At 32.8% G+C, this 115,343-nt stretch carries 111 protein-coding genes, 5 tRNA genes, 2 riboswitches and 1 other annotated feature (2 of these 119 cut by a window edge); of the genes, 104 read left to right on the top strand and 12 right to left on the bottom strand.

Annotated features, from left to right (window positions below; genetic code table 11):
* The 28 genes from prdR to N4T77_RS04025 all read left to right on the top strand — a co-directional run.
* On the top strand, positions 1 to 728 hold the 3' end of the coding sequence (gene prdR / locus N4T77_RS03895) for a sigma-54 dependent transcriptional regulator PrdR (RefSeq protein ID WP_261670435.1). 1,024 nt of this gene lie to the left of the window's left edge; only the last 728 of its 1,752 coding nucleotides appear in the window; its start codon lies off the left edge, out of view; it ends in the stop codon at positions 726 to 728.
* A gap of 111 nt (positions 729 to 839) precedes the next feature.
* Positions 840 to 947, top strand: a complete 108-nt coding sequence (locus N4T77_RS20270) for a hypothetical protein (protein WP_396125086.1) — start codon at positions 840 to 842, stop codon at positions 945 to 947.
* A gap of 78 nt (positions 948 to 1,025) precedes the next feature.
* Positions 1,026 to 2,330 carry a proline reductase-associated electron transfer protein PrdC gene (prdC, locus tag N4T77_RS03900; RefSeq protein WP_261670436.1) on the top strand — a complete coding sequence of 435 codons (1,305 nt, stop codon included), beginning with the start codon at positions 1,026 to 1,028 and terminating at the stop codon, positions 2,328 to 2,330.
* A 13-nt stretch (positions 2,331 to 2,343) separates the two neighbouring features.
* Positions 2,344 to 4,464 (top strand): D-proline reductase (dithiol) proprotein PrdA, encoded by a 2,121-nt coding sequence (gene prdA / locus N4T77_RS03905; protein ID WP_261670437.1) that lies wholly within the window; start codon positions 2,344 to 2,346, stop codon positions 4,462 to 4,464.
* Between the two features lie 15 nt (positions 4,465 to 4,479).
* Positions 4,480 to 4,740 (top strand): CBO2463/CBO2479 domain-containing protein, encoded by a 261-nt coding sequence (locus N4T77_RS03910; RefSeq protein ID WP_261670438.1) that lies wholly within the window; start codon positions 4,480 to 4,482, stop codon positions 4,738 to 4,740.
* A complete protein-coding gene (gene prdB / locus N4T77_RS03915; RefSeq protein WP_261670439.1) occupies positions 4,740 to 5,465 on the top strand; it encodes a D-proline reductase (dithiol) protein PrdB in 726 nt (241 codons plus the stop codon). Before N4T77_RS03910 ends, prdB (N4T77_RS03915) begins: the two co-directional genes overlap by 1 nt.
* 162 nt (positions 5,466 to 5,627) lie before the next feature.
* Positions 5,628 to 6,389: a proline reductase cluster protein PrdD gene (gene prdD, locus N4T77_RS03920; protein WP_261670440.1), complete on the top strand. Its 762-nt coding sequence runs from the start codon at positions 5,628 to 5,630 to the stop codon at positions 6,387 to 6,389.
* Between the two features lie 11 nt (positions 6,390 to 6,400).
* Positions 6,401 to 6,871: a glycine/sarcosine/betaine reductase component B subunit gene (locus tag N4T77_RS03925; protein WP_261670441.1), complete on the top strand. Its 471-nt coding sequence runs from the start codon at positions 6,401 to 6,403 to the stop codon at positions 6,869 to 6,871.
* Between the two features lie 3 nt (positions 6,872 to 6,874).
* Complete coding sequence (locus tag N4T77_RS03930) at positions 6,875 to 7,882, top strand: proline racemase (protein ID WP_261670442.1); 1,008 nt, start codon at positions 6,875 to 6,877, stop codon at positions 7,880 to 7,882.
* A 97-nt stretch (positions 7,883 to 7,979) separates the two neighbouring features.
* On the top strand, positions 7,980 to 8,864 hold the full coding sequence (locus N4T77_RS03935) for a sulfite exporter TauE/SafE family protein (RefSeq protein ID WP_261670443.1): 885 nt from the start codon (positions 7,980 to 7,982) through the stop codon (positions 8,862 to 8,864).
* A gap of 365 nt (positions 8,865 to 9,229) precedes the next feature.
* Positions 9,230 to 10,528, top strand: coding sequence for a proline reductase-associated electron transfer protein PrdC (gene prdC / locus N4T77_RS03940; RefSeq protein ID WP_261670444.1), 1,299 nt, complete (start codon positions 9,230 to 9,232; stop codon positions 10,526 to 10,528).
* Between the two features lie 16 nt (positions 10,529 to 10,544).
* Positions 10,545 to 12,674 (top strand): D-proline reductase (dithiol) proprotein PrdA, encoded by a 2,130-nt coding sequence (gene prdA, locus N4T77_RS03945; RefSeq protein ID WP_261670445.1) that lies wholly within the window; start codon positions 10,545 to 10,547, stop codon positions 12,672 to 12,674.
* 9 nt (positions 12,675 to 12,683) lie between these two features.
* Positions 12,684 to 12,944, top strand: a complete 261-nt coding sequence (locus N4T77_RS03950; RefSeq protein WP_261670446.1) for a CBO2463/CBO2479 domain-containing protein — start codon at positions 12,684 to 12,686, stop codon at positions 12,942 to 12,944.
* A complete protein-coding gene (gene prdB / locus N4T77_RS03955; protein WP_261670447.1) occupies positions 12,944 to 13,669 on the top strand; it encodes a D-proline reductase (dithiol) protein PrdB in 726 nt (241 codons plus the stop codon). Before N4T77_RS03950 ends, prdB (N4T77_RS03955) begins: the two co-directional genes overlap by 1 nt.
* 160 nt (positions 13,670 to 13,829) lie before the next feature.
* Positions 13,830 to 14,591: a proline reductase cluster protein PrdD gene (prdD, locus tag N4T77_RS03960; RefSeq protein WP_261670448.1), complete on the top strand. Its 762-nt coding sequence runs from the start codon at positions 13,830 to 13,832 to the stop codon at positions 14,589 to 14,591.
* A 23-nt stretch (positions 14,592 to 14,614) separates the two neighbouring features.
* On the top strand, positions 14,615 to 15,085 hold the full coding sequence (locus N4T77_RS03965) for a glycine/sarcosine/betaine reductase component B subunit (protein WP_261670449.1): 471 nt from the start codon (positions 14,615 to 14,617) through the stop codon (positions 15,083 to 15,085).
* A gap of 3 nt (positions 15,086 to 15,088) precedes the next feature.
* Positions 15,089 to 16,096: a proline racemase gene (locus N4T77_RS03970; protein ID WP_261670450.1), complete on the top strand. Its 1,008-nt coding sequence runs from the start codon at positions 15,089 to 15,091 to the stop codon at positions 16,094 to 16,096.
* A 110-nt stretch (positions 16,097 to 16,206) separates the two neighbouring features.
* Positions 16,207 to 17,082, top strand: coding sequence for an anion permease (locus N4T77_RS03975; RefSeq protein WP_261670451.1), 876 nt, complete (start codon positions 16,207 to 16,209; stop codon positions 17,080 to 17,082).
* A 155-nt stretch (positions 17,083 to 17,237) separates the two neighbouring features.
* Positions 17,238 to 17,372: a hypothetical protein gene (locus tag N4T77_RS03980; RefSeq protein WP_261670452.1), complete on the top strand. Its 135-nt coding sequence runs from the start codon at positions 17,238 to 17,240 to the stop codon at positions 17,370 to 17,372.
* Between the two features lie 133 nt (positions 17,373 to 17,505).
* Positions 17,506 to 17,640, top strand: a complete 135-nt coding sequence (locus N4T77_RS03985) for a hypothetical protein (RefSeq protein ID WP_261670453.1) — start codon at positions 17,506 to 17,508, stop codon at positions 17,638 to 17,640.
* A gap of 171 nt (positions 17,641 to 17,811) precedes the next feature.
* Positions 17,812 to 18,423, top strand: coding sequence for a DNA-3-methyladenine glycosylase (locus N4T77_RS03990; RefSeq protein WP_261670454.1), 612 nt, complete (start codon positions 17,812 to 17,814; stop codon positions 18,421 to 18,423).
* Between the two features lie 20 nt (positions 18,424 to 18,443).
* Positions 18,444 to 18,722, top strand: coding sequence for a GIY-YIG nuclease family protein (locus N4T77_RS03995; protein WP_261670455.1), 279 nt, complete (start codon positions 18,444 to 18,446; stop codon positions 18,720 to 18,722).
* A gap of 23 nt (positions 18,723 to 18,745) precedes the next feature.
* Entirely contained in the window at positions 18,746 to 19,813 is a 1,068-nt protein-coding gene (locus N4T77_RS04000; RefSeq protein WP_261670456.1) for a mannose-1-phosphate guanylyltransferase, read from the top strand.
* 133 nt (positions 19,814 to 19,946) lie between these two features.
* The gene (locus tag N4T77_RS04005; RefSeq protein WP_261670457.1) at positions 19,947 to 20,831 is read left to right on the top strand and encodes a DMT family transporter; all 885 of its coding nucleotides are present in this window, start codon (positions 19,947 to 19,949) and stop codon (positions 20,829 to 20,831) included.
* A gap of 13 nt (positions 20,832 to 20,844) precedes the next feature.
* On the top strand, positions 20,845 to 22,155 hold the full coding sequence (larC, locus tag N4T77_RS04010; RefSeq protein WP_261670458.1) for a nickel pincer cofactor biosynthesis protein LarC: 1,311 nt from the start codon (positions 20,845 to 20,847) through the stop codon (positions 22,153 to 22,155).
* A gap of 85 nt (positions 22,156 to 22,240) precedes the next feature.
* A complete protein-coding gene (gene larE, locus N4T77_RS04015; protein ID WP_261670459.1) occupies positions 22,241 to 23,035 on the top strand; it encodes an ATP-dependent sacrificial sulfur transferase LarE in 795 nt (264 codons plus the stop codon).
* Positions 23,036 to 23,053: 18 nt separating this feature from the next.
* Positions 23,054 to 23,800 (top strand): nickel pincer cofactor biosynthesis protein LarB, encoded by a 747-nt coding sequence (gene larB, locus N4T77_RS04020; RefSeq protein WP_261670460.1) that lies wholly within the window; start codon positions 23,054 to 23,056, stop codon positions 23,798 to 23,800.
* A gap of 17 nt (positions 23,801 to 23,817) precedes the next feature.
* A complete protein-coding gene (locus N4T77_RS04025; protein WP_261670461.1) occupies positions 23,818 to 25,101 on the top strand; it encodes an ABC transporter substrate-binding protein in 1,284 nt (427 codons plus the stop codon).
* 128 nt (positions 25,102 to 25,229) lie between these two features.
* Here N4T77_RS04025 and N4T77_RS04030 read toward each other — a convergent pair whose 3' ends face one another.
* A complete protein-coding gene (locus N4T77_RS04030; protein ID WP_261670462.1) occupies positions 25,230 to 26,351 on the bottom strand; it encodes a glycosyltransferase family 1 protein in 1,122 nt (373 codons plus the stop codon).
* Positions 26,352 to 26,532: 181 nt separating this feature from the next.
* On the opposite strand from N4T77_RS04030, the gene N4T77_RS04035 reads away from it, so the two are divergent.
* The 4 genes from N4T77_RS04035 to N4T77_RS04050 are packed head-to-tail and all read left to right on the top strand — an operon-like array spanning position 26,533 to position 29,560.
* Positions 26,533 to 27,540 (top strand): CotS family spore coat protein, encoded by a 1,008-nt coding sequence (locus N4T77_RS04035; protein ID WP_261670463.1) that lies wholly within the window; start codon positions 26,533 to 26,535, stop codon positions 27,538 to 27,540.
* Between the two features lie 24 nt (positions 27,541 to 27,564).
* Positions 27,565 to 27,750, top strand: coding sequence for a hypothetical protein (locus N4T77_RS04040; RefSeq protein WP_261670464.1), 186 nt, complete (start codon positions 27,565 to 27,567; stop codon positions 27,748 to 27,750).
* Positions 27,751 to 27,772: 22 nt separating this feature from the next.
* Positions 27,773 to 28,534 carry a spore coat protein gene (locus tag N4T77_RS04045; RefSeq protein WP_261670465.1) on the top strand — a complete coding sequence of 254 codons (762 nt, stop codon included), beginning with the start codon at positions 27,773 to 27,775 and terminating at the stop codon, positions 28,532 to 28,534.
* Between the two features lie 12 nt (positions 28,535 to 28,546).
* Positions 28,547 to 29,560, top strand: coding sequence for a CotS family spore coat protein (locus N4T77_RS04050; RefSeq protein ID WP_261670466.1), 1,014 nt, complete (start codon positions 28,547 to 28,549; stop codon positions 29,558 to 29,560).
* A 65-nt stretch (positions 29,561 to 29,625) separates the two neighbouring features.
* On the opposite strand, the gene N4T77_RS04055 is transcribed toward N4T77_RS04050, so the two are convergent.
* A complete protein-coding gene (locus N4T77_RS04055) occupies positions 29,626 to 30,117 on the bottom strand; it encodes a YajQ family cyclic di-GMP-binding protein (RefSeq protein ID WP_261670467.1) in 492 nt (163 codons plus the stop codon).
* A 129-nt stretch (positions 30,118 to 30,246) separates the two neighbouring features.
* Positions 30,247 to 31,371, bottom strand: a complete 1,125-nt coding sequence (locus tag N4T77_RS04060) for a glycosyltransferase family 1 protein (RefSeq protein ID WP_261670468.1) — start codon at positions 31,369 to 31,371, stop codon at positions 30,247 to 30,249.
* Positions 31,372 to 31,486: 115 nt separating this feature from the next.
* On the opposite strand from N4T77_RS04060, the gene N4T77_RS04065 reads away from it, so the two are divergent.
* From N4T77_RS04065 to spoIIR, 12 genes are all read left to right on the top strand, one after another.
* On the top strand, positions 31,487 to 32,503 hold the full coding sequence (locus N4T77_RS04065) for a CotS family spore coat protein (protein ID WP_261670469.1): 1,017 nt from the start codon (positions 31,487 to 31,489) through the stop codon (positions 32,501 to 32,503).
* A 159-nt stretch (positions 32,504 to 32,662) separates the two neighbouring features.
* Positions 32,663 to 33,523 carry a sporulation peptidase YabG gene (yabG, locus tag N4T77_RS04070; protein ID WP_261670470.1) on the top strand — a complete coding sequence of 287 codons (861 nt, stop codon included), beginning with the start codon at positions 32,663 to 32,665 and terminating at the stop codon, positions 33,521 to 33,523.
* A gap of 201 nt (positions 33,524 to 33,724) precedes the next feature.
* Positions 33,725 to 33,961 (top strand): Veg family protein, encoded by a 237-nt coding sequence (locus N4T77_RS04075; protein ID WP_261670471.1) that lies wholly within the window; start codon positions 33,725 to 33,727, stop codon positions 33,959 to 33,961.
* 341 nt (positions 33,962 to 34,302) lie between these two features.
* Positions 34,303 to 35,865: an SPOCS domain-containing protein gene (locus N4T77_RS04080; RefSeq protein ID WP_261670472.1), complete on the top strand. Its 1,563-nt coding sequence runs from the start codon at positions 34,303 to 34,305 to the stop codon at positions 35,863 to 35,865.
* A gap of 224 nt (positions 35,866 to 36,089) precedes the next feature.
* Entirely contained in the window at positions 36,090 to 36,905 is an 816-nt protein-coding gene (locus N4T77_RS04085; RefSeq protein ID WP_261670473.1) for a cyanophycinase, read from the top strand.
* Between the two features lie 50 nt (positions 36,906 to 36,955).
* Complete coding sequence (gene cphA, locus N4T77_RS04090) at positions 36,956 to 39,580, top strand: cyanophycin synthetase (protein ID WP_261670474.1); 2,625 nt, start codon at positions 36,956 to 36,958, stop codon at positions 39,578 to 39,580.
* Between the two features lie 174 nt (positions 39,581 to 39,754).
* On the top strand, positions 39,755 to 40,597 hold the full coding sequence (gene ispE / locus N4T77_RS04095; protein ID WP_261670475.1) for a 4-(cytidine 5'-diphospho)-2-C-methyl-D-erythritol kinase: 843 nt from the start codon (positions 39,755 to 39,757) through the stop codon (positions 40,595 to 40,597).
* 168 nt (positions 40,598 to 40,765) lie between these two features.
* Positions 40,766 to 40,960 (top strand): CLC_0170 family protein, encoded by a 195-nt coding sequence (locus tag N4T77_RS04100; RefSeq protein WP_261670476.1) that lies wholly within the window; start codon positions 40,766 to 40,768, stop codon positions 40,958 to 40,960.
* A 44-nt stretch (positions 40,961 to 41,004) separates the two neighbouring features.
* The gene (locus tag N4T77_RS04105) at positions 41,005 to 42,465 is read left to right on the top strand and encodes a spore germination protein (RefSeq protein WP_261670477.1); all 1,461 of its coding nucleotides are present in this window, start codon (positions 41,005 to 41,007) and stop codon (positions 42,463 to 42,465) included.
* Positions 42,466 to 42,481: 16 nt separating this feature from the next.
* Entirely contained in the window at positions 42,482 to 43,588 is a 1,107-nt protein-coding gene (locus tag N4T77_RS04110; RefSeq protein ID WP_261670478.1) for a spore germination protein, read from the top strand.
* Entirely contained in the window at positions 43,585 to 44,760 is a 1,176-nt protein-coding gene (locus tag N4T77_RS04115) for a Ger(x)C family spore germination protein (RefSeq protein WP_261670479.1), read from the top strand. Before N4T77_RS04110 ends, N4T77_RS04115 begins: the two co-directional genes overlap by 4 nt.
* Positions 44,761 to 44,835: 75 nt before the next feature.
* A complete protein-coding gene (gene spoIIR / locus N4T77_RS04120; protein ID WP_261670480.1) occupies positions 44,836 to 45,483 on the top strand; it encodes a stage II sporulation protein R in 648 nt (215 codons plus the stop codon).
* Positions 45,484 to 45,497: 14 nt separating this feature from the next.
* Here spoIIR and N4T77_RS04125 read toward each other — a convergent pair whose 3' ends face one another.
* Complete coding sequence (locus N4T77_RS04125; protein ID WP_261670481.1) at positions 45,498 to 46,742, bottom strand: MGDG synthase family glycosyltransferase; 1,245 nt, start codon at positions 46,740 to 46,742, stop codon at positions 45,498 to 45,500.
* 386 nt (positions 46,743 to 47,128) lie between these two features.
* Between N4T77_RS04125 and ypeB the strand changes: the two genes are divergently transcribed.
* From ypeB to rho, 6 genes are all read left to right on the top strand, one after another.
* Positions 47,129 to 48,499, top strand: coding sequence for a germination protein YpeB (gene ypeB, locus N4T77_RS04130; RefSeq protein ID WP_261670482.1), 1,371 nt, complete (start codon positions 47,129 to 47,131; stop codon positions 48,497 to 48,499).
* 240 nt (positions 48,500 to 48,739) lie between these two features.
* Positions 48,740 to 49,156 (top strand): DUF1934 domain-containing protein, encoded by a 417-nt coding sequence (locus tag N4T77_RS04135; protein WP_261670483.1) that lies wholly within the window; start codon positions 48,740 to 48,742, stop codon positions 49,154 to 49,156.
* Positions 49,157 to 49,269: 113 nt separating this feature from the next.
* Positions 49,270 to 49,578 carry a ribose-5-phosphate isomerase gene (locus N4T77_RS04140; RefSeq protein ID WP_261670484.1) on the top strand — a complete coding sequence of 103 codons (309 nt, stop codon included), beginning with the start codon at positions 49,270 to 49,272 and terminating at the stop codon, positions 49,576 to 49,578.
* A 219-nt stretch (positions 49,579 to 49,797) separates the two neighbouring features.
* Positions 49,798 to 51,414, top strand: coding sequence for a CTP synthase (locus N4T77_RS04145; RefSeq protein ID WP_261670485.1), 1,617 nt, complete (start codon positions 49,798 to 49,800; stop codon positions 51,412 to 51,414).
* 180 nt (positions 51,415 to 51,594) lie between these two features.
* A complete protein-coding gene (locus N4T77_RS04150) occupies positions 51,595 to 51,939 on the top strand; it encodes a hypothetical protein (RefSeq protein WP_261670486.1) in 345 nt (114 codons plus the stop codon).
* A 323-nt stretch (positions 51,940 to 52,262) separates the two neighbouring features.
* Positions 52,263 to 53,738 carry a transcription termination factor Rho gene (rho, locus tag N4T77_RS04155; RefSeq protein ID WP_261670487.1) on the top strand — a complete coding sequence of 492 codons (1,476 nt, stop codon included), beginning with the start codon at positions 52,263 to 52,265 and terminating at the stop codon, positions 53,736 to 53,738.
* 69 nt (positions 53,739 to 53,807) lie between these two features.
* Here rho and rpmE read toward each other — a convergent pair whose 3' ends face one another.
* Positions 53,808 to 54,020, bottom strand: a complete 213-nt coding sequence (gene rpmE, locus N4T77_RS04160) for a 50S ribosomal protein L31 (RefSeq protein WP_261670488.1) — start codon at positions 54,018 to 54,020, stop codon at positions 53,808 to 53,810.
* A gap of 317 nt (positions 54,021 to 54,337) precedes the next feature.
* Between rpmE and N4T77_RS04165 the strand changes: the two genes are divergently transcribed.
* From N4T77_RS04165 to N4T77_RS04310, 30 genes are all read left to right on the top strand, one after another.
* Entirely contained in the window at positions 54,338 to 54,961 is a 624-nt protein-coding gene (locus N4T77_RS04165) for a thymidine kinase (protein WP_261670489.1), read from the top strand.
* On the top strand, positions 54,961 to 55,908 hold the full coding sequence (locus N4T77_RS04170; RefSeq protein WP_261670490.1) for a DUF1385 domain-containing protein: 948 nt from the start codon (positions 54,961 to 54,963) through the stop codon (positions 55,906 to 55,908). The genes N4T77_RS04165 and N4T77_RS04170 overlap by 1 nt, the downstream gene beginning before the upstream one ends.
* 43 nt (positions 55,909 to 55,951) lie before the next feature.
* Entirely contained in the window at positions 55,952 to 56,818 is an 867-nt protein-coding gene (gene prmC, locus N4T77_RS04175; RefSeq protein WP_261670672.1) for a peptide chain release factor N(5)-glutamine methyltransferase, read from the top strand.
* Between the two features lie 57 nt (positions 56,819 to 56,875).
* Complete coding sequence (gene prfA, locus N4T77_RS04180) at positions 56,876 to 57,952, top strand: peptide chain release factor 1 (protein ID WP_261670491.1); 1,077 nt, start codon at positions 56,876 to 56,878, stop codon at positions 57,950 to 57,952.
* A 45-nt stretch (positions 57,953 to 57,997) separates the two neighbouring features.
* Positions 57,998 to 58,609, top strand: coding sequence for a hypothetical protein (locus N4T77_RS04185; RefSeq protein ID WP_261670492.1), 612 nt, complete (start codon positions 57,998 to 58,000; stop codon positions 58,607 to 58,609).
* 159 nt (positions 58,610 to 58,768) lie between these two features.
* On the top strand, positions 58,769 to 59,491 hold the full coding sequence (locus N4T77_RS04190) for a ZIP family metal transporter (protein WP_261670493.1): 723 nt from the start codon (positions 58,769 to 58,771) through the stop codon (positions 59,489 to 59,491).
* A 111-nt stretch (positions 59,492 to 59,602) separates the two neighbouring features.
* Positions 59,603 to 60,655, top strand: coding sequence for an L-threonylcarbamoyladenylate synthase (locus N4T77_RS04195; RefSeq protein ID WP_261670494.1), 1,053 nt, complete (start codon positions 59,603 to 59,605; stop codon positions 60,653 to 60,655).
* Between the two features lie 21 nt (positions 60,656 to 60,676).
* Complete coding sequence (locus N4T77_RS04200) at positions 60,677 to 61,123, top strand: low molecular weight protein arginine phosphatase (protein ID WP_261670495.1); 447 nt, start codon at positions 60,677 to 60,679, stop codon at positions 61,121 to 61,123.
* 144 nt (positions 61,124 to 61,267) lie between these two features.
* Positions 61,268 to 61,717 (top strand): ribose 5-phosphate isomerase B, encoded by a 450-nt coding sequence (gene rpiB / locus N4T77_RS04205; protein ID WP_261670496.1) that lies wholly within the window; start codon positions 61,268 to 61,270, stop codon positions 61,715 to 61,717.
* Positions 61,718 to 61,781: 64 nt separating this feature from the next.
* Positions 61,782 to 62,411 (top strand): uracil phosphoribosyltransferase, encoded by a 630-nt coding sequence (gene upp / locus N4T77_RS04210; protein WP_261670497.1) that lies wholly within the window; start codon positions 61,782 to 61,784, stop codon positions 62,409 to 62,411.
* Positions 62,412 to 62,578: 167 nt separating this feature from the next.
* Complete coding sequence (locus tag N4T77_RS04215; RefSeq protein WP_261670498.1) at positions 62,579 to 63,067, top strand: deaminase; 489 nt, start codon at positions 62,579 to 62,581, stop codon at positions 63,065 to 63,067.
* A gap of 32 nt (positions 63,068 to 63,099) precedes the next feature.
* A complete protein-coding gene (locus tag N4T77_RS04220; protein ID WP_261670499.1) occupies positions 63,100 to 64,128 on the top strand; it encodes an MraY family glycosyltransferase in 1,029 nt (342 codons plus the stop codon).
* A gap of 57 nt (positions 64,129 to 64,185) precedes the next feature.
* Positions 64,186 to 65,334: a non-hydrolyzing UDP-N-acetylglucosamine 2-epimerase gene (gene wecB / locus N4T77_RS04225; protein WP_261670500.1), complete on the top strand. Its 1,149-nt coding sequence runs from the start codon at positions 64,186 to 64,188 to the stop codon at positions 65,332 to 65,334.
* A 573-nt stretch (positions 65,335 to 65,907) separates the two neighbouring features.
* Positions 65,908 to 66,276, top strand: a complete 369-nt coding sequence (locus tag N4T77_RS04230; RefSeq protein ID WP_261670501.1) for an ATP synthase subunit I — start codon at positions 65,908 to 65,910, stop codon at positions 66,274 to 66,276.
* Positions 66,277 to 66,310: 34 nt separating this feature from the next.
* Positions 66,311 to 66,991, top strand: coding sequence for a F0F1 ATP synthase subunit A (locus N4T77_RS04235; RefSeq protein WP_261670502.1), 681 nt, complete (start codon positions 66,311 to 66,313; stop codon positions 66,989 to 66,991).
* Between the two features lie 62 nt (positions 66,992 to 67,053).
* The gene (atpE, locus tag N4T77_RS04240; RefSeq protein WP_261670503.1) at positions 67,054 to 67,302 is read left to right on the top strand and encodes an ATP synthase F0 subunit C; all 249 of its coding nucleotides are present in this window, start codon (positions 67,054 to 67,056) and stop codon (positions 67,300 to 67,302) included.
* 52 nt (positions 67,303 to 67,354) lie between these two features.
* Positions 67,355 to 67,834: a F0F1 ATP synthase subunit B gene (locus N4T77_RS04245; RefSeq protein WP_261670504.1), complete on the top strand. Its 480-nt coding sequence runs from the start codon at positions 67,355 to 67,357 to the stop codon at positions 67,832 to 67,834.
* 2 nt (positions 67,835 to 67,836) lie between these two features.
* Positions 67,837 to 68,376, top strand: coding sequence for a F0F1 ATP synthase subunit delta (locus N4T77_RS04250; protein ID WP_261670505.1), 540 nt, complete (start codon positions 67,837 to 67,839; stop codon positions 68,374 to 68,376).
* 10 nt (positions 68,377 to 68,386) lie between these two features.
* Entirely contained in the window at positions 68,387 to 69,901 is a 1,515-nt protein-coding gene (gene atpA, locus N4T77_RS04255; RefSeq protein WP_261670506.1) for a F0F1 ATP synthase subunit alpha, read from the top strand.
* A gap of 24 nt (positions 69,902 to 69,925) precedes the next feature.
* On the top strand, positions 69,926 to 70,777 hold the full coding sequence (gene atpG, locus N4T77_RS04260; protein ID WP_261670507.1) for an ATP synthase F1 subunit gamma: 852 nt from the start codon (positions 69,926 to 69,928) through the stop codon (positions 70,775 to 70,777).
* Between the two features lie 12 nt (positions 70,778 to 70,789).
* Positions 70,790 to 72,184: a F0F1 ATP synthase subunit beta gene (atpD, locus tag N4T77_RS04265; protein ID WP_261670508.1), complete on the top strand. Its 1,395-nt coding sequence runs from the start codon at positions 70,790 to 70,792 to the stop codon at positions 72,182 to 72,184.
* A 78-nt stretch (positions 72,185 to 72,262) separates the two neighbouring features.
* On the top strand, positions 72,263 to 72,658 hold the full coding sequence (locus N4T77_RS04270; protein ID WP_261670509.1) for a F0F1 ATP synthase subunit epsilon: 396 nt from the start codon (positions 72,263 to 72,265) through the stop codon (positions 72,656 to 72,658).
* Between the two features lie 250 nt (positions 72,659 to 72,908).
* The gene (locus N4T77_RS04275) at positions 72,909 to 73,601 is read left to right on the top strand and encodes a hypothetical protein (protein ID WP_261670510.1); all 693 of its coding nucleotides are present in this window, start codon (positions 72,909 to 72,911) and stop codon (positions 73,599 to 73,601) included.
* Positions 73,602 to 73,623: 22 nt separating this feature from the next.
* Positions 73,624 to 74,880 carry a UDP-N-acetylglucosamine 1-carboxyvinyltransferase gene (gene murA / locus N4T77_RS04280; protein ID WP_261670511.1) on the top strand — a complete coding sequence of 419 codons (1,257 nt, stop codon included), beginning with the start codon at positions 73,624 to 73,626 and terminating at the stop codon, positions 74,878 to 74,880.
* A 173-nt stretch (positions 74,881 to 75,053) separates the two neighbouring features.
* A complete protein-coding gene (locus tag N4T77_RS04285) occupies positions 75,054 to 75,527 on the top strand; it encodes a MarR family transcriptional regulator (RefSeq protein ID WP_261670512.1) in 474 nt (157 codons plus the stop codon).
* 156 nt (positions 75,528 to 75,683) lie between these two features.
* Positions 75,684 to 76,916, top strand: coding sequence for an MFS transporter (locus N4T77_RS04290; protein ID WP_261670513.1), 1,233 nt, complete (start codon positions 75,684 to 75,686; stop codon positions 76,914 to 76,916).
* Between the two features lie 123 nt (positions 76,917 to 77,039).
* Positions 77,040 to 78,095 carry a stage II sporulation protein D gene (spoIID, locus tag N4T77_RS04295; RefSeq protein WP_261670514.1) on the top strand — a complete coding sequence of 352 codons (1,056 nt, stop codon included), beginning with the start codon at positions 77,040 to 77,042 and terminating at the stop codon, positions 78,093 to 78,095.
* A 196-nt stretch (positions 78,096 to 78,291) separates the two neighbouring features.
* Entirely contained in the window at positions 78,292 to 79,014 is a 723-nt protein-coding gene (locus N4T77_RS04300) for a M23 family metallopeptidase (RefSeq protein WP_261670515.1), read from the top strand.
* Positions 79,015 to 79,120: 106 nt separating this feature from the next.
* Positions 79,121 to 79,375 (top strand): sporulation transcriptional regulator SpoIIID, encoded by a 255-nt coding sequence (gene spoIIID, locus N4T77_RS04305; RefSeq protein ID WP_261670516.1) that lies wholly within the window; start codon positions 79,121 to 79,123, stop codon positions 79,373 to 79,375.
* A gap of 99 nt (positions 79,376 to 79,474) precedes the next feature.
* On the top strand, positions 79,475 to 80,503 hold the full coding sequence (locus N4T77_RS04310; protein WP_261670673.1) for a rod shape-determining protein: 1,029 nt from the start codon (positions 79,475 to 79,477) through the stop codon (positions 80,501 to 80,503).
* A gap of 46 nt (positions 80,504 to 80,549) precedes the next feature.
* Here N4T77_RS04310 and yyaC read toward each other — a convergent pair whose 3' ends face one another.
* The gene (gene yyaC / locus N4T77_RS04315) at positions 80,550 to 81,086 is read right to left on the bottom strand and encodes a spore protease YyaC (protein ID WP_261670517.1); all 537 of its coding nucleotides are present in this window, start codon (positions 81,084 to 81,086) and stop codon (positions 80,550 to 80,552) included.
* A gap of 112 nt (positions 81,087 to 81,198) precedes the next feature.
* Between yyaC and N4T77_RS04320 the strand changes: the two genes are divergently transcribed.
* The 13 genes from N4T77_RS04320 to prfB all read left to right on the top strand — a co-directional run bounded on the left by N4T77_RS04320 (position 81,199) and on the right by prfB (position 93,199).
* Complete coding sequence (locus tag N4T77_RS04320; RefSeq protein WP_261670518.1) at positions 81,199 to 81,885, top strand: hypothetical protein; 687 nt, start codon at positions 81,199 to 81,201, stop codon at positions 81,883 to 81,885.
* A gap of 335 nt (positions 81,886 to 82,220) precedes the next feature.
* Positions 82,221 to 82,296, top strand: a tRNA-Thr gene (locus tag N4T77_RS04325).
* A gap of 9 nt (positions 82,297 to 82,305) precedes the next feature.
* Positions 82,306 to 82,390 (top strand) — tRNA-Tyr (locus tag N4T77_RS04330).
* Between the two features lie 8 nt (positions 82,391 to 82,398).
* Positions 82,399 to 82,474 (top strand) — tRNA-Val (locus N4T77_RS04335).
* A 20-nt stretch (positions 82,475 to 82,494) separates the two neighbouring features.
* Positions 82,495 to 82,570: transfer RNA gene (locus N4T77_RS04340), tRNA-Thr, on the top strand.
* Positions 82,571 to 82,580: 10 nt separating this feature from the next.
* Positions 82,581 to 82,665, top strand: a tRNA-Tyr gene (locus tag N4T77_RS04345).
* An 82-nt stretch (positions 82,666 to 82,747) separates the two neighbouring features.
* Positions 82,748 to 82,846, top strand: a riboswitch (SAM riboswitch).
* A 76-nt stretch (positions 82,847 to 82,922) separates the two neighbouring features.
* A complete protein-coding gene (gene metK, locus N4T77_RS04350; protein ID WP_261670519.1) occupies positions 82,923 to 84,098 on the top strand; it encodes a methionine adenosyltransferase in 1,176 nt (391 codons plus the stop codon).
* A gap of 131 nt (positions 84,099 to 84,229) precedes the next feature.
* The gene (locus N4T77_RS04355) at positions 84,230 to 86,482 is read left to right on the top strand and encodes an ATP-dependent RecD-like DNA helicase (protein WP_261670520.1); all 2,253 of its coding nucleotides are present in this window, start codon (positions 84,230 to 84,232) and stop codon (positions 86,480 to 86,482) included.
* On the top strand, positions 86,451 to 87,476 hold the full coding sequence (locus N4T77_RS04360; protein WP_261670521.1) for a hypothetical protein: 1,026 nt from the start codon (positions 86,451 to 86,453) through the stop codon (positions 87,474 to 87,476). Before N4T77_RS04355 ends, N4T77_RS04360 begins: the two co-directional genes overlap by 32 nt.
* Positions 87,449 to 88,129, top strand: coding sequence for a ComF family protein (locus N4T77_RS04365; RefSeq protein WP_261670522.1), 681 nt, complete (start codon positions 87,449 to 87,451; stop codon positions 88,127 to 88,129). Before N4T77_RS04360 ends, N4T77_RS04365 begins: the two co-directional genes overlap by 28 nt.
* Before the next feature lie 510 nt (positions 88,130 to 88,639).
* A complete protein-coding gene (gene hpf / locus N4T77_RS04370; RefSeq protein ID WP_261670523.1) occupies positions 88,640 to 89,176 on the top strand; it encodes a ribosome hibernation-promoting factor, HPF/YfiA family in 537 nt (178 codons plus the stop codon).
* A gap of 270 nt (positions 89,177 to 89,446) precedes the next feature.
* Positions 89,447 to 91,957 carry a preprotein translocase subunit SecA gene (gene secA, locus N4T77_RS04375; RefSeq protein WP_261670674.1) on the top strand — a complete coding sequence of 837 codons (2,511 nt, stop codon included), beginning with the start codon at positions 89,447 to 89,449 and terminating at the stop codon, positions 91,955 to 91,957.
* A gap of 134 nt (positions 91,958 to 92,091) precedes the next feature.
* Positions 92,092 to 93,199, top strand: a protein-coding gene (prfB, locus tag N4T77_RS04380) for a peptide chain release factor 2 (RefSeq protein ID WP_261670524.1) whose coding sequence is annotated in 2 segments (ribosomal slippage) — positions 92,092 to 92,169 and positions 92,171 to 93,199 — 1,107 coding nt in all. Because the reading frame shifts where the segments join, the coding sequence is not laid out codon by codon here.
* A 71-nt stretch (positions 93,200 to 93,270) separates the two neighbouring features.
* Here prfB and N4T77_RS04385 read toward each other — a convergent pair.
* Positions 93,271 to 94,605: a M28 family metallopeptidase gene (locus N4T77_RS04385; protein WP_261670525.1), complete on the bottom strand. Its 1,335-nt coding sequence runs from the start codon at positions 94,603 to 94,605 to the stop codon at positions 93,271 to 93,273.
* Positions 94,606 to 94,805: 200 nt separating this feature from the next.
* On the opposite strand from N4T77_RS04385, the gene N4T77_RS04390 reads away from it, so the two are divergent.
* The 7 genes from N4T77_RS04390 (at position 94,806) to N4T77_RS04420 (ending at position 103,778) form a co-directional block, all read left to right on the top strand.
* On the top strand, positions 94,806 to 96,983 hold the full coding sequence (locus tag N4T77_RS04390; RefSeq protein ID WP_261670526.1) for a Tex family protein: 2,178 nt from the start codon (positions 94,806 to 94,808) through the stop codon (positions 96,981 to 96,983).
* A gap of 141 nt (positions 96,984 to 97,124) precedes the next feature.
* Positions 97,125 to 97,244, top strand: a riboswitch (FMN riboswitch).
* 174 nt (positions 97,245 to 97,418) lie between these two features.
* Positions 97,419 to 98,042, top strand: coding sequence for an ECF transporter S component (locus tag N4T77_RS04395; protein WP_261670527.1), 624 nt, complete (start codon positions 97,419 to 97,421; stop codon positions 98,040 to 98,042).
* 95 nt (positions 98,043 to 98,137) lie between these two features.
* Positions 98,138 to 99,676 (top strand): hypothetical protein, encoded by a 1,539-nt coding sequence (locus N4T77_RS04400; RefSeq protein ID WP_261670528.1) that lies wholly within the window; start codon positions 98,138 to 98,140, stop codon positions 99,674 to 99,676.
* Between the two features lie 80 nt (positions 99,677 to 99,756).
* Complete coding sequence (locus N4T77_RS04405) at positions 99,757 to 100,020, top strand: EscU/YscU/HrcU family type III secretion system export apparatus switch protein (RefSeq protein ID WP_261670529.1); 264 nt, start codon at positions 99,757 to 99,759, stop codon at positions 100,018 to 100,020.
* Between the two features lie 11 nt (positions 100,021 to 100,031).
* Positions 100,032 to 100,718 (top strand): metallophosphoesterase, encoded by a 687-nt coding sequence (locus tag N4T77_RS04410; protein ID WP_261670530.1) that lies wholly within the window; start codon positions 100,032 to 100,034, stop codon positions 100,716 to 100,718.
* A gap of 164 nt (positions 100,719 to 100,882) precedes the next feature.
* Positions 100,883 to 101,176, top strand: coding sequence for a helix-turn-helix transcriptional regulator (locus N4T77_RS04415; RefSeq protein ID WP_261670531.1), 294 nt, complete (start codon positions 100,883 to 100,885; stop codon positions 101,174 to 101,176).
* Between the two features lie 43 nt (positions 101,177 to 101,219).
* On the top strand, positions 101,220 to 103,778 hold the full coding sequence (locus N4T77_RS04420; RefSeq protein WP_261670532.1) for a DsrE/DsrF/DrsH-like family protein: 2,559 nt from the start codon (positions 101,220 to 101,222) through the stop codon (positions 103,776 to 103,778).
* A gap of 81 nt (positions 103,779 to 103,859) precedes the next feature.
* Here the strand turns inward: N4T77_RS04420 and N4T77_RS04425 are convergent, their stop codons facing one another.
* A complete protein-coding gene (locus N4T77_RS04425) occupies positions 103,860 to 104,735 on the bottom strand; it encodes a DUF2225 domain-containing protein (RefSeq protein ID WP_261670533.1) in 876 nt (291 codons plus the stop codon).
* Positions 104,736 to 104,896: 161 nt separating this feature from the next.
* On the opposite strand from N4T77_RS04425, the gene N4T77_RS04430 reads away from it, so the two are divergent.
* Positions 104,897 to 105,685 carry a GTP pyrophosphokinase family protein gene (locus N4T77_RS04430; protein WP_261670534.1) on the top strand — a complete coding sequence of 263 codons (789 nt, stop codon included), beginning with the start codon at positions 104,897 to 104,899 and terminating at the stop codon, positions 105,683 to 105,685.
* A gap of 46 nt (positions 105,686 to 105,731) precedes the next feature.
* Here the strand turns inward: N4T77_RS04430 and leuS are convergent, their stop codons facing one another.
* Positions 105,732 to 108,170 carry a leucine--tRNA ligase gene (gene leuS / locus N4T77_RS04435; RefSeq protein WP_261670535.1) on the bottom strand — a complete coding sequence of 813 codons (2,439 nt, stop codon included), beginning with the start codon at positions 108,168 to 108,170 and terminating at the stop codon, positions 105,732 to 105,734.
* A gap of 150 nt (positions 108,171 to 108,320) precedes the next feature.
* Positions 108,321 to 108,537, bottom strand: a binding site (T-box leader).
* A gap of 213 nt (positions 108,538 to 108,750) precedes the next feature.
* Here leuS and N4T77_RS04440 point away from each other — a divergent pair.
* Positions 108,751 to 109,797, top strand: a complete 1,047-nt coding sequence (locus N4T77_RS04440; protein WP_261670536.1) for a DNA polymerase IV — start codon at positions 108,751 to 108,753, stop codon at positions 109,795 to 109,797.
* A 148-nt stretch (positions 109,798 to 109,945) separates the two neighbouring features.
* On the opposite strand, the gene N4T77_RS04445 is transcribed toward N4T77_RS04440, so the two are convergent.
* Genes N4T77_RS04445 through N4T77_RS04455 form a run of 3 tightly spaced genes read right to left on the bottom strand, consistent with a single transcriptional unit; the run spans position 109,946 to position 113,318 of the window.
* Positions 109,946 to 110,671 carry a bilin reductase gene (locus N4T77_RS04445; RefSeq protein ID WP_261670537.1) on the bottom strand — a complete coding sequence of 242 codons (726 nt, stop codon included), beginning with the start codon at positions 110,669 to 110,671 and terminating at the stop codon, positions 109,946 to 109,948.
* Between the two features lie 46 nt (positions 110,672 to 110,717).
* Positions 110,718 to 112,010, bottom strand: a complete 1,293-nt coding sequence (locus tag N4T77_RS04450; RefSeq protein WP_261670538.1) for an FAD-dependent oxidoreductase — start codon at positions 112,008 to 112,010, stop codon at positions 110,718 to 110,720.
* Between the two features lie 18 nt (positions 112,011 to 112,028).
* Positions 112,029 to 113,318, bottom strand: a complete 1,290-nt coding sequence (locus N4T77_RS04455) for an NAD(P)/FAD-dependent oxidoreductase (protein ID WP_261670539.1) — start codon at positions 113,316 to 113,318, stop codon at positions 112,029 to 112,031.
* 536 nt (positions 113,319 to 113,854) lie between these two features.
* Between N4T77_RS04455 and N4T77_RS04460 the strand changes: the two genes are divergently transcribed.
* Entirely contained in the window at positions 113,855 to 114,598 is a 744-nt protein-coding gene (locus tag N4T77_RS04460; protein ID WP_261670540.1) for a LytTR family DNA-binding domain-containing protein, read from the top strand.
* A protein-coding gene (locus tag N4T77_RS04465) for a GHKL domain-containing protein (protein WP_261670541.1) crosses the window boundary here: on the top strand, positions 114,583 to 115,343 show its 5' portion. The gene runs 538 nt beyond the window's last position; only the first 761 of its 1,299 coding nucleotides appear in the window; the start codon lies at positions 114,583 to 114,585; the stop codon falls past the right edge of the window. Before N4T77_RS04460 ends, N4T77_RS04465 begins: the two co-directional genes overlap by 16 nt.

Consider the following 115,343-nt stretch of genomic DNA (forward strand, 5'->3'; position numbering starts at 1 on the left):
AACTCTTCGGATATGTGGAAGGTGCTTTTACAGGGGCTATAAAAAAAGGAAAGATAGGAAAATTTGAATTCGCAAATGGTGGAACTTTATTTTTAGATGAAATAGGGGACATGCCTTTAGAAATGCAGGTTAAAATTTTAAGAGTGCTCCAAGACGGGGTTATCTATAGGCTTGGAAGTGAAAAGGCTATAAGCACAGACACTAGAATAGTTGCAGCTACTAATAAGGATTTAAAAAGGCTAATAGCTGAGGATAAGTTCAGAGAAGACCTTTTTTATAGACTGGCAGTGGTTCAAATACAGCTTCCATCACTTAAGGACAGAAAAGAGGATGTTAAGGATTTGGCCAATCTATTTCTTGATCAAGTTTCTAAGCAAGAAGGCATAAAGATTAATTATACAGATGATAGAATATATAGAATACTGGCTGGTTACAAGTGGGAAGGTAATATAAGAGAGTTAAAAAATGTTATTCAAAGGATGGTAGTGTTATCAAACGATGGAAGAATAACAGTTGATTCTATTCCAGAATATATATTGGAAAACTCTAATGTTGAAGAGGAAGTAAAAACCAACGAGTATGATTTGGAAAAGATTATTGAAGATATTGAGAAGAAAACTATTAGAGAAGTTATGAGTATGGTTAACGGAAATAAGCAACAGGCAGCTAAAGTTCTTAATGTAAAAAGAAGCACGTTATATTATAAATTAAATAAATATGAAATTTAGTTACAATATTCTGACAACTGTGTCAATTCCTTGACACAGTTGTTTTTTTGTTGAAAAGTTAGGAAATGATTGGGTTTGGGTAGATTTGTAAAATATGTGTAGGTTTACAAGGTGTCAAATTTTTCAAATATATTTAATTTAAATAATGTACGTAAAAATAGAGGTGCCACTATTACAATGGCTTATACATTGAAAAATGGCTATTTATATTTGTTATAAATTAATTTACTTATATTACATTTACTGGCATGGTATATGCTACCAAAATATATGTAAGTAAAAAATAGGAGGGATGATATGGGAAGTTTATATAGTTTTCCTCTTAAGATGCACGTAGGAGCCCCTGATATTCCAATTGTTAAAGAGGGACAAGAAGTTAAAAGAGGGGAGTGTATTGCCGAACCAAAAGGTCTTGGGGCTAAAATTCACAGTAGCGTATCAGGAATAGTGTTTAGGGTTTCAGACAATGAAATCGTTGTAAAAGCTCAAGATGTTCAGTCAGAGGAATATGTAAAGATTAAGCAGTGTGAAAACATAGTAGACATCGTATATGAAGCAGGGATAGTTGGTGCTGGAGGAGCAGGATTTCCAACTCATATTAAGCTAAAAACTCAAATTCCGGATGGATACATAGTAGCTAACTGTGTTGAGTGTGAGCCTGTGCTTCATCATAACATTAAAATGATTGAAGAAAGGCCAGAACTAGTGGTAAAAGGAATAAGATATTCGATGAAAGCCACAGGAGCAAAACAGGCTTATATAGCTATAAAGTCTAAACATAAAAAAGCTATCGAGGCTTTAAGAACATATTTGGGAAACTCAACAGACATAGAAATTAAGAAATTTAGGGATATGTATCCAATGGGAGAGGAGAGAGCTGCTATACATGAATTGCTTAATGTATGGCTTGAACCAACTCAACTTCCAGTAGAAGCAAAATGTGTTGTGCTAAATGCAGAAACCCTTGCAAACATAACCAGAGCAGTAGAGGATAGAAAGCCTGTGATAGATAAGGATATAACAGTTGTTGGTAAATTAAAGTCTGGAAAAGAGCCAAATGTATTTTTTCAGATTCCTGTAGGGACAAGCATAGAAAGTTTAATTGATAAATGTGGAGGAATAAAAGGTGAATATGGTGAACTTATAGTAGGTGGCCCATACACTGGAAAAGCCGAAGCTATAGAAAAGGCCGCTGTTACAAAAATGTCCGGTGGGGCAATTGTAACAATAACACTGCCAGAATTTAAGGGTAAGTTAGGACTTCTTGTTTGTGCCTGTGGAGCAAATGAAGATAGGCTAAGAGATATTGCAAAAAAAATGAAATCAGAAGTGGTTTCAGTAGCTAATTGCAAGAATGTAGTAGAAATAAAAGGAGCAAATAAGTGTAAGACTCCCGGTGACTGACCAGGTCAAACTGCTGCAGTTTTGCAGTTGAAAAAAGAAGGAGCAGAAAGAATATTGATTTCAAATTGCAGTGATTGTTCAAATACAGTTATGCAATCTGCACCAAAGGCTGGTCTGCCTGTATATCATCATACAGACCATGTATTTAGAACAGTTGATTATCCTTTAACTAGAAGGTTATCAATAGAAGAAAACTAAGGGGGGGATTAGTATGTCTATGAGCGCTGAACATGCAGCAGAACTAAAAAATGAAATGGCTGTTGTATGCTGTAGAACAGAAGCTGGGACAGTAATTTCAGCAGATAATTTAGAGGATCCGGCAATATTTCCGGATATGGTAGATTCAGGTCTTTTAAACATACCTGATAACTGCTTGAAGATAGGTGAGGTTTTAGGTGCAAAGCTAACTAAAACAATAGACTCACTTACACCGTTAACTCCAGATGTTATGGAAGGAGTTAATGTAGTAGCTTCCGAAGAAAAAGTAGAAGAAGTTGAGGAAGTTGAACTAACTGAAGGAAGTGAAAAAGCAGTTTTAAAATATAACAAAAAAGCAGGAGAAACTATAAGTGCTGAGGATCTAGAAAATCCAATGAACTTTGAAAAACTTGAGGACTCTTTACTAATAGCCTTAAATGATAGAGTTCTATCAAGAGAGCAAGTTATTGGTGCAATACTAAAGGTTGATGCACCAGCATTGACTCCTGTGACACCTGATATATTAGAAGGATATGAGGAGGTAGTAAACATGGTAGAAACACCAAAAGCAACAACAAGTGTATCTGGCAGCATTCTAAAGATAAAGATTGCTGAAGGAAAAGGTATCGATATCGAAGTTCCATTAAATATTGGAGGAACAGCTTATTCAGCACCTGTTGTACCACAAGTGCCAATGGCGGTAAAAGCTGAAAAAATAGTAAAGAATGAAACTACAGAAGCTCCAGTGGCTAAAGAAGCTAGATTAGAAGAAAAAGTCATCAGAAGTCTTACAAGAAAGTATTACAAAATAGATAAAGTAGAATTTGGACCAGAAACAAAGATAGAAGGAACAACTCTTTATATAAGAGAAAATATCTGTGAAGATGCTGTAAAAGCTAGTGAGCTTGTGAAAGGAATTAAAATAGATATAATAACACCAGCAGATTACCACACATATAGCGAAACAATAATGGATGTTCAACCAATAGCAACAAAGGAAGCAGATTCAAAACTTGGTTCAGGAGTAACAAGAGTCATTGACGGAGCTATAATGGTTCTTACTGGTACAGATGAGGATGGAGTTCAAATAGGAGAATTTGGTTCATCAGAAGGATATCTAGATGAGAATATTATGTGGGGAAGACCAAGCTGTCCAGATAAAGGTGAGATATTAATAAAAACTCAAGTAACAATTAAAGCTAAAACTAATATGGAAAGACCAGGTCCTCTTGCTGCTCATAAAGCTTCAGATATGATAACTCAAGAGATAAGAGAAGCTTTAAAGAAACTTGAGAATGATGAATTGATAATAAAGACAGATGAATTTAAGCAAGTTAGAAGACCAGGCAGAAAGAAAGTTATAATTGTTAAAGAAATAATGGGACAAGGTGCTATGCACGACAACTTAATTCTTCCTGTTGAGCCAGTTGGAGTATTAGGTGGAAAACCAAATGTTGACTTAGGAAACGTTCCTGTAATGCTATCACCACTAGAAGTATTAGATGGAGGTATTCACGCATTAACTTGTATAGGACCTGCATCAAAAGAATGTTCAAGACATTACTGGAGAGAACCATTAGTTCTTGAGGCTATGAATGATCCTGAATTAGATTTATGTGGTGTACTATTTGTAGGAAGCCCACAAATTAATAGTGAAAAGTTCTATGTATCAGAAAGAATGGGTATGGTTGTTGAAGCGTTAGATGTAGATGGAGCTTTCGTAACTACTGAAGGTTTTGGAAATAACCATATAGATTTTGCAAGCCACGTTGAACAGATTGGTATGAGAGGAATACCTTGTGTAGCATTCTCTTTCTGTGCAGTGCAAGGTGCTTTAGTTGTTGGTAACAAATATATGAAGTATATGGTTGATAACAACAAGTCAGAAGCAGGTATAGAAAATGAGGTTCTTGGATGTAACACATTATGTCCAGAGGATGCAGTAAGAGGAACTGCAATGCTTAAGGCTGCTATAGCAGGAGAGGATGTTAAGGCTGCTGAAAGACAATATAACAGAAATGTTTTAGATAGCAATTTAGAGTTAATTGAAAAAGCTACTGGAAGAACAATAGATAGAGTTTCAAACGAAACTTCTCTACCAATGAGCGAAAAGAGAAAAGAGAAATACTCTTAAAAGAGGGTAATATAAATGGAATTGAAGTATGGTGATAAAATAATCGAAATGCAGGGAGTCATTGTTGAGGTACACGATGGTTGTGCTGCAATTGACTTAAAAGGCAGATTAGGTTATCTTAAAATACCGCTAAGAATGCTTATAACTGACTATCCTTTAAAAGTAGGACAGGAAGTAGCATTTAGGATGAGCTTTATTGAAGTTTTGTCCGGAGAAGTTAACGAAAAGTATGTGAGTAATTTAGAGAAAAGGAATAGAAAGGAAGGTAATTTATAATGGATTTAACTGTTGTTAAGGGTTTTCAATCAGAAATATATGTTCCTATAACACCACCACCAGTATGGACTCCAGTTACAAAAGAGTTAAAGGATATGAAAGTAGCAATAGCTACAGCAGCAGGAGTACACTTAAAGTCAGATAAGAGATTTAACTTAGCAGGAGATTTCACTTATAGAACAGTACCAGGAGATACTCCATCAGGAGAACTTATGGTATCACATGGCGGATATGATAACGGAGACGTTAACAAAGATATTAACTGCATGTTCCCAATAGATAGATTAAGGGAAATTGCAGCAGAAGGCTTTATAAAAGAAGTTGCAGAAACTCATATAGGATTTATGGGCGGCGGTGGAAACCAACAAAAATTTAGAGAAGAAACTGGTCCAGCTATCGCTAAGATTTTAAAAGACGAAGGAGTAGATGCAGTATTAATGACTGCTGGATGAGGAACCTGCCACCGCTCTGCAGTATTGGTGCAGAGAGCAATTGAAGAAGCAGGTATACCTACTATAGTTATAGCAGCGTTACCTCCAGTAGTTAAACAAACAGGTACTCCAAGAGCAGTTGCTCCAAGAGTTCCAATGGGTGCTAATGCAGGTGCACCACATGACATTGTAATGCAAACTGCAATAGTAAAAGATGCCCTAGAGCAGCTCACAAAGATAACTACTGCAGGAACTATAGTTCCATTGCCATATGAATATATAGCAAAGGTTTAATTAGTAAACTTAGGCTAACTGATAGATTAAAACTTACGTCAGTTGAGGTTTACCTTAGCTGGCGTTTAGTTAAACCATTGCAAGTTAAAAATTACACAATTTAGTTAACATTAGTAAGTAAATTGTTATAAATAAGCAAAATAATAATAGTGTGGTGATGAAATGGAAAATGAAATAGTAATGAGAAGACTTGTTATAAAGACTTTCCACATAAGAAAAGTAGAATTTGCCACAAAGACTTATATAGAAAATGGTGTACTATATATAAGACAAAATATACATCAGGACTTAGAGGTTAACCAAGAACTTATAAAGGATATTAAGATAAATGTTGTTACACCTAATAATCATAATATCTTTGTAAATTCAATAATGGATTTTTCTCCTATAGCTACTAAGGTTTTAGGAAGAATGGGAGAAGGTATAACCCATGTTCTTACAGGAGTAAATGTTATGCTCACTGGAGTAGATGAAGATGGAGTACAGGTTGCAGAATTTGGTTCATCCGAAGGAATACTAAAAGAGCAAGTTGTATTTGATAGAGCTGGAACTCCAGCAAAGAATGACATTTTAATACATGTAGATGTTACACTAAAGTCTGGAAAAGGCACCAGCAGACCTGGTCCTATGGCAGCTCACGAAGTTTCTGACAGAATAATTCAAGAAATTAGAGATTATCTTAAGAAAGTAAATGGAAGACTATGTGACGAAAAGCATGAATATTTTGATAAGGTTAAACCAGGAAAGAAAAAGGTAGTAATCTTAAAACAGGTTGCAGGTCAAGGGGCTATGTATGATACAGGATTGTTTGGAAGAGAACCAGGTGGATTTTCAGGCTGTAGATCTATTATAGATATGGGAAATGTGCCTATGATAGTAAGCCCAAATGAATATAGAGATGGAGCATTAAGAGCTATGAATTAGGGGGGATTAATATGGGAATTGGACCGTCTACAAAGGAAACTACCCTGCATCATTTTAGAGATCCTCTTCTTAATGTAGTATCTAATGATGGAGATGTAGACCTTCTAGGAATTATAGTATCAGGAACTCCTCAAGAAAATGAAGACAAAGTGTTTTCAGCCCAAAGAGCTGCAGCTTGGATAGAAGCTATGAGAGCTGATGGAGCAATAGTATCTATTGACGGTTGGGGAAATAGTAATATAGACTTTGCTACTGCCCTAGAGGAAATAGGAAAAAGGGGAATTCCAGTAGTAGGAATGAGCTTTGTTGGGACACAAGCACAATTTGTAGTTACTAACCAATATATGGACACTGTAGTTGACTTTAATAAGTCAATAGAGGGGATTGAAACCGAAGTTGTAGGAGAGAACAATGTTGTTGAGCTAGACGCTAAAAAAGCTTTAGCTTTCTTAAAGTTAAAAATGAGAAAAAGGGAGGACTAAAAAATGAAAAGTTCAAAAACAATATTTGCAATTGATTCACATACAATGGGAGAGCCAACAAGAATAGTAGTAGGAGGAGTTCCAAATATTCCAGGAAAAACTATGCCTGAGAAGAAGGCTTACTTAGAAGAAAACTTAGACTGGGTAAGAACAGCTATAATGCTTGAGCCAAGAGGACACAATGATATGTTCGGTTCAATAATAACTCAGCCAACTACAGATGAAGCTGACTTAGGAATAATATTCATGGACGGCGGCGGATACTTAAATATGTGCGGTCATGGTTCAATAGGAGCGTCGACTGTAGCAGTGGAAACAGGAATGGTACCAGTAACAGAGCCTGTAACAAACTTCACATTAGAAGCGCCAGCAGGACTTGTAAAAGCTAGTGTAAAGGTTGAGGATGGAAAGGCAAAGGAAGTTACTATAGTAAACGTACCAGCTTTCTTATATAAGAGAGATGTAGAAGTAGATGTACCTAACGTAGGAAAAGTAACAATGGATATATCCTTTGGAGGAAGCTTCTTTGCAATAGTTAAGGCAGAAAAGCTAGGAATAGATATATCACCGGCAAATGCTCAAAAGATAATAGAAATAGGAATGGATGTTATAAAGGCTGTAAATGAGCAAGTTGAAATACAACATCCAACACTTCCACATATAAAGACAGTAGACTTATGTGAGATTTATGGACCAGCTAAGAGCGAAGATGCAACAATGCAAAACGCAGTTGTATTTGGTCAAGGACAATTAGACAGATCACCATGTGGAACAGGAACAAGTGCAAAATTGGCTACTTTATATGCAAAAGGCGAATTAAAGATGAACGAAGAATTTGTATATGAAAGCATAATACAAACAAAATTCAAAGGAAGAGTAATTGGAGAAACTAAAGTCGGAGATTTTGATGCAGTAATTCCTGAAATAACAGGAGCAGCATATATAACAGGACATAATCAATTCTTTATAGACCCTGAAGACCCAGTTAAATATGGTTTTGTATTAAAATAAAAAAATAATTTTCAGAAAATTATTGAAACTTTGTAATGCTTTATATTAAAATAGAATAAAATAGTAGTATAAACTACTTATTGGATGGAGGGAGCTTATGGTAATTAAAATTGTATTAGGATTGCTCGTGGTAATGACAGTGTATTTTGCAATAATATTCTTTTCTGATTATGCTAAAGCATCAAAACAGGGAAATATTGAAAAAACAAGTTTCTTTGCATTAGGTGCAGTTGGATTTGTAACAAATTTCTTGGATACCCTTGGTATAGGTAGCTTTGCACCTACAACAGCTTTACTTAAGTTTTTTAAGCTAACAAAAGACAGAACTATACCAGGAACCTTGAATGTAGCTTGTACAATCCCGGTAGTTGTTGAGGCGTTAATATTTATAACAGTAATAAAAGTTGAAACTGTAACTCTATTTGCAATGTTAGCAGCTGCTACATTAGGAGCATTTATAGGTGCAGGTATTGTTTCAAAGCTTGATGAAAAGAAGGTACAAGTTGGAATGGGAGTAGCTTTACTAATAGTAGCATTGACAATGCTTGCTAGTCAGTTAAAGCTAATGCCTATAGGAGGAGAAGCTATAGGACTTACAGGTGGAAAACTTATAATTGCAGTAATAGGAAACTTCATTCTAGGAGCTCTTATGACACTTGGTATAGGGCTATATGCTCCATGTATGGCACTTGTATTTGCACTAGGTATGAGTCCTAAGGTAGCATTCCCTATAATGATGGGATCTTGTGCATTCCTAATGCCTGTAGCATCAGCTAAGTTTGTTAAAGAAGGTGCTTATGATAGAAAGGCATCCCTTGCTATAACATTATTTGGGGTTGTAGGGGTTCTTATAGCGGCATATATTGTAAAAGAGCTTCCTCTAAAAGTTTTAACTTGGTTAGTAATAGTGGTTATTATATATACTTCAGGAATGATGTTTAAATCAGCTAGTAAACCAAAAGAAGTAGAAGCGCAAATGTAATTTTTAACATAAACAGTCAATAATAGAGAAATTTTCTCCATTATTGACTGTTTTTTTTATTGAAAAATTATATATTTTAATTAAATTTAAAATATATAATTAATAGTGTCAAGTTTTTGACTCAAGTCGTACTGCAACACACTATAAAGTCGTTGTATGTAATTAAAAAAACGACAATGTGTCAGTTATTAGACGTTATATGTCAAAAAATATTACAAAAAATATGAATACTTTCAGGTCTATATAAAAAAACTATACTCGACAAGCCTTGTATTTGCATATTTTATAAAGTTTTTTTAAATACTATACTTATTGGCATGGAAGTTGCTAATATAATTTATGTAAATAAGAATAGGAGGGATGGTATGGAAAATTTATATAAGTTTCCTCTTAAAATGCATGTAGGAGCACCAGATGTTCCTGTTGTTAAAGAAGGCGAAGAAGTAAAAAGAGGACAATGCATAGCAGAACCAAATGGTTTAGGAGCAAAAATCCATACTAGTGTATCAGGAAAAGTTTATAAAATCACAGAAGGCGAAATTTTCATAGAAGCGGATAAGAATCAATCCGATGAGTATGTGAAGATTAAGGAATGTGACAGTATAGCTGATATTGCTTATGAAGCTGGAATAGTTGGTGCTGGTGGTGCTGGATTTCCAACTCATATTAAATTAAAAACACAGATTCCAGATGGATACATAATTGCAAATTGTGTTGAATGTGAACCTGTACTTAGACATAATGCAAAGTTACTAGAAGAAAATCCTGGTATAGTGATTAGGGGAATAGAATATGCTATGAAAGCAACTGGAGCTCCAAAAGCTTACATAGGAATAAAAGGAAAAAATAGAAAAGCAGCAGATTCAGTTAAGGCTGCGTTAAAAGGCAGAACTGATATTGAAGTTAGTGAAGTAAGAAATTTATATCCAATGGGAGAAGAAAGAGCTTTAATAAAAAGCATTTTCGGAGAGTGGCTTGAGCCTACACAATTACCTGTAGAAGCAAAGTGTGTAGTGTTAAACACAGAAACCCTTGCTAACATAACAAGAGCAGTAGAAGATGGAAAGCCAGTAATAGATAAGGATTTCACAGTAGCAGGAAAGCTAAATAGTGGAAAAGAGGCACATGTATTCTTCCAAGTTCCAGTGGGAACTACTATAAAGAGTCTTATAGAAAAGTCTGGTGGAATAGATGGAGAATATGGTGAACTTGTAGTAGGTGGACCATATACAGGAAAATCACAAGAGCTAGATACAGCTATAGTTACTAAAGCATCTGGTGGAGGAATAGTTACTATACCACTTCCAGAGTTTAAAGGAAAAATGGGTCTTCTTGTTTGTGCTTGTGCTGCTGATGAGCACAGATTAAGAGATGTAGCAAACAAGATGGGATCAGAAGTAGTTTCTGTAGTTAAGTGTAAAAATATAGTAGATGTAAAAGGCGCAATGAAATGTAAAACACCAGGAGAGTGACCGGGCCAAACAGCTGCAGTTCTGCAGTTAAAGAAAGAAGGAGCAGAAAGAATAATGATAGCTAATTGTAGCGATTGTTCAAATACAGTTATGAATTGTGCTCCAAAGGCTGGTTTACCTGTATATCATCATACAGACCATGTGTTTAGAACAGTGGATAATCCATTAACTAGAAGATTACATCAGGAATAAAAGGAGGTTACTTAACATGTCAATGAGTGCTGAACATGCAGAACAGCTTAAAAATGAATTTGCTGTTGTGTGTTGTAGAACAGAAGCAGGAACAATAATTTCTGCAGATAACTTAGAGGATCCAGCTATATTCCCAGATATGGAGGATTCAGGACTATTAACTATACCATCAGATTGTTTAAAAATAGGTGAGGTTTTAGGTGCAAAACTAGTTAAGACAATAGACTCACTTACACCTTTAACTGGAGATTTATTAGAAGGCGTTAAAGGTCCATCTGCTAAAGATAAAGAAGAGGAAGAAGCTTTACAAGCTGAATTGACTCAAGAAAATCATAAAGCAGTTTTAAAATATAACAAAAAAGCAGGAGAAACTATAAGTGCTGAGGACCTAGAAAATCCGATGAACTTCGAAAAACTTGAAGACTCTTTATTAATAGATTTACATGAAGCAGTTTTAACAAGAGAAGAGGTTATTGGAAGAGCATTAAGAGTAGATGCACCAGCATTAACTCCTGTAACACCTGATATGTTAGAAGGATATGAGGAGGAAGTAATCATGGCAGAAACACCAAAAGCAATAACAAGTGTATCCGGCAGCGTTCTTAAAATTAAGATAGCTGAAGGAAAAGGTATCGATATTGAAGTACCTCTAAATATAGCAGGAGCTGTAGCTGCACCAGTTGTACCACAAGCTCCATTAGCAGTAAAAGCTCAACAAGCTGCTAAGACTGTTGAAGCAATAGTAGAGGCACCAGCTGCTGTAGTAGCAAAAGTTGAAGATAAAGTTGTAAGAACACTTACAAGAAAATACTTCAAAATTGAAAATGTACAATTTGGACCAGAAACAAAGATAGAAGGAACAACTCTTTATATAAGAGAAAATGTTTGTGATGATGCTGTAAAAGCTAGTCATTTAGTTAAATCAATAAAGGTTGATATAATAACTCCAGATAAGTACAACACTTATAGTGAAACAATAATGGACGTTCAACCAATAGCAACAAAAGAAGCAGATTCAAAACTTGGTAGTGGTGCAACTAGAGTACTTGATGGTGTAATAGTTATGGTAACTGGTACTGATGAAGATGGAGTTCAAATAGGTGAGTTCGGTTCATCAGAAGGTATATTAGAAGAGAATATCCAGTTTGGAAGACCAGGAGCTCCAGATAAAGGAGAAATATTCATAAAAACTGAGGTAATAATCGCAGCTGGAACAAACATGGAAAGACCAGGTCCACTTGCTGCTCATACTGCAACAGATATGATAACTCAAGAAATAAGAGAAGCTTTAAAGAAAGTTGATGAGTCTTTAGTTGCAAGAACAGAAACATTCGAGCAAAAGAGAAGAAAAGGAAAGAAAAAAGTTGTAGTTGTTAAAGAAATAATGGGTCAAGGTGCTATGCACGACAACTTAATTCTTCCTGTTGAGCCAGTTGGAGTATTAGGTGGAAAACCAAACGTTGACTTAGGAAACGTTCCTGTAGTTTTATCACCACTTGAAGTATTAGATGGAGGTATCCACGCATTAACTTGTATAGGACCTGCATCAAAAGAGTGTTCAAGACACTACTGGAGAGAGCCATTAGTAATAGAGGCTATGAATGATCCAGAAGTAGATTTCTGCGGAGTTGTATTTGTAGGAAGTCCTCAAATCAACAGCGAAAAATTCTACGTATCAGAAAGAATGGGTATGCTTGTAGAAACTATGGATGTTGACGGAGCTGTTGTTACAACAGAAGGTTTCGGAAACAACCACATAGACTTTGCTAGCCACATTGAGCAAATCGGTATGAGAGGAATTCCATGCGTTGGTATGTCATTCTGTGCAGTTCAAGGTGCTCTAGTTGTTGGTAACCCATACATGAAGTATATGGTTGATAACAACAAGTCAGAAGCTGGTATAGAAAATGAGGTTCTATCTTGCAACACATTATGTCCAGAAGATGCTATAAGAGCATTATCAATGCTAAAATCAGCTATGGCTGGAGAAGAAGTTAAGGCTTCAGAAAGAAAATGGAATCCAAATGTTAAGGAAAGCAATATTGAATTAATAGAAAAAGCTACTGGAAATAAAATTAACTTAGTAGAAAACGAAAATGTTGTTCCAATGAGCCAAAAGAGACTAGAAAAGTACTCAACAAAGTAGGCGGCAGTTATGGATTTAAAATATGGCGATAAGATTATCGAAATGCAAGGCGTAATCGTTGAGGTTCAAGATGGTGCTGTAGCATTAGACTTAAAAGGAAGATTAGGTTATTTAAAGATTCCTATGAGAATGCTTATAACTGACTATCCTTTAAAAGTAGGTCAAGAGGTTGGTTTTAAGATGAGCTTTATTGAAGTTTTATCAGAAGAAATCAATGATAAATATGTTAGTAATTTAGAAATAAGAAACAGAAAGGAAGGAAAACTATAATGGATTTAACAGCTGTTAAAGGATTACAATCAGAAATATTTGTACCTATAACTCCTCCACCAGTATGGACTCCTGTAACAAAAGATATAAAAGATATGAAAGTAGCATTAGCTACAGCAGCAGGAGTACACTTAAAATCAGATAAGAGATTTAACTTAGCAGGAGATTTCACTTATAGAACAATACCAGGAGATGCTCCATCATCAGAGCTTATGGTATCACACGGTGGATATGATAACGGAGACGTTAACAAAGACGTTAACTGCATGTTCCCAATAGATAGATTAAGAGAACTTGCAGCAGAAGGCTTTATAAAAGAAGTTGCAGAAACTCATATAGGATTTATGGGCGGCGGCGGAAACCAAGAGAAGTTCAAAAACGAAACTGGTCCAGCTATCGCTAAGATTCTAAAAGAAGAAGGGGTAGATGCAGTATTAGTAACTGCTGGATGAGGAACTTGCCACCGCTCTGCAGTATTGGTGCAGAGAGCAATTGAAGAGGCAGGTATACCTACTATAGTTATAGCAGCGTTACCTCCAGTAGTTAAACAAACAGGTACTCCAAGAGCAGTTGCTCCAAGAGTTCCAATGGGTGCTAATGCAGGTGCACCAAATGATCCAGAAATGCAAACTGCAATAGTAAAAGATTCCCTAACAGAACTTGTAAAGATAACTACAGCTGGAACAATAGTTCCATTACCATATGAATATATAGCAAAAGTTTAGTCTATAAACTTACTATAATTTATAAAATAACTTACGTCAGTTAAGCTTTGCCTTAACTGGCGTTTAGTTAAACCATTGCAAGTTAAAAATTACACAATTTAGTTAACATTAGTAAGTAAATTGTTATAAATAAGCAAAATAATAATAGTGTGGTGATGAAATGGAAAATGAAATAGTAATGAGAAGACTTGTTATAAAAACTTTCCACATAAAAAAAGTAGAATTTGCCACAAAGACTTATATAGAAAATGGTGTGCTATATATAAGACAAAATATACATCAGGACTTAGGATTTAATCAAGAACTTATAAAGGATATTAAGATAAATGTTATTACACCTAATAATCATAATATCTTTGTAAATTCAATAATGGATTTTTCTCCTATAGCTACTAAGGTTTTAGGAAGAATGGGAGAAGGTATAACCCATGTTCTTACAGGAGTAAATGTTATGCTCACTGGAGTAGATGAAGATGGAGTACAGGTTGCAGAATTTGGTTCATCCGAAGGAATACTAAAAGAGCAAGTTGTATTTGATAGAGCTGGAACTCCAGCAAAGAATGACATTTTAATACATGTAGATGTAACACTAAAGTCTGGAAAAGGTACCAGCAGACCTGGTCCTATGGCAGCTCACGAAATTTCTGACAGGATAATTCAAGAAATTAGAGACTATCTTAAAAAAGTAAATGGAAGACTATGCGACGAAAAGTATGAATATTTCGATAAGGTTAAACCAGGAAAGAAAAAAGTAGTAATCTTAAAACAGGTTGCAGGTCAAGGAGCTATGTATGATACAGGATTGTTTGGAAGAGAACCAGGTGGATTCTCAGGCTGTAGATCTATTATAGATATGGGAAATGTACCTATGATAGTAAGTCCAAACGAGTATAGAGATGGAGCATTAAGAGCTATGCACTAAGCTATGAATCAGAGGTGATTAATGTGGGAATTGGGCCGTCTACAAAGGAAACTACCCTGCATCATTTTAGAGATCCTCTTCTTAATGTGGTATCTAATGATGGGGATGTAGACCTTTTAGGAATTATAGTATCAGGAACTCCTCAAGAAAATGAAGACAAGGTGTTTTCAGCTCAAAGGGCTGCAGCTTGGATAGAAGCTATGAGAGCTGATGGAGCAATAGTATCTATTGATGGCTGGGGAAATAGTAATATAGACTTTGCTACTGCCCTAGAGGAAATAGGAAAAAGAGGAATTCCAGTAGTAGGAATGAGCTTTGTTGGGACACAAGCACAATTTGTTGTTACCAACCAATATATGGACACCATAGTTGATTTTAACAAGTCGATAGAGGGAATTGAGACTGAGGTTGTAGGAGAAAATAACGTAGTGGAACTAGATGCTAAAAAAGCTTTAGCTTTCTTAAAATTAAAAATGAGAAAAAGGGAGGACTAAAAAATGAAAAGTTCAAAAACAATATTTGCAATTGATTCACATACAATGGGAGAGCCAACAAGAATAGTAGTGGGAGGAGTTCCAAATATTCCAGGAAAAACTATGCCTGAGAAGAAGGCTTACTTGGAAGAAAACTTAGACTGGGTAAGAACAGCTATAATGCTTGAGCCAAGAGGACACAATGATATGTTCGGTTCAATAATAACTCAACCAACTACAGATGAAGCTGACTTAGGAATAATATTCATGGACGGCGGCGGATACTTAAATATGTGTGGTCATGGTTCAATAGGAGCAGCGACTGTAGCAGTGGAAACAGGAATGGTACCAGTAACAGAGCCTGTAACAAATCTTACATTAGAAGCACCAGCAGGACTTGTAAAAGCTAGTGTAAAGGTTGAAGATGGAAAGGCAAAGGAAGTTTCCATAATAAACGTACCAGCTTTCTTATATAAGAGAGATGTAGAAGTAGATGTACCTAACGTAGGAAAAGTAACAATGGATATATCCTTTGGAGGAAGCTTCTTTGCAATAGTTAAGGCAGAAAAGCTAGGAATAGATATATCACCGGCAAATGCTCAAAAGATAATAGAACTAGGAATGGACGTTATAAAGGCTGTAAATGAGCAAGTTGAAATACAACATCCAACACTTCCACATATAAAGACAGTAGACTTATGTGAGATTTATGGACCAGCTAAGAGCGAAGATGCAACAATGCAAAACGCAGTTGTATTTGGTCAAGGACAATTAGACAGATCACCATGTGGAACAGGAACAAGTGCTAAAATAGCTACTTTATACGCAAAAGGCGAATTAAAGATGAACGAAGACTTTATATATGAAAGTATAATACAAACAAAATTCAAAGGAAGAGTACTTGAAGAAACTAAAGTTGGAGATTTTGATGCAATAATTCCTGAAATAACAGGAGCAGCATATATAACAGGACACAATCAATTCTTTATAGATCCTGAAGATCCTGTTAAACATGGATTTATACTAAAGTAATTACCTTAAACTGGCCTATTGATTACAGTTTAATATCATGATATATTATTAACAAAGATTTAATAAAAAATTAAAAAAATTTAAACAAAAGGCAAAAGGGAGGATATACAATGGTAAAGATAGTATTTGGATTACTTCTACTTTTAGTAGCATACTTTGCATTTGTATTTTTTACGGATTATGCAAAGGCCGCAAAAGAAGGAAGACTAGAAAAGTCAAACTTTTTAGCACTTGGCGCAGTAGGATTTGTTACAAATTTCCTTGATACTCTAGGAATAGGAAGCTTTGCTCCAACAACAGCTTTGTTAAAGTTTTTTAAGCTTTCAGAGGATAGAACAATACCAGGAACTCTTAATGCTTCCTGTACTATACCAGTTGCGATTGAAGCACTTATATTTATAACAGTTATAAAGGTTGATCCAGTAACATTGTTCTCAATGCTTGCGGCAGCAACAGTAGGTGCTGTAGTGGGAGCTGGAATTGTATCTAAACTTGATGAGAAGAAAATACAGCTTGGAATGGGAGTAGCATTACTTGTAGTAGCTCTTGTAATGCTTGCACAACAATTAAACTTAATGCCTCCAGGTGGAGATGCTATAGGACTTACAGGTGGAAAACTTGTAATAGCAGTAGTTGCTAACTTTATCCTAGGAGCGCTTATGACACTAGGAATAGGACTATATGCTCCATGTATGGCACTTGTATTCGCACTTGGAATGAGCCCTAAAATTGCGTTCCCTATAATGATGGGTTCTTGTGCATTCTTAATGCCAGCAGCATCAGCTAAGTTCGTTAAAGAAGGAGCTTATGATAGAAAAGCTTCTATGGCAATAACTATATTTGGTACTATAGGAGTTTTCATAGCTGCATATATAGTTAAAGAACTACCTTTAAATGTATTAAAGTGGTTAGTAATAGTAGTTATCATCTATACTTCAACAATGATGTTTAAGTCAGCTAACAAAGCTAAACAGGCTGCAGCATAATAAATAAAAAAGATACCTCTGTAATTTAAAATTGCAGGGGTATCTTTTTTATTAAAATTTAACCTATTTAACTATAACGTACTATAGTTGGTCTTATGTGGACAGAATAAAAGCCCTTTCAGTGGAAAAACTAATTTTAGAAAGGGGAGTTGAAAATGACTGATAGAATACATCATAAAGCAAGTAATAGAGAAAATAAAAGAAATGATATGAATAGACCTTCAGGAAATAAAAAGAATACTAAGAATCCTCCAAAATTTGAGAACTTTGATGGAAAACCAATATACTAAAGGAAGTGAGAATATGAGTACTGGAAAGAAATCAGATATAAATGCTCAAGGTGTAAATATAGGTTCAAAACGAACACAAAGTAGCAACAGTCAGCAAAAAGATGAAAAAAGACAAAGAAAGGGGTAAGCTATAGTGAATAAACAAGAAGGAATGGATATACAGCATGCTTTTAAAACTAAAAACAATAAGCCTGGCTCAAAGGCTGTAGGACCACAAGAAGCTAAAGCTATAAGAACGGGAAAACAAATAGTGAAATCCCATGACTAGTTTATAACTATAAATAGAAATTATCTATTTATAGATTTAAAATATAAGAATAAAATCCACATTAAGTGTGGGTTTTATTTTTATACAAAGTTTTGCTAATCAGTGTAAACAAATAACTTTTTAATAATGATATAATTTAGATAAATGTTTAACAGTAAGGAGATATAGCTAATGAAAAAGTTGGATAGAGACTTCTACAACAGAGATACAGAGATTGTAGCAAAAGAACTTCTAGGAAAAATATTAGTTCACGAATTTAATGGACAGAGGATTTCTGGTAAAGTTGTTGAAACAGAAGCTTATTTGGGAGTCACCGACAAAGCAGCTCACTCTTATGGAGGGAGGAAAACACCTAGGGTTGAGGTCATGTATGGGAAACCAGGAGTTTCTTATGTTTTTATAATATATGGTATGTATTATTGTTTTAATGTGGTTACTAGAGAAGAGGGAACTCCTCAAGCAGTTTTAGTAAGAGGTTTAGAACCATTAGAGGGTATCGAGCTAATGGCGGAAAATAGGTTTAAAAAATCTTATGATGAGCTTACTAAAACCCAGATAAAAAACTTAACTAATGGTCCAGGAAAGCTATGCAACGCCCTATTAATAAATAAGGAGCAAAATGGAGAGGATTTATGTGGCAGCAGGTTGTATATAGAAGAGGGAGAAAAAGAAGATTTCAGTATAGTAACTTCAAAACGTATTGGAATAGATTATGCAGAGGAAGCAAAGGATTTTCCTTTAAGATTTTATGTACAAGATAATAAATATGTATCAGTAAAGTAATTCTATTAGGGGATGGGAAGATGAATTATGTCTATATTTTAAAGTGCAGTGATGGAACACTATATACAGGATATACAAAGGATTTAGAGAAAAGGTTAAAGGTACATAATGCTGGAAGAGGGGCTAGATATACAAGGGCTAGATTACCTGTTGAATTAGTGTATTATGAGGAATATGAAACAAAGTGTGAGGCTATGAGAAGAGAATATGCTATAAAACAGTTAACAAGGAAAGAAAAAATTCAACTAATTTGCAAGAATTTTTCACAAGTGGATAACAAAATACATATTATACAGTAAAGCAATTTTAGGAGTGAGGCTTATTGTTATATGCACTAATTCTTGCAGGAGGCAAAGGAACAAGATTGTATCCTCTTTCCAGGTCTAAAAATCCAAAACAGTTTTTGAAAATTATAAATAATAAAAGCTTCTTAAGAAATACAGTAGATAGAATAAAGCCTTTAGTTAACAAAGAAAATATTTATGTAGTGACTAATGAAGAGTATATAGATAGGATATATGAGGAGTTGCCAGATATATCTAAAAACAATATATTTGCAGAGCCAGAGAATAAAGAAACTGCTACCTGTATAGGTCTCTCAGCTATGAAGCTGTTAAAGAAGGATGCTAATGCAACTATGATTATTTTGCCCTCAGATCATTATATAGAGAATGAGAGAGCATTTTTAAATACAATTTCCCAAGGAAAAGATATTGCGGAAAGAAGACGAGGACTTGTAACTATAGGAGTTGAACCTACGAGACCAGAAACTGGCTATGGATATATAGAAATGGGAGAAAGGATTAATGGAGATATCGCAAGTTATAAAATAGAAAGATTTTTAGAAAAACCTAATTTTGAAGTAGCTAAGGATCTTGTTCTTAAAGGAACTTATCTATGGAACAGTGGAATGTTTATATGGAGAGCAGATACTTACTTAAGAGAAATGCAAAAATATTTGCCTAAGATGTACAAGAGTATGCTTGCTATATATAATGACTTGGATACGGATAGAGAAGCGGAAACTATCAAAGAACAATATGAGCTAATAGATGGAATTTCTGTGGATTTTGGAATTATGCAAAAGACTAGAAAGGCATATGTAATTAAGTGTGAGTTTCTATGGGATGATATAGGGACGTTTACTGCATTAGGAAGGTTTTTGAAAGATTTCGAAGGTAATAATGTAACAGGCAGTACTTTTTTAGAGTCTAGTGAACGCTGCACCGTATTTGGAAAAGATAAATTGATTATAGCATTCGGAGTAAAAGACTTGATAATAGTAGAGGCAGGGGATGTTATACTTGTTATGGATAAAAATAAGGACCAGGAAATAAAGTACCTTGTAGATCTGTTAAAAAACCAAGATAATATGGAAAAGTATTTATGATTGAATGAGAAGGCTGTTAACAAATGATTGTTAGCAGTCTTTTTGTTGATAATAAAGTTTTCCAATATTTAATTTAAATAATATATTTATATATGATAAAATATAAAAAGAGATTTAATAAAGGGGGGATCAAATGACAAGAGAATTAAAAGCGGATTTAAGCCTGTTATTGATTACAATTATATGGGGAGTCACTTTTCCTATAACTAGCGTAATACTTAAATATGTACCGCCATATTCACTAATAGCTTTAAGATATCTATTAGCAGGGTTGATTCTAGCAGCAATATTTTATAAGCGGTTAAGAACTATGAATAAGGAAACTTTAAAAGCAGGACTATTAATTGGAACGTCAATATTTGTAGGTACTGCACTGCAAGTAATAGGAATGCTATACACAACACCAAGTAAGTCAGGATTTATCACAGGACTTAATGTTGTTATAGTACCTTTAGTGCTTGCATTACTATATAAGAAGATACCAGATTTAAAGACTATAATAGGAGTTATATTATCCGTAATTGGTCTTGGTGTCATATCCATAAATGGAGACTTAACTATAAATTTTGGAGACTTTCTTACAATACTAGGTGCTGTAGCTTTTGCAGCCCAGATAATACTTGTAGATAAATGTGTTAAGGATGCAGATATAATAGCATTAACCTGTATTCAAACCTTAATTGTAGGAATATTAGCACTTATCCCTGCCGTTGCAATTGAAAAATTAGATATAGTATTTAATTATGGTTCAGTAGCTTCAATAGTCTTTATGGCTATATTTTGTACAATAATAGCTTACTTAGTTCAAAATAAAATGCAGCCATATACAAGTCCTACCCATGCAGCCATAATATTTTTAGCAGAGCCTGTTTTTAGTGCTATATTTTCTACTTTTATTGGGGATAGGCTTACAGGAAAAACTTTAATAGGCTGCGGATTAATTTTACTAGGGATGATTGTAATTAACATTAAGATTAACAATGGGGTGAAAGCTGTAGAAATTGAAACTAATGTATAGGAGATAGATATAAATGAGAACACTTTATTATGACTGTTTCTCCGGTATAAGTGGAGATATGAACCTAGGGGCATTAATAGATGTTGGAGTAGATAAAGAATATTTAATAAGAGAACTTTCAAAATTAAATTTAGATGAATACGAAATAAAGATAGATAAGGATAACAGAAAAGGTATTACAGGAACTAAGGTAGATGTAATTTTAAAACATCATAGCCACACTAATAGTGTTTCAAGTCACGATCATCATGTGGAATATCATCATATTAGTGGTGAAAATCACAAACACTGTCATAATGATACTAACCATGAACATAATCATATTCATAGAAATTTACAAGATATAGAACTAATAATACAAAAAAGCAACTTAAATGAGAATATCAAAAATATAAGTTTAGGAATATTTAAAAAGGTTGCAGAAGCAGAGGCGAAGGTTCATGGTAAAACCATGAAGGAAGTCCATTTTCATGAGGTTGGTGCAGTAGATTCTATAGTTGATATTGTTGGCGCAGCTATTTGTTTTGATTGCCTTAAGATTGATAGAATAAAAGCTTCAACCGTAGAAGTAGGTTCTGGATTCGTAAAGTGTGCTCATGGTGTGATGCCGGTCCCTGCACCGGCAACAGTTGAGATACTAAAAGGTGTGCCATTAAGGTCTAACTTATCCTTTGAAGCAACAACTCCAACAGGGGCTGCTATTTTAGCTTATGCCGTAGAAGAATTTACAGATAGTAGAAACTTTAAGATTGATAAAATAGGTTATGGAATAGGACAGAAGGATATTGGAGATATACCTAATGTTTTAAGGGTTTATATAGGAGAAGAAATTAAAGAGGAGATGTTTTCTAATGATTTATTAGAAGATCCTTCAGAGTATCAAGAACTAACAGCTGATGAAGTAGAGGTAACAGAATGTAATATAGACGACATGAATCCTGAGATGTACGACTATATTATGGAATTACTTTTTAATAAAGGAGCACTAGATGTTTATCTAACACCTATAATTATGAAAAAAGGAAGACCAGCAGTGAAATTAAATGTTATTTATACTAAGGAGAAAAGTGAAGAAATTAGGGAAATAATTTTAACCCAAACTACCACTTTAGGTATTAGAAAATATAAAGCCCATAGAGATATTTTAAAAAGAGATTTTGTAAAGGTTAAAACCAAATATGGTGAAATTACTGTAAAGAATGCCTATTATAAGGGCAAGAAAATAAAGTCTAAGCCAGAATATGGGGATTGTAAAAGGGCTGCATTAGAGAATAAAGTTAGTATAAATGACGTTTATAGTGAAGTAGCTTTAAATGATCGATAAAAATTATAGTGAAGTGTGAGTATATAGTATTTTGTGTTTTTTATAGGGGATAAAGCTAGATACTATAAGTTAGGAGATGGGGTAAATGATTAAAGACGAGAAATATAAAAAGTTAATAAGTTATCTACAAGGTCTAGAAAGCGTTGTAATTGCTTTTTCAGGAGGCGTAGATAGCACTTTTTTAATGCAAGCAGCAAAAGAGGCCTTAGGAGATAAGGTATTGGCAGTTACTATAGTATCACCATATATTCCAACATGGGAAGTAAAAGAGGCAAAAGAATTAGTAAAAGAGCTCAATGTAAGACATGAACTTGTAGAAGTACCTGTTATACTTGATGCTATAAAAAATAATCCTGAAGATAGGTGTTATCTATGTAAACACTTTGTTTTTAGTAGGATTATAGAGTTACAAAAGGATAAAGGATTTAAATATGTAGTAGATGGAACAAATTTAGATGATACTAAGGATTATAGACCAGGAATGAGGGCGTTAAAGGAACTAGGGGTAGTAAGTCCTCTTTTAGAGAATAACATATCAAAGGAGAATATTAGAAGGTTTTCGAAGGAATTAGGGCTAGTAACTTGGGATAAACCAGCTTACGCATGTCTCCTCTCGAGAATACCTTATAATCAAGAAATAAAAATTGAAGATTTGAGAAAAATCGAGAGAGCAGAAGTATATTTAATGAAACAGGGATTTAAGGGAGTAAGAGTAAGAAGTCATGGTGATCTAGCTAGGATAGAAGTTCAAAGACAAGATAGAACTCGTTTTATCAGTGAAGAGTTAATGGATAAAGTAGGAGAAGAATTCAAGCAATTAGGATTTAGGTATGTCACTTTAGATTTGCAGGGATATAAAATGGGGAGCCTGAATAAATAATTAGAAAAGAGTGATAGTATGGATTTGAAGGAAACTAGAGAATTACTGGAGAAGATAAAAAATGGTAATTTAACTGTAGATGAAGGAATTAAAAAGCTCCAAGACCTTCCTTTTAAGGATTTAGGATATGCTAAGGTAGATAATCACAGAGAACTTAGGGTTGGATATCCTGAGGTAATATACTGTGCGGGAAAAACTCCAGAGCAGGTAAGCGGGATAGTAAGCTTTATGCTCACGAAGGGTTGTAATATACTTGGAACAAGAGCAACGGAGGAAGTTTTTCAGGCAGTTAGGGATGTATGTCCAGAGGCAGAATATAGCCGGGAAGCTAAGGTTATAACTATAAAGAATAAAGATATGAAAACTTCAGATACATATATAGCAGTAGTTACTGCAGGGACTTCTGACATACCAGTAGCGGAGGAGGCTGCGATTACAGCGGAGATTTTTGGAACTAAGGTAGAAAGAATATATGACGTAGGAGTAGCTGGAATTCATAGACTTCTTGATAGATTAGATGTAATAAGAGAGGCAAAAGTTATTATTGTTGCAGCAGGAATGGAAGGGGCCTTAGCAAGTGTTGTAGGGGGATTAGTGGATAAACCAGTAATTGGAGTACCTACTAGTGTTGGATATGGTGCTAGCTTTGGAGGAGTGTCTGCACTACTAACTATGCTTAATAGTTGTGCTAGTGGCGTTAGCGTTGTAAATATAGACAATGGCTTCGGAGCTGGATATCTTGCAAGTATGATAAATAGGTTGTAGATATCAGGAGAATGTTTATGAGAAGATATATAAAGATTTTAATAGTACTATTTTTAATAAGTATAATAACTTTTATGTCCGCTTGTAGCAGCAATAGACCTGCCTCTAAGGATAAAGAGACTTTAGAGGGTAAGATTGTAGTATTAACGGATAAAAGATATGAGAAACAGTTGAAGGTTGCTGCAGATAACTTTGAAAAGTTTCATAAAAATGTGGTAATAGATATAGATGTAGAGGATAAATCCACAGAAAAAATTAGCAAAGAGTATATGAATAATAAAGAAAGACCTATAGATGTAATAAGTGTAGAGGATAAGTCTGTTCAAAATTTATTATATAGGTTTCCGGATACTTTTTTAGATGTAACTGATGATGTAAGTTATCTAAAAGATAAAATCTCTACAGGTAAGTTTGATAACCTAACTTTGAAAAATAGAGTGTATGGATTGCCTTTAAGTTCTTCTCCAAAAGTTATGCTTTATAGAAGCGATATTTTAGGGAGTCTTGGTATAAATCTAGATGATATTAAGACATGGAAAGATTATATAGACTTAGGTAAGAAGATAAGTAAAGATACTGGAAAAAGCCTTATGACAAACATAAGAGACGAAAACAGTAATTTGTATTATATTCTAGCTAATCAGCTTAATACATCGTATTTTGATAAAGATGGAAAGCTGAATTTAAGCTCTGAGCAATGGATTAAGGCTTTAGAGATGGTCAAACTACTATATTCAGAAGGAACAGTTTACGATCTATCTCACAAGGATTCTATTATAGAAAATATAAAAAAGGATAAAATAATTTCCTTTATAGCAGATCCTCTTTATGTTACTGACTTAATTCAATACCTACCAGAGCAAAAGGGAAAATGGAGGGCAATGAAGCTTCCTGCTTTTGAGGCAGGTGGAAATAGAGATGTGTCTGTTGGCGGGTTAAACATCATGATTAATAAGTCATCAGCTAACTTAGAAATAGCAAAGGAATTTGTAAAATTCGCTGCAACAGATAACCGTACCCAAATAGAAATGATGAATAGTCAAGGAGCTTTTCCAGTGTCAACAGATATTTATAATTTAGTTGAGTTCAATAAAAATAATGACTATTACAATGAAAAAATTTGGTTTCTATTTAGCAGCGTAGAGAAAGGTTCTCAAGGAATAAAATACGTTTCCAACTTTCAAGTTTTAGATGAATCTATAAAAGATGCTTTATCTATAGAAAATTTAAAAAGCAAAGATATAAAGTCTATCATGGATCAACTTCAAAAGGAGTTAGAGAATAAAACTACAATAAAATAGTCTATGATAAACGTTTACAAAGATTATGCTTTGGTATATAATAGCTATGTAAAGGGATTAATCATAGGGAATTTTAATATTTAAATAAACCTCCTGACTTGGAACGGAAAAGAGTCAGGAGGCTTTATTTATTTTCCGTATAAAATATTTTTGTAAGCTTCAATAGTTTGCTCTGAAGTTTTTGACCAAGAAAATTGAGAGGCTCTCTTTAGAGCTTTAGTGCTTAATTCAATTCTTATGCTTTCATCATTTAATAGTGCTTCAAGAGAATACATAATACTTTTCATATTAAAGGGGTCTATAAGGATTCCTCCGTCTCCAACTACTTCAGGTATGGAGGAGATATCAGAAGTGATTACAGGAGTTCCACAACTCATAGCTTCTAGAGGAGGAAGACCGAACCCTTCATATATGGAAGGATAAACAAATACGTTACAGCTATTATAAAATACAGGTAGAAGCTCTTCTTGAACGAAGCCTGTAAATATTACATTAGATTCTATATTCAAGTCTACACTTAACTGCTTTAGGATATTGATATCGTCTTTGTTTGCTCCAACAATAACTAGATCGTGTTCTTCATCTAAGTTTTTATGAATACTAGAAAAAGCAGTCATTAAAGCTGATACATTTTTCCTTGGGCTGAAACCGCCTATATAAAGCACAAAAGGTTTAGTTATATTATAAGCTTCTCTTAATATCTCCTGACATTTATCTTTATCTAGTGGTTTATACTTACTATCTGCAGCTAAAGGTGTTACAAAGACCTTGTCTTCCTCGATAGGGAAGAATTTCAGAATATCTCTTTTAGAACATTCTGACACTGTTATAACTCCGTCGCAAAGTTCCAGTATTCTAGGCATCTCCCTTAGAAATTTAGATAAGTATCCTCTGCCCACAGTCTCAGGTAAAATATAAGGAATCAAGTCATGTATAGTTACTACTTTCTTACAAGGGATGCTTTCAGATATGCCTATGCCATTTTGAGGAATGTGATATATATCTACATTTTCCTTTTTTAGATTACTGGGAAAGTATTGTTGTTCGAAAAATCTGTGATGTTTTTTAGATGCTATTACTATCTTTGTATTAACATCTTCAAAATCTTGATAATTTTCTCCAGACCAGTAAATCTGATAAAAATTATCTTTATTATTTTGAATCATATATCTTAGGATTTTATCTGTGTAAGTCCCTATACCAGTTCCTTTATACCAATTAATACCTCTCGCATCCATAGCAATTTTCATAAAAATATCTACCTCCACCTAAAATTGAGAGTCCTACCCCCAATTCAACATAACCATATCTATGACAAAAAAATAAACTCTACTATATATTATTAATATTACGCTAAAAGTGTGTCATTTAGCACACACATATAAGTTAATTCATATAATACATATATAGCAGTAGTTTGGAGGAAGGATCTTGGATATAAGACAGGTACAAAATGTAGTTGAGCAAGCTTATGAACTAAAGGTTAATTCTATAGAAAAGATAAAAAATGTATATAAAGTTCACACTGAGGATAACCAATATTGTCTAAAAGTAATAAAATATAATTTCGGCCATTTCCTATTTATTATATCAGCCATAAAACATCTCCAAAATAATAAGTTTAAAAGCATTCCTGAAATAATAAAAACTAAGGATGGATTAGAGTATATAAATTTATATGGCAACTATGCCTATCTTACTAACTGGATAAATTCTAGACAATGTAACTACGATAATCCTGTAGAAATATTAATTGCCTCTTCAAAATTAGCTGAACTTCATAAAAAAAGCAAGGGATTTAGGCTCACAGAAGATATGAAGCCTAGGATTGGATGGTTTAAGTGGATAGAGACTTTCAACACAAGAAGAGATGAAATATTAGATTTTAAAAAGAGAATAGATAAAAGGGAAAAGAAAACTGAATTCGATGAAATCTATTTAAATATGATGGAAGAAGAATTGGAAAGAGCAGAAACTTCAGTAGAGCATTTAAAGGAAAGCAAGTATATAGATGTTATGAAGACTGAAATAGAAAATAGGGGTTTTTGCCACCATGATTATGCAAACCACAATGTCTTGATAGATAGTAATAGCGAGGTAAATATTATAGACTTTGATTACTGTATGCTTGATACTCACCTACATGACTTAGCAAGCCTACTTATAAGGCGTATGAAGAATGGAAAGTGGAGTATTGGGAATTCTTTGTTTGTTTTAGAAGCCTATAGTACAGTAAACAAGGTTAAACAAGAAGATATACCGATAATGGCTGCATTTATGGAGTTCCCTCAGGATTACTGGCAAGTAGGAATTCAATACTATTGGGAAAAGCAGCCTTGGGGTGAGGACTTTTTCTTGAAAAAGTTAAGAAAGATAAAGGCGGATAGAGATGAAAAACAAGAATTTTTAGATGAGTTTAGATTTATACAGTATGAGTAAAAATTTATGAAAGGAAGTATGATTATGTCACATAAAAAGGTGAAAAAGGAAGAAGAAGCAATGAATTTAAAGTCCTATGAAGATAAGGTGGAAGTTTTGAAGAGATCAGTGAAGGAGTTAAAAAAGATAAAAAAAAGAGAAGAAGAGGTAAAGAAGCTAGAAAAGAAGAAAAAGAAATTATTAAAGGAGATGAAAAGAAAGAGTAGGTAACACTTAGTGAGGAGGTTTTGAAGTGTACTGCGACAACCTTACATTATGTTTTATAAAGTATCTAGAAAGTAAAGGCATTAAGAAGATAGATGAGTTTAAGGATCAAATACAGTATGAAAATTTAACAGCAGGTATGGTAAAAGAGCAAATCCTAAATATTACTGAATTTCACTCAAATACCCTAGGATATATGGAAGTAATGAATAAAAGACTTGATAACAATATTGGGAAGACTGTAGAGCAGTATAAGATATATATAAAAAGACTAAGTAAGGATTTAGACAATTTGTCTAAAAAGACACCGGTTAATGAATTTGAAAAAATTTTATTAGATAAAGGAGATATTTACTTAACAAGGGCTAGAAAAGTTATTGATACTATATATATAAATAATTATATAGGTCTTATAATGAGGAGTATGAAGAGATCTGAGATGTGCATTGGAGATACATCTTTTAACAACTTAAGAAGAGAAGATTTTATAGAAATAAGAAATATAGAAGATTGCTGCTATGATATGGTTGAGATGGATTTAGTGCACTTGCTAGGAAAGATTAGGCGAAAGGGAATAGAATTAAATTTTTGTGAATTAGTAAAGGAGTTTTGCTATTTAGAATCCTTAGAGAAGGATAGTGAACTATTTATAATATCCCTTATATCTTATCCTTATGAATTCATGAAATGTTGTAATAGGTATAGAGAAAAAAGTAAAAGCTGGACAGAAGATGAATATGTTTTAAAGTTAAAAAAGGCTATGGTGGTAGATGGGAACAGTTTAATTTAAGGAGGTGGAAAAATGTTTCCGAGGTATAGTGAAAGAAAGTATCTAACTAAATACGACTTATGCGTAGAGTTGTTCGATAAATTTAACTTAAAGGTACATGATGTAATGCCTATTAGAGGTGTATATATGGCATCTACAGATAGAGGTGAAAAGATATTAAAAAAAGTTGAATATACTAAGGAAGAGTTAAAGTTTATATATAGTATACTGGATTATATAAGAAACAAGTTTTCAAGAATTGTTGATTTTGTAAAAGGTGCAGACGGTGAAATATACACTATTTGGGATGGAAATATGTATTGCGTTATGGATGTAGTACAAGGAAAAGAATGTAACTTTAGTAATCCTGTAGATTTAACCATTGCTGCAAGGGGGCTAGGAGAACTTCATAATGCATCAGAAGGATTTAAAACTAGTTTATATACAAAATATAATAATGGAAAATTAATAGATACTTTTAAAAGAAGAGTTCAGGAGATGGAGTTTTTTAAAAATATAGCTTCTATTCATGAAAATAAAACTGAATTTGATGAAATATTTTTAAAGAATGTGGACTATTATATTAATCAAATTAAAGCAAGTGCAGATATGCTTGAAAAATCTTGTTACTATAAACTTTGTAGTGAGGAAGACAAGATTGTAGTTTGTCACCATGACTTAGCATATCATAACATATTGATAAATGACGGTGAAGCTTATTTTATAGACTTTGATTATGCTATTATAGACCTAAAGGTACATGATTTATGTAATTTCATAAACAAAGTCATAAAGAACTTTGCCTTTGATGTTGATAAGGCAAATAGTATAATAGAAAATTACTGCGTTAAAAATACATTAAGTAAAAGGGAGATAGAAGTACTAAAAGCGATGTTAGCATTTCCAGAGGACTTCTACAGTATATCAAGAGACTATTATGCAAAGAGAAAAGACTGGGATGAAGAAGTGTTCTTAGATAGGCTAAAAAGAAAATCTAGCTATAAAGAGGATAGAGAAGAATTCCTAGATAAGTTTAAAATAATATAAATTAAGTAATATATGAAAAAATCTGCTCTCATTTGTATAGAGCAGATTTTTTTATAAGGACCTAGCTATCTTAAATTTATGAACTGTAGATCGATATCAAAATCCTTTGATTTAAGGTTTTGAATTACTATTTGTAAATCATCCTTTTTTGGCGCAGATACACGAACCTTGTCATCCATGATTTGGGCTTGAACTTTAAGCTTTAGATCCTTTATGTATGAAGCAACCTCTTTAGCTTTTTCTTTGCTCAAACCTTTTTGGATTTCAATGTTTTGTTTTAAGTTGCCGCCAGAGGCATTATCTATTTTTCCTGGGTTTAGACATTTTGTAGATATATTTCTTTTAATCATCTTTCCCTTAAGAATATCTACCATAGCTTTAATTTTGTAGTCATCCTCAGCATTCAATTTTAGAGAATCTTTCTCTAGTACTATTTGAGCACTGCTTCCTTTGAAGTCATAACGTTGGCTAATTTCCTTCATTGCTTGGTTAACTGCATTATCCATTTCCTGCATATCAACCTCTGAAACAATATCAAATGAGCTATCCTTTGCCATTATATGTACCACCCTTCATAAAGATTCTAGAAAAGGATTAAATTTCATATAACATATTATACATTAAATACTACAAAGGAGTAAATAGAGGGCAGGCTAATATATAGCGTTAACATGCCCCGTTTAACATTACCCCTTAATTATCTTATTATAAATTCCTATAGTATCTTTTGCAGTTTTTTCCCAACTTAATCCTGAAGCTTTAGTTAATCCCGCTGAGATTAGTTTTTCCCGAAGTAGGTCATCAGATAAGATTCTAAACATGGCATTACATAAATTATCAATATCCTTAGGGTTAATAAGCAAGCCGCCATCACCAACTACCTCAGGAACTGATGTAATATTGGAAGCTATAACAGGTACTCCGCAGGACATTGCCTCAATTGGAGGAAGACCAAAACCCTCATAAAAAGAAGGATACACAAATAACTTAGAGGCATTATATATATATGGTAAATGCTCTATGGAGATAAAACCTGGAAATAGCACCTTATCTGAAATATGAAGCTCATCAGCTCGGGATTTATAAATATCATAGGACTTGCCCTTTTTTCCTGCTATTACAAGCTTTATATCTTTTTTATAAGTAGAAACAAGCTTACTAAAGCTTTCTATAAGGCCAATTATATTTTTTCTTGGGCTAAACCCGCCAACGTATAGAATAAAGTCTCCATCTATGGAATAGTATCTTTTAGCTATATACTTACTTACAGTCTTGTCTAAGGGTTTATATATATCTTCACTAGCTAGATGAGTAACATACACTTTATTCTCAGGGAAATTAAAAGCTTCAATTATATCTTTTTTCGAGTAATTGGATACTGTTATTATTCCATCACAATTAGATACAATTTTAGGGATTTCCTTTGAAAAAATCTCTAAATATCTATCGCTAACAGTTTCAGGCATTTTATATGGGATTATATCATGAAGGGTAATTACAAATCGGCAATTCTTATCTATAGGCAGACCAACCCCGTTTTGAGGTACGTGGTAAAGTTGTATGTTTTTATCTTTTAATATATTGGGTATGTTTACTTCATCCCAAAAACTTGATGAACTGCCCTCAGTAATATTATTTAAATAAAAGTTTCCTTTCAAAGACATGTCATGTTTACAGTTTTCAGGCATAAAAAGCAGGTATTTGTTTATGGTATCAATTCTATTTAAACAATTAATTAATTGATAAGTATAAGTACCTATTCCTGTCCCTCTATACCATTTGGCTGCTCTACCGTCAATTCCTATTTTCATAAGACTATTCCTTTCAAACTTTATTATATTTTATTATATTAAACTTGTTTCAAAAGTGTTATTAATCTTCTAAAGTTAATAGGTTATTCATATAAATTATATAGGGGTGATTAACATGATGAGAGAATTTGAAATAGAAAGACAATTTGACATCAAAATTGAGAGTATCAAGCCAAATAAGGGAGTATATCTTTTAAAAACTGACAAAGGAACTAAATGTTTAAAGAAGATAAATTATGGAACACAAAAACTTTTATTTGTATATGGGGCCAAGGAACATCTAATAAAAAGTGGTTTTACAAAGGTGGATAGATATTGTTTAAATGTAGATGGAAATCCTTATGCACTGGTAAATGAAGATATATACACCCTTTCAGAATGGCTTGATGGAAGAGAGTGTGACTTCAGAAATAGAGAGGACTTAGTAAAGGCTGCAAAAGCTTTAGCTTATCTCCATTTGGCTTCTAAAGGTTATGAGCCACCTGAAAATAGTAAATTAAAGACAGACCTAGGAAGATGGCCAAACTTAATGGAAAAAAGAGTAAGATCCTTTGATAAAATGAGAGATATGGGACGAAAAAAGAGTACTAAAGGTAATTTTGATTTGAATTATATAAAAACAATGCAATTTTATAAGGATTTTGGTAAAAGGGCTATAAATGTATTATCAGATTCTAAGTATAACGATCTTTGTAGTATTGCAGAAGAGGAAAAGGGATTTTGTCACCATGACTTTACGTACCACAATATAATAATAGATAAAAAGGATGATGTTAATGTAATAGATTTTGATTACTGCAAAAGAGAGATAAGAGCATACGATATTTCTGCCTTCATCATTAAGGTTCTGAAGCGTGTTGACTGGAATATAGAAGAAGCAGAGCTTATAATCAATTCGTATAATGAGGTTAGTCCTTTAAAGGAAGAGGAATACAGGGTACTATTTGCATTCCTACTATTTCCTCAGCGCTTTTGGAGACTTGCCAATAGATATTATTATAATGAGGTGAATTGGTCATTAAATACCTTTAATAATAAGTTGGAGGAGTTAATTTCTGAACAAGAAAAGTATACTAAATTCATACAAGAGTTTAAGGAATTGTATAATCAAAAAGAGGAAGGTTTTGTGTAAATTAAAAATAGACATATAAGCACTAGTTTTTATCAGTGCTTTATGTCTATTTTTAATTAAGTTTAACTTTGATAATAATTTTATCATCAAAATATATTCACCAAATATATAAAAGGACATATTATATCTATTATGAGTTTGAATATGGAGTGTAGTACGATGAAGATAGGAGATATAGTAGTAAGAAAGTCTTATGGAAAAGATATTACCTTCAAAGTTATAGATATTAAAGATACTGATAGTGGTATTATTTATTCATTAAAAGGAATAAATCTAAGGATTGTAGCAGATTCTCCAGAGGAAGACTTGGAGACAGTGCCAGAGGATTCCTTAACGGAAAATGAAAAGATATTTAGTAGGCAGGTGAATAGTTCAATAAGAAATGTTTTACTAAGTAGAGGTGGATTTCGAACAGAGCATAGAATAGAAAAGATGCCCATAAGTAATGAACTTACCTTTGGGCGCCCTGGAAAGATACTCCATGTGGATGGAGATCCTGAATATTTGGATGTATGCCTTAAAGTATATAAACAATTAATGTTGGATGTAGTAGGAAAAACCGTTGCAGAAAAAGAACAGCCTAAGGTTATACTAGAACTAGTAAAGCAGGTAAAGCCAGACATAGTAGTAATTACTGGACATGATGCAATCTCTAAAGGAACAAGAGAATTCACAAATATTGATAACTATAAAAATTCTAAGTATTTTGTGGAAGCAGTATCGGAACTTAGGAACTATGAATCTAATTATGATGATTTAGTAATATTTGCTGGAGCCTGTCAATCTTGTTATGAAGCTATACTGGATGCTGGAGCCAATTTTGCTAGTTCGCCAAGCAGAATATTAATACATTGCCTAGATCCAGTATTTTTATGTGAAAAAATAGCTTATACCAATATAGAGAAGGTAGTATCTATTCAGGAGGGACTGGAAAATACTATAACTGGTACTAGAGGTATAGGTGGATTGCAGACTAGAGGAAAATATCGTGAAGGATTTCCGAAGTCGCCATATATATAAATTAGCCTATTTCAAAATTAGTTGCATATATAAGCAAAGTTGAGGTAATAATATCAAAAGTAGGTAAAATAAAAAAAAACGAGGCTGTTTACAAAAAATTAATATTGACAAAACAAATTGTTAACTGATACAATATAAAGTTTATTTGACATTATATATATTTGGATATATAATATGAAATGTGGAAAGAGGGTGTTTAATGTGGAAAAGAAAAATGTATTGGCTTCAATAAGAAAAAATATTGAAGATCATGTAGGCGATACTGTAACATTAAAGGCAAATAGCGGGAGAAGAAAAGTTTTAGTAAATAAGGGAATTATAGAAAAAGCTTATCCTAGTATATTTGTAATTAGATTAGAAAATGACACCCAAAGGAAAGTCACTTACAGTTACTCAGATGTTTTAACTAAGACAGTTCAATTAGTTTTTGCTGTATAAATCGGTACTAAAATTTAGTACCGATTTTTTTATGCAAATAAAAAGAAAGATGGTGGGTTATCCATCTTTCAACTATGGTATAAAAGGGTATTGAGAATTTATGAGAGGTTATATAATCAACAACCATCTAATTCAATATTACGTCAAAATTCTCCAAATGTCAATATTAATAAACATTCCAAATTGCTTTTAAGGAGAGAATACATGGGAAAGATGATGAATGTTGTAGCAATATATCAATTTTGCACATATTATTTATTTTGAAAAAATGGCCCACTTTATCATATTTTCCTATTAGAGAATATATAAATAAATAGTAGGTTTTTATGGGAGGGAGATTCATGGCTATGGAGCTGATTAAAGAAAATATAGAGTGTGAACAATTACTTGGTGAAAGTTTTTCTGATACTGTAGTAAAAGCCGAATATGTAATACCGGATGCTCATCCTGACGTTAGTGAAATTTTAATGGTTGACGCCAAGCCTTTTATAGTGAATAAGGAAGTTATACAGGACAAAGTTTCTATAGAAGGACAAGTAGAATATACTATACTTTATCTAGCTAGAGAGGAAGAAAGTACCGGTGTTCATAGTGTTACTTATGTAGGAAAGTTTTCAAACTACGTAGAGATTCCTGGATCAGATTATAGAATGCTTTGTGATGCGGACTGTTATGTAGAACATATGGAATGTGGCATAGTAAATGAAAGAAAGGTAGCAGTAGAAGGAATTGTAAAGCTAAAGGCAGAAGTCTATAAAAATTACAACTTTGAAGTAATAAAAGATGTTACTGGTTCCGAAGATGTGCAAATGTTAAAAAATCCAGCGACAGTGGATAAGATAGTTGGTACAGTTTCTGGAGATTTAATAGCTAAAACTCAAATGCAAGTACCTATGGATAAGCCGCAGATTGGTAATATATTAAAGTGTGATGTTAAGATCCATAAAAAGGACATTAGAGTTATGGAGGGAAAGATATTCTTAGAGGCATCTGCACTAATAACTGTGCTTTACAGAGGAAAAGATATTAGAGATTTAGTGTCCATAGAAGATGATGTATTAGTCAGTAAGGAGTTAGATTTAGATGGTGTAAATCCAACAATGGACAGCTACACAGATTTTAAGGTTGATTCTGTTGATTATAGCATTAATGAAGATGATTTAGGAGAGAATAGACTTCTTGCTTTAGAATGCTTGATAAAGTCAAATACAAAGGTTATGTATAAAGAAGGCATGGATATTATAGAAGATGCATACTCCCCTTCTTCAATTATGAAAATGGACAAAAAGGATTATGAACTAAATGTGATGCATGGGCAAGCAACTAACCAAAGTATAGTAAAATATAATATCGAGTTAGATAGCAGTAGGCCAAAGATGTCTCAGATAGTTATGTGTTCTGGGAAGGTATGTATAACAGATAAAAAAATAGTTGAAGATAAAGTTATAGTAGATGGGGTTTTAGATGTAAAAGTGCTGTATAGAACTACTGATGATGAAAAATATATATATACAGTAAGTGAGGAAATACCATTTAATTGTTCAGTAGAAATACCAGGATGTAAAATTGATATGCAGTGCATTGCAAAGGCTAACCTGGAGAGTATAGATTCATCCATAGAAGCGGATACCATAGCTATAAAGGCTGTAGTTGAAGTGTATTCTAGAGTAAATTATATTACTCATAAGGAGTTTCTAGTGGATATGAGCGCTGTAGAAGGAGAACTTCCTAAAAAGAAGGCTAGTCTTACTATCTATGTTACTCAACATGGAGACACACTTTGGAAAATAGCTAAGAAGTATGGAACTACAATAGATGATTTGATTAAGATTAACAACGTAGAGGATCTAGATTCTATAAGAGTTGGAGATAAACTTATTATACCAGGAAGAGCTGTAATATAAATTGCAAAGCATAAAATATTATTTAAAAATATAAAAGCTTTGTAATTTAGTATAATAATTAGACTTATTGCAAAAAGATAAATACAGTTTAATATTTAAAAGCTTCAGTAGGCTGACTACTGAAGCTTTTAATTTTTGTCTATGTTAATAGCGAAAATTAGCCTATGTATAATAATTAGATATGTGGAAAAAATAAAAAATATCCACAAAAAGGGGTGTATACATTGGAAGAAAAGTTAGAAGGAAGTCTAATAATAATAGGAGGCGCAGAGGATAAGAAAGGTGACAAGAAGATACTAAGAGAAGTCTGCAGAAAACTGGATAAGGATAATGACCTGCTTGTTGTAACAACTGTGGCATCTGAGTTGCCAGAAGAATTAGGATATGAATATAGAAATGTATTTGAAAAATTAGGAGTTAAAAATATCAAGATATTAAATATAAAGGATAGGAAAGATGCCTATGATAAAAATAATGTTAGCATTATAGAAGAAGCAGCCTTGGTATTCTTTACAGGAGGAGACCAGCTTAGGATAACTAGTTTACTAGGAGGTACACCTATTTATCAAAAAATGCTTAATGCATATGAAGATGGATGTATTTTTGTTGGAACCTCTGCTGGAGCTTCTGTTATGAGTGCTACTATGATAATTACTGGACCTGACGACGAATCGCCAAAAAAATGCACTTTAAAAATGGCACCAGGACTAGGCTTAATTAAAGATGTGATTATAGATCAACATTTTGCCCAAAGAGGAAGAGTAGGAAGACTGCTTGTTGGAATAGCAGAAAATCCTCAAAGTCTAGGAATAGGAATTGACGAGGATACAGCCATTGTTGTAAATGAAGAAGGAGAGTTCAAGGTAATAGGATCTGGAGCTGTATACGTTATAGATGGAAGCAATATAACTTATAGTAATGTATCAGAACAATATCCAGATGAGCTATTGTCTATTTTTAATGTGAAATTATACGTTTTAAAATCTGGAGATAGTTTTAATTTAAATACCAAGAAACCATTTAGTGGAGTTAAATCATAAAAGATTTATAAAATATAGCTGATAAAAATAGGAGGACAATATACACAAAAATGAAAATAGATGAATTTAGAATTTTCGAAGGAAGAAATATATATTCTCATAGAAAGTGTATCAAGATGTGTGTAGACTTACAGGGATATAGAGATATTCCAACAAAGGATATAGAGGGATTTAATGAAAAGGTATTAGAACTAATTCCAGAATTAAATGAACATAGATGTGGAATTGATGAAGAAAATGGATTCAAAAAAAGACTTTATGAAGGAACTTACCTTTCCCACACCTGTGAGCATATTATATTAGCTCTCCAAAACAGATTAGGTTTAAATGCAGCATATGGTAAATCTAGAGAAATAGACGGAGATAAGTACTATATTATCTATGAATATATATATGTAAGCACTGGAGTTGAAATCGGTAAACTTACAGTGGACCTAATCAACTCTTTAATTAATAAAGAAAATTATGATTTAAAGGATGCTATTAATAAAGTAAGAACTATATTAAGAACTGAAGAACTTGGACCGAGTACACTATCTATAATTAAAGAAGCTAAAGAGAGAAACATACCTGTAATGAAAATTGGAGAAGGAAGCATGTTTCAACTAGGATATGGCAGGTATAGTAAGATAATAGAGGCAACTATTTCTGATAACACAAGGTCTATTGGTGTAGACATAGCTTGTGATAAGCTGCTAACTAAGGAGATTTTACACAATCAATGTCTACCTATTGCAGAAGGCGGAAAAGTTAGAAATGCCTTAGAGATGTTAATTAAAGCAGAAAGAATTGGGTATCCTATAACTTTAAAGCCTAGGTTTGGTAATCAGGGCAAGGGTGTCTTTGTAAATATTAAAAATGAAAAAGAAGCCCTTAATGCGTACGAAGTATTGGCTAAAGGCTTTAGTGACATTATAATTGAAAAAAATATATTTGGAAGAGATTATAGAGTATGTGTAGTAGACGGGAAGGTTGTAGCTGCAGCAGAGAGAATTCCTCCTTATATTATCGGAGATGGGTTTAGCAGTATAAGAGAGTTGGTAAATGATGTGAATAGAGATAGTATGAGAGGGGAAGGTCATGAAAAACCTTTAACAAAAATAAAACTAAATGATGAATTAAAGACCTATATTAGCAAAAAGGGATATAACCTAGAAAGTATTTTACCGGAAGGGGAAAAGTTGATTCTAAGAGAAAATGCTAACTTGTCAACAGGTGGTAAAGCAATAGATTGTACTGATATTATTCATGAGGAAAACATTCAGATATGTGAAAGAGCTGCTAGAGCGATAGGCCTTGATATATGTGGAATAGATGTATGCTGTAATGATATAAGTAAACCTATTACCGATGGTGGAGCAATAATAGAGGTTAATGCTGCACCAGGAATTAGAATGCATCATTATCCAAGTGAAGGCAAAAGTAGAAATGTTGCTGGATCTATAGTGGATATGATGTTCAAGGATTCACCTAAAAGCATACCTGTAGTAGCTATAACTGGTACTAATGGGAAAACCACTACTACAAGGCTTATAAGTTATGCTCTATCGAAGGCAGGATGTAATGTAGGAATGACTACAACTGGTGGAATATATATAAATAATAAGTGTATTCATAAAGGAGATACTACTGGATATTATAGTGCTAGAACAATTCTAGCTAACAAAGAAATAGATGCTGCTGTTTTAGAAACAGCTCGAGGTGGCATTTTAAAAAAGGGTCTCGCCTATGATTTAGCGGATGTGGCAGTTATAACGAATATCACAGAGGATCACCTAGGGATAGACGGAATAGATACACTTGAAGATCTAGCCTATGTAAAGGCCTTAGTAGGAGAAGCAGTAAAAGATGAAGGATATGTTGTATTAAATGCAGATGATCCTATGAGTAAAACTATAGTAGATAGGATGAAGAGTAATATAATTATATTTTCCAAGGATAAATATAACACCACGCTAAGATCTAATATAAGCAACGGTGGATATGGTGTTTATATTAGTAATGGAGTAATGTGTGTAGAAAAAAGTGGAGAAATAGTACCTATAGTAAAAGTGGAAGATATCAAAATAACTTTAGAAGGCAAGTTAACCTATAATATAGAAAATGCTATGGCAGCCTGTGCAGCATTAATTGGTCTTAAATTAGACTACCCAATTATAAAAGAGGGATTGACGACCTTTTATGGAGATGAAGAGTTTAATCCAGGAAGATTTAATATGTATAATATAGATAACGTTGTAGTGGTTTTAGACTATGGTCATAATATAGAAGGATATAAAGCCGTTTTATCAGGAGCAAAAAATATAAAGCATAATAGACTTGTTGGTATTATAGGAGTACCTGGAGATAGAACTAATAGTAGCGTAGAAGAGGTTGGAAAAATAGCAGGAGAAAACTTCGATTATATATATATTAAAGAAGACAAAGATAAAAGAGGAAGAAAAAATGGAGAAATTGCAAGTATCTTAGAAAATGGTGTTTTAAAAGCAGGTTTTGATAGAAAGAATATAGATATAGTATTAAACGAAAGAGATGCATTAGAAAAAGCTTTAGACGACGCAAAAGCCGGTGATCTAATAATAATGTTCTTTGAGGATTCAAAACCTTTAGTAGAGTTAGTTAAAGAGAGAATTAGCTTAAAGACAAACAAAGATCAATCTGCAATTATGGCATAAAGAATTCTACCTGTTTTAAAAGCAAGTTTTAAGAATATCAAAAGCTATACCTTTTAGAAAGGTTAGAGCTTTAAAAGCTAAGTGCTTTTAAATTCTAATCTGAAGGTATAGCTTTAATTTTAGCCATATATTATACTATTCTAGTAAAAGGCATGATTGTTTGGAGGGGAAACGATGATACTGAAGGCTTATGGAAAAATAAATTTATCATTAGACGTTATTAGTAGAAGAGAAGACGGCTATCATAACTTGAGGATGATAATGCAGAACATAGAGCTACATGATGTAATAAGTGTAATGAAGACAACAGACAAAATAAAGCTAACCTGCAATAGAAAAGAATTACCTATAGATAAAAAAAACCTAGCTTATAGAGCTGCAGAGCTTTTTATAGACAACTATAACGTAAGAGCAGGAGTGGAAATACATATAGAAAAGAATATACCTATGGCTGCTGGGCTAGCAGGAGGAAGTACTGATGCAGCTGCAGTTTTAAGAGCTATGAGAAGCCTTTATAGACCAGAAATAGAAGATGCTGAGCTTATGGAACTGGGATTAAGCATAGGCGCTGACGTACCATATTGCATAGTTGGCGGCACAGCTCTTTGTGAAGGAATAGGAGAGAAGGTTACAAAGCTTAAATCTTTTAAAAATCATATATTGGTATTAGTTAAGCCCTCCTTTGGAGTGTCTACAAAAGAAGTATATGAAAGCTTAAAAGTAGATAGCATAGCAGAGCACCCTGACACTGAGTTTTTAATAAGATCTGTAGAAAATAATGACTTAGCTAGTATCAGCAGTAATATGAAGAATGTATTAGAAGAGGTAACTCTAAAAAAGCATACGGTACTAAAAGAGATAAAAGAAGAAGCTGTTAAAATGGGAGCCTTGGGTTCATTAATGAGTGGCAGTGGACCTACAGTGTTTGCTTTTTTTGATGATATGTTAAAAGCTCAGATGTATTATGGCAGAATGAAGAAAATTTATGAAGAAGTGTTTATAACAAGAACAATTTAAGAGAGAGTGTATAAAAGTATTGATATTTTTATACACTCTTTTTCTTTGAAAATTTTAAGTAAAAGTATAAGTACGTAACTTTAATTCCTAAATTAATTTTGTGCATAATTAAGAATGTTAAGGCTAAAAATAATGAGAGGTTATCTGAAAAGATTAGGAGCGGATATTATGAGGATATTAGGACTATTTAGTAAATATTTCTTAGCGTTGATGCTAATACAGGGATTTGTATTAGCATTCATTGACTCAAAAAGTTTTAAGAGAGCATGTATGAAAAGAACAGCAAATAAGGCAAAGATAATGGGTTTAGGCTCAATAATAATATCAATTATTCTATATTTATTTGCTATGTATGCTGTATAGACTAAAAAGAAAAACTACAATAACGTCAAGGGAAGTGATCATTTTTGAAAGAAGAAATTAGAGACTGCATATCATTAAAAACAGAAGAAAACATTTGTTATTTAAAAGAACTTTTAGAAGATGCTTCAGACATAGTTTTTAGGGAGTTTTACATAGGAAAGCTGAAATCAGCATTAGTATACATAGATGGAATGGGAGATAAAATACTTTTAGACGATTATGTGCTTGAAAATGTAATGCTTAAGGGCCATAACATAACGAAGGCAAGTGAAATAAAGGATAGAATTTTAGCTGTCACTGATGTCAGAGAAGTAAAAAAGCTTAGTGAAGGTGTTAACGCAATGCTTTCAGGTGATACTTTGATGTTTGTTGAGGGGCTTGAAGGTGCTTATGTTATAGCTACTCGTTTTTGGCCAGCTAGAGGGGTATCAGAGCCTTCTAGGGAGACTGTAATAAGAGGCGGAAGAGATGGTTTTACTGAAACAATAAGATTTAATACTGCACTAGTTAGAAGAAGAATAAGAGACACAAGGCTTAAGGTAGTTCCAAAGTCTTTAGGTGTTAGATCTAAAACTGATGCAGCAATAATGTATATTGAAGATATTGTAAACAGAGATGCCTTAGAAGAACTGCTTAGCAGAGTAGAAAGAATAAATATAGATGCAGTTTTAGATAGTGGATACGTTGAACAAATGGTAGAGGATGACAAGTGGTCCATCTTTCCTCAGATACAAAATACAGAAAGACCAGATGTGGTGGCTGCAGCATTATATGAGGGTAGGATTGCTATACTTGTAGATAACTCACCTTTTGCGATTATTGTTCCAGCAACCATGCCTAATTTTTTTCAATCACCTGATGATTATTATCAAAGATGGATATACGGATCATTAATGAGGTTTATGAGATTTTTCTCTATTTTTTTATCATTATTGCTACCAGCACTTTATGTAGCAGTTACATCATTTCATACAGCTATAATTCCTACTAAGATGGCATATTTTATAGCTGCATCTAGAGAGGGTGTGCCTTTTCCAGCTTTTGTAGAAGCTATAATTATGGAGGTAAGTTTAGCTTTATTAATCGAGGCTATAGCAAGGCTGCCTAAGGCGATAGGTTCAACTATAGGTATAGTAGGTGGTCTCATTATCGGTCAGGCAGCTGTTACTGCGGGAGTTGTTAGTCCTATAATGATTATTATAGTTTCGGTAACGGCTATAACGAATTTTACTACACCTAATTTTGAGATATCAACTGCTTTTAGGATATTAAGGTTTCTCTTAATAATAGCAGCGTCTGTTGTAGGGTTATATGGTATAGTGCTAGGGCTGATCATTATACTTATACATCTTGTAAAATTAAAAAGTTTTGGTATACCTTATTTATCTCCTATGGTTAACCCTAATATATCAGACTTTAAGGATATGTATATAAGGTTTCCGTTAAAAGCCTTTAGTAAAAGACCAGAATATATGAATACTGAAGATAAAGTAAGACAGAAATAGAGGTGATATGTCTATTATGAAAGATAAAGAATTCGTTACTCCTTTCGGATTGTTTTCTACTATAGTAGTAACCGTTGTTGGAGTAGGTATTTTCTCCTACCCTAGAGAATTGTCAGCGCTAGTTGGAAATGAAGGGTGGATTATATCGATAGTAAGTGGAGTTGTAAGCTATTTATTAATATACATGGCTTATAAAGCCTTGAGAGCTAATAGTTATGATAAGTTATACAATATTTTGAGAAGAAAGTTTGGAAGGGGAATAGGTTCAATCTTAGCTTTATTTTTTATAATATATAACATATTTTCTGTTGCGACAGGTATGAGGATATTTATAGAAGTAATAAAAATGTATCTATTGCAAAAAACTCCTACAGAATTTTTGCTTATAATAACTATACTTGTAGGAAGTTATTTATTAAGAGGAGAGATAGATACCTTAATAAAGTTTAATGAAATCTCATTTTGGATTATGTTTGTTCCTATAATCTTTGTTTTACTATTTACTTTAAATAGAACAGACTTCACTAATATTCTGCCTGTTTTTAATAATAGTCCGATTCAATACATATGGGCTTTAAATACATCAATATTTAGTTTTGGCGGCATTGGTATAATTTACACGGTACTACCTTTTGTAAAAAATAAAAAAGGGATAAAAAGAGCAGCTTTCAAAGGAATCAGTTTTATTACAATTTTTTATACACTTATTGTAGTATTTACATTGGCGGTATTTTCAAAAGAACAAACAAAGATACTATTATGGCCTACCATTACTATGATAAAGTCTATAAGTATTCCTGGAGCTTTCATTGAAAGATGGGAAGGGGTAGTAATGGCGTTATGGGTAATATTCTATTTTACTACCTTTGTAAACTCATACTATTTGTCCGCAGATATACTTAGGGATATGTTTAGTCTGAAAGATGTAAAATTATCATCTGTTTTAATAGTGCCTTTTATATATTTAATTGCTTTATATCCTGAAAATATAGCAGAACTTTATGATATAAATAGTAAAGTTACACCCTTACTTACGCTATATAGTTTAGTAATACTGCCTCTAATACTTTTTTTTAGAAGGTCTTCAGAAAGAAGAGTGGAAGAGAGGGAGATTAAAAAATGAAATTAAGAAAAATGATATCCTTGATTTTAGTTTGTATTTTACTAAGTGGGTGTTGGGATAAGATAGAAATAGATAGAAAAAGTTTGGTATCTATTATGGGAATTGATGTCGGAGAGGAAATCGGTAAAGAGAAAGAGTTAAAGAATTTAAAGCCAGATGAGCCTTACACAGCTATGGATGTAAAAAAAATTCATGTTACTTTTGGAGCTCCAGATATAAGTAAGCTAGGACCAGATAAGGGCTCATCTGCTGAGGACATATATTTAATGGCAGACGGATATTCAATGCAGGATGCTATAAGTAAAGTGTCACTTCAAACAAGCAGGGACATAAAGTTTAGCCATACAAAATTGCTTGTATTAAGTAAGGATTTGATGACTTATCCAGACGTTGCAAAGGAGGTAGTAGATTATCTTCAAAGAGAACCTTCTTTAAACAGAATGATGTATGTAGTTTTAGCGGATGGAAAAGCAGAAGAATACTTGAAATATAAGCCTGGTATGGAGAAAAATATAGAGGGATTTTTAACAGGTCTTATAGAAAATAGCTCTAGGAGTGATACCATATTCCCTATAACACTAAATGAGTTTTTGGTATTATTAAGCCAAAATGGAAATGCAATGCTTCCTGTTATGACAATAGAAAAGGATAAAAATGAGTTAAGAATAGCAGGAGTGGGAATGATAAAAAATTATAAAATAATAGGAAATTTAAGCCCGGTGGAAACTTCGAATCTAGTTATGCTTAGAGGAAAGCTAAGAGGAGGAAGAAGAGTAACTTATCTAAACGGTCATCCAGTAGACATTAGTATTGATGGAGTAGACAGAAAGATATCTGTACAGGATGCTGGAGGTAAGCTGATATTTAATATAGACTTGAGGATAGAGGGAGAAGTAAAGGATTATCATACTGACGGCAGTATATTCTCTAAAGATACCTTAAGTTATATACAAGATAATTTCAATAAATCTATAAAAAAAGAATGTGAGCAAGTAGTTAGAATAACACAGCAGGAGTTTGAAGTTGATCCTATAGGACTTAGAGAGTATGTTGAAAAGTTTCATCCGAGTATATGGAAAAAAAGAAAAAATAGCTGGGGAGAAAGCTATAAAAATGCAGTTGTAAATGTAAATGTTAATACAAATGTAAGAAGAATAGGAGTAGTAAAATAGTTTTAAAAGTGAATATAACTAAAATATCTGTCAATAATTAGTGATATAAAGATAAAGATATTGGGGGATAAAAAAATGAAAAAGCTTTTATTAATAATTATTAGTGTTTTAGTTATATTTACTTTAAATAGTAAACAGGTAAGCGTAAAAGGTGAAAATGTTCAAAAGGATATAGCAGGTAAGATTATAAGATTTCATGTTTTAGCTAACAGTGACTCAAAAGATGACCAAGCCCTAAAATTAAAGGTAAGAGATAAAGTTTTAGAATATATCCAACCGAAGCTTAAAGGCTCTAAAAGTATAGAAGAGTCTAGAGAAATAATTAAAAGAAACAATAAAGAGATATTATATATTGCAAGTAAAGTTATAGAAGAAAACGGATATAACTACCCAGTTAGAGCAGCAATAGAAAATGAAAACTTTCCTATAAAAACCTATGGAAATATAACTTTACCTCAGGGTAATTATGAAGCATATAGAATAATCATAGGGAATGGTGAAGGAAAAAACTGGTGGTGTGTAATGTTTCCTCCTCTCTGCTTTGTAGATATCACTAAAGGTGAGGTTTCTTATAAAGAAACAGAAGAGCAAATGAAGAAGGTTTTGACACCAGAGGAATATAAAATTGTAAATAACAAAATAAGCTCTGGTAACAAGGAGACTGGTAATATAAAGGTTGAATTTAAGATATTGGAGATGTTAAAAAAGAAGAATCCAGCATAGTATATGCTGGATTTTTAGTTGCCAATAAAAATTTTTGTGGCTGTTTTCATGAAATATTCTTCTACTGACTTAAAAAAGTTCTTATCAGTGCTGTTTTTATCAAAGACTTTTTCAGAAGTTTTAATTTTATTACTTGTGTCCGTTTCTTTAACAAGTAACTCCATAAGCTTAAATATTTCACTTGCAGAATGGGGTTTTGAAAAGTTTGCAAAGTTCTCACGCATTATATCTAATTTTTTATCAAAAGATAAAAGATTTTCTACAGTTTCTTTACAATTATCAATGTTAAAAAAGTTAACTGCTAAGTCATGCTTTAGAAGAAATTCTGCATTCTTTTCCTCTTGGCCAGGTATCGGAGAAAAAATTCCAATAGGGGTCTGGCATATTAGCGCTTCTGTTATTGTAAGGCCTCCAGGTTTAGTTAAAAGTAAATCACAAGCTTGCATGTATTTATTAACCTCATCTGTATAGCCTATAATTCTAGTTTCCTTTGATGAGTTTCCTTTAAGTTTCATAAGTTCATAGTAAAGTTTTCTATTACTTCCGGTAATAATTATTATTTGAATTTCATTAGTAACCTTAACCAGTTCCTTATACACATCGGTAATCTTACCAATTCCTAGGCTTCCGCCCATAACTAGTATAGTATTCTTCTCTTTACTTAGGCCTAGTTCATTTAAGGTGTTCTTTTTATCATATTTTTCTGTAAAGCCAGGTTTAACTGGTATACCTAAGTTATATATAATGTTTCTAGGAATACCTTTTGAAACCATATCCTCAATCATATCACAGCTAGAAACTATATAAGCGTTAATATTAGGGTGAAGCCAGGAGCTATGAGGATAATAGTCTGTAATTATTGTAATAGCTGGAATAGCCACTTTATACTTAGACTTCATTATGGATATCATTTCTGTTGAAAAGGAATGCATACTCACCAGTATATCTGGGTTGAAGTCCTCAATTAAAGGAAGCAGCTTATGAGTCATAATTTCAATGAACTTAGAGCCTATTGTATTTACTAGCGTATAATCTCCCTCGTAATGGGTATATAACTTTCCATAAAGTGAAGGAGTTACCTTTAGAGTTTTCAAATAGCTTCCTATTACTACCTTATCTATTAATGGATTTATGTATTTAAAAGCATCTATAACTTTAACTTCCGAGTTTGAGTCTTTTAAATTTATATAATCTTTTAGTGCCTCTGCAGCCTGACTATGACCGCCACCTGCAGAAATTGAAAGGATTAATACCTTCATTTAATCACCTTCCGGTTAAGTATGTAATAATATTATATAAAATGTAACAAGAATAATAAACAAGTTTAATAAACAATTAAGAAAAAGTTAATATAAAAATAAACTCACATAATAGTTTTGTCTCACTATAGTTATTTTATTCTAATGCTTAAGAATAATACAAAAAATTACATCTCTTTTTATTTAGTGCATATTTCTATTTTAACACTTAACTAAAGTCTATACTAACTTAATTAATAAATATTGCAAATTATTTTTAGCCTATTTAAACAAAATCTCCCCTAGTGAATAACTATCAGTTAAATACAGATAATATAGAATATAGTTTTTATTAAATATAGAACTAATTATGGAACTATTACTACTTGATATTAGGAGGAGTTTTTATGAAAATCACCAGAAAAAGAATGATATATACTTCATTAGTAACTTTAATTGTAGTTTTTTCAAGTACTTTTGCTGTTCTTATGACTCTAGAAAGGACAGATTATAGAAATTATCTTCAGGGAGAATATAGCAAGAGTATGTATGATTTGGTAGATTCGGTTCAGAATATAAGAGTAAACCTAGGAAAGGCTGCAGTAGTAGGTTCTAAAGAACAAGGAATAGTTTTGTTTGGTGAAATATTCAGGAATGCATCTATAGCAAATGACAAGCTGCATTCTCTTCCAGTATCACAGCAAACAATAGGTGATACTAGTAAATTTCTAACTCAGGTCGGGGATTTTTGCAACTCTCTTGTTAGAGCTTCATCGGAAGGAAGAACCCTAACTGATCAAGAATATGCCTCCGTAGATAGGCTGAAAGAAGAGTCCTTTGCTTTAGAACAGCAGCTTAAAAATCTGGCATTAGATATAAACCAAGGAAAAGTAAGATGGGGAGAGATAAGAAAAAAGGTAACAGGGGTATTAGCAAGCGGCAAGGGGGAACCATTGGCAGAAAAGTTTGAAGGTATACAAAAACAAGTGGTTCAATATCCTGCTTTGATATATGATGGACCTTTTTCAGAAAATGTTTTAGAGATAAAACCAAGAATAAACTCTCAAAAAGAGGTGTCGCAAAAACAAGCAGAAGAAATTGCTAGAAATATAATAGGAAAAGACAAGATAGAGAGTATATCATTTCAACCAAACCAAGGAAAAACTACTATAGATGCTTATAGATTCTCAGCTGCATTAAAAGGAAAGAGAGATAAGAATGAAAGTGTAGTTTGTGAGATAAGTAAGCACGGTGGAAAAGTAGTTTATCTAATTAACAATAGAAGTGTAGGTGCAGCAACTGTAGATGCTAAAAAGGCAATAGACCTGGGAACAAATTATCTTAAAAATATAGGTTATAATAATATGGTATCTACATATTCGCAAAATTACGGGACTACAGTAGTAACAAACTATGTTTATAAGCAAGGAAATGTTACTGTGTATCCGGATCAAGTAAAACTTAAGATTGCATTAGATAATGGTAGTATAGTTGGAATAGAATCGGAAAAATACCTAGTAGCCCATGAAGAAAATAGAACAATTTCTAATCCTAAGATAACTCCAGAACAAGCAAAAGAAAAAATATCGAAAAGACTCAATGTTAATAACGTTAGGCTTGCAATAGTACCAACGGAAACAAATAAGGAAGTATTGTGTTATGAGTTTTTTGGAAGCTATAAAGATGATAACTTCCTGGTTTATATAAACGCAGATACTGGATATGAACAAAAGATAATGCAAATTATAAATACACCAAACGGCCAACTTACTATGTAGTAATGAACCTCAAAGCTGACATATTATATTTGATAGTCGTTATTTATAAGTAGAGAGGATATAAAATTGTACACCTGGCTAAAATTTCACCATTCCTTAAGTAGGATAATTAATAAATAAGTTATTGATAAAGTTATAAAAATTTACTAAACTAATATTTAGAAGTTTTGTACTTTATTAAGGTATTTAGGGGAGTTAAATTTAAGTTTAGTTCCGAATCAGTAGGAGGGATGGAGGATTATGAAAAAGAAAGCGATAGTATCAGTGTCTAGTAAAGTTAGTGGTGATGATGAAGCTGTAGAAGTAGTTACACCAGGAGATTTCTATAAAAAAGATAATGCTTATTATGCAGTTTATGAAGAAACAGAGGTTTCTGGCATGGAAGGAACTACAACAACTTTAAAAATAGGTGAAAATAAGCTCTCTCTTATAAGAATGGGAAGTACTACTGCAAAAATGGATTTTGACAAAAAATCTAAAAGTATATCTATGTATAATACCCCTTACGGAACCATTCAACTAGAGATAGAAACAAACAGCTTAGATATTAACATCAATGAAGAGGGCGGAAATGTACTTATAAATTATAATATGGCTGTAGGTGGGAACGCTCCTACTAATACTGTTTTAACAGTAAACATAAAGACGCAGGAATAGCAGATATACCTGCGTCTTTTCTATTTACTATTATATTTATTATGACTTTGTTTAGAATTTTAATATATGGACAATACTTAAATTAATAAAGTACAACAAAAGGAAGTGTTATATTGGGAAAATATTTTACAGGCAAAGAGGAAAGATATGAAAAGATAATCAACTTGCTATGCGAATATAAAGGTGTAAAACGAGAAGAATTATTAGAAATTTTAAAGGATCAGAATTGTAAATATCTTTTTTTTCTTTTAATAAAGAGGTATGGTTGTGATGATATGGGAATACTAAAAAGAGACTTCCCTTCAGTTAACAAAAACAAGATAAATAACAACCTAAAAAAGGCAGAGGAAAAGCTTTTATTAAATAGAAAAATAAGAGATATGTATTTTGAAGCAGAGGATTTAATCGAAAAAGTAGAATAGACCAATGAATTTTACAAAAAATAATATAGCACAAAATAAAATAATGTGATATTATATTTAGTATGTTTTAAAACGCAAAAATCCCATTATATAATGAGGGTAATTTTTATTATATAGTTATTAAATTACTTTGTCAAGAATTATTTACTATATTACATATAAATATTTCATAATTTATAAAAATAGGGGGTGAAGACTGCTTTAAAAAGCAGTAGTTTTATGAGTACAAAATATATATTTGTAACCGGAGGAGTAGTATCTTCGTTAGGAAAAGGAATAACAGCAGCTTCATTAGGAAGACTCTTAAAAAATAGAGGTCTTAAGGTTTCGATTCAAAAATTTGACCCATATATAAATATAGACCCAGGAACAATGAGTCCATACCAACATGGAGAAGTCTTTGTAACTGATGATGGTGCAGAAACTGACTTAGATTTGGGGCATTACGAAAGATTTATAGATGAAAGCTTAAGTAAAAACAGCAATGTTACAACAGGTAAAATATATTGGTCAGTCATATCAAAGGAGAGAAAAGGAGATTACTTAGGTGGTACTGTTCAGGTAATTCCGCATATAACAAATGAAATTAAATCTAGAGTATATAGAGTGGGTAAAGAAAGAGATGTGGATGTGGTTATAACTGAGATAGGTGGAACGATTGGAGATATAGAATCTTTACCTTTTTTAGAAGCTATAAGACAGATAAAGTATGATGTTGGAAGAGAGAATGTATGTTTTATACATGTTACATTAGTACCTTATTTAGGTAAGTCAGGGGAGCTTAAAACTAAACCTACGCAACATTCTGTAAAGGAATTAAGAAGCATTGGTATTCAGCCAGACATAATTGTATGTCGTTCAGAAAAACCTCTTTCTGATGATTTAAAAGAGAAAATTGGATTGTTCTGTAACGTAGATGCAAATGCAGTTATTCAAAATCTAGATGCAGAGAATTTGTATGAGGTTCCATTAATGCTTCATAAAGAGGGGTTAGATAAACTAGTATGTGAAAAACTAAGTTTAGGATGTAAAGAAATAGATAACGGTGAATGGATAAACATGGTAGAGAGAATTAAAGGTCTTTCTAAAAATATAACTATTGCTTTAGTTGGTAAGTACGTTGAACTTCATGATGCTTATATATCTGTAGTAGAAGCGTTAAGTCACGGTGGTTATGCTAATGATGCAAATGTAAGTATAAAATGGATAAGTGCTGTAGATGTTACAAGGGATAATGTTGAGGAGTACTTAAAAGATGTAGATGGAATTCTAGTACCTGGTGGTTTTGGTGATAGAGGAGTAGAGGGTAAAATTGAAGCAATTAGATGGGCTAGGGAGAATAAGGTTCCCTTTCTTGGAATATGTCTTGGAATGCAGTGCGTTGTTATAGAATTTGCAAGAAACGTCTTGGGGTATAATGATGGAAACAGCTCTGAAATAGACCCTGAAACTAAACATCCAGTAATTGATTTAATGCCAGATCAAAAGGATATAGACGAAAAGGGCGGTACTATGAGACTAGGAGTATATCCATGTAAGCTTACAAAGGAAACAAACTCATTTAAAGCTTACGGCGAAGAAATAATATATGAGAGACATAGACATAGATATGAGTTTAACAACGAGTATAGAAAGGTTTTAACAGAATCAGGCTTAATTTTAGGAGGAACAAGTCCAGATTCAAGATTGGTAGAGATTGTTGAGATTAAGGATCATCCTTGGTTTGTGGCGGTTCAATTTCACCCTGAACTTAAGTCAAGACCAAATAGGCCTCATCCTTTATTCAAAGATTTCATTAAAGCATCCATAGACAATAGTGATTTGGAAATTGAATAAAATATGAACAAGAGTTGGCATGTGTAAATATACTTAAAATTTACACATGCCAACTTTTTATACATGAAAAATACCTAGATGAAAATTAATTATAAACTTTAATGAAGGATTTTAATGATATTTATAGAAATATTATATTTAGATTATAATAACAATTAAAGTTTCACAGGGGTGAATTACATGATATTAAATGCTAATATGAGTATTGCAGTAAAAAATTTTTATGACCAATATGACATAGAGGTTTTTTCTTTATTTGAATTAAATAGAGTTAATGAAACCTTCACCTCTTTAACGGTAAAGGTTCAGAATAACAAAGAGGTGGTACTTAAAATCAGCTGTCCGGTTTGTGGTAATTACCATTATTACAGATATACAATAGGTGAGTTTGTGAAAAGAAAGTTAATAGTAGGAGGTTGTGAGGTTTTAGGAGTACCTTTGTTCTATATAGGATATGAGCATGAAGTAATAAAAAAGGCTAATAAGCACAATAGTATAAATAAGAGAATATGTGCTACAATATAAACAAAGGAGTAAAAGACCTCTTTTACTCCTTTGTTTTGCACTAAAGTATCATAAATTTTTTTATTGCTAAGTATAAAATTGCATTTAATAAGTAATATTTAGTTGAAAATATGGATTAAAATAAAAAAAAGGGGTATAATGTATTTTACAGTGTACCTTTCAATAAAGAGTTTCTCTATCTGAGAATTCCAGTTCGGTATGCATCAATAATTATCTTATTATATAAGGATGAAATCTTGCAGCTGTTGGCTGATATAAAATTCTTTCCTGTTTTTCCTAGCGATTATATATAATAAAAATTAAATAATGTGAGGTGTTATTTTTTGGTTAGTAATGATTTGGAAAATATGACTGTTGCGGAATTAAAAGAGCTAGCAAAAAATTTAGATATAAAGAATATATCGAAATATAAGAAGGCTCAATTAATCGAACAAATAAAGATGGTTTCGCCTGCCTTTATCGAAAAGGATGGTATAATACTTAGAGAAAAGATAAGCCCTAAAAACGAATCTCTACATATTGACCAGGAAGCAGAGGCGGTTAATAACATTGAAGTTGATAATGTTAAAAATGAAGAGAATAAAGTGGAAGAAGAAAAGGTTGAAGAACCAAAAGTTAGTGAGGAAGAAAAAAGAGAAAAACTTAAGGAAATGATTAATGAATCAGATACAGCAAGAGGCGTGCTTGAAATAATAGAAAATAATAATTATGGCTTTTTAAGAGGAAGAAATTACTTGACTGGTCCAGACGACATATACGTATCACCATCTCAAATAAGAAGATTTAATTTGAAGACAGGGGATGAAGTTCAAGGTAAGGTAAGAACTCCTAAAGAAGGAGAAAAGTTTAAGGCGTTACTTTATGTAGAAAAAGTAAATGGAGAAAATCCGGAAAGAGCAGTAGGTAGAAAGCCTTTTGACAAACTCATTCCTATATACCCAGATGAGAGATTGTATTTAGAAACAGAGCGCTCTGATCTGTCAACAAGACTTATGGATATAATATCACCTATTGGAAAAGGTCAAAGAGGAATTATAGTTGCACCTCCTAAAGCTGGTAAAACTACTCTTCTAAAGAAAGTAGCACAAAGTATATCTAAAAATCACCCAGATATAAAACTTATAGTTGTTTTAATTGATGAAAGACCAGAAGAAGTTACAGATATGCAAAGGTCAATTAATGGAGAAGTAATTTATTCGACTTTTGATGAAGAACCAGAACACCATACTAAAGTTGCTTACATGGTTCTTGAGAGAGCTAAAAGAATGGTGGAACAGGGACAGGATGTAGTGATTTTATTAGATAGTATAACAAGGCTTTCAAGAGCTTATAACTTAACAATAACTCCAACAGGAAGAACTCTTTCTGGTGGATTAGATCCAGGAGCACTTATAATGCCTAAAAAGTTCTTTGGTGCAGCAAGAAACATAGAAGAAGGCGGAAGTCTTACTATACTTGCTACAGCTCTCGTTGAAACAGGAAGCAGAATGGACGATATGATATTTGAGGAATTCAAGGGTACTGGAAATATGGAAGTGCACCTAGATAGAAGACTTCAAGAAAGAAGAATATTCCCGGCTATAGACATATATAAATCTGGTACTAGAAGGGATGACTTACTATTTAGCAGTCAGACAGAAAAAGAAGCGGCCTTTAACATAAGAAAGGTACTATATGATGAAAACAACACTCAAGGTGTTACGGAGCAGTTAATAAGCTTATTATCGAAAACTAAATCCAATGAAGAGTTTACTTCTTTTATTAGCAAAACTGAACTTGGAAGAAATTTAAATAAATAATAAAACCTGTCCTTTACAGTAAAGGACAGGTTTTATAATAAGTTCTAAAAACAAAATCTTTAAAGCTTATTATTCTTCTGATTTTAAGTTGAACTTCTTCATGAATTTATCTACTCTACCACCAACGTCCATTATCTTCTGTTTACCAGTGTAGAATGGATGGCATTTTGAGCATATTTCAACTTTAAGTTCCTTCTTAACTGAACCAGTTGTAAAAGTGTTTCCACATGCGCACTTAACTACCGCGTCATTATGGTAATCTGGATGTATGCCTTGTTTCATGTTTTTCACCTCTTTCAAACTTAAGGATATATCGTATTTTATAATATCCTGTATTTTTAACTACTGTATTATAACATAGTGCTGCCATTATAGTCAATAAAGACTTATATAAAGGGTTACAGTAATTTCCATAGATGTTTAATAATCGAGTTCATGCAGGAGAATATTGTATATATTTGCATGGGGTCATGTTTAAAATATTCTTTGAATATATATATTAGGTTTGATAAAATATATTTATCTTTTATATGTTATGTACTTAATAATAGAATTATACAGATTGTTCAAGTCAATAATAAACAAGAGGGGTAATAAAGATGAGTAAATTATACTTTAGGTACGGAGCTATGAATTGTGGTAAATCAACAAATTTATTGCAGGTAGCTCATAACTATGAAGAAAGAGGTATGAAAGTTGTTATTATAAAGCCTAAGACAGATACTAAGGGTGGAAACAAGGTTGTATCAAGGTTAGGAGTCACTAGAGAAGTGAATATGCTGCTAGACGGAGAGAAAGATATATATGAGGAAGTTGAAAGATGGATAAATTGTAATGGAAAAATAGACTGCATTTTAGCAGATGAAGTGCAATTCTTTAAGAAAAGTCAAATAGACCAACTTTTCAAAATAGCAGTGATAATGGATATACCAACAATTTGCTATGGACTTCGTACAGATTTCCAAATGCAGGGTTTTGAGGGCAGTGAAAGATTATTACTCTTAGCACATAGTTTAGAAGAATTAAAAACTATATGTAAATGTGGCAAAAAAGCATTATTAAATGGAAGAAAAATCAATGGGAAATTTGTCTTTGAGGGAAAGCAAATTGCTATTGATAAAGAAGATAACATAGAATACGAGGCGCTTTGTCCAAAATGCTATTTCCAGTTCAAGGAAGAATATGATATGGAAAAACGGGATAAAAAAATGGGGTGTAATTAATGAAAAAAAGAACATCTGTTGGTGGGCAGGCGGTAATTGAAGGAGTAATGATGCGGGGAGTAAGCGGAATAGCAACAGCTGTAAGGAAACCCGATGGTGAAATTGTAATAGATAAAAAAGAAAGTATACCATATACAAAGCGAAATAAGCTCCTAGGTTTTCCTATAATAAGAGGGTTTGTATCCCTGCTGGAGTCTATGATAATTGGAATAAACACCTTAAATTACTCAGCAACATTCTTTGAGGATGAGGAAGAAAGAGAACCATCAAAATTTGATAAGTGGTTTGAAAAAGTGTTTAAGGATAACAGTGAAGATGTATTGATTGGAATAACACTTTTTATCTCTTTTGCGGTAGCAGCACTACTGTTTTTCATACTACCAACTTTTGCGGCTAATATATTCAAAAAAGTAGGAATACAAGATACTATACAGTTGAATGTCATTGAAGGTGTAATAAGGGTAATGATATTTTTGTTATATATATACATGATAGGAAAAATGGAAGATATAAATAGAGTGTTTCAGTATCATGGCGCAGAACATAAGGCTATATTTTGCTATGAAAATGGAGCAGAACTTACTCCGGAAAATGCACAGAAGTTCACTAGATTTCATCCTAGGTGTGGAACTAATTTTTTATTTTTAGTTATGATAGTCAGTATAGTATTATTTTCTCTAACAGGGTGGAATACTCTTATTGAAAGAATATTGTATAGAGTAATACTTTTGCCTGTAGTATCTGGAGTAACTTATGAAATTATAAAGTGGATGGGAAATAGTGATAGTATTATATCTAAAGTTACATCATATCCAGGATTAACTCTTCAGAAGCTTACAACAAGAGAACCAGACTATGAGCAGCTTGAGGTAGCAATAGCTGCACTTAAGTCTGCTGAAGGGATTGAGGATACAGCTAGCGGCAGTCAATTATCAATGAATAATTAAAGAAGGATTGCGGAACGGAGAATTTAGTATGAAACGAGAGAAGATGAGAGTTGGAGAGCTTTTACAAGAAGGATATAAAATTTTAAAATCTGTACAAATAGATAGTTACCAATTAGATACGGAGTTACTGCTAGGTAAAGTGATAAAAAAAGATAGGTTATTTATGCTTCTAAATAGAGATTATGAAGTAGATTGCGATGAAGCTGAACAATATTTTAGTCTTATAGAGAAAAGAAAAAGTAAGATGCCTATAAAATATATGTTAGGTGAGTGTGAATTTATGGGTATTCCTTTTTATATTCGAGAAGGAGTTCTTATTCCTAGGCCGGATACAGAGGTTTTAGTAGAAACTGCTATTGATGAAATTAAGCAAAATAGTTATAAAAAACTATGTGATGTATGTTGTGGAAGTGGAATTATTGGCATATCTATAGTCAAGTTTGTTGATTATATTGAAGCTAAATGCTCTGATATTTCTGAGGTAGCTTATGAGGTAACATCTGAAAATATAAAAAGATTGAACATAGAAGATAGGGTTAAAGTTGAAAAAGGAAATCTACTCCAAGGCTTCATAGATAGAAATGAAAAATTTGATATTATAGTATCAAATCCACCTTATATAAGAGGAGAAGTCATAGAAACCTTAATGGAAGATGTTAAGAACTATGAACCATATCAAGCTTTGTATGGAGGAGAAGATGGATTAGATTTTTATAGATCTATAACCGAACAAAGTTTAAAGGTCTTAGTATGTGGTGGTGTATTGATATTTGAAATAGGACATGATCAAGGTGAAGAGGTAGGCAACATATTAAGACAGAACGGTTTTAGTGATGTGGTTTGTATAAAGGACTTAGCAGGTAAGGATAGAGTTGTTAAAGGGAAATTTGAAATTGGTTGCGAAAAGTAAAAGTATTATGATATAATTATTAATTGTGAAAATATTTATACGGAGTGATAAAAAGTTATGTTAAATAGACTTAATTTTATAGAAAATAAATACGAGGAACTTTCCATAAAGATAAGTGATCCGTCAGTTATGGCAGATCAAAAGGAATGGCAGAAACTATGTAAGGAACATGCTGATTTAGAGACAGTGGTTATGAAATACAGAGAGTATAAAAAGGCTAAAGATGAATTAGAGTCTGCAAAAGAAATGTTAAAGGATGAAACTGATAAAGAGTTAAGGGAAATGGCTCAAGAGGAAGTAAAAGATTTGACTGCTCTTATTGAAGAAAAAGAACAGGAATTAAAAATACTTCTTTTACCTAAGGATCCTAATGACGACAAAGACGTTTTTGTTGAAATAAGAGCTGGAGCAGGTGGAGAAGAAGCAGCTCTATTTGCAGCTAATTTAACAAGAATGTATACAAGATATGCGGAGCGTATGAGATGGAAGGTTGAAACTATAAGTATCAATGCTACGGATATTGGAGGATTTAAAGAAATTGTATTTATGATAAAGGGTAATGGAGCTTATAGTAAGTTAAAGTATGAAAGTGGTGCCCATAGAGTTCAAAGGGTTCCTGATACTGAATCAAGTGGAAGAATTCATACATCTACAGCTACTGTTGCTGTTTTACCAGAAGTGGATGATGTAGAGATTGAAGTTAGTCCTAATGATATAAGAATAGATGTATTTAGAGCATCAGGACACGGTGGACAGTGCGTTAATACTACTGACTCAGCGGTGAGAATTACTCACTTACCATCTGGCATAGTTGTATCCTGTCAGGACGAAAAATCACAGCTTAAAAATAAGGAAAAAGCTATGAAGGTTTTAAAATCAAGATTATTTGAAAAAGCAGAAGCTGAAAGAGCAGCAAGTATTGCTGAGGATAGAAAAAGTCAGGTTGGAACTGGGGATAGAAGTGAAAGAATAAGAACTTATAACTATCCACAAGGAAGAGTTACAGACCATAGAATAGGAGTAACTTTATATAAGTTAGATGCATTCCTTGATGGAGATATAGATGATATATTAGATGCTTTAATTACTGCAGAACAAGCTGAAAAAATGAAAGCAATAGGAAACAATCAATAAGCCAATTGCAAAGTCTTTGATGTTGTAATGAAAAGGGGTAAAGGGATGAACATAGATAAAGCCATTAGAAAGCAAAAAAAGTCTTATAAGAGATTTCTGCTATCTATGGGCTTTATTTTTTTTGTATTACCTGCTGCTTTGGTTTTTTATAAGAAGATCCATATATTTTATATACTTTATTTGATGGTGCTTGAACTTTTAATAATTTTAGCGCTTTTCATAAGTATTAATAATGAAATGTTAAGGTTTAATTATGATGGGTATCGTTTAAAGTTAATTTTAGGATTAGGAAAAAAGAGACTAAATTTAACTGCTAATAATATCGTATTAGTTCATGTAGAAAATATTGATGGACAAGAAAATGCAGAAGAAGATTTTAGAATAATACTGCTTTCTACATCAAAATTTAGAAGCAATAGAATGATTCCCGTTAACCTAGTTTTTTTAAGAAATCACCCTTATGTAGCTTACTGTTATAATAGAATTAAGATTTTACATCCAAATGATCAATATTATTTTACCATAATAAAAAAGGGTGGAATAAAGAAGTATCCCCTTTTGGATACAATATATAAAACCTGTGTATATGCTTACTTTACAGAAGATACTATAGAAAAAATAAAATTTTATCGAGAAAATTCAGAGTATTATAATTAATGTTTAGAATTTAGGGGTTGGTAAGATTTGCAGGGTATCAATAGAAAAAGTAATTTTATTAGTTACTGCCGATATACCTATATATTAAGTTTTCATCATATATGTGCAATTAATCAAATAAACTTGATATATAAGTAATAAATAAAGTAGGGTGGTTTTTTGGATGGAAATATGATTGGTATTGTAGTTATTGGCAGCACCGTATCTTTAGTAGGCACAATGATTGGGGCATCTTTAGGGGTAATAGTGAAAAAGCCTTCTAATAAATTGCTTGGAAGTATAATTGGATTTGCTGGAGGCTTAATGTTAGCGGTGGTAGTTTTCGATTTAATTCCTGAGGCCCTTAACGAGTGGAGTTTTGGTGGGACCTTATTTTTCTGCTTAATGGGAATTATAGTTATTGCCATTATTGATAACAAGATAAATATTGATACCCTTAACCAACATGTTAAAGTAGCATTTATGGCGGCACTAGGACTTATGATTCATAACTTTCCTGAGGGGGTAATAATGGGGTGCGGATTTGCAGCTGGTGGAACCTTAGGAATAAAAATGAGTTTAATTATAGCTATTCATGATATACCGGAGGGAATTGCAGTATCTGCTCCGTTAATGGCATCTAGAGTAAGGGTATCTAAGATATTACTTTATGCTTTTATAACAGCGTTTCCTACTGCACTAGGTACCTGGTTAGGAGCTTACATAGCTAATATATCACAAAATATATTAGGTGCATGCCTGTCTTTTGCATCAGGAATAATGCTATATGTTGTTTGTGGTGAAATGATACCAGAGTCATCTAGGCTTTGGGAGGGAGTAACTAGTACTATAGGAGTTTTAAGTGGAATTATAATAGGACTAACTATGGTAAAATTGATATAGTTTATAAAGACTGCTTAATTGTGAACTAGGCAGTCTTTTTATTTGGATATACACTTGAAAAAGGATTTCTGCTAAACTATAATTGTTAGTTAAAGGGGAGGTGTAAATAAAATGAACACAAGGATTATAATGTTAGATGAATCAAACCTAGATACTAGTGTTATAGAAGAAGCTGGGAAGGTTATAAGAGAAGGGGGACTCGTAGCATTCCCAACGGAAACTGTTTATGGGTTAGGGGCTAATGCATTGAGTAATGATGCAGTAAAAAAGATATTCGAAGCAAAGGGGAGGCCTCAAGATAATCCACTAATAGTTCACATATCAGATATAGAAGAAATAAAGGCTCTAGTTGCAGAAGTACCAGATATTGCAGAAAGGTTTATGAAAAGGTTTTGGCCAGGACCGATGACGGTAATTTTGCCCAAATCCTCAATTATTCCGGATGCTACAAGTGCAGGGTTACCTAGTGTAGGAATAAGAATGCCTTCAAATGTTATAGCGAGGGCTCTTATAACGGCTGCTGGAGTACCTATAGCAGCACCATCTGCCAATATTTCAGGAAGACCAAGTCCAACGGATGTTCAGAGGTGCATAGAGGATTTAGATGGAAGGGTTGATTACATTTTAGGTGGAGAAATGAGTGACATAGGCTTAGAGTCCACTGTTATAGATTGTACTGTAAAGCCAACTTGTGTGCTAAGACCAGGTGGAATAACTCTAGAAATGTTAAAAGAGGTAGATCCAGATACATATATTGACACTGCTATAATGAGAAAACCAGGTGAAGACTTTAAGCCTAAGGCACCAGGAATGAAGTATAGACATTATGCTCCTAAGGCACCTGTAAAAATTGTTCAGGGAGATTTAAAAAAAACTATTGCAAAAATTAACGAAATGGTGCAAAATTATATAGATGGAAATAAAGTGGTAGGAATAATGGCTACAGATGAAACTAAGGATTTCTATCCAAGGGGAGTAGTTATCTCTTTAGGGAGCAGAAAAAATATGATAAATATATCTCAAAGCCTATTTGAAACTCTTAGGAGTTTTGATGATAAAAAGGTTGATGTGATAATTTCAGAGTCTTTTGAAGAAAAAGGCGTAGGTGTAGCTATTATGAATAGACTAAATAAATCAGCAGCCTTTGATATTATTAAAGTTTAATTTATCTTTTAGGAGGGTACTATGAAGAACATACTATTTGTTTGCACTGGAAATACTTGTAGAAGTTGTATGGCAGAAGCTATTTTCAATGATCTATGTGATATAGAAGATTTAAGAGCTCATTCTGCTGGTATGTCAGTGGTATATAATAGTAAAACTTCTAAAAATTCTGCACTTATCGTTAAGGAAAGCATTGGGAAAGACATAAGTGAAAGAAAGGCCACTCAGTTAACAAGAGATATGATAGAAAGTTCAGAACTTATATTAACAATGACTTCTTATATGAAAGATGTCTTAGTTAATACATTTCCGCAACTTAAAAACAAAATATATACTTTAAATGAATATGTATCTCTAGAAGGCGAAATAGTAGACCCTTTCGGAGCTGATATAGAGTCATATAGACAAACTTATAGGCAGTTGAGAAGTAGTATTCTACTATTGCTAGACAAGTTAAGGAAGATATAGGCATTAATAAATGTTATTATCTTCTTTTTTTGTGCATAATAGTTTTTAGTAGAATTCACATACTAACATTATAGATGAATAGTAATAACTTGTTTTTTACAAACTATTTAAAGTTTAGTTTTTATATACTATGGAGGTGTTTTTATGAAGATTGCTATTGGAAGTGATCATGCAGGGTTTCCTTTAAAAAATGAGATTTTAAAACATTTGGAAGCTAAAGGAATAGAAAATAAGGATTTTGGTACTTTTTCAGAAGAATCCTGTGATTATCCAGAGTTTGCCTTAAAGGTAGCTGAAGAAGTAGCAGGTGGTAATTATAATTTAGGTATATTAGTTTGTGGAACTGGAATTGGAATCAGCATAGCTGCAAATAAGGTTCCGGGAATAAGAGCAGCATTATGTAGTGACACTTTTAGCGCTCATGCTTGCAGGGAGCATAATAATGCTAATATACTTGCATTAGGGCAAAGGGTTGTAGGTGTAGGACTTGCTCTTGACATAGTTGATGCTTTCCTAAATGCTAAATTCGAAGGTGATAGGCATCAAAGAAGAATAGATAAAATAACTGATATTGAAAATAAGTATAGAAAGTAATACAGATCTATGTTTTTAAAGTCATAGATTTGAAAAATATAAATTTATTGGAGGAATATTAAATATGAGTAAAGTAACCCAAATAGCACATCCACTAATATTACATAAGTTAGCGTTTATAAGAGATAAAAATACTGGTTCAAAAGATTTTAGAGAACTTGTAGAAGAAGTTGCAATGTTAATGGCTTATGAAGTAACTCGTGACTTACAAATGGAAGATGTAGAGATAGAAACACCTATATGTAAAACTAAATGCAAAATGCTTGCAGGAAAGAAAGTTGCTATAGTGCCAATACTAAGAGCAGGACTTGGAATGGTTGGAGGAATGACTAAACTTATTCCAGCAGCAAAAGTTGGACATATAGGTCTTTATAGAGATGAGGAGACATTAAAGCCTGTAGAATATTTCTGTAAACTTCCTCAAGATATTGGAGAAAGAGATGTAATTGTTACCGACCCTATGCTTGCAACAGGAGGTTCAGCAGTAGATGCAATAACTCTCCTTAAAGAAAAAGGTGCTAAAAGCATAAAATTAATGTGTTTAATAGCTGCTCCAGAAGGGGTAAAAGTTGTTATGGAGGCACATTCAGATGTTGATATATATGTGGCTTCAATAGATGAAAAACTAAATGAAAATGGATATATCGTACCTGGCTTAGGAGATGCTGGGGACAGATTATACGGAACTAAATAAGGTATATATAAAAATAAGCAGTGAATTTTCACTGCTTATTAAATTCTCTAGATATTAACTTATAGGTACTTTTAATTACATAACTTTTAGTATAGAATAAAGTAGTAGCAAATAATTCGATAATACATCATTAAAGTAGATTAATTACGTTAATTTTGGAGGAATTCATGGGAAGAATCGACAAAAATAATTATTATTTAGATATATGTGAAACTGTGTTAGAAAGAGGCACTTGTCTTAGACGTAATTTTGCAGCAATTATAGTAAAACATGATGAAATCATATCCACAGGTTATACAGGTGCTCCTAGAGGAAGGGAAAACTGTTGTGATTTAGGATACTGTAGAAGAGAGGAACTAAATGTGCCAAGGGGAACTAGGTATGAATTATGCAGATCTGTACATGCAGAGCAAAACGCTATAATATCAGCAAGAAGACAGGATATGCTTAATGCCACAATGTATCTAGTAGGCAAGGAACAAAAAACAGGAGAATATGTACATAATGCTTCACCTTGTACATTGTGTAAAAGATTTATAATTAATGCAGGTATAGAAAAAATAATTATACGAGATACAAAAACTAACTATAGGGAAATATATATTCAGGAGTGGATTGATAATGATGATTCACTGCAAGGTGATTCTTCTTATTAAGATGCAGCTTAGAATGTAAGGAAGGATAACTTATGAACAAATTATATGTTTTAGCAGTGATTTCAATAATAATTTCTGCTATACTTACGCCTATTGTAAAGAGATTTGCAATAAAAATAAAAGCGATTGATATACCAAAAGATAATAGAAGAATACATAAGAAACCTATACCGTTACTTGGTGGCTTGGCTATATATTTTTCATTCATACTAACTTTAATATTAAAAACTGGAGAACTATCTAGGTCAGAAATAGGAATAATAATAGGAGCAACTATAATAGTTATTGGTGGTTTTTTAGATGACAAGTTCGATATAAGGCCATGGCAGAAGCTGCTAATACAAATAGCCTCTGCTTTAATTCTTGTGGTATTTGGAGTTAGGATATTACTAATAACAAATCCTATTAGCAGTTCAGAACTTTATATAAGTGTAGGGATGCTTTCAATTCCCTTTACGATAATGTGGGTAGTGGGTATTACAAATGCTCTTAATCTGATTGATGGACTAGATGGGTTAGCAGCGGGAGTAGCTTTTATATCTGCAATAACGATTTTTATTATAGCTTTATTAAATACAAGAGCTGAAGCAGCGGTGTTAACTAGTATATTGGCTGGAGCCATCTTAGGATTTTTGCCTTATAACTTTAATCCTGCTTCCATATTTATGGGGGATACAGGAGCGCAGCTTTTAGGATTTTTACTAGCAGCTATATCTATGGAGGGGGCTATAAAATCTGCAGCAGCCTTTTCAATCGTTGTACCTATTTTAGCATTAGGAATACCTATATATGATACTCTTTTTGCTATGATAAGAAGGAAGATAAATGGAAAACCTATAATGCAGGCAGATAAGGGACATCTTCATCACAGACTTTTAGATATGGGCTTAACTCAAAGACAGGCAGTCATAATAATGTACTTAATAAGTGCAGTGCTTGGAAGTTTTGCTATTTTAGCTATGCAAATAAGTACTCAGAGAGCCTACTTTTTATTAACTATGATTATGATTGTGCTTATAATAATAGCTTGGAAATTTGGATTTTTTGAACATAGAGAATAAAATTTACAGTTAAATTAAATCTGAATCCTTTAGGATTAGTAAACTGGAGGTATACATATGGACAAAATTAAGGTTATTACGATATTCGGAACAAGGCCAGAAGCTATAAAGATGGCTCCCTTAGTTAAGGCTTTAGAACAATCAGACAAAGTTGAAAACAAGGTTTGTGTAACTGCTCAGCATAGAGAAATGCTTGATCAAGTACTGGAGTTATTCAATATTCAGCCGGATTTTGACTTGAATATTATGAAAGCAAAACAAAGCTTAACTGGTATAACAACAAGGGTATTAGAAGGGTTAGAAGAGGTTTTTATTAAAGAGAAGCCAGATTTGGTTTTAGTACACGGAGATACCACTACAACTTTTGCTGGTGCGTTAGCTGCGTTCTATCAAAAAATAAAAGTAGGCCATGTAGAGGCAGGACTTAGAACCTATGACAAGTATTTTCCGTTCCCAGAGGAGATGAATAGAAAGTTAACAGGTGCAGCAGCAGATTTGCATTTTGCTCCTACTGTTGGTTCTAGAAATAATTTATTAAGAGAAGGAATAGATCCAAAGGATATATTTATTACTGGTAACACAGTAATTGATGCTATGGAATTTACCGTAGAAGAAGAATATAACTTTAGTAACGATGAACTAAATACTATAGATTATAATGGTAAAAAGGTTATAATGGTAACAGCACACAGAAGAGAAAACTGGGGAAAGGGTATAGAAAATATATGTAATTCTTTAAAAACCATAGTTAAGGAAAATCATGATGTGGAATTAGTATACCTCGTTCACTTAAATCCAGTAGTTAAAGATGTAGTACAGAAAATTTTAGGTGGAATTGAAAGAGTTCATTTATTATCTCCCTTAGATACAAAAGAAACTCATAACTTAATGAATAAGTGCTACATGGTAATGACAGATTCTGGTGGCTTACAAGAAGAAGCTCCTCATTTAGGAAAACCAGTTCTAGTGCTTAGAGATGTAACAGAAAGACCGGAAGCTGTAGAGGCTGGAACTGTAGAGTTAGTAGGTACTGATGTAAATGTTTTGGTAAGCACAGCTAATAGGTTAATAAGAAACAAAGAGGAATATGATAAAATGAGCAAAGCTATAAACCCATATGGAGATGGTAAGGCATCTGAAAGAATAGTAGCTGCTATATTAGAATACTTCAACATAGAAAAAGGTAAATATAAACAATTTAGTTAGAAAGATTACTTTCTAACTAAATTTTTGAAGAGAATTAATTTAATTTTCAAAAAATAATGAGGGTTTTATTGACATAATAGTTGAAAAGTGACTTGAAATAATGTAAAGTATTAAATAGGAAAAATAATTTATTTTTTCAACATATAAGGTTTAAATTGTATAATAATCAACTTAAATCTAGATATTTTTTTAGAATTCACTATTTTCAACAAAAAAATATTAATTTTTTTAAATTTTTTTTTACAATATCTTAGTTATTGAATTACATTATTTATATTTATGTTTTTGTAAATTTTTACAAGAAATAAGTTGCCGGTCAAGTAAATTCAACGGATTAAGAAATTAGTTATAATATTCAAATAATTAAGAAAATTGTAACTGGAAATGTTAATTTTTTTTAAACTTAGCAAATCGGAAAAAACAGAAGAAAGGCAGATAAAATTCAATTCTATTGTTAAAAAATCAACTAATAAAGCTAAAAATTCAAAATACAAGCAAAATGTAGGATTTTATTTATATTTATATTAAATATATAATAAATTATCACGTAATTATCACTGGAGGAAAATAAAAGTGAAGAATGACCTTCGAGATATGTTTAAAAAAGTTACACTCTTTGATGCATTATTAGTAGCAATTCTGTATTGGACAACCAATATCTTTTTTAGAAACTATTCACTTATAGTTATACTAGGGTTATTGGTGGCCTATTCAACTTTTATATTTAATGGATTACTTACTCAATATGTGCTTTCAAATAAAAAAGATAAGTATCAGTTAGCTAACTTATTAGGATTTATAGTAAGGGTTGCCATTGTATGTGGAATAGCAATAGCTATATTTAACCATAATAAGTTTAATGTAATTGCATATATGTTTGGATATAGTGCTCAATTTGTATCTCTAATATTATATGGCCTAAGTAAAGATACAGATAATTAATACATAAAAAATAATTATGAAAGGGAGTGATTAGTTGGAAAAGTTTCATCCTTTGTTTCATCTGAATTTATTTGGGTATGAATTCGGTGTTACTTCCAGTTTGCTAATTCAGTGGATACTAATAGTTATAATAAGTATAATAGCTATTGTATCTACTAGGAACTTAAATAAGGTTCCTACTAAAAAGCAAAGTGTTGTAGAAATGGTTGTAGAAACATTTAACTCATTAGTTAAAGAAAACATGGGTGAAGGATACTCAGCTTTTGTACCTTATATAGGAACTCTAGCAATTTTTCTTTTATCTATGAACCTACTAGGTTTAATTGGACTTAAGCCTCCAACACTTGATTTTAGCGTAGTTGCAGGTTTAGCACTAATAACATTTGTAGTAGTACAGGTAAATGCTATTAAGAGAATAGGACTAGGCCATTACTTAGGTGGATATGTTAGTCCCTATGCAGCACTACTACCTCTAAATCTTATAGAAAGATTTATGCTGCCTGTATCTTTAACACTGAGATTATTTGGTAACATGACTGCAGCTTTTGTAGTTATGGAAATGATTTATGAAGGGTTAGGGCATTTAGGATTTATAGCGCAGCTAGCTATTCCAGTACCACTTCATGCATACTTTGATGTGTTTGATGGTACAATTCAAATGGTTATATTTATGATGCTAACAATGGTTAACATTAAGATTGTTGCAGAACACTAAATTTTAGTTATTAATTAAAATTAATATAATACAATTAAAACAATATTTAAGGAGGAAGAAAAATGGGTAACATCGATCCACAAGCTTTTATATCAGGAATGTCAGCTATAGGTGCAGGTTTAGCTGCAATAGGTTGTTTAGGAGGAGGTATTGGAACAGGTAACGCTGCAGGTAAGGCAGTTGAAGGTGTTTCAAGACAGCCAGATGCAAGTGGTAAAATTATAAGTACAATGGTTGTAGGTGCTGCGTTCTCAGAAGCAACATCAATCTACGCATTACTAGTTGCATTATTATTAATATTTACTAAATAGTGTTTAATGACACTATTTAAATCTATGCCTGAAGGGAGGCTTTTGTAATAGGATGGAGATAAATGTTCCTCAGCTTATTGCTACCATAATAAACTTTGCCATACTATATTTTATCCTAAGGCATTTTCTATTCAAACCAGTTAATCAAACAATTAGTAACAGACAAAATGAAATTATTAACAACATAAACAAGGCTGAAGATGATAGAAAAAAAGCCGAAGAGCTTAGAATAGAAAATCAAAACATACTAAGTGGAGCTAAAGGCCAAGGTAAGAGTATAGTAGAAGAATATAAAGTAAAAGCCGAAAAAGTTTCCACAGATATAATAACAGAAGCTCGTACAGAAGCAGAAACTATATTAAATAGAGCTAAAGTTGAAGCTGAAAGAGAGAAGGAAAAAGCAGCTGATGAAATAAAAAATCAGGTTGTAGATTTAGCTGTTTTATTATCTTCAAAAGCTTTAGAAGAATCTGTGAGCGAAGAACAGCATAGGAGACTTATAAAGGATTTTATAGCTAAGGTAGGTATCTAACTATGTATGAATATTTGGATAGGAGATACGCTCTTGCACTTTACAAAGTTGCAGAAGAAAATGGAAAGGTAGAGCAGTATTTAGAAGAATTAAGAAATATCGTAGCTCTAATAAATAATGATGAGGAGTTTTTGCAACTTATAAAACATCCTCAAGTAAGTACTTCCAGCAAGAAAAAATTATTTGAACAAATCTTTAAGGGCAGGATCGATGATAACTTATTGTCATTTTTACTTGTACTTATCGATAAGGGAAGGATTTTACAGCTCGAAGGAAAGCTAAATGAAATGGAAAAGATTCATCTTTTAAAGAAGAATCAAGTTGTAGCTAAGGTTAAAACTGTAATTCCTCTTTTAGATGAAGAGAAAAAAAGCTTAACTGAAAAGCTTGAGAAAAAATTTAATAAAAAAGTATTATTAGAAGAAGAAATTGATTCAAGTATAATTGGTGGTATTTACGTACAAGTTGATAACGAAGTAATAGATGGCACTATAAAATCAAAACTTGAAGAAATGAAAAAATTAATGCTTAAGAGAGATTAGAGGTGAGCCTATGAACATAAGACCTGAAGAAATAACTTCAATTATTAAACAGGAAATTGAAAAGTATGAAAAGAAAATAGAGACAGTTGATTCAGGTACAATAATCCAAGTAGGTGATGGTATTGCCAGAGTTTATGGACTTAATGAATGTATGGCAGGGGAACTTCTAGAGTTTCCAAACAATGTTTATGCTATGGCTCTAAACCTTGAACAGGACAATGTAGGATGCGTTCTTCTAGGTTCTGAGAAAGGTATAAAAGAAGGAGATATAGTTAAAAGAACTGGAAAGGTTGTTGAAGTACCAGTTGGAGAGGGACTTGTAGGCAGGGTTGTAAATGCACTTGGCCAGCCAGTAGATGGAAAGGGTCCTATCAAAAGTGAGGCAACAAGACCAGTTGAACTTATTGCTCCAGGAGTTATAACAAGACAGTCTGTTAAACAACCATTACAAACAGGTATAAAAGCTATAGACTCTATGATTCCTATTGGAAAAGGTCAAAGAGAGCTTATAATAGGAGATAGACAGACAGGAAAAACTGCTATAGCTATAGATACTATAATAAACCAAAAAGGTAAAGATGTAATATGTATATATGTAGCTATAGGACAAAAACAGTCAACAGTAGCTCATATAGTTAACAACCTTACTGAAATGGGAGCTATGGATTACACTATAATTGTATCTGCTACAGCTTCAGAATCAGCACCATTACAGTACATTGCGCCATATGCAGGCTGTACAATGGGTGAGCACTTTATGCATCAAGGAAAAGATGTACTTATAGTATATGATGATTTGTCTAAGCACGCTGTTGCTTATAGAGCGATGTCATTACTACTTCGTAGACCACCAGGAAGAGAAGCGTATCCTGGAGACGTATTCTATGTACACTCAAGACTTCTTGAAAGAGCTGCAAAACTTTCAGATAAGCTTGGTGGAGGATCGCTAACAGCGCTTCCTATAATAGAAACTCTTGCAGGAGACGTTACTGCTTACATACCAACTAACGTTATTTCTATAACAGATGGTCAGATATTCCTTGAATCTGAGTTGTTCTATGCAGGACAAAGACCAGCTGTTAACGCTGGTATATCTGTATCCAGAGTTGGTGGTAGTGCTCAGATTAAAGCAATGAAGCAGGTTGCAGGATCTTTAAGACTTGACCTTGCTCAATATAGAGAACTTGCTGCATTTGCTCAGTTCGGTTCAGACCTTGATAAAGAATCAAAGAAAAGACTTGAAAAAGGTAAGAGACTAACAGAAATATTAAAACAGCCTCAATACAAACCTATGCCAGTTGAAAAGCAAATTATGATTCTTTATGCAGGTGTTAAAGAGCATTTAATGGATATTCCAGTTGATAAAATTGGGGAATTTGAAAAGAAATTCTTAGAACATATGGATACACATCACAAGGAAATAGGCCAAGAAATATCAGAAAAGAAAACTTTATCTGATGACTTAAGTAAAAGACTTGGTGATGCTATCGAAGAATACAAAAAAATATTTTTAGCAGAGGTATAATTTTCCCTTTGCGGGAGGTGAAGTATGGCAGGGGCAGGATTAGTTGCGATTAAGAGAAGAATTAAATCAATAACCAGTACCCAAAAAATAACAAAGGCCATGGGACTTATTGCCACCTCTAAACTCAGGAAGGTTAGGAATAAACTTGAGGTAAATGATAAATACTCAAAAGCTTTCAGCTCTATAGCCAGCGAATTTGTTAAAGGTGCTGAAGAAAATAGTATTTACATACATGGTAATAAAGGTAAGAAAAAACTTTATATTACTTTAAACTCTGATACAGGACTTTGCGGAGGATTTAATGCTAACGTAGTAAACTCAACTGCAGAGATAATATCTAAGGATAGAGAAAATTCTCTTCTTATATCAGTAGGACAAAAGGGAAGAATGTACTTTAAGAGATTAAGATTTGAAACTACAGCAGAGTACATAGATATTCCAGATGTACCTACTATTAAAGAAGCAGAGGCTATTACATATAAAGCGCTAGATTTATATCGTAAGGGTGAAGTAGGAGAGGTTTATATAGTATATACAAGATTTTTCTCTACTGTGAGACAGGTGGTTACTGTAGAAAAAATACTTCCTTTGGAGAATAAAGATACTGAAACTGATAAACGCTTTGTTAAGTTTGAGCCATCTATAGATGAAATGCTAGATGACATAGTAGTTATGCAGTTAAAACAACAGATATTAAATTATATGCTTCATGCAAAAGCAAGCGAACAGGGTTCTAGAATGGCTGCTATGGATGGAGCAACAAAAAATGCAAATGAGTTATTGGATAAGTTAAATCTTAAGTACAATAGAGAAAGACAAGGTGCCATAACTCAAGAAATATCCGAAATAGTCGGAGGGGCCGAAGCTCAAAAGTAAGGAGGGACACTAATGCCAAATGTGGGCAAAGTTGTTCAGGTTATAGGACCTGTAGTAGATATAAAATTCAGTACAGAACACCTTCCTAATATATACAACTGTATAGAAATAGCTCTTGGAGATAAAAAGCTTATAACTGAGGTTGCTCAGCACATAGGAGACGATATAGTTAGAACTATTTCTATGGAATCTACAGATGGTTTAAAAAGAGGTATGGATGCAGTCGATACAGGATCTGCAATATCTGTACCTGTTGGAGAACCAGTTTTAGGAAGACTTTTTAATATGCTAGGACAGCCAATTGATGAGGCAGGAGAGGTTGTTGCAGAAACATACTATCCTATTCACAGACCAGCACCAAGCTTTGAAGATCAATCTGTTAAGCCGGAAATGTTTGAGACTGGTATAAAGGTTATAGACCTTTTAGCACCATATCAAAGAGGTGGAAAGATAGGACTATTCGGAGGAGCCGGAGTTGGTAAAACAGTTCTTATTCAAGAGCTTATAAATAATATAGCTAAAGAGCACGGTGGATTATCTGTATTCACAGGTGTTGGAGAAAGAACAAGAGAAGGTAATGACCTTTATTATGAAATGAAAGAATCTGGAGTTATTGACAAGACTGCACTAGTATTCGGTCAGATGAATGAGCCACCTGGAGCGAGAATGAGAGTTGCGTTAACAGGACTTACTATGGCAGAGTACTTCAGAGATCAAGGCCAGGACGTGTTGCTATTTATAGATAACATATTCAGATTTACGCAAGCAGGTTCAGAGGTTTCAGCACTACTAGGAAGAATACCAAGTGCCGTTGGATACCAGCCTACACTTGCAACTGAAATGGGTGCTCTTCAAGAGAGAATAACATCCACAAAGCATGGATCAATTACATCTGTTCAGGCTGTATACGTACCTGCGGATGACTTAACTGACCCAGCACCGGCAACTACTTTCGCTCACCTTGATGCTACAACGGTTCTTTCAAGATCTATATCAGAGCTTGGAATATATCCAGCAGTTGACCCTCTAGAGTCAAGTTCAAGAATTCTTGACCCAAGAGTAGTAGGAGAGGAGCACTATACAGTAGCTTCAGATGTTAAGCACATACTTCAAAGATATAGAGAATTACAAGATATAATAGCAATTCTTGGTGTAGATGAGCTTTCAGAAGAAGATAGACTAGTAGTTATAAGAGCTAGAAGAATTCAAAGATTCTTATCACAGCCATTTACTGTTGCTGAGCAATTTACTGGAATGAAAGGTGCATATGTACCTATAAAAGAAACAGTAAGAAGCTTTAGAGAACTACTTGATGGTAAGTATGATAATTTACCAGAAGCAGCATTCCTGTTTGCAGGAACTATAGAAGAAGTTGTTGAAAAAGCAAAAGTAATGATGGAAAGTTAATAAGTTACTATAAAGTTAGACGGTTTACTGTCTAACTTTATATATATAATAAAATTATATTGCGAGAAGGAGATTAATATGGCGGATGCTTTAAAGTTAACTATCCTTACTCCTGAAAGGGAATTTTATACTGGTGAGGTTACAGAAATAGTAACTGAAAGCACTCAAGGTGGTATAGGAATACTTCCAGATCACATGCCTTTAGTAACAACCTTAAGACCTTCCGTTACAGAGATTACTGAAAAAGGTGGTAAAAAGCTTAAGGCATTTACATCAACAGGTATACTAGAGGTAAAAGATAATGAGGTTAGAATTCTGTGTGATACCTGTGAGTGGCCAGAAGAGATAGATGCTAACAGAGCTGAAGAAGCTAGAAAAAGAGCTGAGGAGAGGCTTAATAATAAACAAGATATAGATGTTAAGAGAGCAGAACTAGCACTTTCTAGAGCTTTAGCAAGAAAAAAATTAATCTAAATTTAATATTACTAGATAATAGCTATAAATAACATAAGACATAGGTCTTGTGTTATTTTTTTGCGTCAAACTATTTTATAAAGTAGTCACACTTTTCATAGTTAGGTTATATATTAATAATATATTTACAGGAAGTAAAGCAATAAAGACTCCCTATTCTTGAATAAGTTTTGGAATAATTGTCCATAATTTAATAGGGAAGATAAGGGGGTGACAAGCTCTAGATAAATAGTATCTTAGAGCAGCTAAAATGAAGAAAAAAGTTCTTATGGTTACAATTATACCTATGATGATGTTTTTTTTGTTTATTACTGAGTTATCAGTAAATAGTAGAAAGGTAGATTTATTCAATGAAATTTTAGCAAGAACTAACAGCAATATAGAGGAATGTGGTGTTACAGCGGTATTTACAACAGATATGAATAGAGAAAATATCGTAGATCAAATATTAAAGGGTTTAGATTTTTACGATGGTTGGAATAGCAGTATATTAAAAAATGAGCAAACTTATTGCGTAGAATTTGGAAAAAATAGTGTAAAGGGTTACATAGAAACAATGCAATATGAAAATCATAACATTGTAAAGGTGAATATCGTGAAGGGTGAAAGGAAGAATTCCTTAAGTGAGTTAAAAAGCAAATTGCAGAAATCTATAGGGAATCAGTACATAGATATTAAATACTATGAATACTTAAAAGGTAAAGTAGAAAACAGTGATATAAAAATTGTAAATGAACAGATATTAAATGTTTTAAAGGATTATGGAGTAGCTAATATAGATACTGTTTCCATAGAAAATGGATACAGTACTACCGCTTACACAAAGCAATATAATTCAATTAAAAGTAATGGTAAATTGATAGACTTTAATTACGCCGTATGTAAATACTCTTCAGGTAATTATATAATTATAGGTACACCTGAATTAATTGTAACATATTAGCAATGGTGAATGGAGGAAAGATATGAGCAAAATAGTAGTTAGAGGAGGAAACGAGTTAAAAGGTGAGGTAAATATTAGTACTGCTAAAAATTCTGTGCTGCCTATTATTGCTGGCTGTATACTAAGTGGTGGTAAGTGTATAATAGATGATGCGCCAATGTTAGAAGATGTTTTTGTCATAAGTGATGTACTTAGAACCATTTGTGCAGGTATAGACATAAACAGAAGTAGTAACAGAATAATAATCGATAGCTCCAATATAGAAGAGTGTGATCCTTCAAGTGATTTGGTAAAAAAAATGAGGGCATCTTTTTTGATTATGGGACCTATGATATCAAGGTTTGGAAAGTTTAAACTTTCGCTGCCTGGTGGGTGTAACATAGGAACAAGACCTATAGATTTGCATTTAAAAGGTTTTAGTGCTCTTGGTGCAGAAGTAAATGTAGGTCATGGTTATGTAGAGGCCTATGCAAAAAAGTTAATAGGAAGTAAGATATACTTAGATTTTCCCTCTGTAGGAGCAACAGAAAATATAATGATGGCTGCAGTAATGGCAGAAGGTGAAACTATAATAGAAAATGCAGCAGAAGAGCCTGAAATCGAAGATTTAGGAAGGTTCTTAAATAGTATGGGTGCTAATGTTATCGGAGCTGGGTCAGATACAGTACGTATAATTGGTGTGAAAAATTTGAAAGGAACAAGACATAAACCTATATGTGACAGAATAGAGGCAGGAACTTTTATGATTGCAGCTGCAATAACAAGAAGCAAGATTAAAATTAATGGTATTAACGAGGAGCATTTAAAACCTATAATTGCTAAGCTGACTGAAACAGGAGTAAAAATAAAGGTTAATGGAGATAGCATGATTGTAGATGGCACTGGAAGATTAAAACCTGTAGACATTAAAACTATGCCTTATCCAGGTTTTCCTACAGATATGCAATCGCAGATGACAGCATTATTATGTACAATTCAAGGCACTAGCATTGTTACAGAGACAATATTTGAAAATAGATTTATGCATGCTACCGAAATGAAAAGAATGGGAGCTAATATAAAGATTGATGGTAGAAGTGCTGTTATAGAAGGTGTAGATAGGCTTACCGGTGCAGAGGTTAGGGCTACAGATTTAAGAGCTGGTGCTGCCCTTATATTATGCGGCTTGTCGGCAGAAGGAGAAACACAGGTTACAGATATTTATCATGTAGATAGAGGATATGTAGATATAGAGAAAAAACTTCAAGGATTAGGTGCTGATATTGAAAGAGTAGAGTAGATATCAGTGGTATAATGGTATATGCTATGAAGGAGAAGGTTATTAAGAATACCTTCTCTCAGCCTGTTTTTCACATATAGCTCAATAGCTAAAATAAGCACTTTAATATTGTTGAAATAGAAACAAAAGTTTAATATAATATTGTTAATGCACCAATAGATGGGAGGAAGGTCATGAACAAAGAAGAACAGGTGATGATGGTTTTCAGGGAGTTATTTAACAAAATCGCCTGGCTTAATAAGTTTAAGATGGAAGAAAGTCTTAAAGATTATAAGCCTTCTGAAGTACATTACATCGAATGCATTGGAAGAAATGTAGATTCTAACGTGACAAAACTTGCGGAGTCTCTTTATATGACTAGGGGCGCCATAAGTAAAATGACCAAGAAACTCATAGAAAAAGGCATTATCGAAAGCTACCAGAAACCGGATAACAAGAAAGAAATTTATTTCCAGCTTACTGAAAAAGGGCAAAAAATTTATAAAGTCCATGAGGAACTGCACAAAGAGTTTCAAGAGAGGGATAAAGCCGTATTTGATCAGGTAACTGAGGAACAGTTTGATGGTATGCTTAGCTTCGTAGAAAATTATAGTAACCATTTAGATGCAGAAATAAAGAAACTAGGTGTAGATATTAAGTCGGAATAAATTTGAATAATGAAAATGAAACCACAGGCAGCTAAGCTCTATTGAGAACAGGCTGCATTTTTTATTTTTAATTTTTGTTGATTAGGAAACAAAAATGCGATATTATAAATATGTTTCCAAGGAAACAAAATTATAACTTTTGAGGGGAGAATTTAAATGTCCATATTTAAATCACATAATGAACATAACACAGAACAAATCGTAGATAAGCACGCTTTAGTATTCGGTATTATCTCTGTATTTCTTTGCGGAATAGGCTTCAGTATCATAGCGCCGGTCGTACCATTCTTAGTGCAGCCTTATACAAGTAGTCCAGGAGAACAAGCTATAATTGTTACAATGCTGACCTCTGTTTATGCAGTCTGCATGTTTTTTGCGGCCCCCGTACTTGGAGCTTTGAGCGACAAATATGGCCGTCGTCCATTGCTCTTAGTATGCCTTTTAGGTTCCGCAATTGGGTACTTAGTTTTTGGCATAGGAGGAGCTCTATGGGTGCTATTTGCTGGGCGCATAATAGAAGGTATAACAGGCGGGACCATAAGCACTATCTTCGCATATTTTGCAGACATCATTCCTCCAAAGCAGAGAACAAAATACTTTGGATGGGTGAGTGCAGTTGTAGGTGTGGGCACCGTCATTGGCCCAACTCTAGGCGGATTACTTGCCAAGTTTGGTTATTTTGTACCCATGTATTTTGGAGCAATAATTACTTTAGTGAATGTTGTCTATGGATTCTTTTTTATGCCTGAGAGCCTTGACAAGGATAGTAGACTGAAAGAGATTACCTTTGTAAGACTGAATCCATTTACACAACTTGCAAAGGTACTTTCCATGAAAAGCTTAAAAAGGCTACTTATTTCAGCGTTCTTACTTTGGGTACCTAACGGATCTTTACAGGCGATTTTTTCACAATTTACAATGGATACTTTCAGCTTTCAGCCTGCACTAATTGGACTTATGTTTTCAATTATGGGCTTTCAAGACATCATTTCACAAGGGTTCATAATGCCAAAGCTTTTGATAAAATTTAGTGATAAACAGATAGCAATTCTTGGAATGGCTTCGGAGATTATAGGTTACAGTCTTATTGCGTTATCTGCTTTATTCTCATTCTATCCTCTTTTTGTCGCAGGAATGTTTATATTTGGTTTTGGTGACTCGATATTTGGGCCTTCATTCAATGGGATGCTCTCCAAATCTGTTGATTCCAGTGAACAAGGAAGGGTTCAAGGAGGTAGCCAATCTATCCAAGCTTTAGCAAGAATGATTGGGCCTATCATTGGAGGCCAAATCTATGTATCACTTGGTCATGCTGCACCTGCTTTTATGGGTATGATCTTTATAGCAGCGGCGATACCAGTTTTGTATAAGGAGAATTACCTTAGATGATCTTTAAATAAACAAGCTTTAGTTTTTAAGTTGGTTATGGTTTTGTAATATGGTAGTAATATTTTTAGACAATCAAAAATAAACTTATACTATATTTCACTAAAGATTGTCGGGGGGTAAGATATGAGGAGAGTAACAATTTCAATACACTTAAAGAGATTTTTTATAGTAATATTAATGGGTGTTATTTTTATAGTAGCTCTATCTTTCATTATGGTAGGTGTAGGACAAGGTGAAGGTGCTTTTAGCAAATCAATTATACCTAAGTTTTTAATGAGATCAAATAATATAGTATTTAATAAAACTAGTGGTGAACCTGTGATTAAAGTTTACATAACTAAGGAGAATAAAGTAGAGAAGATGTTGCTTGAAGACTATGTAATAGGTGTTGTTGCAGCAGAGATGCCTGCAGAATTTTCATTAGAAGCCTTAAAAGCTCAAGCAGTTGCCGCTAGAACCTTTGGGCTTGCACATATGGAGGATTACGGTGGAAGGAGTTATAAGAGTAATACAGGAGCTAATGTTTGTGATACTGTTCAATGTCAGGTATTTATGAATAAAGAAGAAAGGTTAAGTTCGTGGCCTAAAAGTAAAAGAGATGAGTATTGGAGCAAAATTACTGATGCAGTAAAGCAGACCTCAGGAGAAATTCTAACTATTGATGGAGAGCTTGTTATGGAGCCATATTACTTCGCTATCAGCAGTGGTAAAACAGAGGATGGCATGGATGCTTTTTCACAGGATATACCATACTTGAAGAGTGTAAGCAGTCCTGGCGAGGAAGTAGCACCAAAGTTTAAAAGTACAGTCAAGTTATCCTATAAAGAATTCATAAATAAGATAGACTCACAATACTCAAGTTCAGGATTGACACTTGCAACAGTAAAAAATCAGGTGACTATAGTAAACAGGACAGAGGGTGGTGCGGTAAAAACCATCAAGGTTGGTAAGGTGACAATGTCTGGAAGTAAGTTCAGAAGCATTATGGGATTGAATTCAGCTAATTTTAGCATTAAGTTTAATGTGAATACAGTAGAAATAAACTGCGTAGGATATGGACACGGTGTAGGAATGAGTCAGTGGGGAGCTAATGCAATGGGAAAGCAAGGTAAAGGATATCAAGATATATTAAAGCATTACTATAGCGGTATAGATATTAAAAAAATTAATACACAATAAAGTAGCGTTTGTTTAAGCTGTGTTTACCTTTACTAGACACTAGGCAATCACAAAGCAAGTTGAAGGAGTAATAACTTTAGGGAGTTTTACTCCTTTTTTGTTTTGTCAAAAAAACATGAAAATAATAGAAAAAATTTTTTGTAAATTATGTATTTTTTACTACTCTCTGGACAAACTACAAAAAGGAGGTGTTCGTATGGACAAAAAATTTTTAAACAAAACACTAAACTTTTTTAAGAAGGAGGGATTCTATGTAATATTGTTTGTATGCTTATGTGTTGTAGCTACAGTGGCTGTTTTAACAGCAAAAAACAATAAGCATGTAGACAATACACCAGCTAGCCATCAAAATATATCACAAGAAAAATCAAATCAAGAAGTGGCTAAGGGTGGAAATGAGCCTTCTTTAAATTATGATAATGCTCTTCAAGTAAAGAAAAGTACCAAAACAGAAACAAATGTTTCTAAAAATGATGCGGTATCAAAAGGAGTTTCTAACTCAGTAACTGTTACATTCCAAAAACCAGTAGAAGGAAGTGTAGCAAGAGTATATTCAGAGGATCCTGTATATTGGGACTCTACAGGAAGTTATAGACCAAACCTTGGATATGATATAAAGGCTGATTTAGGAAAGCCTGTATTTGCTGTAGCAGATGGAAAAGTGGAAGAGGTTAGTAGTGTTACACAGGATGGAGTTCAAGTTACTATAAACCATCAAAATGGATTGAAAACAGTTTATTCTAACTTAGACCCAAAAGTTAAGGTTACAAAAGGTCAGACAATAACTAAGGGAGCAACTATAGGTACTGTTGGTAAAACTACATTAAGAGCAGCTTATGAGAAGTATGGAGATCATATACACTTTGCTATATTGAAGGGCAAAGACTATGTTGATCCAAGTAAATACTTAAAATATTAATATTTAGCCATTTTCCGAGAAGTTTATCGGAAAATGGCTCATACAATGAATTTAAGAATGCTAAACAGCATATTTATAAATATAGAAGGATTAAGGAGGTACCACTTTGAAAGATTACATTGAAGAAAGAGTTTTAGAAGTTGCAAAGTATATCATAGGTTCAAAAGCTACAATAAGAAAAACAGCCAAGGTTTTTGGAGTAAGTAAAAGTACCATACACAAAGATATGACAGAAAGGTTACCTAAAATAAATCCTCAAATTGCGGAAGAAGCTAAAATAATATTAGATTATAATAAAGCAGAAAGACACATAAGAGGTGGCAAGGCAACTAAATTAAAGTATAAAGCTATTGAAGGTTAAAAACATTCCGATTATAATTAAACTGTATAGATAATAAAAATAGACAAATTTCTTGCTTTTATTAGAAAAAGTTGGGGAAGAGTAGGAGTGAAAAAGGGAATGTTTTTTAGTATAGGAACCGATATGGGAATCGATTTAGGTACAGCTACAGTGCTTGTATACATTAAGGGTAAGGGAGTAATATTAAAAGAACCTTCGGTTGTTGCAATAGATAGGAATAAAAATAAGGTACTAGCTGTTGGCGAAGAAGCATGGCAAATGATAGGTAGAACACCTGGAAACATTGTAGCAATTCGTCCTTTGAGGGATGGGGTTATATCTGATTATGATATAACTGAAAAAATGTTAAAATATTTTATATCTAAGGCTTGTGGAAAGAAAAGAATGTCTGCACCAAGAGTAGTGGTTTGTGTTCCTTGTGAAGCTACAGAGGTTGAGAAAAGAGCTGTTATTGATGCGGCTAAGAATGCTGGTGCAAAAAAAGTGTTTTTGATAGAAGAACCACTGGCAGCAGCTATAGGTGCTGGTCTAGATATCACAAAAGCAAGCGGAAATATGGTTATTGACATTGGAGGAGGGACTACTGATGTTGCAGTTATTTCTTTAGGAGGAATAGTTGTAAGATCATCTATAAAGGTTGCAGGAGACAAGTTTGATGAAGCTATAATGAGATATATAAGAAAAGAACATAAGTTAATGATTGGTGAAAGAACTGCAGAGGATTTAAAGATAAATATAGGTTCTGCATTTGATAGAGAAAAAGTAGTTATGGAAATAAGAGGAAGAGACTTGATCTCAGGTCTTCCCAAGAATATAACTGTATCCTCAGATGAAATGAGGGAAGCTTTAAAGGAAACTGTAAATGCAATAGCAGAAACGACTCATGCTGTACTAGAAAAAACACCACCAGAGTTAGCAGCAGATATAGCTGATAAAGGAATAGTTATGACTGGTGGAGGGGCCTTGCTTAGTGGGCTTAGTGAGCTTATACAAGAGGTTACCAAGGTACCAGTGTATGTAACAGAAGATGCGGTATCCTGTGTAGCTCTAGGAACAGGTAAAGTATTAGAATATCTAGATAAAATGGAAGTTACTTTTATTGGAGACGATATAACTTTAATAGATTAAAATAAAAAGCAAAATCCTACGAATTATTAAGGATTTTGCTTTTTATTTATAATATTTGAGAAGAGTTATAAAGATAGTATGAATGAACTAGGCTATGGGTAATAACCTTGGCCATGCTTAATACTAAGTTTAATCTAATATTACTAGTATTAAATATTTCGTCATTATCATTGGAGTCCACTATACCTATGATAGAGGTCTCACCGACATTTGGTAGAGACTTGCCAACGCCTTTGCCGGGATGTACAGGGTAGTCTCTCGCCTGAATCTCTCCTATGCTCTCCGAATCACCAAGACATGCATCTATACCTATTATGTTACTATGAGGGTGCAGAAGTTTAATTTCATCTAATTTTCTATCAATATTTAAAGCATGTATTGGATCTGAAATTGTACCATACACAGGAAGAGGAAAGTTTTTAGATGTAAGTAAGGTTCCAATTAAGGGACCAAGACAATCCCCTATACATCTATCAGTGCCAATACATACTATAATTGTATCCTCGTTAATATAGTCTTTTAAAAAGTATGCAATTTCATAATATGCTAGTGGATTCTTGTAGTTAGCTTTTACCTTATTCAATAGATACACCTCCTTAATAATTTATATGAAGATGTGTTATGAAATATTAAGGGAAAAAGAATAAAAAATTCATTTAGTGGGATAATAATATGATGCAAGGAAGGTGTGTTATATGAATAAGAAAGTACAAATATTAGCAATAGTTTCATCAACTATTATATGTGTATTTATTATGCTGTGTTCAGATAAAATTTATATGTATAAAAACCTAATAGTAGATACCATTGAAGAAAGCAGTAATAATAAAAAGGTAAGTAAGGAAGATGAAAAAAACCCAGCTAAAAATCAAGATATAAGTGAGTTGCTCAAGAGTAAAGATAATATTGAGTCAGTGGTTATAAGCGATAGCTATAAAAAAATTAAGATGGATTCTTTAGCTAGGCAAATAGAAGAGGATAAAATAGACTTTTTTGGTCAAGATAAAGTTGATTATGGAAAAGAAGACAAGAAAGATGTGGTTAATAAGAGTGATAACTTTGGTAAAGATAACAAATCTAGTATAAGCAAGGGATATAATAAGAATGGTGAGATAAAAAAGGAAGATATACCTGTTTTTAATACTGTATCATCAAAGGATAAGGTTAACTTAAGCAGCTCTGATAAAACCAAAATACTCTTAACAGCTAGTAAATTGTCTGTTGTTGACTATGAAAAAGTAAAGGAGTATCTTTCTAGTGGCAGCAATAAAGATATAAAAAGCGCATTAAAACTACTTAATCAGAGGCTATCTGATAAAGATTATGAAAAGGTAAAAGATGTGGCAAATAAATTTTTAGGTGAGGACATTGTAGAGCAGTAGCGCCAGAATAGTTTCTGGTATTTTAGTGAAAATATATAGGAACTTTATCGCTGAATCCTCTAGATACTGCTTTGGTAAAGGGCTAGTTCAAGCATAAATCAACGGTGGTTTCAAAGCATTTCTAGTTGTGAATTCGCCAACATTTCAATAGTAAATAATCTTTATTTAAAAAATGATTACGTGAGTTATATTGAGGTAATTGAAGGTATGTGGAGAAAATGCAACCACAATTCACTAAAAGGGTTATAATCGAATTTGAAAATAATATGGTGTCGTTATATAATAATCCATGTCAGCGGCGTTGAAAAACAAACCAAAGACAAAACAAATAATTAGCTGGCATAGCTCAGCAGGTAGAGCAACTGACTTGTAATCAGTAGGTCGCGAGTTCGATTCTTGCTGCCAGCACCAAAAAAATATGGAGGAGTTCCCGAGTGGCCAAAGGGGGCAGACTGTAAATCTGTTGTCAGTGACTTCGATGGTTCGAATCCGTCCTCCTCCACCATAAATTAAGGGCGCATAGCTCAGCTGGGAGAGCACCTGCCTTACAAGCAGGGGGTCACAGGTTCGATCCCTGTTGTGCCCACCATTAAAAACTTAATTAAATTAGCTGGCATAGCTCAGCAGGTAGAGCAACTGACTTGTAATCAGTAGGTCGCGAGTTCGATTCTTGCTGCCAGCACCAAAAAAAATATGGAGGAGTTCCCGAGTGGCCAAAGGGGGCAGACTGTAAATCTGTTGTCAGTGACTTCGATGGTTCGAATCCGTCCTCCTCCACCATAAATAAAGCACTTAAAGGTGTTTTATTTTTTTAACATAATATGTACTAAATGTATAATACATAATTAAAATATGAATAATACTCTTATCAAGAGAGGCGGAGGGACAGGGCCCGATGAAACCCGGCAACCAGCTTTATGCTAAGGTGCCAATTCCTGCAGCGTTGACTGCGAGATAAGAGAGTTGTTAAGTTTATTAACCTCTTCTTATTAATAGAAGAGGTTTTATTTTTGATATAATAAAACGGAGGGATAAATATGAGAAGGCTATTTACGTCTGAATCAGTTACAGAAGGACATCCAGATAAAATTTGTGATCAAATTTCAGATGCTATTCTTGATAGTATATTAGAAAAAGACCCAAATGGAAGGGTTGCTTGTGAGACATCAGTTACTACTGGAATGGTTATGGTTATGGGAGAAATATCAACTAATTGTTATGCAGATATCCCAAGAATAGTTAGAAAAACTATAGAAGAAATAGGATACACAAGAGCTAAGTTTGGGTTTGACTGTGATACTTGTGCTGTACTTACTTCTATAGATGAGCAATCATCTGATATAGCTATGGGAGTAGATGAAGCTCTTGAATCTAAAATGGGTGAAATGGATAGAATGGAAGCAATAGGTGCTGGAGACCAAGGTATGATGTTTGGTTTTGCTACAAATGAGACACCTGAATATATGCCTATGCCAATAAGCTTAGCTCATAAGCTTTCAAGAAGATTATCAGAAGTAAGAAAGAATGGAACTTTAACTTATTTAAGACCGGATGGAAAGACACAGGTTACTGTAGAATATGAAAATGACAAACCAGTTAGAGTTGACACAATCGTAATCTCTACTCAGCATGATCCGGAAGTGACTCGTGAGCAAATAGAGAAGGATTTATTAGAACATGTAATAAATCCTATAATTCCAGCTGAACTTTTAGACGATACAACTAAGTATTTTATAAACCCAACAGGAAGATTCGTTGTTGGAGGACCACAAGGAGATGCTGGTTTAACTGGAAGAAAAATAATAGTAGACACATATGGTGGATATGGTAGACACGGTGGTGGAGCTTTCTCAGGAAAAGATCCAACAAAGGTTGATAGATCGGCTGCATATGCTGCAAGATGGGTTGCTAAGAACCTAGTTGCTGCAGGTGTTGCAGATAAGCTAGAAATACAAGTAGCTTATGCTATAGGAGTTGCTAAGCCTGTATCTATTACTGTAGACACTTTTGGAACAGGAAAAATTGAAGAGAACAAGATAATAGATATAGTTAATAAGGTATTTGATTTAAGACCAGCAGCTATAATTAAAGAATTAGACTTAAGAAGACCTATTTACAGACAAGTAGCAGCTTATGGACACTTCGGAAGAACTGATGTTAATGTTCCATGGGAAGCTTTAAGCAAGGTTGAAGATATAAAGAAATACTTATAATAAAAAGCTCTTATGCATATGCATAAGAGCTTTTTATTAGCTAAGAATTAACAGTGAATGGTGAATAGTTTATGTTATAATTATAATGAAGAAAAGAAATAGGAAATAACTAAAAAATTAGGAGAGATCTTATGCAGGAAGTACAGGGTATTGTAGAAGATATAATATTTCAAAATGAGGAAAATGGTTATGTAGTAGCAAGGATTAAGTCCGAAAAAGAAAACATAACAATAGTAGGTTGCATACCTTATATATCAGAAAACTTAAACTTAAGACTGTCTGGGGAATGGGTATTACATCCCAATTTTGGTCAGCAATTTAAGGTAATATCCTGTGAAGAGATTGTACCAAGTTCTACTGTAGGTATAGAAAAATATTTGGCCTCTGGAATAATATCCGGGATAGGACCTGTAACTGCAAAAAAGATTGTTGAAAAGTTTGGAGAAAAAACCTTAGAGATTTTGGATAATAATATAGAAAGATTGAAAGAGATAGATGGGATAGGCAAAAAAAAGATAGCATTAATATGTGAATCTTATTCTAAGCAGTATGAAATTAGAAATATGATGATTTTCTTTCAAACTTATGGAGTTTCACCTAATCAGTGCGTAAAGATACATAAAAGGTTTGGAGCAGATTCAATAAAAATTGTAAAGGAAAATCCATATGTGTTAACTGAAGAGATTTCTGGAATAGGATTTAAAACTTCGGATAAGATTGCAAGAAGTTTGGGAATAGAACCTAGCTCTCCTTTTAGGATACAAAGTGGAATAAAATATCTGATAAATCAGTTTTGTGCATTAGGTAATACCTATATACCTTTGGAGATATTGATTAAGGATGGAATTGATACTCTTGGGGTTACTAAAGAAATAATTGAAGAAAATATATACAATGCACAAATTGATGGCAAGATAAAATTAGAGCAGGTTGACAACAAGATATGTGTATTCTCAATTCCATATTACTATTGTGAATTAGGAGTTACAAAAAAGATACTTTCCCTAGCGTTAAGTAATTATGATGATATGGGTATAGATGTTGATAAAGAAATAAGCCTTTTTGAGTCAGGAAATAATATAAAGTTTGCACCCTCTCAGAAGGAAGCGATAAGAGGAGCAGTAGAAAATGGAATTGAAATTATCACAGGAGGTCCTGGCACAGGTAAAACCACTATAATAAATTGCATAACTGAAATTTTTGAAAAAGCAAATCTTAAGGTTTATATGGGAGCTCCTACAGGAAGAGCAGCAAAGAGGATGACAGAAGCAACAGGCAGAGAGGCAAAAACTATTCATAGGCTTCTAGAGATGGGAATAAGTGAAGAAAATGAGAATCTACTTTTTTCAAGAGGTGAAGAGGCTCCGTTAGAATGTGATGTGATTATGATAGATGAGGCATCAATGATAGACATTGTTCTTATGAATAATCTTCTCAAAGCTGTATCCTTAGGAACTAGAGTTATAATTGTAGGAGATGTGGATCAGCTTCCATCAGTAGGTCCTGGAAATGTACTTAGGGACTTAATTGAGAGTAACTGTATAAAGATAGTTAAACTAAAAGAAATTTTCAGGCAGTCTGAGGAAAGCATGATTGTAGTAAATGCTCATAAAATTAATGGAGGAGAATTGCCTGTATTTAATAAAAAGGATAAAGATTTTTATTTTATAAAATGTGATGACCAAAATAAAATAATGGATACGCTAATAGCACTTATAGATAGCAGGTTGCCTAACTTTAATAAAAAATGGAACAAAACAAAGGATATTCAAATTCTTTCTCCTATGAGAAAAGGAGTTTTAGGAGTATCTAACTTAAATAAAAAACTTCAACATATATTAAACCCTGAAGATAGTGAGAAGAAGGAAAAAGAATTTAGGGATATGATATTTAGAGTTGGGGATAAGATAATGCAGACTAAGAATAATTACTCCTTGAAGTGGTCAAGGATAGCTGGAGACGGTGAAAAAGAAGGAGTAGGGGTTTTTAATGGTGATGTTGGATATATAGAGGATATAGATGAAGAGAAACAAACTGTAACAGTAATTTTTGATGAAGAGAGAAAGATAATATACGACAATGTTTATCTAGATGAAATTGATTTAGCTTATGCTATAACCATACATAAAAGTCAAGGAAGTGAGTTCCCAGTAGTTGTTATACCTGTATTCATGGGGCCACCACTATTAATGAATAGAAATTTGCTTTACACAGCGATAACTAGGGCAAAACAATTGGTGGTTCTAGTAGGAGACATAAAGGCTGTTAAGTCTATGGTAGATAATAATAAAAGCTTTGATAGATATTCATTATTAAAACATAGAATAGTGGATATAATGGAGAGTGAAGATAATGTTATTGTTCAAGAGGAAAAGCTTAACTGAAGAAAAAGATAAGGTTAGTGAGAATATACTAAATTGGGGCATTGGAAACGAACGCTTTTTAAACGTAGTGTCACTTCCCTATAACTCACCAGAAATTTTTTTGGAAATAATATTATATTACGTAAAAAATGAAAAGTCTGTAGTTTATATTACAAATGAATACCCGGATAATATAAATATATTAGAACTTATAAAAAGAAGAACAAATTTTAGAGACTATTCTTATGTAAGAACATCAAAGGCAAATGTGAACTCTAGACTAAAAGTGTGTGACTTTGCTAATGCAATTAAGTTCAAAGAAAAATTTGATCTTGTCATATATGATGATATAAGGAGTTTTCCCACTTATAGTAAGTATGAAGTATTAGATTTAGTGTCCAAAATGTGTAATGAAAACACTAAAATAATATATTACTCTATTGAGGGTCTATTCAGAAATGAGAGGGAAATACTTATACCTGTAAAAGATGCTAAAATTCCTATAATTGAGCCAAGAACCATACTGACTAGAATTGATATAAGTAAGGATATCCCATTTGTCATATATGATTATTTGAAGTGGTCTATAAATTCTAATAGAAAAGTTATTATATGTGTTCCAGATGAAGAAAAGGTAGAAAGTGTATATCTTTACATGAAAAATTATTGCAAAAATATTAGCAAAAACATAGTTCCCTTCATTAAAGGTAAATCTGATAAAAAATTAATTTCAAACTTTACAAAGATAAAGAGAATGGTGATTGTTACCAACGAATTTGAAGAAGTTCTTTCTAAGGTAGAAAATGCAGATGTTATGGTCTACTTTGCAGATGACTTTGAATTTAACTACAAAAAGCTAATATACTTCTGTGCTAGCGTTGGAAGAGGAGAAAAAGAGTGGAAAGGAGAGGTTATATTTTTGGCAAATGAAGAAACCAGAGATATGGAAAAAGCTAAGGATATAACTAGAAATTTTAATAAAGAGGCATGGGAAATGGGATTGTTAAAAATTTAAGATTTCTATGGGACTGTGTACTTCAAGTCATTTACTCAACAGATGAAAATTGTGTTCTCTGTGGGCAGGACTTATTTGGAGAAGGTTTTATGTGTAATGACTGTGAAGAACGAATAAGATTCTGTGAAGATGCTTTTCAAGTTGAAAGACATGGCACTAGTTTTAATTGCTATAGTATATCATACTATTCAGGTGGAATGATGGAGCTTGTGCTAATGTTAAAATATAAAAGTAATTTTAGAGCAGGGGAAACAATTGCTAATTACATGATAAAGAGAATCGAAAAAGAAGAAATTGAATTTGATGCTGTAACATATATTCCCATGAGTAAAAAGTCTTTAAAAAAGAGAGGATATAATCAAAGTAAGTATTTAGCGAAAACAATAGGAGACGCATTGAATAAACCATTAGTTAGCTATCTTTGTAAGATAAAGGACACCAAAGATCAAATAGGATTAAGTGGTAATGAAAGATGGAATAATGTGCAGGAAAGTTTTGATGTTATAGATAAAATTAATGTAAAAAATAAAAATATTTTACTGGTAGACGACGTTATAACCACTGGTGCTACAGCGTTTAGCTGTGCATATCAGCTAATGAAAAAGGGTGCAAAAAAAATTACCATATTGACTGCAGCAAAAAGTAAGGTATAATTTATTATATTAAGTTAGGTTTGTGGTTGAAAATCGATGCTAGTCGCAAGCAAAACGATCCACGTAAGTTAGATAAAATATTTAATGAGCATGGTGCGGTTTAGAGGTAAGTCCTGCCGTTTTAAGACGAGAGAATGGGTAGTGAGAGGTTAATTCCGAGTAGCAAGAGTTCCAGCAGGCGAGTGTGGGGTCAAAGACCAGGTCAACTAACTTGATATTTCAAATTAAAGTTCTTGATGTAAAACATCAAGAACTTTAATTTTTTTTTTAGTTTTGAACATAATATTATTGTAAGTAAAAAATAAAATGGATAAATAATTTTAAAAGATAATAATAAAAGTTTGTATAATATTTTGTTAATTCGCACTCGTTTCTCTTGTATTTTAATTCAAACCGTATTAAAATAGAGTTAACAAAAAATAAAATTATATCCATAAAACCTAGTTTATGATATAAAACATATCCTGAGAAAGTGATAATAATCACAAGGATAAGGAAGGGGCTGGAAATATGAATATAACAGTAAGTGGAAAGAACATTGAAATTACTCCTGCATTAAGAAACGTAGTAGAGAAAAAGGTGTCAAAACTAGAAAAGTATTTCAAACCTCATATCGAAGCACATGCTACATTAAGTGTGGAAAAGAATAGACAAATAATAGAAATAACCATTCATTTTGGTGGGATAATATTAAGAGCTGAGGAAGTTCATGATGATATGTATGCAGCAATTGATATAGCTGTAGATAAGTTAGAAGGTCAATTAAGAAAACAAAAAACAAAATTAGAAAAAAAATATCGTGAAGATTCAGTTAGGTTTTTACAGCCTATACCTGATGATGTAGAAGATAATGATGATAGCGATGAACCTAGAATTGTAAAAACTAAGAGATTTGCAGTAAAGCCAATGTCTGCAGAGGAAGCAGTTCTTCAAATGGAACTTATTGGACATAGCTTCTTTGTATATCAAGATGCTGAAAGTGAAGAAGTAAATGTAGTATATAAGAGAAAAGATGGTAACTACGGCTTGATAGAGCCTGAGTTCTAAAAAAGAGGAAGCAAAAGCTTCCTCTTTTTTATATAAATGTACAATAATTTGACTTTTAATGGTATATATAAATAAATTGCTACAAATATTAACTTTGCAAAAGGTCTATAATATATGTAAAATATTATAATATAAAACAATTATACTCTTATAACTATTGCAAATTTGTAAACTATAACTGAACTGTAGGTTATAAAAGTTGAATAGCTAAGGATTAGGTGATATAATCTAAAAGGTATATACAAATATGATATGGTGAGGATGAAAAAGATGGGTATTTTTCAAAAGATATTTGGTACTTATAGTGATAGAGAGCTAAAAAGAGTATTTCCAATTGTGGAAAAGATAGATTCATATGATACTAAAATGCAGCAATTAAGTGATGAAGAGCTTAGGGCTAAGACAGAGGAGTTTAAAGAAAGACTTGAAAAAGGAGCAACATTAAATTCTATTTTGCCAGAGGCTTTCGCTGTAGTTAGAGAGGCTGCTTGGAGAACAATAGGTTTAAAGCATTATAAAGTTCAGTTAATAGGTGGTATAGTTCTACATCAAGGTAGAATAGCTGAAATGAGAACTGGAGAAGGTAAGACTTTAGTTGCAACTGCACCGGCTTATTTAAATGCACTTACAGGAAAGGGAGTTCATATAGTTACAGTTAATGATTATCTTGCAAAAAGAGATAGAGATACTATGGCACCTGTATATGAATTTTTAGGTCTTAAAGTAGGAGTAATACTTCATGAATTAGATCAGTCACAGAGACAAGAGGCATATAATTGTGATATAACCTATGGAACTAATAGTGAATTTGGTTTTGACTACTTAAGAGATAATATGGTTATATACAAAGAAGAAAGAGTTCAAAGAGGATTGAACTTTGCAATTGTAGACGAAGTTGACTCAATCTTAATAGATGAAGCAAGAACTCCTCTTATAATATCAGGAGAAGGAGAGAAGTCTACTGAGTTTTACAAGATAGCAGATTACTTTGCAAAGACATTGAAAAAGGAAGATGACTTTACTGTAGACGAAAAAGCAAATGCTGTTATCCTTACAGATGAAGGAATTAAAAAAGCTGAAGATTTCTTTAAGCTAGAAAATTATGCTGACCCTGAGAATATGGAAATACAACACCATGTAGTGCAAGCTTTAAAAGGTAACTATATAATGAGAAAAGATAAGGATTATATGGTTGTAGATGGGGAAGTTTTAATAGTAGATGAATTTACAGGAAGAGCAATGGAAGGTAGAAGATATAGTGATGGTCTTCACCAAGCCATTGAAGCAAAGGAAGGGGTAAAGGTAGAAAGAGAATCAAGAACCCTTGCTACAATCACTTACCAAAACTATTTTAGAATGTTTGGTAAGTTATCAGGTATGACTGGTACTGCTTTAACAGAAGAAAATGAATTTAGAGAAATATACGGACTTGACGTAATAGTTATTCCTACTAATAAGCCAATAGCAAGAGTAGATTTACCAGATGTAGTTTATAAAACTGCAAAAGGAAAGTTTAAAGCAATTGTTGAAGATATAGTTGAAACTTATAAGAAAGGTCAACCATCTCTTGTTGGTACAGTAAGTATTGAAAAATCAGAATTACTTTCTGATATGCTAAAGAGAAGAGGAATACCTCATCAGGTGCTTAATGCTAAGTATCATGAAAAAGAAGCAGATATAATATCTCATGCTGGTGAAAAAGGAATGGTTACAATAGCTACCAATATGGCTGGTCGTGGTACCGACATTAAACTTGGAGAAGGCGTTATAGAGGCTGGTGGATTAAAGATTATTGGTACTGAAAGACATGAGTCTAGAAGAATTGACAACCAGTTAAGAGGTCGTTCTGGTCGTCAGGGAGACCCTGGTGCATCAAGATTTTACGTTTCCCTTGAAGATGACCTTATGAGAATATTTGGTTCTGATAAGTTAAAGGGAATAGTTGAAAAACTTGGACTTGGAGACGACGAGGCTATAGAGAGTAAGATGGTTAGTGGTGCTATAGAAAATGCACAGAAGAAGGTTGAAGGTAATAACTTTGACGTAAGAAAAACATTGCTTCAGTATGATGATGTAATTAATAAACAAAGAGAAATAATATACAAACAAAGATCACAAGTTCTTGAGGGAGAAGATTTAAGAGAAGAAGTTATTGTAATGTTTAAAGATTTAGTATCTTCTGCAGTATCCTCTCACCTTTCAGGTCTAGAAGAAGAATTTGAAAATGACTTAGCTAAGCTTATTGACTACATGGAAGATATATTTGTACCTGTTGATACAGTAAAGGTAGAAGAATTGGCAAATCTAACAAATGAGGAAATTGTTGAAAGATTTATAGAGATAGGCGAGAAGATCTATGCTGAAAAAGAAGAAGAATTTACAGCTGAGCAGATGAGAGAAATAGAAAGAGTTATTCTGCTAAGAGTTGTTGACTCAAAATGGATGGATCACCTAGATGATATGGATCACTTAAAGAGAGGAATAGGACTTAGAGCTTACAAACAGCAGGATCCGGCTCAAGCTTACCAATTTGAAGGAAGCGAAATGTTTAACGAGATGATATACAATATCAAGGTTGAAACAATTAAGTATTTATTCCATGTACAGATACAAAAAGCTCCAGAGAGAGAAAGAGTCGTAAAGGAAACTCATACAAATCAAGCAGAGGACGACTCAATAAAAAAGCAGCCTGTTAAGAAAGAGAAGACAACAGGAAGAAACGACCATTGTCCATGTGGAAGCGGCAAAAAGTATAAAAATTGCTGTGGCAGATTTGAGTAATATTACTGGTAGTATAAAAGTATAAATAAATTAAATGTGGTTTTGCTTTTAAGCAAAACCACATTTGTTTAATAAGTATTAGCTAAATTGAGTATATAAGATTATTTTCTAATTGTAAAAGGGAGTGTGTTTAAATGTTAATCCAGCTAGAGGAGATTCTAAATGAGTTAGGCAAATTAAGTGAGACTATAAAAGAAATTAGGGATTCTCTTTGACATAGAAAAAATTAATAATAGAATAGAAGAGTTGCAAAAAATAATGCAGCAACCAGACTTTTGGAATGACGTAAGTAAGGCCCAAGAGATAACTGGTGAAGAAAGGTTTATTAAAGGAAGGTTAGACAAATATATAGAGCTTAAAGAAAGAGTGGAGGATTCTGAGTTTTTAACAAAGATGGCGGTAGAAGAGGAAGACGTAACCTCTTCTAAAGAAATACTAAGAGAAGTAGAAGAATTAAGAAGAGAAATTGACAGATTTAAAATAGAAATTCTTCTATCCGGAGAATATGATAAGAATAACGCAATACTAGACCTTCATGTAGGTGTAGGAGGAACAGATGCTCAGGATTGGACAGAAATGCTGCTGAGGATGTATACAAGATGGGCAGAAAAGAATGAGTTTAAAGTTCAAACTATAGAATTACTTTCTGCAGAAGATGCGGGAATAAAAAGTGCAACTTTAAAAATAATTGGAGAGTTTGCCTATGGATATCTAAAAGCCGAAAAAGGAATTCATAGACTAGTAAGAATATCCCCTTTTAACTCCAATGGAAAAAGACAAACATCCTTTGCTTCTGTGGAGGTTTTACCAGAGCTGACTAGTAATCAAGATATAGATATAAAGCCAGAGGATTTAAAGATTGATACCTATAGAGCCGGTGGTGCTGGAGGTCAGCACGTAAATAAGACTGAATCAGCAATTAGAATAACACATATACCTACAGGTATAATCGTTCAATGTCAAAACCAAAGAAGCCAACACCATAATAAAGATGAAGCTATGAAAATGCTTAAGGCAAAATTAGCAGAGTTAAAGGAAAGAGCACACAAGGAAAAGATAGAGGACCTCACAGGAGAGTTAAAGGATATTGGATGGGGAAGTCAAATAAGATCCTATGTGTTTCAACCTTACACCCTTGTAAAGGATCATAGGACTGGTGTTGAATCAGGTAATATAAATGCAGTTATGGATGGAGAAATCGATGGCTTTATAAGTGAATATTTGAAACAAAATAGCAACTAATTTAACAGTGCTAGAGGGAGAATAACTTATTTCACCCCTAGCATTTTTATTTGAAAAAATAATAAGCAATATTAAGTTGTTTTTTTATTTACTCCTAAAAATATAGTGATTCCAATTAATGAAGTCCAGAATACTTCCCTATAGTAAATAAGAAGCCAGTTATCTTTAAAGCCATACTTAACGATACTTTTTGATACCACATTAAAGCATCTTTCAATAGAATCACTACCTATGAACTCAGATTTATCACTAGGAGTGTGTATTCTAGAGGTATCGGAATCAGAAAGGGTAATTGCATCGATACCTTGTTTTCTGAAATATTCATGATCGCTGGCATCTTCAAAAAGGTAGTTAAAAGTAACTTTATTTTTAGAGCAAATCTCCGATGTTTCTTTTATAAGCGCTGTTTTTTCTGTATCCTTGCTGCCTCCCATTATGTAAAGAGGTACAGGTTTATTGCTGCCAATCATATCAAAGTTTATAACCTTGCTTCCCTTGATACTATGTTTATATTCATCAACAAAGGCCTTTGAGCCAAGACATCCAAATTCTTCTGCATTAAATCCTACAAACAGTATATTTCTTTCAGGTTTTCCTAAGGATTGTACATATTTACTTAGCTCTAATAAAAAAGCAGTTCCAGAGGCATTATCCAAAGCTCCGGTGTATACATTTCCTGCTAGATCAGAACCGATGTGATCAAAGTGGGCTGAAAGAATAATAGGAGGAGCGGAGGCATCCTTGCCTTCAATATAAGCTGTAACATTATTTAAGGATATTTTTTTAGTTTCAAAGGGAATAAAGCAATTTATAGTATAGTCTTCTTTTAGGTAGCTCTTCAGCTCGGTAATAGTGTTTTTGGTAGTCATAATATACATGCTAAAAGGAGAGGAGTTTATAAATGAACTTCTAAAGTTTAATTTATCGCTTTCAGGGGTATAAAATAGAAAATTATTATTATCCTTTTGAATCTGAAGATGTTCATTGCTCCACAATAATTTATCCTTTTTGGTAAAGGACAAATTATTCTTTTTAAAGTTTAGCAAGTCTTCCTTGTAGTCTACGCCGTACTTATATTCTTTCACTAGAAATCCTTGCGAGTCAGTAATAGTTAAATAGGGTCTATCTTTAGTTTTGTATGGATATACTGTGTCAAATTTTTGGAAGTAACTATCCTTGTAGGGCTTTAGATTTATTTTTTCAAATTCATTCTTTAGATAAATAGCAGTTAGGTCGTTTTCTATAGTACCAGCTAGTCTACCTTTAAGAGTATCTGAAGATAGATATTCTATGTACCGTTTTACTGAATTAGCATCAAAAGAACTAGTAGAAACATAAATTTGAAAACTGAAAGAAATTAAAGTGCATAGTACAACTAGAAGTATATATGAAAGTTTTTTTAACATTACACCACTCCTCACAAAACAGATGTCCTTAAATATATATTAATTTGCAAAATGCTATATGATTGTTGTAATATATTTTTAGTTATTAAATTTGAAAAAGGAAATTAAAGGGTTTTATTGAAATTATATTTACGAATTTATTAAAACTTAAATAGGGGACATAATTATATAATAGGACAATAATATAACTGGAGGTAGGAATGAGTACAATAGTAGATAGACTAGTAAAGGAATTGGAACTAAATAAAAAGGATGTTGAAAGTGTAATTGAGCTTTTAGACGGAGGTAATACAGTACCCTTCATAGCTAGGTATAGAAAAGAAATGACCGGGGGAATGAGTGATGTAACTCTTAGAAACCTATTTGAAAGGCTAACTTACTTGAGAAATCTTGAGACTAGGAAAGAGGATGTAATCAGACTTATTGATGAGCAAGGAAAGTTATCTGAGGAGTTAAGGAAAGCTATAAGTAACTGTGAAACCTTAACAGAAGTAGAAGATATATATAGACCATATAAGCCTAAGAAAAGAACAAGAGCTATTATTGCACAGGAAAAAGGATTAAAGCCTCTAGCAGAGGTTGTTTGGAATGGACAATTCAAAGGTGATATAAGAGAGTATGCAGCAGAATTTATAGATGGGGAAAAGGAAGTAAAATCTATAGAAGAAGCACTTCAAGGAGCGATGGATATAGTAAGTGAGACTATATCTGATGAGGCTGAGTACAGAAAGTGGATTAGAGATCTTATACACAGAGAGGGTTTTATTGAAACTAGTGGAGAAAGTAAGGAAACTACACCTTATGAGATGTACTATGAATACAAGGAGTCTGTAAGGAATATACCACCACATAGAATTCTCGCAATCAATAGAGGAGAAAAAGAAAAAATACTTTCTGTTAAAGTAACTGTAGATACGGAAAAAATAATAGCATATCTAAGAAGAAAATGCTTAAAAGAAAATAATGTTACAGATATATACATAGAGGAAAGTATAAAGGATTCATTAAAGAGGCTTATATACCCATCTATAGAAAGAGAAATAAGAGCAGAACTTACGGAAATAGGTGAAGAAGGAGCTATAAAGATATTTAAAGCCAATCTAAAAGCTCTCCTAATGCAAGCACCAATAAAAGGGAAGGTTGTTCTTGGCTTCGACCCAGGGTTTAGAACTGGATGTAAAATAGCTGTACTAGATGATACAGGAAAGCTTCTAGATACAGATACTGTTTACGCTACAACATCACCAAATCAAGTTGAAGAGTCTATAAAAAAGCTTAAGGACTTAGTATACAAACATAATGTAGATGTTATATCTTTAGGAAATGGAACTGCAAGCAGAGAATCGGAAGAAATTATCGTAAAGCTCATTAAAGAAGTAAAAGTTGAGAAGGGTAAGGAGCTTTTTTATGTAGTTGTTTCAGAAGCAGGTGCATCTGTATATTCTGCATCAGAGCTTGCTGCCAAGGAGTATCCAGATATAAACGTTTCTTTAAGAGGAGCTATATCTATAGGAAGAAGACTTCAAGACCCTCTGGCTGAGCTCGTGAAAATAGATCCTAAGTCTATAGGCGTTGGACAGTATCAGCATGATGTAGCTGCTAAAAAGCTTGATGAATCTTTAAGTGGAATAGTAGAAGATTCCGTTAATAATGTAGGGGTAGACTTAAATATAGCTACACCATCTCTTTTATCATATATATCAGGGATAAACTCTACTATAGCACAGAACATTGTAGGATACAGGGAAGAAAATGGTAAGTTTAAGAGCAGAAAAGAGCTTTTAAAGGTAAAAAGACTTGGTGCTAAGGCTTTTGAACAATGTGCAGGCTTTTTAAGGGTTATGGAAAGCGCGGAGCCTTTAGATAACACAGCAGTTCATCCAGAGTCATATAATGCTGCTAAAGATCTATTGAGTAAACTGGGATACAACAAAGAAGATTTAAAAAATAATAAACTTATAGATATTGATGATAGAATTAAGACTATTGGAATAGAGTCCTTGGCTAAAGAATTGGAAGTAGGAATTCCGACTCTTAATGATATAATAAAGGAAATTAAGAAACCTGGTAGAGATCCAAGAGAAGAATTACCAAAGCCTATTCTAAAAACAGGTATAATTGAAATTTCTCATTTAAAGCCAGGAATGGTACTTATGGGAACGGTGAGAAATGTAGCTGATTTTGGAGCTTTTGTAGACATTGGAGTGCACCAGGATGGGTTGGTTCATAAAAGTCAATTAGCAGATAGATTTGTAAAACACCCATTAGATATAGTTCAGGTTGGTGATGTTGTTGAGGTCACAGTATTAGAAGTAGATGAAAAGAGAAAGAGAATATCATTAACTATGAAAAAGCAAGGAAATTCAGTTAACAGCTAGGGGAGTACCATTAGCATGGCAGTTATAACCACATTATGATACTTAAGATTTCTTTGAGTGCTATTCATTGATATCAATTTGAAAGTTTATATTGAATTTTAGGAAAACTTGTACTATAATAAGAGTAGAAAATTTAACAATTAAAATCTTCAGGGCGGGGTGAAAGTCCCCACCGGCGGTATAGCCCGCGAGCCTAGTAATTAGGTATGATTCGGTGAAACTCCGAAGCCGACAGTAAAGTCTGGATGAAAGAAGGTAAGGTATAATGTTTATTCGCCCTGGCATTTTTGCCGGGGTTTTTTATTATACTGCTCACCTTCCCCTTAGCAAAAATCATATCTATCCAAAATGTTATAGATGTAGAGAACAGCAATGTGTCCTCATATCTATAAAGGCTTAAGGAACTAATAATTAAATTTATGGAGGGTGTAAAATATGAGAAACGGAAAATTAAACAGATTAGTTAAAATTTCATTATTAAGTGTAATCGGATTTTTACTTATGTTTATAGAGGTAGCGGTACCAATATTTCCAACATTTTTAAAAATCGATATCAGTGATTTACCAGCATTAATTGGAGCTTTTGCCTTAGGGCCAACAGCAGGAGTGGCGATAGAGCTGCTAAAAAATATACTTCATGGAATATTTAAAGGAAGCACAGCATTTGTAGGAGAATTTGCAAACTTTGCAGTAGGTACTGCTTTAGTGTTTGTAGCTGGATATATATATAATAAAAATAAAAGTAAGAAAACAGCCTTAATCGGATTACTTACTGGAAGTTTAGTTATGGCAGTGGTAGCCAGCTTGCTTAATTATTTTATACTACTACCTCTATATGAAAAGGTATTAAACTTCCCTATTAGTGCAGTAGTAGCAATGGGACACAAACTAAATAGTAATATAACAAATTTAGAAACATTTATACTATGGTCCATAGCTCCTTTCAACTTAATCAAAGGAATTATATTATCTGCTTTAACTATGGCGGTATATAAAAGTGTATCACCTATAATTCATGAAGAAGGAAGCAGAGCAAGAGAATTTGCTAAAAACAACTAATCCGGGGTTTCCTCGGATTTTTTTCTTTATAAAGTTTATTAACATACGATAATATAATATATATTAAGTAATAGTTGAAATAAGGGGGGATTACTATGGCGGGGATATGGAATGTAAATAGTGTTAATGATATAAATGCAAAAAAAATTCTTAGAAAGTTATCTTTTAATGTTGGAGAAAATTTTGCAGCTAGAGTTATAAATTCTGATAAGTTAACAGGAGAGGTGCTACTGAAGCTTTTGGATGGGTGGCAGTTTTCAGCTGAATTGCAAAATCCTATGGATATACTGCCAGAAGGACTCCTAAGATTCCAAGTGGAAGGTTTCGAGGATGGAAAACTTCAGCTAAAGCTTATAAACGCTAATGATAAAGAGCAAAGTTCAGAAAGAAAAACCCTTGATTTTTTACTGAAAGAAAAGGGCATAGCTGTAAATAAAGAAGATTATTCTCTTTTAAGTAAAATGGTAAAGCATGAAATACCTCTAACTAAAGAAAATATATCTAAAATAAAGACCATAGTAGATTTTCAAAATAAAATAAGGCTAAATGATGAAGAAGAAGACCTATTTATATCTAGGTATATGCAAAGTAAGGGAATAGAACCTAATGGTAAGGAAGGAACTAAGATAGTTAACACACTAAAGGGTTTTTTCAACCAATTAAAAAATATTTCAGAGGACGATATTATTACCCTCTTGGAAAATGGAATAGAACTAACAGAGGAAAATATAAAAAGTTTTAATGATATATTTAAAGGTTCTTCGTCTATCTATAAAGAGATAAGAGAGTTTAAGGAAAATCTGACAACTCTTATTAATAGTAAGGAAATGGAGCACACAGATAAATTTAATGTACAGTTAAATATAGAAGAAAGTAATTTACCAGCTTCAGAAGGTAGTAATAATATAGAAACTAATGAGGAACAAAAATCAACTTTGAATAGCACAGAAAATCATAAAGTAAAGACATTAACTAATAGTAATGAAAAACCTGATCAGATAAGTAAAATGGTAGCTGAGGATAATGGAAAAGATGAAATAGCTTTAAATAAGATGATAAAAAAGGAATACAGTATTGATGACATTACAAAGAATATAAAAGAACAAATAAGCACTAAAACAGAAGAAATGAAAACTGTAATAAAGGCCGTTTTAGAACAAAAGGGTGAACTGAAACCAGAAATTTATAATAACTTAATTCAGATATTGGATAAAAGTATTAATGATTTTAAGGTATATAATACAATTTCAAATCAGTATTATTATATGGATCTACCTGTTAATCTTGAAAATTATGAGTATCAATGCAAACTCATGATAAAAGATGAAAGAAAAAAAGGAAAAAGAATAGACTCTACAGATGTGAAAATAGCTGCATCAGTGAATACTATTCATATGGGAACGGTAGATGCTTATATTAAGGTGAAAAATCATAATATGGATGTAGAACTAAAGTGTGATGAACTTTGGACTAAAATTCTAGATCTAGGAAAAGAAAAAATTTTAAGTGATTTATCTAGTATGGGATATAACGTCTATATAAGAGTTGATGAAAGACAGGAAGATATGAATATTACCAGCTGTAGGGACTTTTTTGAAGATGTCAATTTAGGAAGAATTAATACTAAAGTATAAATTTACAAGAGGTCTATAACAACTTATAATAATATTATGAGTTAAGTAAGTTTATGCTTAAATCTTGCGAGGTATTTGATATGAATAAAAGAAAGAAAGCAGCGGCACTAAGGTATGAGCAGGGATATGATGCGCCAATGGTTACTGCAGCTGGCGTCGGTCATATTGCAGATAAAATATTAGAAAACGCTGAAGAGAATAATGTTCCTATAGTTTACGATGAGGAATTGGCTAATTTGCTGAATAACGTAGATGTAGGAGATGCTATTCCTCTTGAGTTATATAATGCAGTGGCTAAGGTTATAGCATATGTAATGGATATAGATAAAAATATGAATAAATAGAAGGTGATAAAGTGGCATTATTTGCAATATCAGATTTGCATCTAGACTTGACAGGAGATAAGCCAATGGATATATTTGGAGATAGGTGGCTTAACCATGATGAAAAGATAAAAAATAATTGGCTTAATAAAATTACGGATGAGGATACAGTTCTTGTTGCTGGTGATATATCTTGGTCTATGAAAATGGAAGATGGAATGAGGGACTTAGAATGGATTCACAATCTTCCAGGCAGAAAAATTATGGTGAAGGGTAACCATGACTACTGGTGGACTAGTATAAGTAAGTTAAATAATCTTTATGACGATATGGACTTTATTCAAAATAATTCATTTAACTATGAGGATTATGCAATATGTGGAACTAGAGGATGGATATGTCCAGGAGGAGATAACTTTTCTGAGCATGACGAAAAGATATATGAAAGGGAACTGAACAGGCTCAGGTTATCACTAGATTCTGCAGTAAAAAAAGGATTTAAGAAGTTTATTATTATGATTCACTACCCACCAGTGAATGAAAAACTTTTGGAGTCTGGTTTTGTAGATATATTTAAAGAATATAATGTAGAAAAAGTTATATATGGACATCTTCATGGACCATCTCTTGCAAAGGCCCTAAATGGAGAATTAAATGGAATAGAGTATATAATAACTTCTGGTGATTATATAAATTTTGATCCCATAAAAATTTTATAAGATTTTTATGGGATCAAAATTTATTGACATCTATATTTAAACATCTTAATATATAAATATAGCAATTGTTAAATATACAATTCTTGTTGTTATTATATATTATTGAAATTTGCAAAAGATATTATTGATAAAGTAAAAATTACATTTTAGTAAAGAGGTAGAGTATGGATAATAATATTCAAAGGTATAATGAAACAGCAGAGCTTCTTAAAGTATTAGCACATCCAGTTAGGTTATGCATAGTTAATGGTCTTTTACAAAAAGGTAGATGTAATGTGAGTTATATGCAAAATTGTTTGGGCGTACCACAATCTACAATATCCCAGCATCTTCAGAAATTGAGATCAGCAGGAATAATCGAAGGCGAGAGAAATGGACTAGAAATAAATTATAGTGTCTGTAGTAAAACTGCAGAGGCTTTGGTAAAACTCTTATTTAACGATAGCACCGAGGAATAGTAGGTTTAACGTATTTTAATTTTATTAAGAGGAGGATTTTTAGATGAATAAAAGAGTATTAATTGTAGGTGGTGTAGCAGGTGGAGCCTCTGCGGCAGCAAGACTTAGAAGACTTGATGAAAATGCAGAAATAGTAATGTTTGAAAGAGGAGAGTATATTTCCTTTGCAAACTGTGGACTTCCATACTATATAGGTGAAACTATAAAGGAAAGAGAGAAGTTATTAGTTCAAACCCCTGAAGCTATGAATGAAAGATTTAATATAGATGTTAGAATAAACAGTGATGTAATAGGAATTGATGCTAAAAATAAAAAGGTAAAAGTAAAAAGCAAGGATAAAGGTGAATATGAGGAAAGCTATGATTATCTAATTTTGTCACCAGGAGCTGCACCACTTAAGCCACCAATAGAAGGAATTCAAAGTGATAAAATATTTACATTGAGAAATGTACCGGATACAGACAAGATAAAGTCTTATGTAGATAACAAAAATATTAAAAATGCAGTAGTTATAGGTGGCGGATATATTGGTGTTGAAATGGCAGAGAACCTTAAAGAAAGAGGTTTAAATGTAGCGCTAGTTGAAGCTGCCCCACATATATTAGCACCATTTGATTCTGACATGGTAACTTATGCAGAAAAAGAATTGGAGGACAATGGGGTAGGTATTATTTTAAATGACGGAGTTAAAGCATTTAAGGAAGAAGGAACTGGATTAAATGTAGTATTAAATAGTGGCAAGACTTTATATGCGGATATAGTTATACTTGCCATAGGAGTTAAGCCAGATACTGCTTTTCTAAAAGATTCAGGAATAGAATTTGGACCAAGAGGCCACATAATTACAAACAATAAAATGGAAACTAACTTAGACGGTGTATATGCTGTTGGAGATGCTGTAGAGGTTGTTGATTTTGTAAATGGGGGCAAAACTGCTATTGCATTAGCGGGACCTGCTAACAAACAAGGCAGAATAGCTGCAGACAATGTATGCGGGTTAAACTCAACTTATAAGGGAACTATGGGGTCAGCTATTATTAAGGTGTTTGATTTAACTGGTGCAAGTACAGGAAATAATGAAAGAACACTAAAGGCTAAAAACATACCGTATAGAGTTATATACCTTCATCCTAACTCAAGTGCAGGATATTACCCAGGTGGATCGCCAATGTCAATGAAACTTATATTTAATGATGAAGGAAAGATATTAGGAGCTCAAGCCTTTGGATATGTTGGCGTAGATAAGAGAATGGATGATATAGCAACTACAATGAGACTTGGCGGAACAATTTATGATTTAGCAGAATTAGAGCTAACTTATGCACCACCATACTCTTCTGCAAAGGATCCGGTAAATATGGCTGGATTTATTGCAGAGAACGTACTGACAGGTAGACATGAGGTTGTGCTTCCAGAAGATATTGATAATAGAGATAGAAGTAAAACTCAACTCATAGATGTAAGAACTGATGAAGAATATAGTAATGGCAGAATAGAGGGATCCATAAATATACCAGTAGATAACCTAAGAGATAGAATAGATGAAGTAGATAAAAATAAGGAAATTTTGGTTCACTGCCAAGTTGGTCTTAGAGGATATATAGCTGCGAGAATTTTAATGGCAAATGGTTTTAAGGTTAAAAATCTAACTGGTGGATACAAAACTTATACTATGAGCAAGTTCAAACCAAAGGAAGTTACAATGGATAAGGATAGCGAAGATGGTTCTATGAACCTAAGAGAAGAGGACAGGGATGTCAGTTTAGAAAGTAACTCAAATGAATATAAAGAGGCCCATAAGGATAGCATTAAACAAGAAGATGCAGAATATAAAGATGGAAGTTTTGATAAGAACCTAGATGCCTGTGGATTGAGCTGTCCCGGTCCTTTAATGAAGGTTAACAGTGCCATAGGAGATATGAAAGAAGGAGAAATTCTAAAGGCTACTGCGTCAGACCAGGGGTTTTATGAAGACATAAAGTCTTGGTGTCAGCGAACTAATAATAAATTAGTAGATAGAAAAAGGGAAAAGGGAAACATTATAGCTTTCATAAGAAAGGGTAATGGCAAACAGGTAAGCAGTAATAATTCATCAGAGGATTCAGAAGATGCTGGTGGTATGATTTCACAAAGAGACAATAAAACTTTAGTTGTATTTAGTGGTGACTTTGATAAAGCTATGGCATCCTTTATAATTGCAAATGGAGCTGCAGCAATGGGGAAAAAGGTTACTATGTTCTTTACCTTTTGGGGCTTAAATATCCTAAGAAAGCATGAAAGGGTTCCTGTGCAAAAAGGAGCCATAGACAAAATGTTTGGCATTATGATGCCAAGAGGAGCTAAGAAGTTAAAGTTATCTAAAATGAATATGATGGGAATGGGCACAAAGATGATGCAGAAGGTGATGAAGGATAAAAATGTTTCTTCTCTTGATGACTTGATTAAGTCAGCTATGAAAAGTGGAATAGAAATAGTTGCATGTCAAATGACTTTGGACGTGATGGGTCTTAAGAAGGAAGAATTAATAGATGGAGTCAAAATAGGAGGAGTAGGTTATTACTTAGGAGAAGCGGAAGATTCTAACGTAAACTTGTTCATATAAGCAAATTAATGGGACGGAAAAGTTTAGGTGCACTGAACACCGGTGTTCAGTGCACCCAAACTTTTTTCTGTTTCATTATACTTATTTAAAGAATCTGGAGAAAAAGCCTTTTTTGTTTTTCTTGTCATCCTCTTCAGAAACATCCTCAATATTGTCAGTGCTATTTTTGCTTTGAAGTTCCTTAATTAGATCCCTTTGGTCACGGCATTTATCCTTAATTTTTGAAGAAGCTCCAGGCGTAGCTACAACCTTACTAAACCAATTTAAAGCTTCATCATCATTTCCAACTCTTCTGTTAAGTTCTCCAATAAGATACATAGAAGTAAATTTATCCATGCCATATAGAGGGAAGTCTTCATTAAAAAAGGCATCATTAAAGCCCTCTAAAGCTTGTTTTATAAAGGTCAATTCATTGGCTTCATCACCTAATATTCTGTACATCCAAGCAAGTTTTAGGCAGTTCATAGCCTTTTTACTAGCTTTTGCTTCTATAACATAATAACTGAGTAAAGAGAGCTTATATCTTTCTATAGCTATATTTATATCATATACCTCTGGATAAGTTTTGCCAGTCCATCTTGAGGTGATTTTTTCTTTAATAGCGTCACACTGATAATTTCTAATCTTGCTAAAGTCATTCTTCATTGCAGAATAACCACAACTGCTGCATACCCAAACATCATAAAAATAAGGATTGATAAGAGCATATTTTATAAAAAAATCAGAATCCTGTTTTTCAATTCTATAAGCTGATGTTTTTACAGATCTAGCTTTAAAAGAACTTTCACATACAGGACAAGTAACTTGTCTATCATATAAAAGTGATTTTATCTTGTCGTCTTCACTTTTTTCTTCTAATTGAGGGGTTTTATCTTCTTCTTCTTTTTTATATAGGTTTACACTACTTACGTCATCAAAGCCCAAGTTTTCAAGTCCAGAAAATATATTATTTGACATATAAATATCACCTACAATGCTTATATTTTATTATATATTTTATTATATCAAAATATTATGGGAAATAATATTATTTATTTACATATATAATCTAATACAATAAAGTAGTATAATAATAGATGGCAAACTATTAAGATTATACTATATAGAGGTGATCTGACATGGCTATAGGAGAATGGAAAACATTTTTAATACCGTATGAGCAAGCTGTTGAGGAATTAAAAGTTAAGATTAGAAGTATAAGAAAAGAATACAGAAGAAAAAATGAATATTCACCTATTGAATTTGTGACAGGAAGAGTAAAGGAATTATCCAGCATACTAGAGAAGGCAAACAAGTTTAATATACCTTTAGACAGAATTGGTTACGAAATGGAGGACATAGCTGGATTAAGAGTTATGTGTCAGTTTGTTGATGATGTCGAGAAGGTTGTAGATATAATCAGAAGCAGAAAAGACATGCAAATAATTTATGAGAAAGATTATGTAACAAACGTAAAAGAAAGTGGTTATAGAAGCTACCATATAATAATTAAGTATCCTGTAAATATGGCAGATGGTCAGAAGGAGATATTAGCTGAATTTCAAATAAGAACATTAGCTATGAATTTTTGGGCTACTATAGAACACTCCTTAAACTACAAGTATAAACATAAAATTCCTGATAACATTAAGGCGAAGCTTAAGTCAGCTGGAGATGCAGCCTTTCAATTAGATCAACAGATGTTGGAGATAAAGGACGAAATAAAGGATGCTCAAAAGCTATTTGAGGTGAAATCAAGTTTGGTTTCAGATATAATGAATAATGTACTTACCTTATCTTCAATGGGAAAACATGCTGAATCCACAAGGTATCAGTCTCAACTAAACAAACTGATTGAAGAAGGAGAAGCATATGAATTAGCTAGTTTATTGAAGTCTACAGAAAAGACCTTAGAAATTTATAGATAAAAATAGTGATTTTATAAAATAAAAATGGGGGAAAAATCCCCCGTTTTTATTTTGCCACTATATTTACAAGACGACCTTTAACAACTATAACTTTTTTAATTTCTTTACCCTCTAAGAAGATTTTCATTTCCTCATTATTTATAGCCACTTCCTTTATTTCATCTTCAGATAAACCTGTAGCTACATTCATCTTAGCCTTTATCTTTCCGTTAACCTGAATTGCTATTTCAATCTCATCTTTTACAAGTGCCTTAGGGTCAAAAACAGGCCATTTTTCATTGAATACTGAATAGCTCATACCAACAAGTTCCCACTGCTCTTCAGCAAAGTGAGGTGCAAAAGGAGCAATAAGCTTTATAAGATCAATTATCACTTCTTTTAAGAATGATGGATTTTTAACTTCTTCTGTTAAATATTTTGAAAGAGTATTAGTATATTCCATCAGTCTTGCTATTGATGTATTGAACTGGAACTTATTGGCATCCTCGGATATAGATTTTATTGCAAAATGTCTCATGTAATTTAACTCTTTTTCAGCTTTATCTAGAGTAGTTTTGTCATTCTTAGGATTATTTATTTCTTCTCTACAGGATTCTAAAATTCTTTCCACTCTATCTACGAATCTTCCCATAGATTTTATACCGTCATCACTCCATGCTCCACCTTCAGTGTAGTCAAAGCCGAACATTAAATACATTCTAAATACATCTGAACCAAATTCCGTAATATAATCATCTGGTGATATGGTGTTTCCCTTAGATTTGCTCATTTTTTGTCCATCTGGTCCTAGTATAAGCCCTTGATGTCTTAGAGCTAGGAATGGCTCTCCAAAGTTTATATATCCCATATCTCTTAAAGCTTTTGTTATAAATCTAGCATATAAAAGATGCATACAAGCATGCTCTGGTCCTCCAACATACATATCTACTGGAAGAACTTTGTTTATTTTTTCTGTATCAAAAGCTTTTTCGGAGTTTTTATTATCAGCATATCTCAAATAGTACCATGAAGAACACACAAAGGTATCTAAAGTATCTGCTTCTCTTTTAGCAGCTCCTCCACATGTAGGACATGTAGTATTTATAAACTCCTCTGACTTAGAAAGTGGTGATTTACCGTCTGGTGAAAATTCTACATCATATGGAAGCTCAACAGGAAGTTGATTTTCAGGAACCGGCACTGTTCCGCACTTCTCACAATGAATCATAGGTATAGGTGTACCCCAGTATCTTTGTCTTGAAACTAACCAGTCTCTTAATCTGTAGTTAACTTTTCCAGCACCAAGACCCATAGACTCAAGCTTTTTAATAACAGCTTTTTTACCTTCTTCGCCAACTAATCCATTAAACTCTTCGCTGTTAACCATCTTTCCATACTCAGTATAAGGAAGGGAATCTCCACCTTCAATAACCCTTTCTATTGGAAGGTTATACTTCTTTGCAAAAGCAAAGTCTCTTTCATCATGAGCAGGAACTGCCATAACTGCTCCAGTACCATAAGTGTTTAATACATAGTCTGCCACCCAAATAGGAACCTTTCTTCCATTTATCGGATTTATAGCATAGGAGCCAGTGAATACTCCTGTTTTCTCTCTAGTAATTGACTGTCTTTCAATATCAGACTGCTTTTTAGCCTGGTCTTTATATTCTTCAACTTGAGCTTTATACTCAGCAGTTGTCAGACTATCTACTAAATTATTTTCTGGTGCTAAAACTGCATAAGTAACTCCAAAAAGTGTATCAACTCTTGTAGTAAATACATCAAATTGTAAGTCAGAATTCTCTACTTTAAAGGTTACTTGAGCACCTATTGATTTTCCAATCCAGTGTCTTTGCATTGCTTTAGTTTTTTCAGGCCAATCAAGGTTATCTAATTCCTCTAATAGTTCATCAGCATAATCTGTAATCTTTAGGAACCACTGAGTTAAGTCTTTTTTAGTAACTTCAGTAGAGCATCTTTCACAGGCACCATCAACAACCTGTTCGTTAGCAAGAACTGTATTACAGCTGGGGCACCAATTTACAGGAGCTTTCTTTCTGTAAGCTAATCCCTTTTTATAAAGCTCTAAGAATAGCCATTGATTCCACTTATAATATTCAGGTAAACAAGTTATTACTTCATTTTCCCAGTTAAACATAGCGCCCATGGCTCTTAACTGTTTTTCCATAGTTTCAATGTTTTTCATGGTAGAATCCTTAGGATGAATTCCTGTTTTAATAGCAAAGTTTTCTGCAGGAAGACCAAAGGCATCGAAACCCATTGGTTGGAACACATTATGTCCCTGCATTCTTTTCATTCTAGCCCATGAATCTACTGGTCCGTAGTTAAACCAGTGACCGGCATGTAGCTTACTTCCAGAAGGATAGGAGAACATCTCAAGCGTATAAAGCTTATTCTCTAGATTGGTATCATCGAATTTATATAACTCAGTTTCCTCCCATTTTTTTTGCCACTTTTCATCTACATTAGTTCCGTAGTTACCCATAAAATCGCTCCTTTTCTATAGTTTAGTTACATAATAACTATTTTAACATTATCTACATAAAATAAACCTGTTTTTATTTCATGACACCTTACTTATTTAGTAGGCCTATTTAATTAATAAAAGAATAAAAAAAGCCTTTCATCTCATAATTCAAGAGACGAAAAGCTTATACTCCGCGGTACCACTCTTATTAAACTTAGTACATTACTATACTTAGTTTCACTCAAAAATATAACGGTTTCTACCGTACCTGCTTTTCTGCAAGTAAGCTCCAAGGCGAGTTCATATACTATCAACGCTGTTTTTCACCATCCAACAGCTCTCTTATGAAGATGAGAATATTACTATTCCTTTTCAAAGCCTCATATTTAGTTTATAAAGATTTTATAGCAATAGTAAGTTTTTGTCAAGGATAATTTGTTGTTAATTATAAGCAGTGCAAATTAGTTTAACAAACTATTTAGTTTTAATCATTACTTTATTTTATTATATATATATCATAACTGTGACATAATGTTGACAAGGTTATGTGGTAAAATATAATTATAAGCTTGATATAAAACATATGGAGGAGTATTAGGTGGATAAAGTGATAATGCATGTAGACATGGATGCCTTTTTTGCATCTGTTGAAATAGTGGATAACAAGAATTTAAGAGGAAAGCCTGTAATAATTGGAGGTAATTCTAACAGAGGAGTGGTTGCAACTTGTTCCTATGAAGCTAGAGCTTATGGGGTAAGAAGTGCTATGCCTATATACATGGCCAAGGAAAAGTGTCCTAAGGCCATTATTCTTCCTGTTAGATATGGAAGATATAAAGAAATATCTAATAAAATATTTAATATTTTTTATGAAATAACTCCTTATGTAGAGCCTTTGAGTATAGATGAAGCCTATTTAGATATAACTGATATAAATAAGAGCCCACTAGATATAGCAAGTTTTGTTAAAAATAGAGTAAGAAAAGAAACGGGGCTTACTATTTCTGCAGGATTATCTTATAATAAATTCCTAGCAAAGCTAGCCTCTGATTGGAATAAGCCTAATGGGCTAAAAATAATTGGAAAGGATGAGGTGCCAAAAATTCTCTTTCCCCTTTCTATAGATAAAGTCCACGGATTAGGAAAAAAATCCGCTAAGAAGCTTAATAATATTGGTGTTTACACTATAGAAGAGTTATATAAGCTGCCTCAAGATTTATTAGTAGAGTTCTTCGGAAAGTTTGGAATAGATATTTATGATAGAATTAGAGGAATAGATAAGAGAGAAGTTCAGATATTAAGGGAAAGAAAATCTATTGGTAGGGAAACTACATTAAGCAATGATACCAATGATAAAGAAGAACTAAAATTATATATAAAAGCCTTTGCAGGGTCTATTGCGGATACATTGGAAAATAAAAATGTAAAGGGTAAGAATATTACTATAAAAACAAAAACCTCATCTTTTGTTAACCATACTAAGAGTAAAACCCTGTCCTATTATATATCTAATGAGGCGGACATATACAGAGAAGCCTGCAGTATTTTAGAAGAATTAGAATTTGAAGAAAAGATAAGACTAATAGGAATATCAATTTCATCTTTTAAAGAAGACAAGATTGAACAGTTATCTTTCCTCAAATAATAAAAGAACTCTCCAATTGGTATCAGAGTTTTCTGTATAAATTGGAGGTCGGAAAATAACTTTTTTGTTTTCCGACCTCTAAAACTATATTTCCTCTTTACCCTTTAAATTAAGCTGTATATTGTAAACAGTCTACTTAATAGTTTACTTACCTGCTTGTTCCAAAAAACACCTTATTAAAAAATTCTTTGGTTGCATCACTACCCATAACCGTCTTAAATACATTTGTAGATACGCCTCCATTATCGACTAATCCATCTGTATAGTCTTGCGTAATTTTCCATTTTAACTTTCTTGCTTCTGTTGTCAATAACTCACTATTGCTTTCCATTTCAGTAAATAAGTTCAGGTTATCTACAAACATAGATGATATCTCTGAATCCTTAGTTCTATCTGTGTTTTTAGCTGTACACACTGGCTTTAATGAATCATACCAGCATTCTTTCAGTTTCATATCCTCTAAGTGATTATGTTCTGCTTTAAGACTTGAAAACTTACTCATATAATTTAAATAGCGCTCATCTTTTTCTGGTACTAAATCATAATATTCAATTAAAAAACTTCTTCTTTCCTGCATATATATATAATCAGTTGAAAACAAAGGTAATGATTTATAATATGGAGTAATTACAAATGAGGCCATTTGAAGTTTAATTGAATCTTTAGAATCCATTACTAAAAGATTTCCCACGCCATTAATCTCATACTGTTTAATGCTATAATCAATACCTTGTATTCGTAGATTAGCAAATTTTCCAGTTTCAGCTTCTTTAAGGTCATACTTAGCAGTCAATAAATCCATTCCCCTTTTAATATGCTGCTCAATAATCTCCTTATTAATATGAAAAATATTTTCATTATCTATTTTACTCATATCATTTCTCCCATTCTCAAAAATAATAGTCATCTATAACATGGTATTAATTGAGTTTTCCTTCACGATTCAACTCATCAATATTCTTTATCTTATCAAATAAAATTGGTTTTTCATTTTGAATCTGGGCCTTATGGGATAAAATTGCCTTCCATACGTTTTTAGGAACCTCAAACTGACTGAAGTTTCCATTGACTAATTCGCCTTCAACCAAAGAAAACATATAGTCAAGTTCTTCATCTGTGTATTTTGGTCTCATACCTAAACTGCCATATAACTTAACGAATTCAAGAGGGTCAGTACGATTGAAATCAAATGCATCATCCCACCAGCTTGTATATTTTTCAAAACCATTTATGCCATTAAGTTCATCATTTATGGCATTAGCTGCATGGTAGCCACACATTAATGCTCCCTGAACAATAGTCTCAATATGGGCTGCACTATCACCAATTACAAGTACATTACCGTTGTATGGTTTTAAAAGTGAATCATAAGACTTAACGGCACATCCTCTTCTTTCTATGACACGGGCATTAGTAAAATGATGGCTCATTGGGCTATCATTAATAAGTTTTTCAAAAAGAACATCAGGTCTTAAATCTTTAGTACCCATAATGGTAAGTTCAATAGCGTCATTACCTTCAATAGCAGATTCAACCATTACTTCTGCAAAAGGATGATATTTACTTCCATAGAATTGATTCCAGCTTTGTGGTTCAAACCCAGTAGTACCTTCCATAATACAGCTAAATACCAAAGGTGTGCCATAGTGAGTTCTTCCTTTATTAAGACCAAATAATCCAGTTAATTTTGCATTGACACCCTCAGCAATAACTAATTTCTTTGCTAAAATAGTAGAAATTTTATTATTGCATTTAATGTTTACACTAACATGGTCACCTAGGTCTTTTCCTTCATATGCTATGGTTTCTAACATTAATTCCACACCTAACTTTTCACAATCCTTCCATAGGTCCCCAAGCAGATGCCCTTTGTCGAACTTTATTGCAACTGGTCTATGATCTAGATGCGCAAAATGTATTTTATGACCGCCAGGAGAGTGATGGTAGTGGTCAACAATATTTAATAATCGTCCAGTGTAATTTATATGAAAACCATTCTTTGTAAATATTATTTTATTATCTTCTATTTTAACAGTTTCATTCTCATAGCCATCATCCATAACAAATTGAGCAGAGCATGCACGTTTTACATTTGTAATATCTTTTTTCATTTCAATGACTGTTACTTTTAAACCTAATTCTGCTGCTCTTTTTGCAGTCATTAGTCCTGCTGGTCCTGCACCAATTACGATTAAATCAATCATAGTTTCCATATTATAGCTCCCCTCAAATTAATTCTTAAATGTATCTGTTAAAGTCATAGTGTTCATCTTTTTTATTTTTTCATATATAACAGGTTTTTCACTTTGAATCTTGTCTTTATGCAATAAAATTGCATCCCAAATAAGTTTTGGAGTTTTATATTGACTATAAGTACCTTCTAATACTTTATCTTCAATAAGACCAAAAAGATAATCAAGTTCATCATCAGTATATGTTGGTACAAGTGCATAACCTTGAGATACTAGAAGATATTCATCACTATTAAATTCAAAAGCTTTTTTCCACCAATTAGTATAATTTTCAAAACCATTCTTTCCTTGAAGTTCCTCATTTATTGCATGTGCTGCATGATATCCGCACATAAATCCACCTTGAACTTCAACTTCAACAAAGGCAGCACTATCACCAATTGCAAGAACATTGCCTCTATAAGGTGTTTTAAGTGACGAAAAAGCTTTTACAGCACAGCCTTGTTTATCGATTAACTTAGCAGTTTCAAAATTCTTTTTAAGTGGACTTTTATTAATAACATTTTCATAAATTGAATCTGGTCTTGCATTTGCAGAACCTGAAATTGTTAGTTCAAAAGTGTTATCTCCATATAAGCTAGGCCCTATAATTATTGGTGCATTAGAGAAAAATGATTTTCCATAAAAGAGATTCCAGCTATTGGGTTCAATTCCTGATATGCCTTCAAGTATATATTTTACTACGAGAGCTGTAGCAAAGTTAGTTCTACCTTTATTTAAACCGAATAAGCCAGTTAAATGTGCATTTGCGCCCTCAGCAATGACAACTTTTTTTGCATTTAAAGTATAGCTAATATTATTATTATCTTTAAGATTTATGCTTACGTAGTCACCATTATCGGATCCTCCAGATGCCAAAGTTGACATTCTAACGTCAACGCCTAAATCTACACATTCTTTACATAAATCATCAAGAAGTTTTCGTTTATCAAACTTTACAGCAAATGCTTTTTCGCCTGGAAGAGCAAAATGAATTCTATGGCCATTAGGAGACTTATAGTATTTATTCTTAACATCAACTAAAGTTCCAGTGTAATTAACTTGGAAATTATTCTTTGTAAATAATATTTTCCCATCTTCTAATTTAATAAATTCATTTTCATAACCATCATCTAAAATAAATTGAGCAGAACATGCTCTACGTAACTCTTTGAAGTTTTTATTCTTTTCAATAAGCGTAACCTTCAATCCTAATTCTGCTGCGGTTTTTGCAGTCATAAGTCCTGCTGGGCCAGCGCCAATAACTAATAAATCAATAATATTATTCATAATCCTGAACATCTCCTTTAATTTATTAAATATAAATAGAGTATATTTTTTTATTGTCAAAGTAATGTTTGTTAGTACAATTCAGAGTCCGTGTTAAATAATGATTTAGTTCTAAATCAAGTTTGGAATGGAAGTCCTACATCTCAACCAACAGTGAAAAATATTAGTAAAAATACTTTTATACATTCATTTATAAAATTAGATAGGCTACCTAACTATTATATTACTCTTTTTTGAATAATTAGTCAATTGTAAGTGGTTAATAAATTATTTAGTTAATGGTAGGTTTAATAAGAAAGTATTACTAAGTCTAGCGATACCAACTTGCTTTAGCGCCCAAGTGGAGTTTGCTTATGAGAAATAATATATATTAATATATTCTGTAAGTTACGTAACTTTTACAAAACTAATCAAAAGAAATATTTAGATTTTTTAAAGCAATAATGATTTAATATACATATTTATGGTAGACTATAAATTAATGAAAATGACACATAGTTTCATAAGTTAGGCTTATGTTGTAAAAATGTGAAGAGGTGATTCTTTTGAATGTAATTATATGTGAAGACAGACAAGAAAATATAAAAGAAATTTCACGAATAACAAAATCCTTTTTTGAAGATAAAGGTTTGGAATGCAACATTAAAGCATTTAAAAATTATGAAGAAACAGTAAATTATATTAAAGCTTTAAATTCATATGAGGATTGTTTGTATATTTTAGATATAGACTTAAAACAGGATAAAAATGGATTGTTGCTGGGGAGAGAGATAAGAAATATTGATGAATATGAGGGAGAAATGATATATGTTACTGCTCATGTTCATCAAATGCAAAGTGTATTTAAATATAAGCTTAAAATACTGGATTTTATAGACAAAGGCTATAATATGGAAAATAGCCTTAAGGAAGCACTTGATGTATATTCTAAAATTTATAAGGAAAAGATTCAAAGCAAATCTTTAATATTTAAAGTTGGTGGAAATGTATTTATGATAAAGCCTTCCGATATTATCTGTTTAGAAACAGATAAGAGCAAAAAGAAAATTATTATCTACACAACTAAAGAACAAGTATGTATAAACTTGACTTTAAAAGAAATTCAAGAGAAGCTTTCAAATGAGTTCATACAAATTCATAGAAGTATAATTGTAAACAAAGAGCATATCAAAAAGATTGAAAACATTGATGATAATTTATATGTAGTTCTTACTGGCGATATAAGAGAAATTGTCTCCAAGAGAAGAGAAAAGGAGATAAGGGGATGCATTACACAATAGCAACTACACTAGTACAGACTTATCTTATATATGCTTTTTATAATAAAAAGGTAAGGGTTAATATTAATGGAATTTGTGCAGTAGTATTAGTCATACTTATTAAGCCTACTGTTATGGCATTTTTAAAAGATAACTTTTTATCCTTTATATTTGTATGGTTTTGTAATTACATTATAACCTATTTCTCTATTGGGAAGAATTTTAAACAAAATCTGGAGCTTTCCTTTTTTGTTGAATTAATTACTTTAATGGCTTACTACATGAGTGCAGGCATAGTGCTTATTTTGGGATATACCATAAGTATAAAAGATATATTTAACTTTAATATATTGTTTTATAACGTCAATTTTTACTTTATATTAATTTACTTAGCTATCATGATAGCTTTCGGATTACTTAGAAGATATATTCCCCTAAGTTTTTCTGAAGAGGATGTAAAGAACAGAAACTTTAACGGCATATATATCATTATGGCTATTAATATACTAATAAAGATAATAAATGACTTAAATGTGAACTATGGAATTAAATTAATTTCCTTTGTTTCTATAAACTTCTTTATTATAGTTTTTTATATTATAAATGATGAATTAAACATTAAAAAAGTAAAAGATGAATTGGAATTGAATGAAAAGGAGAAGAGAATTAAAGAACTAACTCTCTATATAGGAACTATAGAAAAATTAGTGGAAAAGTATAGAGAGTTTAAGCATGATTATAAAAACATATTGCTGGGCATTGGAGC

The organism is Clostridium sp. CX1 (genome assembly GCF_025398335.1).
Classification (GTDB): domain Bacteria; phylum Bacillota; class Clostridia; order Clostridiales; family Clostridiaceae; genus Clostridium_AM; species Clostridium_AM tanneri.

Excerpts from the sequence above, each read along its gene's own strand:
- prdA (WP_261670437.1), top strand. The coding sequence starts at position 2,344 with ATGTCTATGAGCGCTGAACATGCAGCAGAACTAAAAAATGAAATGGCT.
- N4T77_RS03910 (WP_261670438.1), top strand. The coding sequence starts at position 4,480 with ATGGAATTGAAGTATGGTGATAAAATAATCGAAATGCAGGGAGTCATT.
- prdD (WP_261670440.1), top strand. The coding sequence starts at position 5,628 with ATGGAAAATGAAATAGTAATGAGAAGACTTGTTATAAAGACTTTCCAC.
- N4T77_RS03925 (WP_261670441.1), top strand. The coding sequence starts at position 6,401 with ATGGGAATTGGACCGTCTACAAAGGAAACTACCCTGCATCATTTTAGA.
- N4T77_RS03930 (WP_261670442.1), top strand. The coding sequence starts at position 6,875 with ATGAAAAGTTCAAAAACAATATTTGCAATTGATTCACATACAATGGGA.
- N4T77_RS03935 (WP_261670443.1), top strand. The coding sequence starts at position 7,980 with ATGGTAATTAAAATTGTATTAGGATTGCTCGTGGTAATGACAGTGTAT.
- prdA (WP_261670445.1), top strand. The coding sequence starts at position 10,545 with ATGTCAATGAGTGCTGAACATGCAGAACAGCTTAAAAATGAATTTGCT.
- N4T77_RS03950 (WP_261670446.1), top strand. The coding sequence starts at position 12,684 with ATGGATTTAAAATATGGCGATAAGATTATCGAAATGCAAGGCGTAATC.
- prdD (WP_261670448.1), top strand. The coding sequence starts at position 13,830 with ATGGAAAATGAAATAGTAATGAGAAGACTTGTTATAAAAACTTTCCAC.
- N4T77_RS03970 (WP_261670450.1), top strand. The coding sequence starts at position 15,089 with ATGAAAAGTTCAAAAACAATATTTGCAATTGATTCACATACAATGGGA.
- N4T77_RS03975 (WP_261670451.1), top strand. The coding sequence starts at position 16,207 with ATGGTAAAGATAGTATTTGGATTACTTCTACTTTTAGTAGCATACTTT.
- N4T77_RS03980 (WP_261670452.1), top strand. The coding sequence starts at position 17,238 with ATGACTGATAGAATACATCATAAAGCAAGTAATAGAGAAAATAAAAGA.
- N4T77_RS03990 (WP_261670454.1), top strand. The coding sequence starts at position 17,812 with ATGAAAAAGTTGGATAGAGACTTCTACAACAGAGATACAGAGATTGTA.
- N4T77_RS03995 (WP_261670455.1), top strand. The coding sequence starts at position 18,444 with ATGAATTATGTCTATATTTTAAAGTGCAGTGATGGAACACTATATACA.
- N4T77_RS04005 (WP_261670457.1), top strand. The coding sequence starts at position 19,947 with ATGACAAGAGAATTAAAAGCGGATTTAAGCCTGTTATTGATTACAATT.
- larC (WP_261670458.1), top strand. The coding sequence starts at position 20,845 with ATGAGAACACTTTATTATGACTGTTTCTCCGGTATAAGTGGAGATATG.
- larE (WP_261670459.1), top strand. The coding sequence starts at position 22,241 with ATGATTAAAGACGAGAAATATAAAAAGTTAATAAGTTATCTACAAGGT.
- larB (WP_261670460.1), top strand. The coding sequence starts at position 23,054 with ATGGATTTGAAGGAAACTAGAGAATTACTGGAGAAGATAAAAAATGGT.
- N4T77_RS04025 (WP_261670461.1), top strand. The coding sequence starts at position 23,818 with ATGAGAAGATATATAAAGATTTTAATAGTACTATTTTTAATAAGTATA.
- N4T77_RS04030 (WP_261670462.1), bottom strand. The coding sequence starts at position 26,351 with ATGAAAATTGCTATGGATGCGAGAGGTATTAATTGGTATAAAGGAACT.
- N4T77_RS04040 (WP_261670464.1), top strand. The coding sequence starts at position 27,565 with ATGTCACATAAAAAGGTGAAAAAGGAAGAAGAAGCAATGAATTTAAAG.
- N4T77_RS04050 (WP_261670466.1), top strand. The coding sequence starts at position 28,547 with ATGTTTCCGAGGTATAGTGAAAGAAAGTATCTAACTAAATACGACTTA.
- N4T77_RS04055 (WP_261670467.1), bottom strand. The coding sequence starts at position 30,117 with ATGGCAAAGGATAGCTCATTTGATATTGTTTCAGAGGTTGATATGCAG.
- N4T77_RS04060 (WP_261670468.1), bottom strand. The coding sequence starts at position 31,371 with ATGAAAATAGGAATTGACGGTAGAGCAGCCAAATGGTATAGAGGGACA.
- N4T77_RS04065 (WP_261670469.1), top strand. The coding sequence starts at position 31,487 with ATGATGAGAGAATTTGAAATAGAAAGACAATTTGACATCAAAATTGAG.
- yabG (WP_261670470.1), top strand. The coding sequence starts at position 32,663 with ATGAAGATAGGAGATATAGTAGTAAGAAAGTCTTATGGAAAAGATATT.
- N4T77_RS04080 (WP_261670472.1), top strand. The coding sequence starts at position 34,303 with ATGGCTATGGAGCTGATTAAAGAAAATATAGAGTGTGAACAATTACTT.
- cphA (WP_261670474.1), top strand. The coding sequence starts at position 36,956 with ATGAAAATAGATGAATTTAGAATTTTCGAAGGAAGAAATATATATTCT.
- ispE (WP_261670475.1), top strand. The coding sequence starts at position 39,755 with ATGATACTGAAGGCTTATGGAAAAATAAATTTATCATTAGACGTTATT.
- N4T77_RS04100 (WP_261670476.1), top strand. The coding sequence starts at position 40,766 with ATGAGGATATTAGGACTATTTAGTAAATATTTCTTAGCGTTGATGCTA.
- N4T77_RS04110 (WP_261670478.1), top strand. The coding sequence starts at position 42,482 with ATGAAAGATAAAGAATTCGTTACTCCTTTCGGATTGTTTTCTACTATA.
- N4T77_RS04115 (WP_261670479.1), top strand. The coding sequence starts at position 43,585 with ATGAAATTAAGAAAAATGATATCCTTGATTTTAGTTTGTATTTTACTA.
- spoIIR (WP_261670480.1), top strand. The coding sequence starts at position 44,836 with ATGAAAAAGCTTTTATTAATAATTATTAGTGTTTTAGTTATATTTACT.
- N4T77_RS04125 (WP_261670481.1), bottom strand. The coding sequence starts at position 46,742 with ATGAAGGTATTAATCCTTTCAATTTCTGCAGGTGGCGGTCATAGTCAG.
- ypeB (WP_261670482.1), top strand. The coding sequence starts at position 47,129 with ATGAAAATCACCAGAAAAAGAATGATATATACTTCATTAGTAACTTTA.
- N4T77_RS04135 (WP_261670483.1), top strand. The coding sequence starts at position 48,740 with ATGAAAAAGAAAGCGATAGTATCAGTGTCTAGTAAAGTTAGTGGTGAT.
- N4T77_RS04145 (WP_261670485.1), top strand. The coding sequence starts at position 49,798 with ATGAGTACAAAATATATATTTGTAACCGGAGGAGTAGTATCTTCGTTA.
- N4T77_RS04150 (WP_261670486.1), top strand. The coding sequence starts at position 51,595 with ATGATATTAAATGCTAATATGAGTATTGCAGTAAAAAATTTTTATGAC.
- rpmE (WP_261670488.1), bottom strand. The coding sequence starts at position 54,020 with ATGAAACAAGGCATACATCCAGATTACCATAATGACGCGGTAGTTAAG.
- N4T77_RS04165 (WP_261670489.1), top strand. The coding sequence starts at position 54,338 with ATGAGTAAATTATACTTTAGGTACGGAGCTATGAATTGTGGTAAATCA.
- N4T77_RS04170 (WP_261670490.1), top strand. The coding sequence starts at position 54,961 with ATGAAAAAAAGAACATCTGTTGGTGGGCAGGCGGTAATTGAAGGAGTA.
- prmC (WP_261670672.1), top strand. The coding sequence starts at position 55,952 with ATGAGAGTTGGAGAGCTTTTACAAGAAGGATATAAAATTTTAAAATCT.
- prfA (WP_261670491.1), top strand. The coding sequence starts at position 56,876 with ATGTTAAATAGACTTAATTTTATAGAAAATAAATACGAGGAACTTTCC.
- N4T77_RS04185 (WP_261670492.1), top strand. The coding sequence starts at position 57,998 with ATGAACATAGATAAAGCCATTAGAAAGCAAAAAAAGTCTTATAAGAGA.
- N4T77_RS04195 (WP_261670494.1), top strand. The coding sequence starts at position 59,603 with ATGAACACAAGGATTATAATGTTAGATGAATCAAACCTAGATACTAGT.
- N4T77_RS04200 (WP_261670495.1), top strand. The coding sequence starts at position 60,677 with ATGAAGAACATACTATTTGTTTGCACTGGAAATACTTGTAGAAGTTGT.
- rpiB (WP_261670496.1), top strand. The coding sequence starts at position 61,268 with ATGAAGATTGCTATTGGAAGTGATCATGCAGGGTTTCCTTTAAAAAAT.
- upp (WP_261670497.1), top strand. The coding sequence starts at position 61,782 with ATGAGTAAAGTAACCCAAATAGCACATCCACTAATATTACATAAGTTA.
- N4T77_RS04215 (WP_261670498.1), top strand. The coding sequence starts at position 62,579 with ATGGGAAGAATCGACAAAAATAATTATTATTTAGATATATGTGAAACT.
- N4T77_RS04220 (WP_261670499.1), top strand. The coding sequence starts at position 63,100 with ATGAACAAATTATATGTTTTAGCAGTGATTTCAATAATAATTTCTGCT.
- wecB (WP_261670500.1), top strand. The coding sequence starts at position 64,186 with ATGGACAAAATTAAGGTTATTACGATATTCGGAACAAGGCCAGAAGCT.
- atpE (WP_261670503.1), top strand. The coding sequence starts at position 67,054 with ATGGGTAACATCGATCCACAAGCTTTTATATCAGGAATGTCAGCTATA.
- N4T77_RS04245 (WP_261670504.1), top strand. The coding sequence starts at position 67,355 with ATGGAGATAAATGTTCCTCAGCTTATTGCTACCATAATAAACTTTGCC.
- N4T77_RS04250 (WP_261670505.1), top strand. The coding sequence starts at position 67,837 with ATGTATGAATATTTGGATAGGAGATACGCTCTTGCACTTTACAAAGTT.
- atpA (WP_261670506.1), top strand. The coding sequence starts at position 68,387 with ATGAACATAAGACCTGAAGAAATAACTTCAATTATTAAACAGGAAATT.
- atpG (WP_261670507.1), top strand. The coding sequence starts at position 69,926 with ATGGCAGGGGCAGGATTAGTTGCGATTAAGAGAAGAATTAAATCAATA.
- atpD (WP_261670508.1), top strand. The coding sequence starts at position 70,790 with ATGCCAAATGTGGGCAAAGTTGTTCAGGTTATAGGACCTGTAGTAGAT.
- N4T77_RS04270 (WP_261670509.1), top strand. The coding sequence starts at position 72,263 with ATGGCGGATGCTTTAAAGTTAACTATCCTTACTCCTGAAAGGGAATTT.
- N4T77_RS04275 (WP_261670510.1), top strand. The coding sequence starts at position 72,909 with ATGAAGAAAAAAGTTCTTATGGTTACAATTATACCTATGATGATGTTT.
- murA (WP_261670511.1), top strand. The coding sequence starts at position 73,624 with ATGAGCAAAATAGTAGTTAGAGGAGGAAACGAGTTAAAAGGTGAGGTA.
- N4T77_RS04285 (WP_261670512.1), top strand. The coding sequence starts at position 75,054 with ATGAACAAAGAAGAACAGGTGATGATGGTTTTCAGGGAGTTATTTAAC.
- N4T77_RS04290 (WP_261670513.1), top strand. The coding sequence starts at position 75,684 with ATGTCCATATTTAAATCACATAATGAACATAACACAGAACAAATCGTA.
- spoIID (WP_261670514.1), top strand. The coding sequence starts at position 77,040 with ATGAGGAGAGTAACAATTTCAATACACTTAAAGAGATTTTTTATAGTA.
- N4T77_RS04300 (WP_261670515.1), top strand. The coding sequence starts at position 78,292 with ATGGACAAAAAATTTTTAAACAAAACACTAAACTTTTTTAAGAAGGAG.
- N4T77_RS04310 (WP_261670673.1), top strand. The coding sequence starts at position 79,475 with ATGTTTTTTAGTATAGGAACCGATATGGGAATCGATTTAGGTACAGCT.
- N4T77_RS04320 (WP_261670518.1), top strand. The coding sequence starts at position 81,199 with ATGAATAAGAAAGTACAAATATTAGCAATAGTTTCATCAACTATTATA.
- metK (WP_261670519.1), top strand. The coding sequence starts at position 82,923 with ATGAGAAGGCTATTTACGTCTGAATCAGTTACAGAAGGACATCCAGAT.
- N4T77_RS04355 (WP_261670520.1), top strand. The coding sequence starts at position 84,230 with ATGCAGGAAGTACAGGGTATTGTAGAAGATATAATATTTCAAAATGAG.
- N4T77_RS04360 (WP_261670521.1), top strand. The coding sequence starts at position 86,451 with ATGTTATTGTTCAAGAGGAAAAGCTTAACTGAAGAAAAAGATAAGGTT.
- N4T77_RS04365 (WP_261670522.1), top strand. The coding sequence starts at position 87,449 with ATGGGAAATGGGATTGTTAAAAATTTAAGATTTCTATGGGACTGTGTA.
- hpf (WP_261670523.1), top strand. The coding sequence starts at position 88,640 with ATGAATATAACAGTAAGTGGAAAGAACATTGAAATTACTCCTGCATTA.
- secA (WP_261670674.1), top strand. The coding sequence starts at position 89,447 with ATGGGTATTTTTCAAAAGATATTTGGTACTTATAGTGATAGAGAGCTA.
- N4T77_RS04385 (WP_261670525.1), bottom strand. The coding sequence starts at position 94,605 with ATGTTAAAAAAACTTTCATATATACTTCTAGTTGTACTATGCACTTTA.
- N4T77_RS04390 (WP_261670526.1), top strand. The coding sequence starts at position 94,806 with ATGAGTACAATAGTAGATAGACTAGTAAAGGAATTGGAACTAAATAAA.
- N4T77_RS04395 (WP_261670527.1), top strand. The coding sequence starts at position 97,419 with ATGAGAAACGGAAAATTAAACAGATTAGTTAAAATTTCATTATTAAGT.
- N4T77_RS04400 (WP_261670528.1), top strand. The coding sequence starts at position 98,138 with ATGGCGGGGATATGGAATGTAAATAGTGTTAATGATATAAATGCAAAA.
- N4T77_RS04405 (WP_261670529.1), top strand. The coding sequence starts at position 99,757 with ATGAATAAAAGAAAGAAAGCAGCGGCACTAAGGTATGAGCAGGGATAT.
- N4T77_RS04415 (WP_261670531.1), top strand. The coding sequence starts at position 100,883 with ATGGATAATAATATTCAAAGGTATAATGAAACAGCAGAGCTTCTTAAA.
- N4T77_RS04420 (WP_261670532.1), top strand. The coding sequence starts at position 101,220 with ATGAATAAAAGAGTATTAATTGTAGGTGGTGTAGCAGGTGGAGCCTCT.
- N4T77_RS04425 (WP_261670533.1), bottom strand. The coding sequence starts at position 104,735 with ATGTCAAATAATATATTTTCTGGACTTGAAAACTTGGGCTTTGATGAC.
- N4T77_RS04430 (WP_261670534.1), top strand. The coding sequence starts at position 104,897 with ATGGCTATAGGAGAATGGAAAACATTTTTAATACCGTATGAGCAAGCT.
- leuS (WP_261670535.1), bottom strand. The coding sequence starts at position 108,170 with ATGGGTAACTACGGAACTAATGTAGATGAAAAGTGGCAAAAAAAATGG.
- N4T77_RS04445 (WP_261670537.1), bottom strand. The coding sequence starts at position 110,671 with ATGAGTAAAATAGATAATGAAAATATTTTTCATATTAATAAGGAGATT.
- N4T77_RS04450 (WP_261670538.1), bottom strand. The coding sequence starts at position 112,010 with ATGGAAACTATGATTGATTTAATCGTAATTGGTGCAGGACCAGCAGGA.
- N4T77_RS04455 (WP_261670539.1), bottom strand. The coding sequence starts at position 113,318 with ATGAATAATATTATTGATTTATTAGTTATTGGCGCTGGCCCAGCAGGA.